The organism is Curtobacterium sp. MCBD17_030 (assembly GCF_003224255.1).
GTDB lineage: Bacteria > Actinomycetota > Actinomycetes > Actinomycetales > Microbacteriaceae > Curtobacterium.
This window is the reverse complement of the sequence record NZ_QKLI01000002.1, coordinates 167,502-282,844: the sequence shown is the minus strand read 5'-3', so window position 1 is coordinate 282,844 and position 115,343 is coordinate 167,502. Positions and strand designations below refer to the sequence as shown.

Genomic DNA, 115,343 nt, shown 5'->3' with positions numbered 1-115,343 from the left:
GGAGGAGGACGCGAACCCCGGCAAGGTCGAGCACGTCGAGCTCGAGATCCCCGGCCGTGCCCCCGGCGCCGAGCACCACCACGGCGACGACCTCGTCATCCGCGCGACGTTCTCGCACGCCGACGTCCTGCCGGAGTGGCGCGCCGGCATCAAGATCGAGAACCACCTCGGTCACCCCGCCTTCGGTGTCGACAGCCGACAGCTCCAGACGCGGCACGACCCGCTCCGGGGTTCGGCCACCGTCGAGTGGCACCTCAACGACCTGCGCCTCGGCGGCGGGCAGTACTTCGTGCACGTGTTCCTCGCCAAGCCGAACGGCGAGCACATCGTCATCGAGCGCGAGGCCGCCCGCTTCGTCGTCGTCGACGAGGACACCCAGTCGGGGATCGCCTGGACGAAGACCACCGAGCGCCAGGTCAAGGGCTGACGTTGGGCGTACTCCCGGTGCTGGTCGACGCCACGTCGGTCCCGCCGAACCGAGGCGGCGTGGCACGGTACATCTCCGGGCTCCTCGCCGGGCTCGACGAACTCGACGAGCACGTCGACGTCGTGGCGAAGCCGGACGACGTCGCGTGGCTCCGTGGGCTCGCTCCAGGTCACCGGTACCACGCGGCTCCGGGCTGGACTTCCTCGCGTCCGCTGCGCCTCGTGTGGGAGCAGACCGGCCTGGTCGCCCTGGCCCGACGGGTGGGGTCCGCCGTCCTGCACAGCCCGCACTACACGTTCCCGGTGATCCGGGCCTCCCGGACCGTCGTCACCCTGCACGACGCGACTTTCTTCAGCGACCCGGCGGCGCACTCGACGCTCAAGGTGCGGTTCTTCCGTGCGTGGACGCGACTGGCACGGCGCTTCGCCCGCGCCACAGTCGCGCCGAGCGCCGCGACCGTCAGCGAACTCGACCGGTTCGCCGGCCGACCGCGTCGCGCGACCGTCGTGGCGCACCTCGGCGTCGACCGTGCGCTGTTCCACCCGCCGACGGACGCCGACCTCGCCGCGTTCCGGGCGGCGCACGAGCTCGCGGCGGACGCCGAGTGGATCGCCTTCCTCGGCACCGTCGAACCGCGCAAGCGCCTCCCGGAACTCATCGCGGCGCACCGGGCGCTCGGCGCCGAGCGGCCGGACGTCCCCGCGTTGCTCGTCGCCGGTGGGCTCGGCTGGGACGAGGCCGCCGAACGCGAGCTGACGGCGGCGGGTGACCGTCCGGGAGCCCCGCTGCGCTACCTCGGGTACCTGCCCGTCGACGAGTTGCGGGCACTGCTCGGCGGGTCGCGCATCGTGGCCTACCCGAGCATCGCCGAGGGCTTCGGCCTGCCGGTGCTCGAGGCCATGGCCTCCGGCGCCGACGTCCTGACCACCGACCGCCTGGCGATCCCGGAGGTCGGCGGCGACACCGTCACGTACACCGAGCCCGACGCCGAGCCCATCCGCGCTGCGCTGGCCGCTCTGCTCGACGGTGACCAGGCCGACCGCGCCGACCGGGTCGCCCGCGCACGTCAGCGTGCCGACGGCTTCTCGTGGGCTGCCTGCGCGCGGGCACACCTCGGGGTGTACCGGTGACCGCCGCCGCTGACGGCACCGTCGGCGACGCCACACCCGACGCCACTCCCGCTGGGTCCGGTCCGCGTGCCGCCATCGTCACCGTCTCGTACAACTCCGGCGACGTCCTTCCGGCGTTCCTCGCCTCCGTGCCGGCAGCGAGCGCCGGAGCCGTCCCGGTGGTCGTGGCCGACAACGACTCGACCGACGCGGACGCGCTCCGCGCCGTGACCGAGGCCGCGGGTGCCCGGTTCCTGGCACTCGGTGAGAACCGTGGGTACGGCGGTGCGGTGAACCGCGCGGTCGCCACGCTCGGGCCGGAGGTCCGCTGGGTCCTCGTGTCCAACCCGGACGTCGTCCTCGAGCCGGGGGCACTCGACCGGCTCCTCGCGACCGCGGAGGCCGACCCGGGCATCGGCGCGGCCGGTCCGCGGCTGCTCGAACCCACCGGCGAGGTGTACCCGTCCGCCCGGCTCGTCCCGTCCCTCCGGACCGGCCTCGGGCACGCGGTCTTCGCGAACGTCTGGCCCGGCAACCCCTGGACCCGGCGGTACCGCCAGGACGGTGAACACGACGGTCGTCGTGACGCCGGCTGGCTGTCCGGGGCGTGTGTCCTGGTGCGGCGCGACGTCCTCGACCGACTCGGCGGCTTCGACGAGGGGTACTTCATGTACTTCGAGGACGTCGACCTCGGCTGGCGCATCGGACGTCTGGGCCTCCGCAACGTCTACGAACCCGCAGCGACCGCCACCCACATCGGCGGGACCGCGACGCAGGGGTCCTCGGAGCGGATGCGCCGTGCCCACCACGAGAGCGCGTACCGGTTCCTGGCACGGAAGTACCCCGCGTGGTGGCTGTGGCCGCTCCGAGTCGTGCTCCGCGCTGCCCTGGCCGTGCGGGCCCACGCCACGAACACCCGCTGACACGGTATCGTCGGCCGATCCGACCGTCTCCCCCGGTGCCCTGAACCCGAACTCGAACCCGAACCCGGAAAGCCTGCCCATGACCCTCGCCGTCACCCTGATGGTCCGCGACGAAGCGGACGTCATCCCCGCCTGGCTCGACCACCACGTGGCCCAGGGGTTCGACGTCTTCGTCATCACCGACAACGGGTCGGTCGACGGGACCACCGACCTCCTCACCGCCTTCGCCGCGCGGACGGACGTCACGGTCGACCTGCGCCACGACCCGGTGCACCGGAAGCAGCAGGGCACCGTCGTCACCGGGATGGCCCGCGACGCCGCGCGCAGCCACCACGCCGACTGGGTCGTCAACGCCGACGCCGACGAGTTCATCCTGCCGGTCGACCGCTCCCTGACGGTGGGTGAGGTGTTCGAGCGCCTGGACCCGGTGGTCGGCGCGTTCACCGTCCCGGTCGTCAACATGACCGGGATGCTCGCCGAGTCCGGTGGTGGCATCGAGCGCCTGCACTGGCGTGACGACCGATCGGTCACGGAACTCCAGGCGATCGGTCTGATCGGCCCGCCGAGCACCAACGCCGTGCACGTCGGTGACCCCGACGTGACGGTCGTGCAGGGCAACCACCAGGTCAGCGTCGCGAACGGCGCCCCGGTGCCCGCCGGACTCGAGCTCGAGGTCCTGCACCTGCCCTGGCGGTCCTGGACCCAGTACGAGCACCGCGTCGACGTCAGCGGGCGCGCCTACGAGGCGAACCCCGACCTCACCCCGAGCCCGCGTCACCACGGCATGCGGGACCTCCGCCGTCTGCGGGAGGGTGTGCTCGAGTCGACGTTCGCGCTCCGCTTCGTCACCGACGACGAGGCGGCCGCGGGTCCTTTCACGCGGGACGACGGCATCGCGGAGGTGCTCCGTCGCGCCGGATCGACCAGCCTGGACGGGACCCCCGACCCGGTCGTCCCCGAGGACCGACTCCGTCGGCTGCAGCAGGTCGGTCACGCGATCGTCACCCGTGACCGGAGGATCGAGTCCCTCGAGGACAGCGTCCGGGCCGGCGAGGCGACCGCGGACACGCTCCGTGCCACCGTGCAGTTCGAGCGCGACCGTGCGCAGGCGGCGCTCCGCGAGGTCAGGGCACGAGATGCGGAACTCGCGGCGATGCGCGCACGCCGTGTCGTGCGGATCGCGGACCGCGCGGGTGACGTGGCCCGACGGCTCCGCCGGGGCTAGCCAGCAGGCCGGCAGGCGCCGGGGCGCTCGGCATCGGAGCTAGCCGCCCGCCCGCTGCCGTCGCACCGCGTCGAGCAGCACCTCGGCCCGCCGGACGAAGGAGTGCTCGGCACCGACGCGGGTGCCCCGCTCGGCACGTTCCGCAGCCGACGAGGTCTCCCCTTGGTGGACCAACTCGCGGAGCTCGTCTGCGTCACGGTACGTCCGCACGGCACCGTGGAACAGCTCGTCCACGCCCGGCACCGGATCGGTGAGGACGAGGGCCCCCGTGGCCGCTGCGTCGAACAGCCGGTTGGACACGAACCCGTCGCGGGCCATGTCGTCCCAGTGGTCGTTGAGCACCACGCGAGCGCTGCGGTAGAGCGACGGCAGTGCCTCGTTCGCGACGAACACCCCGCGGTGCACGCCGTCCGGCAGCAGGCCCTCCCACCCCTCGCCCCAGACGGCGAGGTCGAGGCCGGCGGCGACGGCGTCCCGCACGACCGGCCGGAAGACCTGCCGGGTCTTGCCGACGAACGCGGTGTCGAGCCCGGCGTACTCGGGCGCCCCTGGCCCCGGGTGGAAGCGGGCGGGGTCCGTGGCCTGCAGGAGCGGGGCGACGTCGAGACCCGTGTCCGCCGCCACGCGGGCCGCCCACACCGGCCCGGCGGCGAACCGCAGGTCGTAGCGGGCCAGTTCGTCCGCCGTGACGAGGTCGGGGTGCGAGATGACCCAGAGCACGTTCGTCGCCGACGGGTGTACGGGGGTGTCGTCGAGTCCGCGGAGCGTCAGGGCGACGTCGTCCAGGTGCTCGGACAGCGGGCGGACGTGCGACTCGCGGTGGTCGACGACGACCTCCTGCCCGAGCGACCGGAGCGCCGTCGCCAGGTCACGGGCGAAGAACGTGTCGCCCCAGTCATCCCCGCCGGGGCCGGGGTGGGCGGCGATCCGGATCGACCAGCGCAACCGTTCTCCTCGGTCCCGCAGCGTGACCCGCTCCGCACCCCGCTCGGCACGGACGACCGGTTCGCGGAGGGCGACCGGGGCTCCCGCGGGGTCGGCGGCCGGGAGGCCCGGGACGAGTCCGGCGCGTTCCAGCGCGGTGATCGCGGTGCCGTCCACCCGCGCCCGCCAGTGGGCGAGGGCCGTGGCGGCGTCGGTGTCGTACCGACGCTCGCGGAGGACGTGTGTGCGGTACACACGGCCGAGTGCGACGACCACGCACGGGCCGCCGCCGGCGTCCGCGCTGTCGCGGGTGAGTCGTGCGACGGCGGTCCGGGTGTCGACCGTGCGGACCGGCAGCGCCAGGTCCGCGGTACGCACCGCGAAGCACGGTTCGTCGGCCGCGAAGACCTCGGCGCCGTCGAGCAGGTCGGCGTCCTCGGCCGGGTGCCCGCGCAGCAGTGCCGCCACCGGTGCCGTGCCCCGGACCAGGACCGCTCCGGCGCTGGCGACGACGTCGTCACCGGTCCGGACCACACCCACGGCCACCGGTGCACGATCGAGTGCTGCCGTCAGTGTCGCGTAGGCCTCGAGGGGCATCGTGACCGACGCGTCCTGCACGACCACCCGGGCGCTCGTGAGGAGTGGCCGAGCCGCGGCCACGGCGCCGCCCCAGGTGGCGGCGACGGTCGCACGGGCGACGACGTGGTCAGCTCCGGCGACGACGGCTGGGTACACGCTCGTCGGGCCCGCGTGGACGTCGTACACGCTGACGACGACGGTCGCGGCACCGGCGTCCCGCGCGGCCCGGACGACCGCCCGGTGTGCACCGTCGCGGAACGTCGTCTCTGCGACGGTGACGACGACGTCGACCCCGTGGTCACCGGGCCGTGACGGCTCGGTGACCAGCGAGGTGTCGACCGGGAGGCGCGGCTCGGCCGGACGGTCCGCCGCCGGTGCCGACGGGGTCGGTGTATCGGCGGGCAGCGGCGCGTCGACTCCGACCGGACGGCCGAGGAGCCGACGCAACCCGGACCGGGCCACCGTCAGCCGCGCAGCAGGTTCTGCAGGTAGACGCCGTAGCCGCCCTTGACGAGCGGCGCGGCGAGGTCGGCGAGCTGGGCGTCGTCGATCCAGCCGTTCCGCCAGGCGATCTCCTCGATGCAGCCGATCTTGAAGCCCTGACGGTCCTCGATGACCTTGACGTACTCGGACGCCTGCATCATCGACTCGAACGTGCCGGTGTCGAGCCACGCGGTGCCGCGGTCCAGGACCTGCACGCCGAGTTCCCCGGCCTCCAGGTAGCGCTCGTTGACGGTCGAGATCTCGAGCTCACCACGGGCACTCGGCTCGATCGTCTTCGCGATCTCGATGACCTTGTTGTCGTAGAAGTACAGACCGGGGACGGCGTAGTTCGACTTCGGCTCGGCGGGCTTCTCCTCGATGGAGACCGCGGTGAAGTCGTCGTCGAACTCCACGACGCCGTACGCCTTCGGGTCCGCCACGTGGTACGCGAAGATCGTCGCGCCCTGCACCTCGGTGTTCTTGCGGAGGTTCGTGCCGAGCCCGGTGCCGTGGAAGATGTTGTCGCCGAGCACCAGGGCGACGCTGTCGTCGCCGATGAAGTCCTCACCGATGACGAACGCCTGGGCGAGCCCGTCCGGGGACGGCTGCACCGCGTACTGGATGTCCATGCCGAGCGTGGAGCCGTCGCCGAGCAGGGCCTTGAACTGGTCGTTGTACTCGGGCGTCGTGATGATCAGCACCTCGCGGATGCCGGACATCATCAGCGTCGACAGGGGGTAGTACACCATCGGCTTGTCGTAGATCGGCATGAGCTGCTTGCTGATGCCCTTGGTGATCGGCCAGAGGCGCGTGCCGGAACCGCCGGCCAGGATGATGCCCTTCATGGGGATGCGTCCTTACTTCTTCGTGGTGCGGAGGGACTCGGTGTAGGCGAGGCACTCCTCGTACGTCGGCAGCAGACCCTGCTCGGCGGCCTGCTCGAGGGTCGGCGCGCTGGTGTCCTTCTCGGACAGGACCGGCTGGCCGATGCCGTCGGGGAGCTCGAGCGCGACGGTCGGGTCGAGGATGCTGATCCCCTTCTCGCGCTCGGGGTCGTAGTGCGCGCTGACCAGGTAGTTGACCGTCGAGGCGTCCTCGAGCGCGACGATGGCGTGCCCGAGGCCCTCGGACAGGTACACGGCGCGGCGGTCGACGTCGTCGATGCGGACGGAGTCCCACTGGCCGAACGTCGGCGACCCGACGCGGATGTCGATGATGTAGTCGATGAAGGCGCCGCGGACGGCCGTGACGTACTTCGCCTGGCTCGGTGCGACGAGGGCGTAGTGGATCCCCCGCGCGACGCCGCGCGACGAGATCGACATGTTCACCTGACGGAGGTCGAGCGGGTGGCCGACGGTCTCCTCGAGCACGTCCGCACGGTAGGCCTCGAGGAACGCGCCCCGGGCGTCACCGTGCTGGACGGGGGTGAACTCCCACGCGCCTTGGATCTTCAGTTCTCGGATCTGCACCGGGGCAGCCTAGCAAGAGGCCCGCACTCAGAGGCCGAGGGCTGCTCGCCAGTCGCCGTCGCCGGTCACCAGTCGCTCTGCGCGCACGTACGCCTGAGCACGCTGCACCCGCTCGTCGGCCTCCCGGAACGCGGTGCGCAGCGCGTGCTGCCACGCGGCCGGGTCGTTCTCGGCGAGCAGTCCGCCGTGCTCGTCGATGTCGGCGTACGACGGTCGGTCCGAGGCGACGAACGGCAGGCCGAGCATGCTGACCTCGAGGAACTTGAGGTCGCTCTTGGCGTCGTTGAACGGGTCGTCGGTGAGGGGCGCGACACCGGCGGACCAGCGGTGCGCGTTCGCCCGCAGGAACGCCACGAACTCCGGGTAGTGCGTCGCACCGTCGGGCAGGTCCAGCCGGTCGAACCAGTCCGCGTCGGTGTCGGTCACGCCGACGACCTCGAGTCGGACCGCGCGACCGTCGTCGTCGACCAGCCCGTCGAACACAGGCCGCAGCAGCGCGAGGTCGTCGCCGTGCGTGGCGGACCCCATGTACAGGACCCGGCGCGGGCCGACGGGGTCGGGACGCGACGGCCCGGTGCCCCACAGCCCGGGCTGGACGGCGTTCGGCACCACGACCGCCGTGGTGCCCGCTGCGGCGAGCACGGCGCGCAACGGCTCGGTCGACGTGACCACCGCGTCGGCGGCCGCGACCACGCGCTCGACGGACGCGAGCCGCTCGGGGTCGTACTCGGCGCGGACGAGCCGGGCACGGGCCTCCCGGCTGAAGAAGTCGTCGTCCACCTCGGCGACGATCCGGGTGCCCTCGCGTCGAGCGCGCTCGATCGCGGCGTCGAGCGAGGCGAGCGGGAAGGCGTCGCGCTGGACGAGCAGCACGTCGAGGTGCGCGGTGTCCGTGCCGTCCGCCCAGCGGACCGGTTCGACCTGCGCGACGCGCGCTGCGCCGGAGGCGGCGAGTGCCGACATGCGGCCGGTCACGCGGATGTGCGCGGACGCGGGGTGGACACCACCGGCTCCGTGCACGACGAAGCCGACGAGTGGCGGTTCCGGCGTCGGGCCGGAGGCCGGTGCGACGTCCTGGTCGGGGCGTCGGGTGAGGAACCGGGCGACCCGGGAGCGCAAGGACGTCACGCCGTCATCCTGTCACGCGGTGACGGCCGCGACGTCGGCCGTGGGCGGCTCCGGGGCGACCACCGAGCGCCGGAGCGACGCGGTCCAGACCAGCGTGAGCACCGCGGCGAGCGCCACGACCGCGAGCACGACGGCGACCCGGCTGACCGTCAGCGTCACCGGCTCGTGGAACGCCGGGCCCGTGAGGTCGACGATGGTGAACCAGTCGTACCCGGCGGCGGCGACCCACACCGTGACGAGCAACGGCGAGAGCACCCGGCCGAACCCGGAGAGACCGATCGCCATGACGACGGCGAGGACCGGGACGACCGGCAGGCCGTACCGCGCCTGGGCTGCGCCGCCCTGCATGGTGAAGCGGATCTGGAGGAAGACGATGAGCACGACGACCGCGACGAGCATGAGGGCGACGAGCACGTCGGCGACCCGGTCGGTGGCGTCCTGGCGCCGGCGGCGTCCAGTGGCGGTCGTCGGGTCGGTGGTCGTCCGGTCGGTGGTCGTCCGGCGGGGCGCCACCGGTCGGACGTGGCCGTTCCGGCGGAGCGCCGGGACCACCGCGACGACGACCGCGAGCAGGAGCGGTCCGACCAGGAGCACCCACGGCCATGTCACGTCCAGCGTGAAGTGCCCGCGGAAGACCGAGAAGACGCCGGTCCAGAAGCCCGGGTCCGCCACCGTCTCGACGAAGCCGTGCTGTCGGCGGTGGAGGTGTGCCGCAGCCCACTCCGGCTGGCTGCCCGCGATGTTCCCGGTCAGACGCTCGTTCCGGAGGAAGAACCACCCGGCGGCGAGGGCCGGAGCGGCGGTGACGACGACGACCGCGACGAGCTTGCCGACCAGGCCGTTCCACCAGCCGCGACCCCGGGCGCAGACGACGGCCACGAGGACGGCGACGACGAACACCGCGAAGGTGAGTCGGCTGAGCATGCCGGCGGCGGTCACCACGGCCGCGAGGACGACCAGGCGGGTCGAGAGGCCGCGACGGAGGGCCGTGGCCGCGACTCCGATGGCGAGCGCGCCGAAGGCGATGTTCGGCAGGTCGTTGTAGACAGCGCCACCGACCAGCAGGAACATGGACGTCAGGGAGACGACGACGGCGGCGACGCTCGCGGCACCGGGCCGGGTCGGCAGCACCCGGCGTGCGGCCCACCCGGCGGCGAGCACGGTCAGCCCGGCGAGCACGGCGTTCGCGACACGCCCTGCGAGCACAGCGTGGTACTGCTGGCCGCTGTCCCAGAGCGGCCCGACGACCGGGGCGAGGATCGCGTAGAAGAGCGGCGGGTGCTGGGAGACCCACTGCACCGGCGGGATGATCCCGAACGGCGCGTCGATGGTGAGACCGTCCTGGAACACGGGCAGGTGGCCGTGCCACACGGAGACCGCGTAGTCGAAGTGCGCTGCCTCGTCCCCCGAGTTGAACGGCGGGGCACTGAACCCGATCGCGATCGCGGCGAAGACGGCGAAGAGGGCCGCCGCGAGGACGATGCCGGAGTGGAGGGTCATGGTCGGGCGGCGCACGATGAGCGATCCTCCCACAAGGCGCCTCGAACGGACTCGCGAGCGCGGGCACACCGGTGCCCTCCTCCGGTGGGTGGACGACATCACGTATGGTGAACGCGGCCTGAACCGCTCCCGCGCGCCATCACCTCGAGCATGCGCGCCCAACGACCAGATCGAGACGCCCGAACGCAGTGAAGCTCTTCATCCAGATCCCGTGCCTCAACGAGGAGCAGACGCTCCCCGCAGTCCTCGAGACGATCCCCCGGTCGATCCCCGGCATCGACGAGATCGAGATCCTCGTGATCGACGACGGTTCGACCGACCGCACCGTCGAGGTCGCGAAGGCCCACGGCGTGACCCACTTCGTCCGTCACGCCCAGAACATGGGCCTGGCGCGCTCGTTCCGCGACGGCGTCGACTACGCGCTGCTGCACGGTGCGGACATCGTCGTGAACACCGACGGCGACAACCAGTACCCGCAGGCGCAGATCGCGGACCTGGTCCTGCCGATCCTCGAGAAGCGTGCCGAGATCGTCATCGGCGACCGGCAGACGCGAACCATCGAGCACTTCTCCGGCTTCAAGAAGCTCATGCAGCGCTTCGGCTCCTGGGTCGCCAGCCGCGCAGCCGGCCTCGACCTGCCCGATGCCGCGAGCGGGTTCCGCGCCTACTCGAAGTACTCGCTCATCCGGCTCAACATCGTCACGCGGTTCAGCTACTGCATGGAGACGATCGTGCAGGCCGGCTACAAGCGCATCGCGATCGCCAGCGTGCCGATCACGACGAACGCCAAGACACGTGAGTCGCGGCTGTTCAGCAACATCTGGCAGCACATGTTCGAGTCCGGGTCCGCGATCGCCCGCGTCTACCTGATGTACCGACCGATGGCCCTGTTCGCCTCGGTCAGCGCCGTGCTCGCCGTCTGCGGGCTCATCCCGTTCATCCGGTACCTGGTGCTGCTCTACACGGACTCGGGAGGCGACCACCTGCAGTCGCTCCTGCTCGGGCTGGTCCTCGTCATCACGGCGGTGCTCGCGATGACGATCGGCGTCGTCGCGGACCTGACGCGGCTGAACCGGACCCTCGCCGAGGAACAGCTCGACCTGCAGAAGCTCGCCCGGTACGGTGACTGACCCCGCCCCTCCGGTGCGACGTCGCGAGTGGGTCGTCGTCGCCGCGGTGACGGCGACGTTCGGCTTGCTGCTCGTGCTCTGGGCGGCTCTCGTCCCGACCTTCCAGGCGCCCGACGAGCGTGCGCACTTCGACGCGGCCGTGCACGTCGCGATCGGCGACGGCTGGCCCGACCCGGGCGACCTCCGCGTGCTCGACGCGGTCCAACAGGCGAGCGGCCCCCGACCCGACAGCGCCCCGACCATGGGTGAGCTCCTGCGCTCGACCGGGGCTTCGTCGTCGGACACCGTCGACCAGATGACCCAGCACCCGCCGACCTACTACCTCGTCGCAGCGGGTGTGCTCCACCTGGTCGACTTCGAGTCGCTCCGGCCGCACGTCGCGCTGCTCGCGGTCCGGCTCCTCGGTGCCCTGTTCGTCCTGCCGCTGCCGGCACTCGCCTGGGCCACCGTCCGGCGGGTGACCCGGTCGCCCCGTGCCGCGCTGGTCGGGGCGTTCGCCGTCCTCGCCGTCCCCGAACTCGCCTCGATCGGTGCCTCGGCGTCGAACGACGCGCCCGTCGTGCTCTTCGCGGCGACCACCGTGTGGCTGGCCGTCCGGGTGATGACCGGCGACGACCGGGTCCGCACCGCGCTCGCCCTCGCCCTGTCCCTCGGCGTCGCGATCGTCTGGAAGGGCACCGCGCTCCCGCTGATCCCGTTCGTGGCGGTCGCCGTGCTCGTCGCGCCGATGCGTCGAGCCGGGGTCCTGCCGCGCGCCGTCCGGGCGCTCTGGGTCCTCGCCCTCGCCGCCGCCGTCGGCGCGTGGTGGTGGGTGCGCAACCTCCTCGTCTTCCACACGCTGCAGCCCAGCGGCTTCTCGGCCATCCGCCCGCCGAAGCCCTTCCCGACCGGGACCGGCCCCGACCCGGCCGCCTTCGCCGACGTGTCGTGGTCGACGATCGCCCGGACGTTCTGGGGCAGCTTCGGCGGACGGGCGCAGTGGATCCTCTCCCCCGTGGTCTTCGAGACCGCGACGGTCCTGGGTCTCGGTGCCCTGCTCGTCTGGGGCTTCCGACGCGCGCCGGGGCTCCGCGTCGCGATCACGCTCGCCGTGCTGCCGGCGACGATCTTCGTGCTGCAGACCGCGAACGCCTGGGGAAGCTACCGCGCCACCACGTTCATCGGCGCGACCCAGGGCCGGTACTACTTCCCCGCCCTGCTCGCGTTCATCGCCCTCAGCGCGATCGCCTGGCGCCGTGCCGTCCAGACCGACCGCGGCCGTCGCCGGTTCGCTGTCGTCGTCGCGGCCCTGTCCGCCGCGATGGCGGTCTACGGCCTGCTGTTCACCTACGGGAGCATCGCCGAGCACTCCCGGATCCGGGTGACGCCACTCGGACTCGACGTGCTCGCCACGTCGTCCCCGGTGCCGGTCCCCGTGATGGTGGTCGGGTGGCTCGTCGCGGCCGTGGTGCTCGCCGCCGCGGTGGTGGTCGCCGCCACGCTGCGGCCGTCCGTCGACGACCCGCTCGGTACCGCAGGCGCCGGGACCGAGACCGGAACCGAGACCGAGACCGAGACCGAGACCGTCCACCGTGGAGGGGCGACCGCATGAGCACCACGCGAACGCGGACCCGCGCGGTGGCCGCCCGCCCCGCCGTCGATCGTCGACACGACCGACCGCCCGTGGGCCGTCGCGAGGCCACCACGGTCATCGGCCTGACCGTCGTCTTCGGGCTCGTCCTCGCCCTCTGGGCGTACGTCAACCCGTCGCTCCACGGCCCGGACGAGCTCGCGAACGTCGACGCGGTGATCCACCTCGCGATGGGGCAGGGCTGGCCGCCGGCCGGTGACCTGCACTACCTGCAGGGCCTGCTCGCCCAGAACGTCCCGGTGCACCTGCCCGCCGCCACGGACCGTCCGGACTTCGCGACGATCGTCGGTGACGGCTCGGAGAACCCGCTCGTCAACCCGATGTCGCAGCATCCGCCGACCTGGTTCCTGGTGCAGGCGGTGGTCGCCCACCTGCTCGACTTCGCCGGCCGCCGCTGGGACATCGTCGTGCTCGGCATGCGCCTGGTCGACGTCGCGGTCATGCTCCCCGTCCCGGCGCTCGTCTGGGCGAGCGTCCGTCGGGCGACCGGTTCGCCCCGGACCGCCGTGGCCGCGGCCGCGACCCTCCTGGCCGTCCCACAGGTCGCGCAGCTCGGCTCGTCGGTGTCGGTGTGGGTGCCCGTGATCACCGCCGGCGTGCTCGCCACGTGGCTCGCGGTGCGTGTGCTCACCGGGGACCGCTCCTGGTGGACGGTCCTCGCCCTCGGCGGCGCACTGGCCGTGGGGACCGCGGTGATGGCCGGCGGCGCGATCGCCGTCCCGTTCGCGCTCCTGGCCGTGGTCGTGGCGCGGAACGGGTCCGGGCCACTCGGCCGCCTGCTGCGTGCGCTCGTCGTGCTCGCGGTCCCTGCCGTCACCACCGCGTGGTGGTACGTCGCGCTGGCCGTGCAGACCGGCACGCCGCAGCCCGATCCGTTCCCCGCCGTGTCGAGGTCGTGGCCCGCGCACGAGTCGCCCGCCCCGACGCAGTTCGCGGGCGCGTTCTGGAACGGCATGTCCAACTCGTTCTGGGGCCTCCTCGGCCGGTACGAGTGGCCGCTGTCGGCCGTGCTCGTCGACTCCTTCACCGTGATCGCCCTGGCGGCGCTGGTCTGGGGGCTCAGCCGCCGCACCGTGGACCGCCGCACCGTGCTGGTCGCCGCGGCCTTCCCCGTGACGGCCCTCGTCGTCGTGCTCGCCCGCGACTGGGCCACGTACGCCAGCCACCTCGGCGTCACCGTCAACCAGGGCCGGTTCCTCTTCCCGGCGCTGGCCGCGTTGCTCGTTGCCCAGGCCTGCGCGTGGCGTGCCCTCGTCGAGCGCGACGTGGTCCGGGTCCGCCTGGCACGCGCCGCGATCGTCGTGGCGCCGCTGGTCGCGGTCGCCGCGCTGGGGCTGCTCTACTCGGGGTCCTACGAGGAGCTCGTCTTCCGCATCTCGGTCGCGGGACGTCAGACGCTCTTCGGCTCGCTGCCGTACGGCGTCCGTCCGCTCGCGGCCCTCGTCGTCGCCACCGCGCTGGTCGGCCTCGTGACGCTCGTGCTGGCCTGGGGTGCCGTCGGGCGACGGGGACCGCAGCGCGCGTCGACCGCCTCCGCGGTCGGAGCGGACGACGCCGATGCTGCCCGCCCCGTCGGCACCGGCCCGCAGGACGTGCCCGGCGCCGACCAACCCGACCACGACCCCGACCACGACAACGGCGCCCGGTAGACTCACCGCCGACCGACCGCTCACCGATCACTGAAGGAACAACGCGTGAAGATCCTCGTCACCGGAGGGGCCGGCTTCATCGGCTCGAACTTCGTCCGCCGTACGCTGCAGGACGCCTACCCCGGCCTCGAAGGTGCCGATGTCGTCGTGTACGACGCGCTCACCTACTCGGGCAACCTCGAGAACCTCGCGTCGGTGGCGGACTCGCCGCGGTACACCTTCGTGCAGGGCGACATCACCGACGCCGCCAAGCTCGACGAGGTCGTCCCGGGCATCGACGCCATCGTGCACTTCGCCGCCGAGTCCCACGTCGACCGTTCGGTCCGCGACTCCGGCATCTTCGTCGAGACGAACGTCGTCGGCACCCAGCGTCTGCTCGACGCCGCACTCCGCCACGGCACCGAGCGTTTCGTGCACGTCTCGACCGACGAGGTCTACGGGTCGATCAGCGAGGGCTCGTGGGACGAAGGGCGCCCGCTCGAGCCGAACTCGCCGTACTCGGCGTCGAAGGCCGGCAGCGACCTGCTCGCGCGCAGCTACCACCGCACGCACGGGCTGAACCTCTCGATCACGCGCTGCTCCAACAACTACGGGCCGTACCACTTCCCCGAGAAGGTCATCCCGCTCTTCGTCACGAACCTCATCGACGACCGGCACGTGCCGCTCTACGGCGAGGGCGACAACATCCGCGACTGGCTGCACGTCGACGACCACACCCGCGGCATCGCGATGGTCCTGACGAAGGGCCGCGCGGGCGAGATCTACAACATCGGTGGCGGCACCGAGCTCACGAACAAGGAGCTCACCCAGCTGCTCCTCGACGCGACCGGCAAGGACTGGTCGTACGTCGACCGCGTCCAGGACCGTCTCGGCCACGACCTGCGCTACTCGGTCGACATCTCGAAGATCCGGGCCGAGCTCGGCTACGAGCCGCAGGTGCCGTTCGAGCAGGGTCTGGCCGACGTCGTGCAGTGGTACCGCGACAACCGCGCCTGGTGGGAGCCCCTCAAGGAGCGCGCGGCGCTCAGCTGAGCCCGGCGACGACGATGACGCGCACCCTCATCACCGGCGCCGCCGGCATGCTCGGCCGCGACCTCCAGCTCGCGCTGCAGGGTCGTGACGTGACCGCGCTCGGCCGCGCCGACCTGGACATCACCGACCCGGACGCGGTGGACGCGGCCGTCGCCGGCCACGACGTCGTGATCAACTCGGCGGCGTACACGAAGGTGGACGACGCCGAATCGCACGAGGACGAGGCCGCCGCGGTGAACGCCACCGGCCCGCGGCTCCTCGCCGAGGCAGCGGTACGCCACGGCGCGAAGCTCGTGACGATCTCGACGGACTACGTGTTCGACGGCAACGGCACCGCGCCCTACGCCGAGGACGCACCCACTGATCCGCTGAACGCGTACGGGCGGACCAAGGCGGTGGGCGAGGCGGCCGTCCGACAGGTCGCGCCGGATTCGTCGTACATCGTGCGGACCGCGTGGATCTACGGCGAGCACGGCCCGAACTTCGCCGCGACCATGCTCCGGCTCGCGGCCTCGCACGACACGGTCTCGGTGGTCACCGACCAGGTCGGGCAGCCGACCTGGACCGGCGACCTGGCCGCCCGCATCGTCGAGCTCGTCGACAGGGACGCTCCGGCCGGCATCTACCACGGCACGAATTCGGGCCAGGGCTCCTGGTACGACTTCACCCGCGCGATCTTCGCCGAGAACGGACTGGACCCCGAGCGCGTGCTCCCCACCGACAGCGCGTCCTTCGTCCGTCCGGCACCGCGCCCGGCGTACAGCGTGCTCGGGCACGACGCGTGGTCCCGAGCCGGACTCGCCCCGATGCGTGACTGGCGCGAAGCGCTCCACGCGGCGGTCGAGGCGGGGGCCCTGCGCCACTGACTCGTCCTGACGGGGCGACCGACGGACGGGAGGCGCGGTGCCAGCTGGCACCGCGCCTCCCGTCCGTCGTCGGTCCGGCGCGCTCCGTCAGCCGACGATCGCACCCAGCCGCTCGTCGAGCGGTCCGACGGCTGCCTCCGGCCGGAACCGCTCGGCAGCCGCAGCAGCTGCGGACCGGCGTTCGGCGAGGAGCGCCCGGTCCTCCGCCAGGGCACGGAGCGTGGCGGTCAGGGCGGCGGCGTCGCCCGGCGGAACGCCGATCACCGCGTCCCCGAATGCCCGTCGCTGCGGCGCGGTGTCGCTCGTCACGACCGCGAGGCCGGCGGCCGCGCACTGGTAGACCTTGTTCGGCACGACCTTGCGTGCCTTCGGCGTCGTGCCGAGGATGCCGATGCCGACGTCGTGCCCGGCGACGAGGGCCGGCAGCTCCTCGGACCCGACCCACGGGATCCACTCGGTGGGGGCGCCCCCCGCAGCAGCGGCCTGCGCCGCCTCGAGGTCCTGGCCGGAGCCGATCATCGTGACGCGGACGGGGTCCTCCGGCCGGAGTCCACCGATCGCGGCGCCGATCGTCGCCGCACCCTGGAGCGGGGTGAAGAGCCCGAAGAACACCACACGCAACGGCCCGTCGGTGGCGGCCGAGGGCGACGACTCCTGCGCGGCGTCGTACCACTGCGCCGTGGCCCCGACGGGGACGACGACCGCCTTCGTCCGCAACCGCTCGGGCACCAGGTCGCGGTGCTCGTCGGTGTCGAGGACCACCACGTCGGCGATCCGCAGCGCCGCGCCGTCGATCGCGCGGAGCAGCCGCTGCTTGAGGCCGGTGCCACCGACCCCACGGTCCTGCGCGGTCGTCGCGGCGAACACCAGGTGGTCGAGCACGATCGGCGTGCGCGGGAAGAGCAGGCGTGCGAGCCAGACGTCGAAGTGCCCCATGTAGCCGACGAGCACGGCGTCCGGCCGTCCGGCGGCCCGCGCGCGCACCGCCTTCCCGATGAGCCGTGACCAGCTCCGGACGAGTCGCCCGGCCATCTGCGCGGCTCCCGACCGGGCGCCGAGCATGGCGACGCGCTCGCGCGTGGAGAGGCCGAGCGGGACGTTCGCCTCGGCGACCACGTGTCCGCGCGCGCGCAAGCCGTCGGCGAGCACACGCACTCGAGGGTGGTCCGCCGCCTGGTATGTTCCGAAGGCCAAGATCCGCACGTGGGGCCGTCCTCTCCGATGCTCGCGCGCGCCGGATCCGAGCCGGCGCCCGATCAACCCTAGGTGAGAATGACCGAACCCCAGCAGCCCGCCGGACGCTCCCGGACGAAGACGATCGTCCGCGTCGTCGGCCTGGTCGTCGCCCTCGTGCTGTGCGTCGCCTTCCTCGTCCCGCGCGCCGGGGACATCGTCGACGCCTTCGGCCGACAGGACCCCCTGACCCTGGTCGCCGCGTTCGTCACGGGCGGGGCGGCCACCTACGTCACGTTCCTGTCCTGGCGGTCGCTGATGTCCGGGGCCGGACACCGGATCCCCCTGGGTGCTGCGCAGCGGGTGTTCTTCCTGTCGCAGATCGGCAAGTACATCCCCGGCTCGGTGTGGCCGATCGTGGCGCAAGCCGACCTGGGCCGCGAGCACCGGGTCCCCGCGGCGCGCAGTGTCGCGGTGGGCATGCTCACCCTCCTCATCAGCTGCGGCGCGGGCGTCTCGGTCGCGGCGGTGACCATCCCCTTCGTGCAGCCCGACGCGTTCTCGCGGTACTGGTTCGTCGTGCTCCTCGTGCCGGTGGTCCTCGCGGCCCTGCACCCGGCCGTGCTCCGTTTCGGGCTGCGTCTGGCCTCGAAGGTCACCCGCCGGGACCTCGGCACGCTCGAGATCAGCACCGGCGCCGTCGTCCGCGCGTTCGGGTGGGCGCTGCTGGCGTGGGTGGTGTTCGGCCTGCACATCGTCCTGGTGCTGGTGCCGCTCGGACAGGTCTCCCTCCGCGTGACGACGCTCACCGTCGGCGCCTACGCCCTCGCCTGGCTCGTCGGCTTCCTGGTCTTCTTCCTGCCGGCCGGGCTCGGCGGACGCGAGGCCGTCCTCACCGCGCTGCTCACCGCCGGGGTGCCGCTCGGCGCGTCAGCGGCGGTCAGCGTCGCCGTGACCTCCCGTGTTCTCCTGACGGTCGTCGACCTGGTGTTCGCCGGGGCTGCCGTGCTCGGGGAACGCCGACGTCGGCGCGCGCCTGCTGTGGACGACACCAGCGACCTCCCCGGTTCTCCCGAACGCCACTGGTAGCCTCGTCAGTCGACCCCGGGACGACCCGGGACGCACCACCGAGGAGCCCTGCCAGATGACCACACTCCGCGTGATCGTGGACCAGGTGCTCGCACCGGTACCCGGCGGCATCGGCCGTTACGCGGAGGAACTGACCCGGCAGCTCATCGCGACCGCCCCGGACGGTTGCGACGTCGAAGCGGTCGTCTCCGCGTCCTCGGCCGCCGAACTGCAGCGTCTCCGGACACTCCTGCCCGGGCTCGCCGACCTCGACCGGCTCGCGCTCCCCCGTCGTGAACTGGCCCTCGCGTGGCAGGGCGGTCTCGCCCACGGCGCCTCGCACGGCATGGTGCACGCACCGAGTGTGCTCGCACCGCTGGTCAAGCACGACCGTGTGCAGGAACCGGGTCGGCAGACGGTCGTCACGGTGCACGACACGGTCCCGTGGACGAATCCCGAGACCCTGACGCCGCGCGGCGTGCACTTCCACAAGGCGATGGTGAAGCGCGCCTACAAGTACGCCGACGCCGTCGTGGTCCCGACCCACGCGGTCGCCGGACAGCTCAACGAGATCCACCGGTTCGACGACCGACTGCGGGTCATCGGCGGCGCACCGAGCGGGCGCCTGCGCGTGCCGGTCGACGCCGACCTCCGCGCCGAGCGCCTGGGCCTGCCCGACCGCTACGTGCTGGCCGTCGGCACGCTGGAGCCCCGGAAGGGCCTCACCGCGCTCATCGACGCGATGGCCCACCCCGACGCGCCAGCGGACGTCCCCCTGGTCATCTCCGGGCCGGACGGGTGGGGCGACGTGGACGTGCACGGCACCGCCGAACGCGCCGGGCTCGACCCGTCACGGGTGAAGGTGCTCGGACGGGTCGACGACGCCGACCTCGCCGTGGCGTACGACCGTGCCACCGTCTTCGTGTTCCCGAGCCTGGCCGAGGGCTTCGGGCTCCCCGTGATCGAGGCGATGAGCTTCGGCGTCCCGGTGATCCACTCCGACGACGAAGCCGTCAGCGAGGTCGCGTCCGACGCCGGTGTGTGCGTCGCACGGAACCCCCGGGACACCTACCCCGAGCGTCTCGCGCAGGCGATGTACCAGGTCGTCAACGACCCGCACCTCGCGGGCCAACTCGCCATCGCCGGTCCGGACCGCGCCCGGATGTTCGACTGGCGGGACTCCGCCCTCGAGACCTGGCAGCTGCACGCCGACCTCTGACTCGGGGCGTCGGTACTGGTCGGCGTCGGTACTGGTCGGCGTCGGTACTGGTCGGCGTCGGTACTGGTCGGCATCGGTACTGGTCGGCATCCGTACTGGTCGGCATCGGTACTGGTCGGTCCGGCAGCGTCACGGCTCGGCATCGATCGCCCGCTCCGCCGTGTCCCTGGCCGGGAGGCCCGTCCTCGGCTGCCAGGATCGGCTCATGACCCGTCGTCACCCGTCCACGGCCCTCGCCGCCGCCATCACCGTCGGCGTCGGGGCGGCCCTGTTCCTGACCGCGTGCTCCGGCGGCGACACCCCGGCACCGACCCGGAGTGCGACCGCGACGACGACCTCGAAGCCGACCCGGACACCCTCGCCCACCCCGCCGGCGACGGCGACGACCCCGCCCGACCCGTCTTCGCCCGCGACGTCGGCACCGGCACCGGGGAACGACGACGGCGCCGACGGCTCCGGACAGGGCAACGGCAACGGCGGTGGCGTCACCGACCCGGTCAGCGTCGACTTCGGCACCGTGAGCCAGCAGGGCATCGCGGCGGCCGGTGGTGGGAAGGTCGTCTCCCTCGCCGGGTCGGGCGACCTCTGGACCGTCGTCGTCGCCGGGCCCGACGGCTCACTGACGCAGTCCGTGGTGTCCGCCACGCTCGGCCGGGTCACCTCCGGACCGTTCCCGAAGGACTCCGACGCCGCGACGAAGACCGTGAACGCAGCACGTGCCGCCGGACTGCGGGTGGATGCCGACGCCGCCGCCGCGAAGGCCACCGCAGCGGTCCCGGGCAGCACCCTCGCCAGCCTGCAGCTCGGCGGGAGCGGTTCCGCGCCGACCTGGACCGCGACGGTGTCCGCGGGTGGGGCCAGCCGCACGGTGACCGTGGACGGCGTGACGGGCGCGGCCCGAGCCTCCTGACCGTCGACCGGTGCCACTGACCTCGCGCGGGCGCGGGCGTCGGGCAGGTCAGCGGGCGTCGCGGAGCGCCTGCGCCTTCCGCTCGACGGCCTGCTCGAGCTCGGTGGCGTACTCGGCGAGCCGGGCCGCGACCGTGGGCTCGGACGACCCGATGATGCGCGCTGCGAGGAGCCCGGCGTTCGCCGCACCGTTGATGGCCATCGTCGCGACCGGGATGCCCGCGGGCATCTGGACGATCGACAGCAGTGAGTCGAGGCCGTCGAGGCGGGCGAGCTGCACCGGGACACCGATGACGGGCAGGGTCGTCACCGAGGCGACCATGCCGGGCAGGTGGGCGGCCCCGCCGGCGCCGGCGATGACGACGCGGATGCCGCGACCGGCGGCCTCACGACCGAAGCGCATCATCTTGTCCGGGGTGCGGTGCGCCGACACGACGTCCGCCTCGTAGGGGATCCCGAGCTCGTCGAGCACGTCGGCTGCGGCGCGCATGGTCGGCCAGTCCGAGTCGGAACCCATGATGACGGAGACGAGGGGGTCGGGAGCGGCGCTGTCGGTCACCCTGCCGAGCCTAGCGGCGGGTGGCGGGCGTCTCCCGCCGGGCCCGCCGGGCCAACCGGGCCAGCCAGGCCAGCCGGGCGACGGGACGGCTCCGTCAGCGGACCGTCACGGTGCGGCAACCGAGCGAGGCGTCCCCGCCGCGGCCGAGCCCGGTCGCCGTGACGCACACGGTGTGCCGGCCTGACGCGACGGCCAGCGTCCGCGAGTAACCGTGCGACGATCCGGCGCTGTACACGCGGTCGACGTCGGGACGGGAGCCCGAGGCGGCGACGCCCGTCGGGTGTCGCCCGTCGATCCGCACGGTGACGGTGACCGGGGTGCTGACCGCGTCCCGGTCGAAGGCCCAACCCGACACGGCCACGCGACGTGTCGCAGGGGACGTCGCGGCGTCGAGCCGGCCGACGGGAGCGCTCGCGGCCACCGTCACGGTCCGGCACACCGAGGTCGGGCCGGTGCGGGCCGTGGTGCTCGTGCCACCGGGACCGACGTCGGACACGACCGCGCACACCCGGTGGGTGCCCGCGGGACCCGGCACGACGGTCTGGAACCCGTGTGCTGCTCCGGCACCGGTGGCCCGTGCGACGTCGGGGCGGTCGAGGCCCGCAGTGGTCGTCGCGACGGTCCGACCGTCGACGGTGATTCCCACGGGGAGCGACGCACCGGGCGCGTCGGCGTCGACCGTCCAGCCCCGGACCGCGATGCCCGCCGGGGCCGTGGTCGCCGAGTCGAGTGCGACCCGCGGTGCCACGGGCTGCCGCGTCGCGGGGGTCGGCGTCAGGACCGGGGTACCGAGCGCGGCGTTCGCGACGAGTGCCTGCGCGTACGCCGAGTACCACGACCCGGCCCGAGGTCCGCCGTTGCAGGTGCCGTCACTCGCGCCGGGCGTCTTCACCCAGAGCAGTGCGTCGAGCGCGGTGCCGTCGGTGGCCACCCGGGGCGTCGTACCGAGGCCGGCGCCCGGCGCGTTGCACCAGGTCCCCCGCCACCCGGTGCCGTTCCGCGAGGTGTCGATCACGTAGTGCGACCCTCCCGTCAGGGCGGAGACGCGCTGTGCGTACGCCTGCTCCTGCGCGACGGGGTAGTAGTTCGCGACGTTGGTGGAGAACCCGCGGGCGGTCTGGACCCCGGCCTGGACGAGCCGGTCCGCCATCGTCGCCGCCGGGACCCAGTTCGAGTTCCCCGCGTCCAGGTACGCGGGGACGCCGGCAGCGGTGAAGGCCGCGACCTCGCGCGAGAGGATCCGGTAGCGCTGCTGGTCCAACGACCCGGTGCAGGCACTGTTGCTGAGCATCGCGAGCGAGTCCGGTTCGACGACGACCACCGCACGCTTCCCGGCGACGAGTGACACGACCTGGTCGACCCAGCGGTCGTAGGAGGTCTCGTCGAAACCACCCGCCGAGTAGCCGCCGCAGTCACGCTGCGGGATCGCGTAGGTGACGAAGACCGCGGTCGTGCCGGTGGCGGCGGCACCGTCGGTGGCGGCGGTCACGGTCTCGGTCAGGGTGGTGCCCTGCGTCCACTCGCCGAGCCAGGTCGCCACCGGGTAGCGGGCGATCGTCGAGGCGGCGGCGGCTCCGGCCGGGTCGGTCGTGCGGAGCGCCGCGGCGGCCTTCGCGGCCTCACCGGTCGGCGGGTTGTACTGTCCCCCGCGGTAGACCTGTGCCGCGGTGCGTGCGCGGAGCTCGGTCGGGGTGGCAGCGGCTGCGGGGCTCGAGTCGGACTCGGACAGGACGAGCCCGGAGGCGACGAGTCCGACCGTCACGACGGCGACGGCGAGCGCGACGGCGGACGCCCTGGTCGAGCGCGACGCTCTGGTGGAGCGCGACGCTCTGGTCGTTCGCGGTGCCCTGGTCGAGCGCATGTGGGTCCCCCGGGAGTCAGCGTGGTCAGCCTCCCCATGGCACCACGGCTCGCCCACGACGACCACCCGCCAGTCCGGGTGCCACCCGACGTGGTGGCACCCGGGCGCAAAGGTCTGACAGGGGCACGGAGCAGGAAACCCTCCCCACCCGAGCGGCGTCGGTCCATCAGCCCGCAGCGCGCCAGCCGTCAGTCATCCGGGGTCAGCCGTCAGCCGTCGGTCATCCGGGGTCAGCCGTCAGCCGTCGGTCATCCGGGGTCAGTCGTCGAAGTGCGCTGCCGCGGCCCGGGCGCGGTACACGACGTCGTCCACGTCGTCTCCGGTCACCGTGACGTGGCCGATCTTCCGACCGGGGCGCGGGGCCTTGCCGTAGAAGTGGTACTTCGCCTCCGGGAACGCGGCGAGCGCCGCCGGGTACCGACCGGCCAGGTCACCGTCGCCGGGCCCGCCGAGCACGTTGACCATGACCGCGACGGGAGCGTTCGTCCCCGTCGCGCCGAGCGGCAGGTCGAGCACGGCCCGCAGGTGCTGCTCGAACTGGCTCGTGGTCGCCCCGTCGATCGACCAGTGGCCGGTGTTGTGCGGACGCATCGCGAGTTCGTTGACGAGGATCCGGTCATCGTCGGTCTGGAAGAGCTCCACCGCCAGGACCCCGGTGACGTCGAGCTCCTCGGCGACGCGGACGGCGATCGACTCGGCCAGGTCGGCGATCCGACCGGCACTCGAGGGCGCGGGCGCGATCACCTCGGCGCAGACCCCGTCACGCTGCGTCGTCTCGACGAGCGGCCAGGCGACGATCTGTCCGGACGGTCGTCGGGCGACGGACTGCGCGAGCTCGCGGGTGAAAACGACGAGTTCCTCGACGAGGAGCGCCTGGTCCCCGCCGGACTCGGCCACCGCGATGAACCAGTCCTCGACGTCGGCGGGGTCCGTGACGACACGGACGCCCTTGCCGTCGTACCCGCCCCGCGGGGTCTTCACGACGGCGCGTCCGCCGTGCTCGGCGAGGAACGCGCGGAGCTCGTCGGCGTCGTGCACGGCGGCCCAGTCCGGCACCGGGAGCCCGAGCGCGGTGAGCCGACGACGCATCGTGATCTTGTCCTGCGCGACCGCGAGCGGCGCGGGGCCCGGCCGGACCGCCACACCGGCGTCGACCAGCGCGGCGAGGACGTCCTGGGGCACGTGCTCGTGGTCGAAGGTGACGACGTCGACGTCCTGCGCGAACGCCAGGACGGTCTCGGCGTCGTGGTAGTCACCCTCGGCGGTCGCGGCGATGGCCGCGGACATGCCCGGTCCCTCGGCGAGGACACGGATGTCGAGCCCGAGCTCCACCGCTGCGGGCACCATCATCCGCGCCAGCTGACCACCGCCGATGACCCCGACTCGCAGCGCCATCGATCAGCGTCCCATGCCGTGGTAGGCGAAGCCCGCGGCGCGCCAGGCGTCCCGGTCCAGGCAGTTGCGGCCGTCGATGACGACCGGGGTGGCGACGGCCGCGGCGACAGCGGCGGCGTCGAGTTCACGGAACTCGTTCCACTCGGTGAGCACGAGCACGATGTCGGCGCCGGTGACGGCCTCGGTGACGGTCTCGACGTAGTCCAGCTCGGGGTGCAGACGGCGCGCGGTGACGATGGCCTCCGGGTCGTACGCGGCGACGTCGGCACCGAGTTCACGCAGACGGGCGGCGATGTCGAGCGACGGCGAGTCCCGGACGTCGTCGGAGTTCGGCTTGAACGCGAGTCCGAGGACCGCGACGCGCTTGCCGGTGACGTCGCCGCCGAGGGCCTGCGTGGCGAGTTCGACGACGTGCGCCCGGCGGCGGAGGTTGATCGCGTCGATGTCGGCCAGGAACGCGAGCGACTCGCCCACGCCGAGCTCGTCGGCGCGGGCCTGGAACGCACGGATGTCCTTCGGCAGGCAGCCGCCGCCGAAGCCGAGGCCGGCGTTCAGGAACTTCCGGCCGATGCGGGCGTCGTGTCCGATGGCGTCGGCGAGGGCGGTGACGTCGGCACCGACGACCTCGGCGATCTCGGCCATCGCGTTGATGAACGAGATCTTGGTCGCGAGGAACGCGTTCGCGCTGACCTTGACGAGTTCCGCCGTGGCCAGGTCGACGACGAGACGAGGGGTGTCCTCGGCGAGCGCGACGGCGTACACCTCGTCGAGCGCCGCGACGGCGGCTTCACCCTCGGGACCGGCGGGCACGCCGTAGACCAGGCGGTCCGGCGCGATGGTGTCCTGCACGGCGAAGCCCTCGCGGAGGAACTCCGGGTTCCAGACCAGCGTGGCGCCGGGGACGGCCGCGCTGACGTCCGCGGCCAGGCGGGCCGCGGTGCCGACGGGGACGGTCGACTTGCCGACGACGAAGTCCCCCGCGGACAGGTGCTCGGTGAGCGAGGCGACGGCGGCGTCGACGTACTTGAGGTCGGCGGCGCCGGTCGGTCCCTGCGGGGTGCCGACGGCGACGAAGTGGACCCGCGCGCCGGCGACCTCGGCCATGTCGGTCGTGAACCGGATCCGACCGGAGGCGAGGGCCTCGGTCAGGATCTCGGGCAGACCGGGCTCGAAGAACGGTGCTTCGCCCGCCGCGAGTCGTTCGATCTTCCCCGGGTCGACGTCCACCGCGACGACGTCGTGTCCGAGCTTGGCCATGGAGGCGGCGTGGACGGCACCGAGGTAACCGCAGCCGATGACAGAGATACGCACGGGACGACGGTACCGGGTCGTCGCCCGGTCCACGAGACGGTGAACCGCAAGAGAACGCGCGGTTCCCCGCAGTGTCTCCGCAGATCCGAGTCGGAGCGTGCGACTAGCGGTCGTGTCGGGCGGTCCCGCGGACGATGTCGTCCCAGTCGGGTTCGCGGTGCCGACGTCGTGCCTCGTGCGCCTCGACCAGGTCGTGCAGCACGGCGACGACGAGGTCCGCGTGCGGGACGTCGGCGAGCACGAGCGCCGGGTCGTCTCCCGGGAACACGAGCACGTCGCCCGAACGGAACAGCCCCTGGGCGCCCTGTCGCCGCACGGTGACGTCGTACCCGCGCGAGTGCAGCAGCTCCCGGCGGGTCCGGGTGCCGAGACCGTGCGAGACCACGAGTCGCCGGGTGGTCACGACGTACCGCTGGGACATCCACCGCAGCAGCGGCACGACGCCGCCGAGCAGGACGAGCACGACGACCACGACCGCGACGACGACGTTGAGCCAGGCGAGTTCCGCGCGGAACACCCCGAAGCCGAACCCGCCGGCGGCCGCGACGAGCACGACGAAGACCGCGGGACGGACGAGTCGTCGGGCGTGTGGCCGGAGCCGGGCGACGACGAGCTCGGGGGCAGGCTCGTCCGTCATGGGCTCATGCATAGCGCAGGTGGGTGACGTCCCCCACCGCGACGCCCCTGGAGGCGCCGGTCCGGTCCCGGATCGTGATGCGGCCGTCGTCGTCGACGCCGGTCGCGTCGGCCTCGACCGTCGATCCGTCCGGCAGCTCGAGGCGCACCCGCTGGCCGACCGTCCCGCACACGGCCCGGACGTGCGAACGGACCGCGTCGGCGGCGGCACCTCCCGCGACGAGCCCGGCCACGGCCTCCTGGAGGCCCGTCCAGAGGTCCGTCAGGACCGCGTCGGCGAGTGCCGTGGCCGGTCCGGTCGCACCGGCCACGAGCAGGGAGGTGGCGGTCGGGGTGGGCAGCGCGCCGGCCGGGATCGTGAGGTTCACGCCGACGCCGACGACGACGGACCCGTCGGCGGCGACCTGGCAGAGCACACCGCTGACCTTGCGGCCGTCGACGAGGACGTCGTTCGGCCACTTCACGAGCACGCGGTCATCCGTGTCCGTCTGCGCGTCCGTGTCCGTCTGCGCGTCCGCGTCCGTCTGTCCGTCGGCGTCGGCGTCGGCGAGCACGCCGGCGACGGCGTCGCGCACGGCGGCGCCCGCGACGAGCGGCAGCCAGCCCCGGTCGCGGGGGTCGAGGTCCGCCCGCACCAGCACGCTCGCGGCCAGGGTCTGGCCCGCGGGGGCCACCCACGACCGGTCCAGCCGTCCGCGTCCGGCTGTCTGGTCGAGGGTCACCACGACGCTGCCGGAGGCCAGGTCCGGTGCGTCGCGGAGCAGGTCGGCGTTGGTGGACCCCGTCGTCGGCAGCACCGTCATCGTCGCGCCGGCGCCCTGGACGGCGGCGCTGGTGGAGACGAAGTCGGGTGCGACCGGTGTGGACATGCACGCAAACCTACGGCCCGGAACCGTGGGGGTCCTCCAACGGGGGTGTCCCGCACCGCCGGTAGGGTGAGCGGGTGACCACAGGAGACACCCCCGATCTCTCGACGACCGCAGGCCGTCTGGCTGACCTCCGCGACCGGTACCACGAAGCCGTGACCGCCGCAGGCGAGTCCGCGATCGCGAAGCAGCACGCCAAGGGCAAGATGACGGCCCGCGAGCGGATCGAGCAGCTGCTCGACGAGAACTCCTTCGTGGAGCTCGACGAGTTCGTCCGCCACCGCACCCACGCTTTCGGGATGGAGTCGAAGCGTCCCTACGGTGACGCGGTCGTCACCGGCCACGGCACCATCCACGGCCGACAGGTCGCGGTCTACGCGCAGGACTTCACGGTCTTCGGCGGTTCCCTCGGTGAGGTCGCCGGCGAGAAGATCGTCAAGGTGATGCAGCACGCGCTGAAGACCGGTGTGCCGATCATCGGCATCCTCGACTCCGGTGGCGCCCGCATCCAGGAGGGAGTGGTCGCGCTCGGCAAGTACGGCGAGATCTTCCGCCTCAACACCGCGGCCTCCGGCGTCATCCCGCAGATCTCGATCGTGATGGGCCCGGCCGCCGGTGGCGCCGTGTACTCCCCCGCCCTCACCGACTTCGTGATCATGGTCGACAAGACCAGCCACATGTTCGTCACCGGCCCGGACGTCATCAAGACGGTCACCGGCGAGGACGTCGGCTTCGAGGAGCTCGGCGGCGCGCAGACCCACAACGCGGTCTCCGGGGTCGCGCATTACCTGGCCGAGGACGAGACCGACGCGCTCGACTACGCGCGCTCGCTGATCGGGTTCCTGCCGGACAACAACCTGTCCGATCCGCCGACGTACGACGTCGCGCCGGAGCTCGAGACGACCGACGCCGACCGCGAGCTCGACGTCGTCATCCCGGACTCCACCAACCAGCCGTACGACGTCACCCAGGTCATCGAACACGTCGTCGACGACGGCGAGTTCCTCGAGGTGCAGCCACTCTTCGCGCCGAACATCATGATCGGCTTCGGTCGTGTCGAGGGCCGCACGGTCGGCATCATCGCGAACCAGCCGCAGGCGATGGCCGGGACGCTGAACATCGACGCCGGCGAGAAGGCCGCGCGCTTCGTCCGGTTCTGCGACGCGTTCGGGATCCCGATCCTGACCCTGGTCGACGTCCCGGGGTACTTGCCCGGCACCGATCAGGAGTGGACGGGTGTGATCCGCCGCGGTGCGAAGCTCCTGTACGCCTACGCCGAGGCCACCGTGCCGCTCGTCACCGTGATCACCCGCAAGGCGTACGGCGGCGCGTACATCGTGATGGGTTCGAAGCAGCTCGGGGCGGACATCAACCTCGCCTGGCCGACCGCGGAGATCGCGGTCATGGGCGGTCAAGGCGCGGTGAACATCCTCTACCGCAGCGAAATCAAGCGTGCCGAGGAAGCCGGCGAGGACGTCGCTGCCGTCCGCACGAAGCTCGCGAACGAGTACACCTACAACGTGGCCTCGCCGTACCTGGCGGCCGAGCGCGGCGAACTCGACGGGATCATCCAGCCGCACGCCACGCGCGTGTCGGTCATCAAGGCGCTCCGGGCGCTGCGCGGCAAGCGGGCGAGCCTGCCGCCGAAGAAGCACGGGAACATCCCCCTGTGAGCCCACGCCATGCTGCCGATGCCCCGGCCGACGCCACCGCGTCGGTCGCGGACGTGCGTGTCGTCGGCGGGGACCCGACACCCGAGGAGCTCGCGGCCGTGATCGCGGTGCTGCAGCGTCAGGCAGACGACGCTGCCGCTGCCGGGCGAGCCCAGACGGAGTCGTCACCGCGTGACGGCTGGACCCGCTCTGCTCGAGGGATGCGCGGACCGCTCCAGCAGGGCTCCTGGAGCCGGTCCCTCCGCTGAACCCGTTCGCGTCCGGTACCGGTCCGGTGACGGTTCGGCACCACCGGCTGTCTGTACCCCGTTCGGTACCGACCGGTGTCGACCTCGGCACAGCGGCGGACGCACCGTTCGGTCTCCCCTCACTCGGGGGTCGTCCACGCCAGGAACCGTCGCAGATCGCCCGAATTGTCCCCCGAAATGACGACTGACACCCCCTGGTGCTGTTGGCATCATTGTCTGTGTTGGGTGTTCTTCGTTGAAGTGCATCGCCGGTCGGTGGCCGACTAGGGTACGAAGCCACCGCCGAGACGAGTCAGGGCGATATTCGGGTTGTCGCTCTGCCTCGGGTCGTGAACGGGCCGGTCGGTAGCTCCGACCGGCCCGTTCCCCGTTTTCGGGGTCGTTCCCCGTTTTCCGGGTCGTTCCCCGCCTCCGAGGCATTCCCTGTCTCCGGGGCGTTCGCCGCTCCCCTCGTGTGCGCTGCCGGCTCGGCGTCAGCCCTGGGTCGCGTACCGGTCGATCTCGAGCCACAGCGCGACGGAGTCGTCCCCGTCGTCGTCCTCGTCGTCGTCCGCCGCCCCGAGGGCTGCGGACTCGCTCTCGGCCGCGTCGAGCCGCAGTCCGACCACGGTCACCGCGGCGTCGGCGTTGTCCGGCACGGTCCGGACGATCACGTTGTCGGCGTCGGCCTCGTACGCGCGTCGCAGTGCGTCGGCGAGCTCGGCGTGCACACGCTCCTGTTCGACCGTGTCGAGGTCGTCCAGGCCGCCGTCGTCGTGCAGCTGCACGACGGCGCCGCGACGGCGCAGGCGCATGACCTCCGCCCGGACGTCGTCGGACAGCAGCGAGCGGCCGCGGATCTCGTCGCGGATCGCCTGCTCGAGGTGCAGGCTCTCGGCACGCTCGTCCTCGTCCAGGCCCCCGCACGTGTCGATGATGCGCTGGAGCATCGGCAGCGCCATCCGCGTCGTCTGGCCGAGCCGGACCTGTCGTTCGGACACGTGCGCGTCCTGCGCCGCCTGCCAGTCGACGGTCTCCTGCTCCGCGCGGACGAAGTCCCGGGTGATCCGGGTGGCGTGGCTCATCGCGATCGCGAACCCGGTGGCGACGGACAACCAGATCACGTTGCCGAGCGCACCCAGCTCGCCCAGTGCCTCCAGGCCGGCCCAGCCGACCGAGTGCACCGTGCAGAAGGCGACGCCGACCCAGGCGAAGCGACCGCGCTGCCGGACGGCCAGCACGACCATGAGCGTGCCGACGGCGGCGATCCACCACGTGGCGTACGTCGGGGCCACCGCCAGGTCGACGACGGTCGAGCAGACGAGGGGCATCACGACGGCGGTGGCGAGTGCGAACCACGCCACCCACACCGGCAGGACCGGGCCGCGCACCAGCAGCGCGAGAGCGGTCGCCGCCGCGTAGAGGACCATGCAGGCGACGATCGGTGCGGCCTTCGCCGGCGTCCCGGGCAGCGTGGTGACGGCGAGGACCAGGTGCAGCAGCGAGAAGAGCGCCGCGAGTCCGATGGCGACACCCGCCGGGATGGAGGCCCTCATGCGTCCGCTCCCGCCTGGCGGACCGAGCCGGTCCGGTGAGCGGAACGGTCGTCGGCGCGGAGCGCCGGCCAACGGAGCACGATGCGGGTGCCGGAGCCGGGGGCGGTGCGGAGATCAGCCTCGCCGTCGGCGGCGGCCATCCGCTCGATGATCGAGCGCCGGACACCGAGGCGTTCGGCCGGGACCGCGTGCGCGTCGAACCCGGTGCCGTCGTCGGCGACCTCGACCTGCACGGACGAGCCGTCCGCGGCGATCGTCACCCAGCGCGAGACGTCGTCGCCGGCGTGCTGCACGCTGTTCACCGCCGCCTGGAGCGCGGCCGAGGCGATCGCGTCCGCCGCCGAGAACGGCAGCGCCGGACCCGCCATCGGGAGGCTTCGCACCTCGACCGGGGCGCCGAGGGACGTGACGGACGTGGCGATCCGGTTCCGCAGGACGTCGAACGGCACGACCTGGTCATCCCCCGGGCCGTCGGCGGCGGCCGCGGCGAGGTGGTCGATCGCGTTCCGTGCCATGCGTGCGGCGAGGGTCTTCGCGTCCGGGGTGTCCGCACGCGCTGCGGACAGCAGCGTCGTGAGCACGCTGTCGTGCACGATGGCGTCGACCTGGACACGTTCGACCTCGGTGGCGTGCTCCCGGATCGCCCGTGAGTACCGACGGACCGCGGTGGCCTGGGCGACGTCGACCGCCGCCGCCGCACGACGCAGCACCACGATGAGGATCAGCGCCGCGATGCCGAGGACCGCGGTGTAGGCGCCGTCGAGGAACGCCCGCTGCGGGCCGACCGCACCGCCGGCCGGCGAGAGCCGCAGCACGACGTAGATGATCGGCACGAGGGCGTTGTAGACCGCGGCACGCCACGTGGCGAAGCTCAGCGAGGCGGCGATCGTGCCGACGTTGCAGAGCCACCACGGCCACGGGGACTGGTCGACCGGCAGCGATCGGTCGACCGTCAGCGGAAAGGTCAGCAGCGCGACGAGGAACAGCAGCGCGCAGACGGTCTGCGCCGCCTGGGACCAGCGCTGCACGATCGCCGAGACGCCGACCGCGACGAGCGACAGCGCCATCACGATCGCCGTCGTGGGTGCCCAGACCGGGTCGAGGTACGGCAGTTGCTTGAGGAGGCCGGGGACGTTCACCGCCCCGAACCCGATCGCGGCGATGGCCATCAGGATCGTGAACGCCCGGTCGAGCGACGCCTGGGTGATCGTGGCGCGGACCGACCGCGACGGATCGGCCCAGCCGGCGCCGCGGACGTGACCCGGACCGTTCCCGTCAGGTCCGGCGGGCCCGGCATCGATCGGACCGGCCGCGGCGGGTCCGGTGGCTGCGGGGGACGACGGACGCCGGGCCGCTGCCGGCCCGGCGTCCGCCGATGCGTCGGTGGTCACGAGGACCGACCGGCGCGGGTGTCGTCAGCGACCATCGCCGTCGGGGTCGATGCCGGAGTCGAGCCCCGGCAGGATCCCGTCCTCGACGGCACGGCGGAGCAGGTCGACCTTGGTCGGGGCGGGGCGACCCACCTCGACGTACTTCACGCGGATGCGGTCCAGGTACTCCCGGGCCGTGGAGTACCCGATGCCGAGCTGCTGCGCCGCCAGCTTGAGCGGCAGGCCCGAGGCGTACAGGTGCAGGATCTCACGTTCGCGACGCCCGAGCTGGGCCTTCGCGAAGTCCCGGTCCGCATCGATGGCGCTCGCCCACTCGAGGTTGTTGAGCACGTCACCCCGGGCCACGGTCGCGACGGCGGCCATCACGGTCTTCGTCGCGGACGACTTCGGGATGACACCGGCAGCCCCTGCGGCCAGAGCCTCCCGCACGTTCGCGACGCGGTCGGCGATGCTGTGCACGAGCACGGCCGAACCGGTGCCCTGCACGCCCTTGACGTTCTCGGTCACCGTCGAGCCGTCACCCAGCGACAGGTCGAGGACGACGACGTCGACCTCGCGCCCGCCGAGTTGGGCGATGTACTCCGGGACGCTCGCGGCGGTGAGGACCACCTCGAACCCCTCGTTCTGACAGGCCGCCTGGATCCCCAGTCGGACGGACTCGTGGTCGTCGACGATGGCGACCCGGACCGGCCGGGTCTCGGGACCGGCAGTCCCTGTCGTGCCGGTCGATGTGCTGGTGGTCGTGTCTCCCACGGTTGCCTCTCGTTCCGACAGCGCGCCGGGCCCTGATCCCGGTTGCCGTCGTCACCAAGGATACCCAGGTCAACCTCAGCTTCGTACCCCGCAACGGGACCCGGCGGAGCCGATCACCCGCCGGGGCTCAGGCGACCGGCACCAGCCGCGCCACGGCCTCCAGGTGGTGGGTGTGCGGGAACAGGTCGAAGGCGCGGAGTGCCTCCAGGCGGTACCCGAGATCAGCGAACGTCGCGACGTCGCGCGCCAGGGCGACGGGGTCGCAGGCGACGTAGACGACCTGGGCCGGCTGCAGCGCGGCGATCGACACGACGACCTCGCGACCGGCACCGGACCGGGGCGGGTCCAACACGATCGTCCCGGCGCGGAAGCGCTCGCGCTCCGGACGGGAGGCCGACTCGACGGTCCGGGACAGCCACCGGTCGACACGGCCGGTCTCGGCACGGGCGCCGATCCACTCGGACAGGTTCTCGAGCGCGTGCTCGGTCGCGCGGGTCGCACTCTCGGCACTCGTCACACGCGCGCGCGGCCCGACGACGTCGGCGAGGGCCGCGGCGAGCAGCCCGACGCCGCCGTAGAGGTCGAGGTGCTGACCATCCGGGTCGAGGCGGTCACGATCGACCAGGTCCTGCACCGCGGCGGTGAGGACGGCGGGGGCCTGCCGGTGCACCTGCCAGAAGCCGTCGTCGTCCACGTCGAAGGTCCGTTCGCCGACGACCTCCTGCACGACCGTGGGGCGCTGGGCGTCGATGACCAGGCGTGCGCCGCCGGAGCCGCTCGGGCTGAGGACGTCGACGACCTCGGCGCCGGGCATCGAGCCGCGGCCGAGCGGCGCTGAGCCCTGCACGGTGGCGGTGGCCAGCGGGAGCGAGGTGACCGGGACGACGGTGTGCGACCGGGCGGCGAAGGGTCCGGGCGTGCCGTCGGCGTCGACGTGCAGGCGGACCCGGGTGCGCCAGCCGAGGCCGTTCGCCTCGTCGTCGCCGGGTGCGGCCTCGACGACGACCGGCGCGCCGAGCACGGCGTCGAGGTCGATGCGGCCGAACCGGGAGAACGAGTCGACGAGCACGTCGCGCTTGAGGGTCCGCTGGTGGGCGAGGGCGATGTGCCCGAACTCCGCACCACCGGGACGCACGGCGGGGTCGCGGTCCAGGCCGGCCTCGGGCCAGACGTGGTCCACCCGGTGCTCGCTCGGTTCGAGGACGCTCACGGTGTCGGCGCGCCAGAACGACTTCTTCCGGTCCTCCGTCACCCGGGCCACGACCCGCTCCCCGGGGATCGCGTCCGTGACGAACACCACGCGCCCCTCGTGCCGTGCCACCGAGATGCCGCCGTGAGCGATCCCGGTGACGTCGAGTTCGAGCAGTGTGCCGACGGATTCACCCATGGTTCGATGTTCCCATGCGTCTGTACCTCGCGAGCACCTCCCCCGCCCGTCGCGCGCTCCTGGCGCAGTCCGGGATCGAACCGGTGCTCGTCTCGCCGGGGGTCGACGAGGACGCAGTGGCGGCCACCGAGCGGGACCGACTCGGTCGCGGACTCACCGGACCGGAACTCGTGTCGCTGCTCGCGGTCGCGAAGGCGACGGCGGTCGCGGACGGGCGCGTCGAGCTGGCGGACGGCACCGACACCGGCCTCGACGGCATCGTCTTCGGCGGCGACTCCGCCTTCGAGGTCGACGGGGTGCTGTACGGCAAGCCGCACGACCCGGAGGTGGCCCGCGAGCGGTGGCGGCAGATGCTCGCCGCGGGCGGCGGCACGCTGTGGAGCGGGCACTGCGTCGTGGACCGGCGCGCCGGGGTCGGGGTGGCCACTGCCGGGACGGGAGGCGCGGGACGGGCTGGTGACGCGCCTCCCGTCCGCCCCGTGGGCGACCTGGGGCCGGTCACACCGGGCGGTTCCGCGCTCGTCGTGGACGGTGACCGGGTCGTCGCGGTGGACAGCGCCGTGCTGACGTTCGCCGACGACATGACGCCCGCGGAGATCGACGCGTACGTCGCGACCGGCGAGCCGCTCGAAGTCGCCGGCGCGTTCACGATCGACGGGCGCGCCGCCGCCTTCATCACGCGGATCGACGGAGCACCCTCGGCCGTCGTCGGTCTGTCGCTGCCGATGCTGCGGTCGATGCTCCTGCGGGGGTTCGGGATCGCCTGGCACGACCTCTGGACACGGTAGGAGCCCGCCGGCGCGCTCGCCACCTCCCCGCCTGTAGAGATCCACCTGCTGCGCGCGGTGTTTCTTGTGGATGGCGGTCAAAACACGACCCTGGTGCACGAATACGCTGATGTCCCATGACCCGCATCAGCAAGGTCCTCATCGCGAACCGCGGCGAGATCGCCGTCCGCATCGTCCGAGCGGCCCGCGATGCGGGCAAGGCCTCGGTGGCGGTCTACGCCGACCAGGACCGCGACGCCCTGCACGCCCGCCTCGCCGACGAGGCCTACGCGCTGAACGGCACCACGAGCGCCGACACCTACCTGGTGATCGAGAAGATCATCTCGGTCGCCCGACGATCCGGCGCCGACGCCGTGCACCCCGGGTACGGCTTCCTCGCCGAGAACGCCGACTTCGCGCGCGCCGTCATCGACGCCGGGCTCACCTGGATCGGGCCGTCGCCCGACTCGATCGAGCGTCTCGGCGACAAGGTCTCCGCACGGCACGTGGCCGAGAAGGTCGGCGCCCCCCTCGCCCCCGGCACGATCGAGCCGGTGCAGGACGTGTCCGAGGTCGTCGCCTTCGCCGACGAGGTCGGGCTGCCCGTCGCGATCAAGGCCGCCTTCGGTGGCGGTGGCCGTGGCCTGAAGGTGGCGCGGGACCGGGCCTCCATCCCCGAGTTGTTCGAGTCCGCCACGCGCGAGGCCATCGCCGCCTTCGGCCGAGGCGAGTGCTTCGTCGAGAAGTACCTCGACAAGCCGCGGCACGTCGAGACCCAGTGCCTCGCGGACGAGCACGGCAACGTCGTCGTCGTGTCCACACGCGACTGCTCCCTGCAGCGACGCCACCAGAAGCTCGTCGAGGAAGCACCGGCGCCGTACCTCACCGAGGCGCAGCAGACCCTGTTGTACGAGTCGTCGAAGGCGATCCTCCGCGAGGTCGGCTACGTCGGTGCCGGTACCTGCGAGTTCCTCATCGGCGCCGACGGCACGGTCTCGTTCCTCGAGGTCAACACGCGCCTGCAGGTCGAGCACTGCGTCTCCGAAGAGGTCACCGGCATCGACCTCGTCCGCGAGCAGTTCCGCATCGCCGAGGGCGGCACGCTCGACTACGCCGACCCGACCCCGCGCGGCCACTCGTTCGAGTTCCGCATCAACGGCGAGGACCCGGGCCGCAACTTCTTCCCCGCGCCGGGCCCCGTCCACGTGTTCAACGCACCGTCCGGCCCCGGCGTCCGCGTCGACTCCGGCGTGGTGTCCGGCGACGTCGTCTCGGGCTCGTTCGACTCGATGCTCGCGAAGCTCATCGTCACCGGTTCCACGCGTGCAGAGGCGCTCGAGCGGTCCCGTCGTGCCCTGGCCGAGTTCGAGGTCGCCGGCCTGCCGACGGTCATCCCGTTCCACCGTGCCGTCGTCGCGGACCCCGCGTTCGCCACCGACGACGCGACGCCGTTCTCGGTCTACACGCAGTGGATCGAGACGGACTTCGTGAACGACATCCCGGCCTGGAGCGGTTCCCCCGAGGAGCTGCCCGCGCCGGGCGAGCGCGAGAGCGTCGTCGTCGAGGTGCAGGGCAAGCGCATCGAGGTGACCATGCCCTCGATCGTCGGTGGTGGTGCCGGCGGCGCGCGTCGTCCGTCCGGCCCGTCCGCTCCCCCGAAGCGTCGGTCCTCCGGCGTCAAGGGTGGCCGTGCGGCGTCGGGTTCGTCGGTCGCGTCGCCCATGCAGGCCACCGTGGTGAAGCTCGCGGTCGCCGAGGGTGACACCGTGGTGAAGGGCGACCTGCTCGTCGTCCTCGAGGCCATGAAGATGGAGCAGCCTGTCCAGGCACACAAGGACGGCATCGTCACCGGCCTGAACGCCCCCGTCGGCCGGACGGTCTCCTCGGGTCACGTCCTGCTCGAGCTCACGTAGGTCCCCCCGCGGCGCCCGGCGCCCGGTGCCGATCGGCTGCGCACAACAGGAACCGCCCCGAACCACGGCTTCCCGCGGTTTGGGGCGGTTCCTGTTGTGCGGCGCAAGCTGGAACCAGCGGACGCAGCGTCAGCGGATCCGGCGGAAACGTCGGGTCTCGAGCGGGAGGCCCAGCCCCAGCAGCAGCGCTCGGAGCCGCTCCGTGTCCTGCGTCTCCGGCCACCCGAACCGACCGATTCGACGGACGTCGGACACACGGCGGAGCCGGTCCTCGCGGCGCTTCTCCTGGAGGAGGACGTCCTCCGCGGTGAGGCCCGCGGCGCGCATGGCCGGGTGCCGGTACTTCGCGGCACCGTCGAACTCGAGGACGACGCCGTGGTCGGGGAACCAGAAGTCGACCCGCGCCACGAAGCCCGCCGCGTCGTGGAACTCGGTCTGGAGTTCGGCCCGCGGCGCTCCGAGCTCGTCCAACGCCACACGGGCGATCGACTCCCCCACCGAGCCACTGCCTGGGTCGGCGAACTCGATCGCGAACCGTGCACGATCCCGGCCGTGCACGGCCCTCTTGACGTTCAGCTCAGCTCGGAGCGTCGACCGGTCGACACCGCGCTGGAGCGCGACGTCGAGGACGGGCACGGAACGTCGGAGGTCCTGCGTGAGCGCGATGTCGACGACGGTGCTCCGGAGGTCCGTGACCGGCCGGCCCGAGGATGCCCGGGCGAGACCCATCGACCGGCCCTTCCCGGGGTGCTTCCGCAGCAGCCGGAGGGACTGGGACGTCTCCCGCTCGGGATCGATGACATCGACGACCTCGGGGAACTCACCGCTCCAGGGCAGCCCGTGCAGGGCGAGGGCTGACACATGGGACAGCACGAGGCGCGGAGCGGTCAACTCGTCGACCACGTCGAGGCGAGCAAGATGGCGGACGCGGGCGTCCGCCGCCCGCCAGCGCTCTGCGTCGACGAACCTGCCGGGTGCGGGCCGGACGAGTGCGCCCCGGTCGGCCGCTGCGACGAGGTCCCGACCGCGACGGCCGGTGGGGTCGACGCTCCCACCCCTGATGATCTCGAGTCGTTGCATCTCCTCAGCCTCACGGACGCCCACCGCCACCGCAGGACGTTCGCCGACCCTGTGGACGACCGCGCTGGCTCCCGCTGTCGTGCAGGAGCCCGGTTTCGACTGACGCCGCACAACAGGAACCCGCTCGAACCGCGGGATGCAGCGGCGCGAGCGAGTTCCTGTTGTGCGCAGGCGCAGGCGCAGGCGCGACGCGGCGGCGCGGCGGCGCCGCCCTACGAGACCAGCGGGCGGACGGCCGCGGCCAGGCGGTCGGCCAGCGCGGTGGCTTCGGCGGAGGTCCCAGCGACCGTGTCGATGTAGACCTTCACCTTCGGCTCGGTACCACTCGGGCGGACGATGACCCGCGCGCCACCGTCCAGGTCGAAGCGCAGGATGTCCGACGGCGGGAAGCCCTCGACCCCGTCGAGGAAGTCCGTCACCGACGTGATCTCGACACCGCCGAGGTCCGTCGGGGTGGACGTCCGGAGCGACGCCATGATCTCCCCGATGCGTGACAGGTCGTCCACGCGTGTGGCCACCTGCCCGGAGGCGAAGGCACCGAACCGCTCAGCGAACGCCTCGAGCTGGTCCGCGATGGTCTTGCCCTCGGCAGCGAGTTCGGTCGCCAGCGACAGCAGCTCCAGTGCAGCGGAGATGCCGTCCTTGTCGCGGATGACCTGCGGGTCGACCAGGTACCCGAGCGCCTCTTCGTACCCGAAGAGCAGGTCGGGCACGCGGGACACCCACTTGAAGCCCGTCAGCGTGTCCCGGTGCCCGAGTCCGTACTGCTCGGCGACGCGTGCGAGGGCGGGCGAGCTCACGATCGACGCGGCGAGCACCCCGGTCACGCCGGCGTCGGCGGCCCGTGCGGCGGCGCGCCAGCCGAGGAGCCATCCGACCTCGTTGCCAGCGAGACGCCGGTACGAGCCGGAGCCGTCCGGGATCGCGAGCGCCAGTCGGTCGGCGTCCGGGTCGTTCGCGATCACCAGGTCGGCACCCACCGCGACACCCCGGGCGATCGCCAGGTCCATGGCGCCCGGCTCCTCGGGGTTCGGGAACGAGACGGTCGGGAAGGCGCCGTCCGGTTCGATCTGCTCCGGCACGACCGCCGGCTCGCGGAAGCCCGCCTGCGCGAACACCGCGCGAGCGGTCTCCCACCCGACCCCGTGCATGGCCGTGTAGACGACGGACGGCTGCGCATCGGCCGGGAGGCCCGGGGCCGGTACGGTCGCAGCCGTCGCGTCCACGTAGGCCTGGACGAGCGACGCATCGGCGACGGTGTAGTCCGTCGCCCGGGTGAGCGAGCGGATGTCCCCGGATGCGACGACGTCGATGGCGGCGGCGATCTCACCGTCGACCGGCGGCACGATCTGCGAGCCCTCGTCGTCCCCGCCGAGGTACACCTTGTAGCCGTTGTCCCGCGGCGGGTTGTGGCTCGCCGTCACCATGACGCCCGCGCCGACGCCCAGGTGCCGGACGGCGAACGCGACGAGCGGTGTCGGCAGCGCCGAGGGCAGCAGCGTCACGTCGAGACCCAGGCCGCGCATGACCTCGGCCGAGTCCCGCGCGAAGACGTCCGAGTTGACCCGGCCGTCGTAGCCGATGACGACGCTGCGATCGCGGCCGGAGTCGATGAGGAAGCGGGCGAGCCCCGCGGCGGCCTGCGTCACGACGACGCGGTTCATGCGGAGCGGACCCGCTCCGAGCTCGGCCCGGAGGCCCGCGGTGCCGAACTCCAGCCGTCCGGCGAAGCGGGCTGCGAGCTCCTCCGTGTCCTCGGCGTCGACGAGCTGCTGGAGCTCGGCCCGGGTTTCGTCGTCGGGGTCCTGCTCGATCCAGGCCCTGGCGGTGTCGACGACGCTCACAGTGCCGCCACCACGCGGGCGAGCAGGTCGGCGATGACCGGCTCGGCCTGCTTGCCGGCCTCGAGCACCTCGGTGTGGGACAGCGGCGTCTTCTGGATGCCGGCTGCCAGGTTCGTGATGAGCGAGAAGCCGAGGATCTCCATGCCGGCCTGACGAGCGGCGATGGCCTCGAGCGCCGTCGACATGCCGACGATGTGCCCGCCGATCGCTTTCGCCATCTGGACCTCGGCCGGGGTCTCGTAGTGCGGGCCGCGGAACTGCGTGTAGACGCCTTCGTCGAGGGACGGGTCGACGGACTTCGCGACCGCACGGAGGCGTGCCGAGTACAGGTCGGTCAGGTCGACGAACGTCGCACCCTCGAGCGGGCTGTCGGCGGTCAGGTTGATGTGGTCGCTGATGAGGACCGGGGTGCCGGGCGTCCAGGTCTCCTTGATGCCCCCGGCACCGTTGGTGAGGACCATGACCGAGGCACCCGTGGCAGCGGCGGTCCGCACGCTGTGCACGACGCGACGCACGCCGTGGTTCTCGTAGTAGTGGGTCCGGGCACCGATGACGAGCGCGTGCCGTCCGTCGGCGAGACGGATCGACCGGACGGTGCCGGAGTGCCCGGGGACGGCCGAGGCACTGAACCCGGGGACGTCCGCCGCGGGGATCTCGGAGACGGTCTCCCCGAGCAGGTCGGCGGCCTTGCCCCAGCCGGAGCCGAGCGTCAGGGCGACGTCGTGGCGTTCGATACCGGACCGCTCAGCGATCACTGCGGCGGCGTCGCGGGCCACGTCGAAGGGGTCGACGGCGGGGTCGTTCAGGGGGTTCTCGGTGCTGACCATGCGCCGATCGTACCGGGCGGCCGGTCAGCCCAGCGCCTTCTCCACAGCCGCCGTGATCTCGCTCTGGTCGAAGTGGTTCCGGATCACGATGACCTCGGCGTACGTCGTCCCGACGGCCTCGACGAACTCCTGGCTCGTGAGGATCACGTTGGCGTCGTCGGACACGTCCCGCACCGAGGCGACGTCGGCCGCGACGACCTCTGCGGTCAGTCCGAGCGTCGCCAGCGCCTTCTCCGCGTTCACCTTGAGGATCGCGCTGGCACCGATGCCCGCGCCGCAGATGGTCACGATCTTCATGCCGTCGTCACTCCCATGATGGCCCGGACCTCGTCGGCCGTGACGGCGGCAGCGAGCCGCCCGGTGACCGAGGCGTCGTTGAACAGGTTCGCGATCGCGCCGATCGACTCGAGGTGCGTCCCGACCTCGGCCACGGCCAGGCCGAGGACGACCGAGACCGGGTCGTTGTGCGGGTGCCCGAACACGACCGGTGCGGCGAGGGTCACGACCGCCAGACCGTCACGCAGCACGCTGGACCCCGGCCGGGCGTGCGCGAACGCCAGCCCCGGCGAGATGACGATGTACGCCCCGTGTTCCTCCACCATGCCGATCATGGCGTCGGTGTACGCATCGGTGGTCGCTCCGGAGGCCACGAGGGCGCCGCCGGCCGTCCGCAGCGCGTCACGCCACGACGACGCGGACGCCCCGAGGACGACGGCCGGGTCCGGCAGCGGTGGCAGGCCCATCGACTCAGGCCTCCGCGTACCCGGCGGTGATCGCGGCGATGATCTCCTCACGGTCCTCCAGCGGCAGGAAGGTCCCGAGCGCGGCGTTGATCTGGAACGCGGCCAGGTCGTCGAGGTCGTAGCCGAACGTGCCGGCCAGCAGCGCGAGCTCCTTCGACAGCGAGGTGTTGCTCATCAGGCGGTTGTCGGTGTTCACCGTGACGCGGAACCCGAGCTGGTACAGGACGTCGATGGGGTGGTCGGCCAGGTCGTCACCCCACGCGGCGATGGCGCCGGTCTGCAGGTTCGAGGACGGCGAGACCTCGAGCGGGATCTCACGGTCGCGGACCCAGGACGCGACCTCGCCGAGGGTGGCGAGCATAGAGCCGTCGCCGCCGTCCGCCAGCGAGACGTCCTCGAACACGCGGACACCGTGGCCGAGTCGCAGTGCGCGACCGTCGACGAGCGCCGAGCGGATCGACGCGAGACCGTCGGCTTCACCGGCGTGCACCGTGACCGGGAACAGCTCGGAGGCCAGGTAGTCGAACGCCGCACGGTGGTCCGACGCCGGGAACCCGGCTTCGGCGCCGGCGATGTCGAAGCCGACGACGCCGTGGTCGCGGTGGCGGACGGCGAGCTCGGCGATCTCCATCGACCGGTCGGCGTGCCGCATGGCGGTGACGAGCTGGCCGATCCGGATGGACCCGCCGGCGGCGTCGACCGCTTCCTCGATCCCGGCCTGCACGGCTTCCACCGTCTGGTCGAGGGTCAGGCCACGCTGCAGGTGCTGCTCCGGCGCCCAGCGGATCTCACCGTAGACGACGCCGTCCGCGACGAGGTCCTCGACGAACTCCTTCGCGACGCGGGTCAGACCGGCTGCGGTCTGCATGACCGCGGTGGTCACGTCGAAGGTCTTGAGGTACTCGACCAGGGAGCCGGAGTTCGACTGGTCGGCGAACCACGTGGCGAGCTCGGTCGGGTCGGTGGTCGGCAGCTCGACGCCGTCGGTCGCGGCGAGCTCGATGATCGTCGCGGGGCGGAGGCCGCCGTCCAGGTGGTCGTGCAGCGAGACCTTGGGGAGGTCGTTGATGACCGCTCCGGCGTCGGGCAGGCGGTAGATGGGGGCGGCGTCGCTCATGCGCACAAGGCTACCGGTGGTCACCGGCCGCCGCAGGGCGCCGTCGACAAGGGTGTGGACCACGGACTGGAGGCTCCCCACACGTCGTGCGGGGAGCCTCCGGTCCGGATGGTGCGATGCGGGCAGCGGGCCGCTACTGGATCCGTTCGCGCACGATCGGTCCGCGCTCGGGCGCGGACTCCCCGATCGACCACGCCCCCTCGAGCGACTCGAGGGCCCGCTCGAAGCGGGCCGGCTCGTCGGTGTGCAGCGTCCACAGCGGCTGGCCGGCGGTGACGGCGTCACCCGGTTTGACGTGCAGCTCGATGCCGGCGCCGGCCTGCACCGGGTCCTGCGCCCGGGCCCGTCCGGCACCCAGGCGCCACGCCGCGATGCCGAAGGGGAGCGCCTGCTGGGTGGTGAGCACACCGGACTCGGTGGCGGTGACGACGTGCGTCTCCGCTGCGACCGGCAGTGCGGCCGAGGCGGCGCCGCCCTGCGCCTCGATCATCCGGCGCCAGGTGTCCATCGCGCGGCCGTCGGCGAGCGCGGCGGCCGGGTCCGCGTCGGTGACCCCGGCCAGGCGCAGCATCTCCTCCGCGAGCGAGAGGGTCAGCGACACCACGTCGGCGGGACCGCCGCCGGCGAGGACCTCGACGGACTCACGGACCTCGAGGGCGTTGCCGATCGTCAGGCCGAGCGGGACCTCCATGTCGGTGAGGAGCGCCGACGTCGCGACCCCGGCGTCCTTGCCGAGGTCGACCATCGTCTGCGCCAGCAGCTTCGACTGCTCGAAGTCCGCCACGAACGCGCCGGAGCCGAACTTCACGTCGAGGACGAGCGCTGCGGTGCCCTCGGCGATCTTCTTCGACATGATGCTCGACGCGATGAGCGGGATGCACTCGACCGTGCCGGTGATGTCACGGAGGGCGTAGAGCTTCTTGTCGGCGGGTGCCAGGCCGGAGCCCGCGGCACAGATGACGGCACCGACGTCCTGCAGCACCGCCGTCATGCGCTCGTTCGAGAGTGCCGCCTGCCATCCCGGGATCGACTCGAGCTTGTCGAGCGTGCCACCGGTGTGCCCGAGTCCGCGGCCGGAGAGCTGCGGCACCGCGACGCCGAACGTGGCGACGAGCGGTGCGAGCGGCAGGGTGATCTTGTCGCCGACGCCTCCGGTGGAGTGCTTGTCGACCGTGGTCTTGCCGAGCGAGCCGAACGACATCCGCTCCCCCGACGCGATCATCGCGAGCGTGAGGTCCCGGATCTCCCGACGCTCCATGCCGTTGAGGAAGATCGCCATCGCGAGCGCGGCCATCTGCTCGTCGCCGACGTAGCCGCGCGTGTACGCGTCGACGAGCCAGTCGATCTCGGCGGTGGACAGGGTCCCGCTGGAGCGCTTCGTGCGGATGAGGTCGACGGTGTCGAACGGCTCGACGGCCATGTCAGTGCTCCTGCCGGTAGGTGGCGAGGGTCCGCGGGCCGAAGGCGTCCGGCAGGACCTCGTCGATGGTGCGGATGCCCGAGACCGTCTCGAGGAGCATGCCCTCGGTGGAGTGCTCGAACAGCAGCTGGCGGCAGCGGCCGCACGGCATCAGGGTCGCCCCGTCGCCGTCGACGCAGGTGAACGCGACGAGCTTGCCGCCGCCTGTCATGAACAGTTGCGACACGAGCGAGCACTCGGCACACAGGGTCACACCGTACGAGGCGTTCTCGACGTTGCAGCCGGACACGATCCGGCCGTCGTCGGTGAGCGCCGCGGCCCCCACCGGGAAGGACGAGTACGGCACGTAGGCGCGGCCCATCGCGGTCGTGGCCGCCTCGCGGAGAGCGTCCCAGTCCACGTCGACGTCGACGTGGGCGCTCCCGTCGATCGGTGCCTCGGCGTCGGCCGGGAGGCTCGTGGCCGGGTCCGTCCAGACCGGCTCGCCGGTCTCGGGGTCGGTGCCGACCCCGTGGTCTCCCGCAGCGTTCGTGTCGGTCATGTGGCGTGCCTCCCGTGCGTGGTGCGGTGTCGCGCGCTCTCGCGCGCCGTCGTGCGGTGTCGTACAGCGGGACACCGGTGTCGGTCCATCGAACCGCGTGTCGACGCGGTTCGCACCGACGGACACCGGTGTCCCGCCGATCGCTCAGTTCTTGATGTAGGGCTTGCCGGACGCCGCCGGACCCCGCGACTGCCCGACCAGACCGGCGACCGCGAAGATCGTCACGACGTAGGGCAGCATCAGCAGGAACTCGCTGGGCACCGGCGAGTTGATCGCTCCGAGCGTGTTCTGCAGGTTCGACGCGAAGCCGAACAGCAGGGCTGCCAGCGTCGCCTTGATCGGGTCCCACCGGCCGAAGATGACCGCGGCCAGGGCGATGTAGCCCGCGCCTGCCGTCATGTCCTTCGTGAACGGACCGACCGCGTCGAGCGTGAAGTAGGCGCCGCCCAGACCCGCGATCGCACCGGCGAGCGAGACGTTCCAGAAGCGCGTGCCGGTGACGTTGATGCCGACGGTGTCCGCCGCCTCCGGGTGCTCGCCGACCGCGCGGAGGCGGAGGCCCCAGCGGGTCTTGAACAGGGCGAAGGTCACCACGGCCACCGCGATGTACGCCAGGTAGACGATGACGGTCTGCTCGAAGAACACCGGGCCGATCACCGGGATCTGGTGCAGGACCGGGATCTCGGTCTTCGGGAAGCGGATGCCGACGTTCAGGGTCGTCTCGGACGGCGAGAGCACCTGCGAGTACAGGAACCCGGTGAGCCCGGAGATGAACGCGTTGATGACCACACCGACGATGACCTGGTCGACGAGGTACTTGATGCTGAACGCCGCGAGGACGAACGACACGAGCACACCTGCGACGAGCGCACCGATCAACCCGACCCAGGCGGACCCGGTCAGCGAGGCGATGAGCGCCGAGGTGAACGCACCGGCGAGGAACTGTCCCTCGATGGCGATGTTCACGACGCCGACGCGCTCGGAGATGACCCCGCCGAGGGCGCCGAACACCAGCGGGACGCTGAGGCCGATCGCGCCGACCAACAGGCCGGGCAGCGGGATCGTCTTGCCGGCGGCTGCCCAGGTGAGGAACCCGACGACGAAGACGACCGCGAAGACGCTCGTCAGCCACAGCGGCACCGGACGGTACCGCCCGACCAGGAAGAAGGCGACGGCGGTGCCCAACGACAGCAGGACGACGACCACCACGCCGGTCGCCAGCGACGGCAGACCGACGTTCGGCAGCTGCACGAAGTCACCGGCGTTGGCGAGTCGGAACGTGGTCGTGCCGCCACGGCGGACGCCGAGGAACAGCACGGCGGCGAGCACCGAGAACACGGCGAACGCGATCGGTGCCTTCCAGCTGCGGGTGGTCTCGACCGCACGGTCGGCGACGGGGGTCGCCGGGACCGCGGTGGGACTGAGGGTGCTCACGCGGCGACCGCCTTCCGCTCGGAGTTCTTACGGGTGCGACGACGTGCGCCCGGCTGCGGGATCCGGAAGACCGCGCGGACGAGCGGCGGGGCCGCGATGAACAGGACGATGAGTGCCTGGATGACGCCGACGATGTCGATCGGGATGCCGTTGGCGGCCTGCATCGCGTAGCCACCGTTCTTGAGCACCCCGAACAGGATCGCGGCCCAGAAGGTGCCCCACGGCTTCGAGCGGCCGAGCAGCGCGACGGTGATCGCGTCGAACCCGATGCCGGCGTCGATGCCCGAGGTGAAGCCGGTCGTGACGGCACCCTCGACCTGGTAGGCGCCGGCGATGCCGATGAGGGCACCCGAGATGACCATCACCCAGATGGTGAGCATCGGTACGCTCATGCCGGCGACGCGAGCGGCACGGGGGTTCTCGCCCACCGTGCGGAAGCGGAAGCCGAGGGACGACTTGTTCATCAGCCACCACACGACGACGACCGCGACGAGGGCGACGATGAAGCCGACGTCGATGCCGAACCGGGAGCCGAACAGCGACGGCAGGACCGCCGAGTCGCGGGTCGCCGGCGAGATCGGGTTCGGGCTGCCGCCGGCCTGCAGGAGGCCGGGGGTGCGGAGCATGAAGCTCACCAGGTACAGCGCGACGTAGTTGAGCATGATCGTCAGGACGACCTCGTTGGCACCGGTCCGGGCCTTGAGGAGCCCGACGATGCCTGCCCACACCGCACCGCCGACGATGCCGGCGAGGATCGTGAGCGGGATGTGCACGACGGCGGGCAGGTCGAACGAGAACCCGACCCAGCCGGCGGCCGCGGCGGCCATCAGGACCTGTCCCTGACCGCCGATGTTGAACAGGCCGGTGCGGAACGCGACCGCGACGCCGAGACCGGCGGCGACGAGCGGCACCGCGTAGTCGACGGAGCGCGTGATCGGGGCGATCGCGGTCGCGAACGACGGGGCACCGAAGTTGATGACCGAGCCCTGGAACAGCGACGAGTACGAACCGCCGACGGCCGTCCCGACCGCCCGGAGCGTGTCGAGCGGACGGGCGAAGAAGTACCCGGCTGCGGCCTGGACGTCCTTGTCGGTGAGGGCGATGAGGACACCGCTGGCGACGAGGGCCAGGACCACTGCGAGGACGGTGGTCAGGACCGAGCCGTTCACGATGCTCCGGAGTGCGTCGCTCCAGCGTCCTTCGCGGCGCTCGCTGTCGGTCGCCGAGTCGGTCATCAGGTGCGGTGCGCCGGTGACCTCCTGCAGGCGGTCGTCGACGGCGGGGGTCGCGTCGGCACGCGTCGCGTCGGCACGCGTCGTGTCGGCGTCGGCCGGGAGGCCCGTTGTCGCGTGGGTGGGTGTGGTGCGGTCCGACGGCGTGGGGCCGTCGTGCTGCGGCGTGGGGTCGCTCACGCGGCGAGCTCCGTTCCTGCGGGCAGTTCGCCCGCCATCATGAGTCCGAGGACGTCCCGGGGTGTGGACGCGGGGACGACGCCGACGATCGCGCCGCGGTACATCACGGCGATCCGGTCGGCGAGCGCGACGACTTCGTCGAGCTCGGTGGAGACGACGATCACCGGGACGCCGCTGTCGCGGGTCTCGACGATGCGCTTGTGCACGAACTCGATCGAGCCGACGTCGATGCCGCGGGTGGGCTGCGCGGCGACGAAGAGCCGCAGGGGGCGGCTGAGTTCGCGGGCCAGGACGATCTTCTGCTGGTTGCCGCCGGAGAGCCGGCCGGCCGCGGTGGTCCGGCCGGGCGTGCGGATGTCGAACTCCGCGATCTTCTCGTCGGCGAAGGCGTCCCGCTCGGCGGCGCGGATGGTGCCGGCACGGACGAAGTCGGCGGCGTCGGCGCGGTCGAGCATGAGGTTCTCGGCGATGGTGAACTCGCCGACCAGGCCGTCTTCCTTGCGGTCCTCGGGGACGAACCCGACTCCGGCGTCCAGGATCTGCTTGACGCTGCGGCCGGTGACCTCGCGCCCGTCCAGGGTGATCCGGCCGGAGCGCACCGGCTCGAGGCCCATGATCGCCTCGGTCAGCTCGGTCTGGCCGTTGCCCTGCACGCCCGCGATCGCGAGCACCTCGCCACGGCGGACCGTGAACGAGACGTCGTCGACCAGCACGAGGCCGGCGGGGTCGGTGACGGTGAGACCCTCGACGACCAGGGCTGCCTCGCCCGGGGTGGCCGGGGCCTTCTCGACGACGAGTTCGACGCTGCGGCCGACCATCAGCGCCGCGAGTTCGCTGTTCGACGCGGTCGGGGACGCTTCCCCCACGACCTTGCCGAGGCGGATCACGGTGATGCGGTCGGCGACCTCACGGACCTCGCGGAGCTTGTGCGTGATGAAGACGATGGCGGTGCCGGCCTCGCGGAGCTGGCCCATGATGCCCATCAGCTCGTCGGTCTCCTGCGGGGTGAGGACGGCCGTCGGCTCGTCGAACACCAGCACGGAGGCGTCACGGGAGAGCGCCTTGATGATCTCCACGCGCTGCTGGACACCGACAGGCAGGTCCTCGACCCGGGCGTCGGGGTCGACGTCGAACCCGAACCGCTCGGAGATCTCACGGACACGCCTGCGGGCACCGGCGAGGTCGAGACGGCCACCGAACGCCGTCTCCTCCTGCCCGAGCATGACGTTCTCGGCCACGGTGAAGACGGGGACGAGCATGAAGTGCTGGTGCACCATGCCGATGCCGGAGCGCATGGCGTCGCCCGGTCCGTCGAAGTGCTGGACGACGTCGTCGAGCAGGATCTCGCCCTCCTCGGCCTGGTACATGCCGTAGAGGACGTTCATCAGGGTCGACTTGCCCGCACCGTTCTCGCCGAGGAGACAGTGCACCTCGCCCGGTTCGACGGTGATCGAGATGTGGTCGTTGGCGACCAGGGTGCCGAACCGCTTCGTGATGCCGCGGAGTTCGAGCTTCATGTCGGTGAGTCTATTTCTGTCTCGGGCGCGCACGGGTCCCCGTGCGCGCGAGAACGCGGGCGGAGGAGTGATCCCCCGCCCGCGTTCGTCGGACTACTTGACGGATGCCTCGGTGTCGACCTTGACCGAGCCGTCGATGATGCCGGCCTTGATCTCGTCGAGCTCACCCTGCAGACCCGAGTCGACCTTGGACTCGTAGTCGTGGAACGGCGCGATGCCGACGCCGTCGTTCTTCAGCGTGCCGACGTACGGGGTCTTCGAGTAGTTGCCCTTGGCGGCCTGCTCGACGACGTCCTTGACCGCGGGCTTCATGCCCTTCTCGATCGAGGTGAAGGCGATGTCCTTGTAGCGGGGGTCGGCCTCGTAGAGGTCGCTGTCCGCGCCGATGAGGACGGAGCCGTTGTCGGCGTCCTTGATCGCCTCTGCGGCGGACTGGTAGATCGGGCCACCGACGGGCAGGATAACGTCGGCGTCCTGGTCGAGCAGCGACTGCGCGACCGACTTCGCCTGGGTGCCGGCCTCGAAGCCACCGGTGAAGGAGCCCTTCTGGCTCTCGACGTCCCAGCCGACGACCTTGACGTCCTTCTTCTTCTGCTCGTTGTAGTACGCGACGCCGTCCGCGAAGCCGTCCATGAAGATGGTGACGGTCGGGATCTGCATGCCGCCGAAGGTACCGACGGTGCCGGACTTCGAGTACGACGCGGCCGCGTAGCCGGCGAGGAACGCCGCCTGCGAGGTGTCGAACGTGATCGGCTTGACGTTCTTCGCGTTGATCGAGTTGTCGTCGATGATCGCGAAGTCGGTGTCGGGGTTCGCCGCGGCCTGCTTCTTCGTCGAGGCGGCGAGGTTGAAGCCGACCGTGACGATGAGGTTGCAGTTCTGGTTGACGAGCTGCTGGATGTTCGAGTCGTAGACGGTGGCGTCCTTGGACTCGGCGTCCTTGTACTGGGCACCGAGCTCGGACGCGGCGTCCTTCATGCCCTCGAAGCCGAGCTGGTTGAACGACTTGTCGTCGAAGCCGCCCGCGTCGGACACCATGCAGGGCAGGAAGTCGGACTTCTTGGACGAGGTCGAGTCGGACGGTGCGGATGCGCAGCCGGCGAGCACGGCGACGGTGCCGACGAGCGCGAGGCCGCTCATGGCGACGCGGCGGGTACGAGATGACACGGGGGTTCCTCCGGGGAGATCGGGAGTCGGCCCGGAGTCACTGCGCACCGGGCGATCGTGAGGACAGTACACGACCGGCCGGGCGGTACAGGACCGGTCTGCAGGCCCTCCGACATCGGTTACGCGATCGCGACCGCGTCGTAACGCGCCGGAAACGCGATGGCTCGTCCGTGACCCCAGTTCGCGGGGTTTCGTGATGGAGCGCTACAGTCGGGCGTCGGCCTGGAGGATCGTGCAGGCATCCCCCACATCCGCCGGTCCGCAGGGTGATTCAGAAGTCCTCGTCCGCGTCGCCGGGGAAGCACAGCGAGAGAGCCTGGACCGCGTACTGCCCCTCCGACACCGTCAGCCGGATCGAGTCGGTCCGCCCGCCACCACGACCCACGATGGTCGGGCGGTCCGCCGTCCCCCAGTGGTCGATCGTCATGCCCTGCTCCGTCCACCGGTCCTCGGTGGCGGTGACGTCCTGGGTCACGTCGCCGCTGGACGCGCGGGTGACGAGGTACCGCCACTTCGCACCCTGGTCGCCGTCGGGGAGCCGGCAGTCCTCCAGGTAGTCGGGGCCGGTCCGCGGCTGCCACGTCCCACCGAGTCGACCGGTGACCGCCTCGACGGCGTCGACCATCTGCTGCTGCGCGACGTCCCGGTCGACGGCCGGGGTAGCGTGCTCGGACGTCGGTGCCGGTGCGGGGGCCGGACCTGCCGCGGAGCAGCCGGCGAGCGTGCCGACGACGAGCACACCGGTGCCGAGGACCCCGGCGTCGTCGGAGCCTGTGCTCAGAGCGCATCAGCGTCTCCGGGGAAGCACAGCGAGACGGCCTCGACGCCGTACAGGTCCGGGGCGACCGAGAGACTGATCGACCTCGTCGTCCCACCGCCACGGCCCGTGATCGTGGGCTCGTCCTGCGTGCCCCACCGGTCCAGCGACATACACTGTCCCTTCCACCGCGCCGTCACCGCGGCGACGTCCGCGGGTACGTCCCCGATCGAGCCGCGTGTGACGAGGAAGCGCCACTGCGCACCCGGCTCGCCGTTCGACAACCGGCAGTCCTCCGCGTAGTCGGGACCGGTCTCGTGCTGCCATGTGCCGCCCAACGCGGTGGTCACCCGGTCGACGACCCCGACCATCTGCCGCTGCGCCGTGTCCGCGTCGAGCACCGGTGTCGGTGTGGATGTCGGAGCGGGCGTTGCACAGCCGACGAGCGTGCCGACGACGAGCACACCGCACGGGGCCGGGGCCCATCGGCGTGCGGCGATCATGTCAGAGCTCATCGGCGTCCCCGGGGAAGCACAGCGACACCGCCTGGACTCCGTACTGGTCGTCAGCGACCGAGAGGCTGATCGAGTCGGTCGCCGCGCCGCCGCGGCCGACGAGGGTCGGATGAGCGGTGGAACCCCACCGGTCGATGGTCATGCCCTGACGCTTCCAGTGGGCCTCGACCACGGGGAGGTCCTCGGTGACGTTCCCGACCGACGGACGCGTGCGGACGTCCACCCACTGCGCACCCGGCTGTCCGTCCGGCAGGGCGCACGCATCGGCGTAGTCCGGACCCGTGCCCTGGTCCCAGTCCCCGCCGAGCCGTCCGGTGAGGTCATCCACCGCATCGACCATCTGCTGCTTCGCGGCCGCAGGCGTCGCAGCCGCCGTCGCGAGCGGGGTGGTCGTGACCGAAGGGTGCTGCCCACAAGCGGTAACGAGCAGTCCGACCGCGACCAGCACAGGTCCGCACACCACGCTCCGACTCCGGCTTGATCTGCCAGTCATCCTTCGGCCGGCGGTGTGTTCGTTCAGAGTTGGTCCGCATCACCCGGGAAGCAGAGCGAAACGCTCTGGATGACGTAGAGCCCGGGTGCAACGGAGAAGCTGATGGAATCGGTGTGATCGCCACCCCGGCCGATGACCGTCGGCTCCGCCTTCGTGCCCAGGTGGTCGATGGACATCCCCCTGTCCTTCCAACGCGCTTCGACCTTGGCCGCGTCGGCAGAGACGTCGCCGGTCTGCGCGCGGGTGAGGAAGTACGTCCACTTTGCTCCGGTGTCCCCGTCGGGTAATCGGCAGGCTTCTGCGTAGTCCGGTCCAGACCGGACTTTCCAGTCACCACCGAGGCTCTCCGTCGCGTCCTTCACGACGTCGACCATTCGTTGCTGCGCGCTCTCGGAATCCACCGCGGGTGTCCTCTCTGCTTGCGGTTCAGGGGCCGGACTCTGTGCACAGCCGACAGCCGATCCGCCGAACAGCGCGAGGAGGAGAAGCATCCCGGCCAACCGAACACCACGTGTACGCATCGACATCACTCTCCGCCGTCGGGATCTCTGACGCCCAACAGCCACTGGTCTCGCACGGTCGGAGGAGTCGGATCGAATTCCGTCAATTTGTCTTTCCGTCCGGTCGTCGCCGCGCCCACGTTGTAGAGCGTTTCGGTGTTCTGGTCGAGGTATCCGCCACCATCCGCGTTCAACGGATCGTGGTGCAAGACCGGGTTCGTCGTGGTGCCGTCAGCCGCAGTACCGCCGTTCGCCCCGAACGTCGTCGCACCGAAGCCCGGCTTCGACGGGTCGACGTGATGGCCATGGCTGAAGCTCCGGCCTACCGTCGCCCACTCGTCCCCCTTTCCGCCTTCGTCGAAGAGCACGTTCCGTGCCTGTCCGGCGTAAACCTCGCCGGCGTGGAGGTCGTCCGCCGAATCGACCGCATCCGGCAGACCAGCGGAGGCCAGGGCAACAAATCTGTCGACGTGGATGTCCGACCGGGAGAGCGCGACCCCCGCTGTCGTCGTGCCGTACGAGTGCGCGACGATGTTCGTGGTGGGCATGCCATCAGCCCGGACAGCGTCTAGTCCGTGTACGGACGCCGCCAGCTTCTCGGCACCGGCTTCCGCTTTGTCCATGCCGAGGACAGTCGTCTCTTCGGGGGTCTCGTACCCGATCCAGGAGATGACTGCACGCTCGCCTTCGCCAGCGGCCACGATCTGCTGGTTGTAGATGTTCTGTGCGGCGTTTGTCCACGACGACATGTCCGCCGTCGTGGTGTTCATCCCCGGCACCGCCCAGGTCACGTTGTCCGCCGTGTCAAGGTCACCGATCGAGACGGCTGCAAGCGGCGGGACGTCGTCGGTCAGGGACACCAGGGACCGGGCGCCTTCGCCCTTCTTCCCCAGGGTTGCCTCGATGTTGAGCAAGGCCTTCAACTCCTTCTCGAGCGAGGCGATCTGCTGCTGGAACGGCGTGCCGTACTGACCCGACCAGGCGGACCCGGTCTGCGCGGTCGCCAGCTGGCTCTGGAGCTGGTCGATGCGGAGACCGAGCACCGATCGGTTGGCCGTGTCTCGTGCCCAGTAGGCAACGCCCTCGAGGTTGCCCAGCTTCTCGAGCACCGACTGCGGTAGAGCGCGGAGTGCCGGCGCATCGGCCTTCGACAGCCCCAGCGCTGCCCACCGCTTCGCGACCTCGGCCGGGGTCAGGCCCTCCGCGAACAACGCATCGAGCACCGGTGGCGTCCGCCCGTTCGTGGCGACGGCGAGCACCATGTCGGGGAGCGCTCCGGCTCCCCCTGCCTTCTCGAAGGCGCTGGCGACGTGCTCGCTCCACGTGCAGTCCGACTCGTTGTGCTGCAGGTACTGGCGGAACCCGGAGAGCGCGCTCTGCCCGTCCACGACCGCCCAGCTGCACGATGCCTTGAAGCTCGACCATGCGGTCTGCAGCCGCTGCAGCTCGGTGTCGGCGTCACTGTCGGCCGAGCGGGTGGTGGACACGAAGGTGCGCAGGTGGGTCGGGTCTGCCGAGCTCTTCCCGCTGCCATCGCCGCCGGCCGAGTGCGGACGCTGCCGTGCGTGGAAGGCCGCCGTCAGCGGCTTCGGAGTGATCGGCGTGGTCGAGGGTTCGTGGTCCGTGACGAACTCCCACAGGGGCATTGCCACCCCCGCGACACCGCCACCGGAAGCCTGGACGAAAGCGTTGCGTTGTGCTTCTCGCTGCTTCCACGCATCATGGTCGCTGATCCGCTGACGTTCCTCCACGGCCTGGCGACTCACTGCATCGATGTCATCAGCGAAGTCGGCGAGGACCCCGGCGAGCTTGCCCCGGTCCTCGGCCTCGATCACGGCGGCATCCTGGAACCGCTTCGCGTAGGCCCCGGAGAAGTCCTGCAGACCTGTCGACACCGCCCCGGAACGTTTGCCCGCTTGCCCGCGCAGCACGCCATCCGCGGTACGCAGCGCACGGGTCAGCGCTGACGCGTCCCCCGCGTCGTACTTGATGTCGACCATCTGCTCTCCCCAGGCTCCCCCGCAGCCCCCGCTGCGACCACCCACGATAACGCAGCTTGCCGCTCCTGGTCTCCGGATGGGTGCTCCTCAGAACACGCCACCCCTCAGAGCACGTCGTCCCGCCCACTGATCTTCAGCGCGTCCACCACGCCCTTGACCCGCTGTGCGTTCGCGCTCGTGGTGACGAGCAGCGCGTCCGGGGTGTCGACGACGACGATGTCCTCGACACCGATCAGCGAGATCAGCCGGTTGCTCTGCGACACGACGATGCCGCTCGCCGAGTCGGCCAGGATGCGAGCGTTGTCGCCCAGCACGGCCAGGTTGTTCTTGCGCCCACCGGACTGCAGCTTCGCGAGCGAGGCGAAGTCGCCGACGTCGTCCCAGTCGAAGTCGCCGGGCACGACCGCCATGCGTCCGGCGGCGGCTGCGGGCTCGGCGACGGTGTAGTCGATCGCGATCTTCTTCAGGGTCGGCCAGATGCGGTCGACCACGATCCCGCGCGCGGAGGTGTCCCACGCGGCGGCGAGCTCCTCGATGCCGGCGAGCAGCTCGGGCTCGTTGCGCCCGATCTCGGCGAGGAGCACATCGGCGCGGCTGATGAACATGCCCGCGTTCCAGAGGTACGACCCGTCGGCGACGTACTTCTTCGCGGTCTTCAGGTCGGGCTTCTCGACGAAGGACCGGACGGCGTGTGCGGTGGTCGCGCCCGCGACGTCGAGCGACTCGTCGGCGGCGTGGATGTAGCCGAAGCCGATGGCGGGCTCGGAGGGCGTGATGCCGATCGTCGTGATGAACCCGGCGCGGGCGGCGGCGACGGCCTCGCGGACGGACCGGCGGAACCCGCGGGCGTCGCCGATCACGTGGTCGGCGGCGAAGGAGCCGATCACGACGTCGGGCTCGCGGCGGTGCAGGATCGCGGCGGCGAGACCGATCGCGGCGGTGGAGTCCTTCGGCTCGCTCTCGAGCACGACGTTGTGGTCCTCGACCCCGGGGAGCTGCGACTCGACGGCGACGCGGTGGGCGCGGCCGGTGACGACCATGATGCGGTCGGGTCCGGCGAGCGGCTCGAGCCGGTCCCATGTCTGCCGCAGCAGGGACGACCCGGAGCCGGTCAGGTCGTGCAGGAACTTCGGGGCGTCGGCGCGCGAGAGCGGCCACAGGCGCGATCCGATGCCGCCGGCCGGGATGATCGCGTAGAAGTCGTCGAGTGCGTCCGTCACGCGCCCACCGTACCGGCGCGCCCATGCGGCAGCTGCGCGTCGTCTGGACGTGTCGTGGACGACCCCGGTGTCGGCGCACGGTCTGTTCACCCCTCGCGCGCACCGCGTTCACGTCGCACCCCCCGGTCGTCCACGCGTCGGCGTGAGCATGGGCCGTGCCATGAACGCACGCAGCGTGGAGCGAGGCGACGAGTCCCCCAGGACCGTCGCCGTCGTGACCGAGAGCTTCCTGCCCACCCTCAACGGCGTCACCACGAGCGTCCTCGCGGTGCTCGAACACCTGCGACGTCGCGGCCACCGGGCCGTCGTCATCGCCCCGGACACCCCCGGCCTGGCGGCCTGGCGGTCGCGCTCCGAGCAGGAGCGGCACCTGGGCTTCGACGTGCACCGGATCCCCGCGGTCGCGTACCGGCAGTTCCCGGTCGCGCTCCCGCACCCGGTCCTCGACACGATCCTCGCCGCGTCTGGCGCCGACGTGCTGCACGCCGCCAGCCCCTTCCTGTTGGGTGGGCGCGCGATCACGGCGGCCGGGAGGCTCGGCATCCCCTCCGTCGCCGTCTTCCAGACCGACGTGGCCGGGTTCGCACAACGGAACGGCCTGTCCGCAGCGGCCCCGCTGGTCCGCCGGGTCCTCGGGCGCATCCACGCGGGAGCGTCGCTGACGCTGGCGCCGTCCTCGGCGACGGCCGCGATGCTCGCGGAAGCGGGCGTCCCACGGGTGGCCCGCTGGGGTCGTGGTGTGGACACGGCCCTCTTCCACCCGGACCGTCGCTCCTCCGCCCACGTCCGGGCCCTGCGCCGGCGGATCGCCCCGAACGGGGAGACCGTCGTCGGCTACGTGGGTCGGCTGGCACCGGAGAAGGAGGTCGAACGGCTCGCGGAGCTCGGCGGCATGCCGGGCATCCGGGTCGTGGTCGCAGGAGGGGGTCCCTCCCGGGCGCTGCTCGAGCGGCGCCTGCGCCACCTGGACGTGACCTTCACCGGTCCGCTGCGCGGCGATGCGCTGGCGGACGCGTACGCGATGCTCGACGTGTTCGTGCACACCGGGGCCGCCGAGACGTTCGGGCAGACCCTGCAGGAGGCCCACGCGGCCGGCCTGCCGGTGGTGGCCCCGGCCGCCGGCGGACCGCTCGACCTGGTGTCGCCGGGTCTGGACGGCGAGCTGTACGACCCGGCAGCGGCGCTGTCTCTCCGCGCGGCCGTGGCGCGGTTGCACGCCGACCGGGCACTCGCCGAGCGGATGGGCTCCGCGGGTCGACTGCGGGTCGAGGGCACGACGTGGGAGTCGGTCGGTGACGAGTTGCTCGCCCACCACGAGACGGCGCGGACGATCGGCGCTCCGCCGGCCGTGCCCCGCACCGCCCGCACCGGGTGGCACGAGAACGTCGGTGCCCGGACGTAGGATGGTGTCGTTCCACACGAACACGACGGCAACGGCGCGCCGATCGGTGCGCCGGCCCTACGGGAAGGCGAGCTCATGGCCGAGCAGACCGCAGGCGGGACGGCGACAGCCACCCCGCAGGTGACCATCGACGGTACGTCGATCGACGCACCTCGGACGCGCGCGCCGCAGGGCACGCTCTACCGCGGCTCGATCGGGATGTGGTCGTGGGTGCTGCACCGGATCACCGGCGTCGCCATCTACTTCTTCCTGCTCGTGCACATCCTCGACACGGCACTGGTCCGGCTCTCGCCCGAGGCCTACAACGCCGTCATCGGCACGTACAAGACGCCGCTGATGAACCTCGGCGAGATCGCCCTCGTCGCCGCCATCGTGTTCCACGCGTTCAACGGGCTGCGGATCATCCTCATCGACTTCTGGTCGAAGGGGCCGAAGTACCAGCGCGCCATGTTCTGGGTCGTCCTCGTGCTCTGGGCAGTGGCGATCGCGGGCTTCCTGCCGCGCCAGCTCATGAACCTCGTCGCCGACTTCAACTGAACCGAGGGCTGTCATGACCACCGAGACCGTCGCACGGCCCCGCAGCGCCGACGCCGCCCGCCGCACCACCAACTGGGAGAAGTGGGGCTGGATCTACATGCGGGCCTCGGGCGTGCTGCTCGTCGTCCTCATCTTCGGCCACCTCTTCGTGAACATGGTCGCCGGCGAAGGCGTCAAGCAGATCGACTTCGCCTTCGTCGCCGGCAAGTGGGCGAGCCCGTTCTGGCGGATCTGGGACACGCTGATGCTCTGGCTCGCGCTGATCCACGGCTCGAACGGCATGCGCACGATCATCAACGACTACGTCGGCAAGGCCGGGGTCCGCAAGACCCTGCTCGGCGCCGTGCTCGTCGCGTGTGTCCTCCTCATCGTCCTCGGCACGCTCGTGTGCTGGACGTTCGACCCGTGCCCCGCCGGCGCTGCCGCTGCGGACCTGCCGTCCTTCTGCCCCGCGCAGTAGACGTCGTACCGCACCCGCCGACGCCCCGCACGCTCCACCTCCTGATCGAAAGACCCCTGTGACCGACATCACCGTGCACCACCACCAGTTCGACATCGTCATCATCGGCGCAGGAGGCGCCGGCATGCGGGCCGCCATCGAAGCCGGTCCGAAGGCGAACACCGCCGTCATCTCGAAGCTGTACCCGACGCGCTCCCACACCGGAGCGGCGCAGGGCGGCATGGCGGCCGCCCTCGCGAACGTCGAAGAGGACTCGTGGGAGTGGCACACCTTCGACACCATCAAGGGCGGCGACTACCTGGTCGACCAGGACGCCGCCGAGATCCTGGCGAAGGAGGCCATCGACGCGGTCATCGACCTCGAGAACATGGGCCTGCCGTTCAACCGGACGCCCGAGGGCAAGATCGACCAGCGACGGTTCGGTGGCCACACCCGAGACCACGGCAAGGCCCCGGTCCGCCGTGCCTGCTACGCGGCCGACCGCACCGGCCACATGATCCTGCAGACGCTGTTCCAGAACTGCGTGAAGCTCGGCGTCAACTTCTTCAACGAGTTCTACGCGCTCGACCTCATCATGGTCGACGTGGTGGGCGACGACGGCGTCACCCGCAAGCAGCCGGCCGGCGTCGTCGCGTTCGAGCTCTCGACCGGCGAGCTGCACGTGTTCCACGCCAAGGCGATGGTCTTCGCGACCGGTGGCTTCGGCAAGATGTTCAAGACCACCTCGAACGCGCACACCCTGACCGGCGACGGCGTGGGCATCGTCTGGCGCACCGGGCTGCCGCTCGAGGACATGGAGTTCTTCCAGTTCCACCCGACCGGGCTCGCGGGCCTCGGCATCCTGCTGACCGAGGGTGCCCGTGGTGAGGGCGCGATCCTCCGCAACGCCTCGGGTGAACGGTTCATGGAGCGCTACGCCCCGACCATCAAGGACCTCGCGCCGCGTGACATCGTCGCCCGCTGCATGGTGCAGGAGGTCGCCGAGGGGCGTGGAGCCGGGCCGAACAAGGACTACGTGCTGCTCGACTGCACCCACCTGGGCGCCGAGGTCCTCGAGACGAAGCTGCCCGACATCACCGAGTTCGCCCGCACCTACCTGGGCGTCGACCCGGTCGTCGAGCCGGTGCCGGTGATGCCGACCGCGCACTACGCGATGGGCGGCATCCCGACCAACGTCAAGGCCGAGGTCCTCTCGGACAACGACACCGTCGTCCCGGGTCTCTACGCCGCCGGCGAGTGCGCCTGCGTCTCGGTGCACGGCTCGAACCGTCTCGGTACGAACTCACTGCTCGACATCAACGTGTTCGGCAAGCGCTCGGGCAACAACGCCGCCGAGTACGTGCAGACGGCCGAGTTCCTGCCGTTGCCCGAGGACCCCGCGGCGAACGTGCGCGGCATGCTCGAGCAGCTCCGGGCCTCCACCGGGACCGAACGGGTCTCCGTGCTCCGCAAGGAGCTGCAGGAGGAGATGGACAAGAACGCGCAGGTCTTCCGCACTGACGAGTCCCTCGCCCGCGTGACGGAGACGATCCACACGCTCCGGAACCGCTTCATGCAGGTCTCGGTGCAGGACAAGGGCAAGCGGTTCAACACCGACCTACTCGAAGCGGTCGAGCTCGGGTTCCTGCTCGACCTGGCCGAGGTCGTCGTGTACTCGGCACGGAACCGCAAGGAGTCCCGCGGCGGCCACATGCGCGACGACTACCCGAAGCGCGACGACGAGAACTACATGCAGCACACCATGGCGTACCTGACGGGCGACCCGCACTCGTCCCTCGCCGACGACCACATCACGCTCGACTGGAAGCCGGTCGTGATCACCCGGTACCAGCCGATGGAGAGGAAGTACTGAGATGACCGACACCCTGGTCTCCGACGCGCCCCGCACCGACACCGTGCAGGACGCCCCTCCCGGATCGTTCTCCGTCACGGTGATCGTCCGCCGGTTCGACCCGGACGTGGACGACGAGCCGCGCTGGCAGGACTTCGACGTCATGATGCTGCCGACCGACCGCATCCTGGACGCGCTGCACAAGATCAAGTGGGAGCAGGACGGGTCCCTGACCTTCCGACGTTCCTGCGCCCACGGCGTGTGCGGCTCCGACGCGATGCGCATCAACGGCCGCAACCGCCTGGCGTGCAAGACGCTGATCAAGGACCTCGACATCTCGAAGCCGATCTACGTCGAGGCGATCAAGGGCCTGCCGCTCGAGAAGGACCTCATCGTCGACATGGAGCCCTTCTTCAAGTCGTTCCGGGAGGTGCAGCCGTTCCTGCAGCCGAAGTCGGCGCCGGAGAAGGGCAAGGAGCGCATCCAGTCGGTGGCCGACCGTGCCCGCTTCGACGACACCACCAAGTGCATCCTCTGCGCCGCGTGCACGTCCTCGTGCCCGGTGTTCTGGACCGACGGCCAGTACTTCGGCCCCGCGGCGATCGTCAACGCGCACCGCTTCATCTTCGACTCCCGCGACGACGCGGCCGACGTGCGCCTGGACATCCTCAACGACAAGGAAGGCGTCTGGCGCTGCCGCACGACCTTCAACTGCACCGACGCCTGCCCCCGCGGTATCCAGGTGACGAAGGCGATCTCCGAGGTCAAGCAGGCCGTCATGCGCGGCCGGGCGTAGCACTCCGATGCCGACAGGAACGTCATGGGCGGGCGCGCTAGGCTCCCGCTCATGACGTTCGCGGACACCCGCCCCATCCTGGATCAGCTCGGCTACACGGTCCGGTACGTGCAGCTCCCCGGCGAGACGCTCCACGAGCCGCCGGTGGAGGGCGCACTGCGCATCGTCCCGGTCGACGCCGGCTCCTTCGCGCTCGAGGTCGTCGACTACGGCACCGCCCGTCGCCTGGCCACGGCCGGCAACGAGGCCGACGCGGTCGAGATGCTCCGTCGCTTCCTGAACCGGCCGTTCCCGGACGCGCGCGACATCCGTCGCAGCGACCTCGACCAGATGCGGGACCGGTCGGCGTCGACCTACCCGCAGCTGGCGCAGCAGGTCGCCGCGACCGGTGACGCCGGACTGACGATCCAGATCCCGGCCGGTGTGCCCGTGGACCGCATCGGCGGACCGGACGGCTACCTCCTGCACCCGCTCGAGACGCCGCTGCCGGCACGATCGCTGCCGCCGCACACGGCCGCCTCCCCCGAGGTGCACCGGTACGTCGTCGAGCGACCGTTCCTCGTCACCGTCCGGTTCGTGCGGCCGTGGTTCGACCAGCCGGGCGGTGCGCTCCGGTTCGAGATCGCGAGCCCGACCTCGACCGTCCGCGACCTGGTCGTCGACGGATCGCTGGCCCGCGTCCGCGTGGTCTGAGTCGTCAGTCCGTTCCGGCCCACGACGAAGCCCTCCTCCCCGACCGGGGCAGGAGGGCTTCGTCGTGGTGTGGTGCGTCAGCCGCGCTCGGGGCGGTCGAACCGCTGGCCCTCGCGCTTCGAGGGCAGGACCGTCAGCACGAGCACGATGATGCCGCCGACGATCGGGATGAACCCGAGGAAGTAGAACGGACCGGCCAGGTTCGCGTCGTGCAGACGCCGCCAGGTGATGGCGAGGTTCGGGATGACCACCGCGAGGCCGAAGACGACCAGGAGCACGGTAGCGATCCAGTACAGCGCGCTGAACGATCCGGTGGTCGTTCCCGTGGTCGGGTCAGTCCGCAAGTCCGACATGGCGCCACCGATGCCGAGCAGCGCGTACAGCACGGCCACCACGATGAAGCTGGCGAGGGACCACCACCAGAACTCGCTCCGACTGGCGCGGCCGTCGAACCGGACGTACTTCTTGAAGAACCGCTTGACCGCGTTCGGGAACGAGATGCCGTACCACGGCGCCCACAGCGGCGGCTCACCGTTCGGCCCGGTCTGGACGGCCTGACCGTAGCCCTGCGGCTGCTGGCCGTACTGCTGTCCCTGCTGGCCGTACTGCTGCTGCCCGTACTGCTGCTGGCCCTGCTGGCCGTACTGCTGTCCCTGCTGCTGCTGTCCGTAGGGGTCCTGCTGCCCGTACGGCTGCTGGTCGTCCGGCTTGCCGTACGGCTGCTGCGGGTTGTCGCTCACGGTGTCTCCCCTGGTGTCGAGTGGTGCTCGGCTCTGAGTCAACCAGGAACGGTCCACACCGGGGGGAACGTGACGACCCCCGACCGAGGGGCAGCCCCACGGGTCACGACGGCGGCCCGACCACGTGGCAGGGCCGCCGTGAGACGTCGATCAGCCGCGGTTCGGCTGGTCGAAGCGGGCACCCTCACGGACGGACGGGATGCAGCCGATCACGATGGCGAAGAGCACACCGATCGGCGGGATGATGAACAGCAGCGCCAGCAGGCCCGAGAAGTTCACGTCGTGCAGGCGGCGCACGGTGAGCGCGATGAACCCGACGAGGGTCGCGAGCGCCCAGAGTCCGCCGACCACGTTCGAGTCGCTGCCGCCGATGACGGTGTCGATCAGGTTTGTGACGATGTTGCCGATTGCCCACCAGAGCGCCCAGAACCAGAACTCGCTGCGGCTGGCACGACCGTCGAAGCGCACGTACTTCTTCCAGAAGCGCGTGAACGCCTTCGGGAACGGGATGCCGTACCAGGGCGCCCAGAGCGGAGGTTCGCCCTGCGCCACCGGCTGCTGCCCGTACGACTGCGGCTGGGCGAACTGCCCCGGCTGCTGACCGTACTGGCCAGACTGACCCGGCTGCCCGGGCTGCCCGTACGGCGACTGCTGCCCGTACTGCCCGGGCTGCGCGTACGGGGCCTGCTGGCCGTACGGCGGCTGCTGCGTCGGCTGCCCGGAGGGCTGCTGGCCGTACGGCGGCTGGTGCGTCGGCTGCTGCCCGTAGGGAGACCCGGAGGGCTGCTGCCCGTACGGCGACTGCGCAGGCGGCTGCTGCCCGTACGGCGACCCCTGCGACGGGTCGGGCTCGTCACCCGGACGCTTGACGTACGGGTCCTGAGGGTACTGGTCGCTCACGGCGGTTCCTTCCGGGGTGCGGGGTCGGTGTACCCGCGGCGATCCGGACGGTGGTGCCGACCGCCGGGACCCGTGTCCCGCCGTCCTGCTCCCCCGCACACTGACCCCGCGCGCTGGACCCAGTGTGCCAGCCCCGGCTCCGTCAGGACAGCAGCGCCGCGACGGCACACGTCCACGACACCCGCACAGCACCTGCCCGCGTCGACACCGCTCAGGGCCAGGGGTCAGGGCAGCAGCGCCAGCTTCCCGCCCGGGTGCCCCGACTCGAGCAGCTCGAGGGCTGCCCGTGCCTCGGTGAGTGGGTAGGTCCGGGCGACCGGCACGACGAGCTCGCCGCGCCCGGCCAGGTCGATGAGGCGCGCCCGCACCGAGTCCCGGAACGCGGCGCTGTCGGGCTGCGCTCCGCCGATCGCGGTGATGCCGGCCGCCTCCGCGCGCCCGAAGGCGGCGATGGTCGCGATGCGACTCCGGTCCGCCACCAGGGACAACGAGACGTCGACGGCTTCGTCCGACCCGACGCAGTCCAGGGCCACGTCGACACCGGAGGCGGCGAGTTCGCGGACGCGGGCCTCCAGTCCGTCCCCGTACGCGACCCACGTACCGCCGTGTCCGCGGACGGTGTCGGCGTTCGCCTCGGAGGCGGTGCCGATCGCACGCGCGCCGACCGCACGGAGCTGCTGGAGCAGGCTGACCCCGACCGCCCCGGAGGCGCCGTGCACGAGCACCGTGTCGCCCGGCCGCACGCCCGTGACGCGGATGAGGTCCGCCGCCGTCGTGCCCGCGAGCAGCAGGTTCGCGGCCTCCGGGAACCCGAGCGACGGCGGCTTGGCGAACACGTCCGCTGCGGGCAGCGTGAGCTCCTCGGTCCAGCCACCGCGGACCCGAAATGCCAGGACCTCGTCCCCGACGGTGACCGGGCCGGACGCGATCGTCGTGTCGGGTCCGACGGCGCTGACGACGCCTGCGACCTCGTAACCGATCGGCACGGGGAAGTCGGACGGGTCGCCCCGCTGCGTGTGCTTCGCGTCGGCGGGGTTCATCCCGGCGGCCCGGACGCGGACGGTCACCTCGCCGGGGCCCGGGGCCGGCACCTCGACGTCGACCAGTTCGAACACGTCACTGCCGCCCGGACGCGGTGCCACCCACTGCTTCGTCATGTCCGCGACGGTACTCGCGGACGTGACGGCGTCGTCGAGCGTGCGGTGGACCCGCACCGAGACGCGACGGGAGGCCCGGTACCAGCTGGTACCGGGCCTCCCGTCGGGTCAGATGACGCCCGTCAGGCGCGGGCGGCGCCGACCCGGCCCGTGAACGAGGCGTGCAGCGGGTGCTCGCCACCGAGGCCGGTGATCTCGGAGGCGATGTCGGCGTCCGATCGGTCCGAGTGCAGCAGCGCCTGCAACTCGACGCTCTGCTCGTCGTCCGCGACGTCGAACCGGAGTGCGGCACCCATCGCGTCGAGGAGCGCGGTCGGCTCGGTGCCGTTCTCGGCGAGGGCGGCGGCCGGCGACACGAACCGCTCGTCGCGGGAGAGCTTCCGCAGCGGCTGGCGACCGACGCGGGTGACCGTGTCCGGCAGGTGCGGGTTCTCGAAGCGGCCGATGATGGCCTCCACGTAGGCCCGGTGCACCTCGGGGTCGAGCTCGTGTCGACGGACGAGCAGGTCGCTCGTCTCGGCGAGCACGGCCTCGAGCGCCGAACGGACCGCGGGCATCGCGACGGCGTCGGAGATCCGGTCCGCACCGGCGAGGAACCCGTGGTAGGCGACGGTGGCGTGCCCGGTGTTCACCGTGAAGAGCTTGCGCTCGATCGACGCGGCGAGGCCGTCGACGTAGTGCGCGCCCGGCAGCTCCGGCTCGGCACCGTGGAAGGGCGTGCGGTCGATGGCCCATTCGAAGTAGGTCTCGACGGTGACGTCGAGCCCGCCGCCCGGAGCCTGTGCCGGGACGATGCGGTCCACGGCGGTGTTCGCGAAGACGGCCTTCGCCAGGGCCTCCGCCCGCTCGTCCTCCGGCAGCGCGTCGACGATGAACTCGCGGAGACGGTCGGTGGCGTTGATCGCGTTCTCGCATGCCATCACGGCGAGCGGCGCGGCGTCGACGGAGCGCTGCTGCAGCCCCCTCGCGATGACGGGGGCGATGAACTTCAGGACCGTCGGGCCGACGGCGCAGGTGACGATGTCGGCGGTCGCGATCTCGGCGACGACACCGGCCTCGTCCTGTGCGCTGTTCACGGCGCGGAACCCGGTGACGACGTGGTCCTGGGCGCCCGCGCCGACCTCGTGCACGGTGTACGAGTCGGCAGCGGCCAGGGCGTCGATCAGCGGAGCGGCGACGTCGGCGAAGACGACTTCGTACCCGGCCTGGTGGAGCAGCAGACCGACGAAACCGCGGCCGATGTTGCCCGCACCGAAGTGGACGGCGGTGCTCACTCGTTGACCTCACCGAGGATCGCGAGGACGGCGGCCGCGTCGGGGGCCTCGGTCAGTGCCTGCACCTGGTCCTCGTCCGAGAACACGATCGCGATCTTGCTGAGGATGTCGAGGTGCTCGTTGTTCACGCCCGCGATGCCGACGACGAAGCGGACGTCGTTGCCGTCCCAGTCGATCGGGGTGGCGTAGCGGACGAACGACAGCGCAGAGGCCTTGATGGCGTCCTTCGCGTCGTTCGTGCCGTGCGGGATCGCCAGGTAGTTGCCCATGTACGTCGAGACGCTCTTCTCGCGCTCGAGCATGGCGGGGTAGTAGTCCGCGGTGACCGCGCCGACCTCCTGGAGGATCGCAGCCGCCTCCTTCATCGCCTCCGACTTGGTCGGCGCAGCGTCCTCGGTGTGGATGCGGATCTGGCTCTCCTGCAGGACGGGCATACGGTTCTCCTTGTTCGTGGTGGACGGCGGAAGAGGGGACGGTCGCCCGTCCCCTCCCCCATCGTGCTCTTGTCTTACTGGTTCTTGAGCTGGTCGACGACCTGGTCGTACTGCGGCGCGTTCATGAAGTTGCCGACCGACACGTGCTGTGCGTTCGGGTTCTTCTGCTTCGCGCGGTCCGTGAGCTCCTCCTGGGTGATGATGAGGTCCTCGTCACCCGAGAGGTTCGCGATCGCCTTGTTGACGACCGTGACACCCTCGATACCAGCCTTCTTGATCTTGTTCCGCAGGACACTCGCACCCATGGCGCTCGAGCCCATGCCGGCGTCGCAGGCGAAGACGACGTTCTCGACGCGCGTCGCCGTGGCGGTGCTGGCGGAACCGACGCCCCCGAGGGAGGCCTCGGCCTCTTCCTCGTTGGCCGGGGAGTTGGTGCCGAGCAGGCCCGAGGTCGCGGCGTTGACGTCGCGGCCCTTGTTCTGCTGGAGCTTCGCCATCGCGGCGCTCATGTCACCGCCGTTGCCGGAGGCCAGGTCACGCTTGCGGCTGGCGATCAGGAAGAACGACGCGACCGCGAAGGACACGGCAGCCGACAGGACGACGGACAGGATGACACCGACGTAGCTGTCCTTCGCCGTCGCGGTCAGGACCGCGATGATCGAACCGGGCGACGCCGGGGCGACGAGGCCGGACTGGAAGGCGACGTTCGTGGCGACACCGGTCGCACCGCCGAGGATGACGGCGACGAAGAGGATCGGCTTCTGCAGCACGTACGGGAAGTAGATCTCGTGGATGCCACCGAAGAACTGGATGAGGATCGCGCCGGGAGCGGTCGAGCGAGCGATGCCGACACCGAAGAAGGTGAAGGCGAGCAGGATGCCGAGACCGGGGCCGGGGTTCGCCTCGAGGAGGAACAGGATGGACTTGCCGGACTCCTGCACCTGCTGCGCACCGAGCTGGTCGAGCACGCCGTGGTTGATCGCGTTGTTGAGGAAGAAGACCTTCGCCGGCTCGATGATGACGCTGGCGAGCGGCAGCAGCGAGCTGTCGACGAGGAACTTCACCGCGGCGCCGAGGCCCTCGGCGATGAGCTTGAACAGCGGGGCCAGCCAGAAGAAGCCGATCAGCGCGAGCACGAAGCCGAGGATGCCGGCCGCGTAGTTGTTGACGAGCATCTCGAAGCCGGGCTTGATCTTGCCGTCCCAGATCTTGTCGATCTGCTTGATGAGGTACGCACCGAGCGGACCGCAGATCATCGCGCCGAGGATCATGATCGTGCCGTTGGCGCCGATGATGACCCCCATGGCCATCACGGAACCGACGACCGCGCCGCGGGTCTCGTAGACCATCCGGCCACCCTGGAAGGCGATCGCGAGCGGGATGAGGTAGGTCAGGATCGGGCCGACGAGGCCGATGTTGGCCACGCCGTTCGTCTCACCGAAACCGCCGAGGACGCCCACGGGCGTCCAGCCGGTCTCGATGAAGAAGGCGGTGATGAGGCCCCACGCGATGAAGATCGCGATGTTGGGCATCACCATGCCGGACAGGAACGTGCCGAACTTCTGGACGGCGACGCGAGCGCCACCCCGCGACTTGTCGCGGGTGTCTGGCGCTGCAACGGACGACGTTGTCATGTGCGTTGACTCTCTGTGTGTGGTGCTGCTGCAGGGATCGGGTGTGGTGCTGTGGGATGGGGCGGGGTGCGGGCTCAGACGGCGTGCGCTGCGGAGGCAGCGGACTTGGCGGCCGCTGCCGTGCTCGCGGCGAGTGCTGCCTGGGCCATCCCGCGGGCTTCGTCGAGGGTGTGCTTGCCGAGTTCGGCGCGCACGTCGGCGAGGGCCGCGGGGGTCATGGAGAGCGTGGTGGCGCCGAGGCCGACGAGGACGACGGCGAGCAGCGGGTCGGCCGCGGCCTCGCCGCAGATGCCGACCGCCTTGCCCGCGTCCGCTCCGGCCGTGCCGAGTTGGGCGACGAGGCGCAGGACGGCGGGGTGCCACGGGTCCTGGTAGTGCGCGACGGTGCCGAGCATCCGGTCGGCCGCCATCGTGTACTGGGTCAGGTCGTTCGTGCCGATCGAGACGAAGTCGGCGGACTGGAACACCTGCTCGGCCATCAGCGCCAGGGAGGGCACCTCGGCCATCACGCCGGCGGTGCGGATGCCGAGCTCGCGGGCGAGGTCGACGAAGTACTCGGTCTCCTCGGCGTCGGCGACCATCGGGGCCATCACCCAGAGGTCGGCCTCGGTCGCGGCGTCGGCCTGCGCGAGGGCGGTCAGCTGGTCGCGGAGCACCTGCGGGTGGTTCCGGAGCGCCCGGAGCCCACGGCGGCCGAGCGCCGGGTTCTCCTCGTCCTTGTCGGTGAGGAAGGGCAGCGGCTTGTCGGCGCCGGCGTCGAGCGCCCGGACGACGACCTTCTTGCCGGGGAACGCTGCGAGCAGCTGCTCGTACGACGCCTGTTGCGAGGCGACGGTCGGGGCGGTGGGCGAGTCGAGGAACAGGAACTCGGTGCGGAACAGGCCGACACCCTCGGCGCCGAGGTCGACGGCGGCCTGCGCGTCGGCCGGGCTGCCGAGGTTCGCCAGCAGCGGGACGACGTGACCGTCGGCGAGGGCGCCGGCGGTCAGGGGTGCGGCAGCGGCGGCGCGGCGCTCGGCGATGCGTTGCTCGACGTCGGCGACGAGCTCGTCGGACGGCTCGGTCACCACGGTGCCGGCGCCGGCGTCGACGACCACGTGCTGGCCCTCGACCAGGTCGTCGGCACCGGTGACGCCGACGATCGCGGTGATGCCCTTGGCCCGGGCGAGGATCGCGGTGTGCGAGGTCGGGCCGCCGTCACGGGTGACGAGGGCCAGGACCTTGTCGAGGTCGAGCAGGGCGGTGTCCGCCGGGGCGAGGTCGCGGGCGACGAGCACGAAGGGGGTCTCCGACTCGGGCACGCCCGGCGCGGGGACACCGCGGAGCTTCGCGACGATGCGCTGGGCGACGTCGTCGAGGTCAGCCGCGCGCTCCCCCATGTAGCCCCCCATGCCGACGAGCAGGTCACGGAACTGCGCGAACGCCTCGTGCACTGCGCGCTCGGCGTTGGTGCCGCCGTCGATCCGGATGTGCACGTCGTCGAGGAGGGTCGGGTCCTGGGCCATCAGCGCCTGGGCCTCGAGCACGGCCTGGGCGTCGCCGCCGGCGAGCTGTCCACGCTTGTTGAGGTCCTCCGCCACCGCGGCGAGCGCCGTGTGCACGGCCTGCTTGGCGTCGTCGGCCGAACCCTCGAGGGGGGCGGTCGAAGGGGTTCCCAGAGGATCCGCCATCCGGAGCACCGGGCCGTGGGCAACGCCGCGGCCGACGCCGGTTCCGAGCAGATCGGACATGGGGAGACTCCTTCATCTCACGCGCAGCTGCGGTGGGTGGTTCGGGGGCGGTGCTGCGTCCGGTGCGTGGCGCGACCGGACGGCTCTGCAGCACCATACATCGCGTCGCGTTGACAAACAAACACATCCGGGGATAAAAATGCAGAAACAGATGCCCGTTTGCGTTTGCCGTCCAGGAGCGCCCCGGGCCTCCCGGTCGGATCGTGCCCGAGCATGTCCGTTCCGCTCCACATGACCGTCCCCGACCGGACACGCTGACCGACCCGAGCGACCCGCTCGACCAGATGAGGCCCGATGTACGCACCAGAACGCCACCAGCGCATCGTCGAACAGGCGCGCGCCCACGGCCGGGTCGACGTCAAGGACCTCGCCGAACTGCTCGCCGTCACACCGGAGACCATCCGCCGCGACCTGACGAGCCTCGAGCGCCGCGGGCTCGTCCGTCGCGCCCACGGCGGTGCGATCCCCGTCGAGCGGATCACCCTGCACCCGGGCGTCGGCGACCGCGGTGGCATCAACCAGACCGAGAAGATGGTGATCGCCGAGGCGGCACTCGCCGAGCTGCCGGAGAACGGCTCCGTGATGATCGACGCCGGCACGTCCACGATCTGCCTGGCCGAGATGCTGCCCACCGACCGCGGTCTCACCGTCGTCACGCACTCGCTGCCGGTGGCGATGGCCGTCGCCAACCGACCGGGCATCGACCTGCACCTGCTCGGCGGCAACATCCGGAGCGATTCGCTCGCCGGCGTCGGCACGTGGACGCACCAGCTCATCGGCATGGTCAGCGTCGACGTCGCCTTCGTCAGCATCAACGGGATCACCCCGGAGCGCGGGCTGACGACGCACAACATGGCCGAGGCCGCCGTGAAGTCCGCCATGATCAAGTCGGCCCGCCGGAGCATCCTGCTCGCCGACCACACCAAGTTCGGTCGCGAGGAGTTCGGCCGCGTGGCCCCTCTCGCCGCGATCGACACGATCATCACCGACCCCGGCGTCAACCTGGACCTGGTTCGCGAGGTCGAGGCCGCCGGCACCGAGGTCTTCTGGCCCGGGCGCGACTGACCACGGGACGTCGACCACGCCGGCCCGTCCGCGCCCCACCAACCCCGGGAACCACCCGCCAGGCGCTCGCTACCATGAGCGCACCACCCATCGACAGGAGCCCATCGATGTCCGAAGCCACCCGCACCGTCACCGTCGCCAGCGCGTCCGGCCTGCACGCACGACCCGCGTCGCTGTTCGTCCAGACCGTCACCGCGTCCGGCCACCAGGTCACCATCACCAAGGGTGAGAAGTCGGCGAACGCCGGCAGCATCCTCGGCCTCCTCGGCCTCGGGGTCGAGAACGGCGACGAGGTCGCGCTGACCGTGTCCGGCGACGACGCCGAGACCACCGCGGACAGCCTGGTCGACTTCCTGCAGACGGACCACGACGCGGCCTGACGCGCGTCCTGAGTCCGCGCGACCACTCGGTCGCCGTCCCGACGGGAGGCCCGTCACCAGCCGGTGACGGGCCTCCCGTCCGTCGTCCGGTCGCCCCCCTCGTGGGCACGTCCGGGGCGTCGGGCGCGCCGGTAGGGTTGGTGCATGACACGCCTGCGCCTCGCGACCGTCAACGTCAACGGCATCCGTGCCGCGTTCCGGAAGGGGATGGGCGACTGGCTCGCCGAGCGCGACGTCGACGTGCTCGCCCTGCAGGAGGTCCGCGCCTCGACCGAGGACCTGACCGGCCTCCTCGGCGACGAGTGGGACGTCGTGCACGACCCCGCGTCGGCGAAGGGCCGCGCCGGTGTCGCCATCGCCTCGCGGCACCGGGCGCATCTGCACCGGGTCGAGCTCGGGGCCGAGGACTTCGACTCCGCCGGCCGCTGGCTCGAGGCCGACTACGAGATCGGCGGACGGACGGTCACGGTCGTCTCCACCTACGTGCACTCGGGCGAGGTCGACACCCCGAAGCAGGACGAGAAGTGGAAGTTCCTCGACGCCATGACCGCGCGGCTGCCCGCGCTCCGCGAGCACAACCCGCTCGCCGTCGTCGTCGGTGACCTCAACGTCGGCCACGACCAGCGGGACATCAAGAACTGGAAGGGCAACGTCAAGCGCGCCGGCTTCCTGCCGCGCGAGCGCGCCTACTTCAGCCGGTTCTTCGGCGCCGACGGCGAACCGGTCGAGGGTGCCGACGGCAGCACCGCACCCGGCCTCGGTTGGGTCGACGTCGGCCGTGCCCAGGCCGGTGACGTCGACGGGCCGTACACGTGGTGGTCCTGGCGCGGGCAGGCCTTCGACAACGACTCCGGCTGGCGCATCGACTACCAGGTCGCGACGCCCGAACTCGCCGCGACGGTGACCTCGTACACCGTCGACCGGGCCGCTGCGTACGACCAGCGATGGTCCGACCACGCCCCCGTGGTCGTCGACTACGAACTCTGATCCCCCACTCGCTCCCGAGCACCAGGACTCCCGCATGACCAGCACCCGCATCTTCTCCGGCATCCAGCCCTCGGCCGGGTCCCTCCACCTCGGCAACTACATCGGCGCCCTCATGCAGTGGCGCGACCTGCAGGACGACCACGACGCCGTGTACTGCGTGGTCGACATGCACGCCATCACGTCCCCGCAGGACCCGGCGGCGCTCCGCGAGAACACCCGACGGACCGCGGCGCAGTACATCGCCGCGGGCATCGACCCGACGAAGTCGACGCTCTTCATCCAGTCGCACGTGCCCGCACACGCCCAGCTCGCCTGGGTGCTCAACACCATCACGGGCTTCGGCGAGGCGAGCCGGATGACCCAGTTCAAGGACAAGTCGGCGCGACAGGGTGCCGAGGCCGCCTCGGTCGGGCTGTTCACCTACCCGATGTTGATGGCCGCCGACATCCTGCTCTACGACGCCCAGGTGGTGCCGGTCGGCGACGACCAGCGCCAGCACGTCGAGCTGACCCGGGACCTCGCCGGCCGCTTCAACTCCCGCTTCGGTGACACGTTCGTCGTGCCGGAAGCGCGGATCCTCGGCGACACCGCCCGGATCTACGACCTGCAGGAGCCCACGAGCAAGATGAGCAAGTCGGCGGCGTCGGACAGCGGCCTGGTGCTGCTGCTCGACGAGCCGAAGCGCACCGCGAAGAAGATCCGGTCGGCGGTCACCGACACCGAGCGGGAGATCCGCGCCGACCGGGCCGGGAAGCCCGGTGTCACGAACCTGCTGGCGATCCTCTCCGCGTTCACCCACACCCCGGTCGCCGAGCTCGAGGTCTCGTTCGTCGGCAAGGGCTACGGCGACCTGAAGGGCGAGGTGGCCGACGCGGTCGTCGCCGAGCTCGAGCCGGTCCGCACCCGGACGCTCGAACTCCTCGACGACCCCGCCGAGCTGGACCGCCTGCTCGAGGTCGGCGCCGAGCGGGCCGAGTCGATCGCCGAGGCCACGCTCGCCCGCGTGTACGACGCGATCGGCTTCGTGCCCCGCGCCCGCTGACCGGCCGTGCTCCCCGTCACCCTCGAGTCGGCACGGGTCCGGCTCGACATGCCGACCCGTGCCGACACGGCCGCCATCACCGAGGCCTGTCAGGACCCGGAGATCGTCCGCTGGACGACGATCCCGCAGCCGTACCGGGCGCAGGACGCGCAGTCCTTCGTCGACGCGCTCGTCGGACCCGGATGGGCGTCGGACCGCGAGTACACCTGGGCGATCCGACGGCAGGGGTCGACCTGGCTCGACGGTGTCATCAGCTACCGGACGGCCCGCCGGGACCTCGGGTTCTGGCTGGCGCCCGCGGCCCGCGGTACCGGACTCGTGCACGACGCCGTCGAACTCGTCGTGGCGTGGGCGTTCGCGCAGGGCGCCCCGGACGTGTACTGGGAGTGCTACGTCGGCAACACCGCGTCGGCCGCGGTCGCCCGTCGTGCCGGCTTCGCGTACACCGGAAGCGGTGACGCCCTCGTGCCGAACCGTGACGGCTCGCCGGCCCCGGCGTGGAAGGGCCTGCGCCGCGCGGACGGGACGCCCGCGTCCGACCTGCCCTGGCCTCCCGGATCGACGTCGCAGACCGCCGGTAGTCTCGCTCCGTGAGCCACACCGCACCCGACACGGCCCCGGAGCCGCACGGCCTGCCCGCCAGCGACGCCGAGGTCCGCGCGATGCGCCGCGCACTCGAGCTCGCGGCCCGGGGCCCGGCCGTCGGCGACCACGCCCGGGTCGGCGCCGTCGTGCTCTCCCCCGACGGCGACGTCCTCGGCGAGGGTTGGCACCGCGGTGCGGGCACCCCGCACGCCGAGGTCGACGCGATGCGGAAGGTCGACCCGGCGCGGCTCCGTGGCGCGACCGCGGTGGTGACCCTCGAACCGTGCGACCACGTCGGCCGGACCGGGCCGTGCTCCGTCGCCCTCATCGAGGCCGGCGTCGCGCGGGTCGTGTACGCCGTCGACGACCCCGGTCCCGCCGCCCACGGTGGCGCGGACCGACTGCGAGCCGCCGGCGTCGACGTGGTGCCGGACGTCCTCGCCGACCAGGCCGAGGCGTTCCTCGAGCGCTGGCTGCTCTCCGTCCGTCTCGGGCGACCCTGGGTGACCGTGAAGTGGGCCGCCAGCCTGGACGGTCGTGCCGCCGCGGCCGACGGGTCGAGTCAGTGGATCACCGGCGCCGCCGCCCGCCAGCACGTGCACGAACAACGAGCCGCGCACGACGCCGTCCTGGTCGGTACCGGTACCGCCCTGGCCGACGACCCCAGCCTGACCGCACGCGGCGACGCCGGGGAGTTCCTCGCCGACCAGCCGTTGCCCGTCGTCCTCGGCGACCGAGCCCTGCCGGCGGACGCCGCCCTGCACCGGCATCCCCGCGGGGTCGTCACGATCTCCGGACACGACCTCGACGCCGCGCTCCGCTCGCTCCGAGCACGCGGGGTGCACAGCGTCCTCGTCGAGGGCGGCCCGACCGTCGCCTCGGCGTTCATCGCCGCCGGACTGGCCGACGAACTGCTCGTCTACCTGGCCCCGGTACTGCTCGGCGGACCCCGCGTCGCACTCGGCGACATCGGGGTGGGAAGTATCCAAGAGGCGCGGACGTTGCGTGTACTGTCGACGTCCAGCCTCGGCCCCGATCTGCTGGTCCGCGCCCGCACGGTCCCGCAGCGGCCTGACGGCGCGGTCGACGGGGCCCCCACCGACCGGAGCACCACATGACCGACGCACTGACCTCCGCCACCCCCGGGAGCCCGGTGTCGTTCGAGGTGTCCACGAACGTCCCCACCACCCACGGCCTCTTCGAGATGCGCGCCTACCGCGACCTCGTGACGAGCGCGGAACACGTCGCCGTGATCGCGAAGACCCCCGACGGCCAGGCACCCTCGGACGGCGCACTCGTGCGGGTGCACTCCGAGTGCCTGACCGGTGAGGCCTTCGGGTCGCTGAAGTGCGAGTGCGGCCCGCAGCTCGACGCCGCCCTCGACACCATCGCCGCCGAGGGCGGGGTCGTCGTCTACCTGCGGGGCCACGAGGGTCGCGGCATCGGCCTCATCAACAAGCTCAAGGCCTACCGCCTGCAGGAGGACGGGCTCGACACGCTCGACGCGAACCTCGCGCTCGGCCTCCCGGCCGACTCCCGCGAGTACGGCGGCGCCGCCGGGATCCTCGCCGACCTCGGCATCACCCGTGTGCGGCTGCTCTCGAACAACCCCGAGAAGCGCCGACAGTTGGTGGAGCACGGCATCACGGTGGACTCCCTCGTGCCGCTGGTCGTCGGGATCTCCGCGCAGAACGCCGGGTACCTGGACACCAAGCGCGACCGCATGGGCCACACGCTGCCGTCGCACCTCGGCACCGGCGCGAGCAACTGACGGACCGGCAACCGTCCGACCGGGCGAACTGACGGCCAGCTCAGGGTCGATTCGCAGCTGCCCGACATCCGTCGTACACTGAGGACCCCGTCACGAGCGGGACCACCACCTCCGAACGCACCCGACCCGGTGTCCGCGCCACCCCGCGCGAACCGTGTCGCCAGTCCGCCGTCCGGTCACCGCAGCGCTCCTCGAACGCGCGCACCTCGAAGGTCCTCACACGCATGTCCGCCGCCCCGGCCACCCCGACGTCCGCCACGAAGACGAACCCGCGCTCGCGCGTCGTCATCGCGAGCCTCGTCGGCACCTCCATCGAGTTCTACGACTTCTACGTCTACGCGACCGCCGCCGTCCTCGTCTTCCCCACCCTGTTCTTCCCGAACGAGGACCCGACGGCGTCGCAGCTGTCCTCGTTCGTGACGTTCGCGCTGGCGTTCTTCGCCCGTCCGGTCGGATCGATCCTGTTCGGTCACTTCGGTGACCGCGTCGGACGGAAGACCACCCTCGTCGCCTCCCTGCTCGTGATGGGCACCGCGACGTTCCTCATCGGCTGCCTGCCGACCTTCGACTCGGTCGGGGTCCTGGCGCCCGTGCTCCTCGCCGTCCTCCGCTTCGCCCAGGGCGTCGGACTCGGCGGCGAGTGGTCCGGCGCGGCACTGCTCGCGACCGAGAACGCCCCCGAGGGCAAGCGCGGCGTGTTCGGTTCGATGCCGCAGCTCGGCGCCCCGATCGGCTTCCTGCTCGCCAACGGCCTGTTCATCATCATCAACGCGGCGCTGCCCGCCGGCGCCGACGGCACCCCGAACGCCGACTTCCAGGCCTGGGGATGGCGCATCCCGTTCCTGGTGTCCTCCGTGCTCGTCCTCATCGGGCTCTACGTGCGCTTCCGTCTGGTCGAGTCCACCGTGTTCCGTGGCGTCCAGGAGTCCGGCTCGGTCGCGAAGGTCCCGCTCGGCCGGGTGTTCCGCACCTCCTGGCGCGCGGTCGTCGTCGGCACCTTCGGCATGGTCGCGACCTACGTGCTCTTCTACTTCATGACGACCTTCACGCTGAACTACGGCACCGCGGGCGACACCGCGTCGAAGCTCGTCCCGAAGATCGGGCTCGGGTACTCGCGCGGCGAGTTCCTGTCACTGCTCATGATCGGTGTCGTCTTCTTCGGCATCTGCACGCCGATCGCCGGCCTGCTCGCCGACCGGTTCGGACGCCGCCGCACGCTCATCCCGACCACCATCGGCATCGCGCTCTTCGGCCTGACGTTCCAGTTCTGGTTCGCGGCGGCTCACGGACCGATCACCGTGGTCACGTTCCTGATCGTCGGACTGTCACTGATGGGGCTCACATTCGGTCCGATGGGCGCGCTGCTGCCGGAGCTGTTCCCGACCAACGTCCGGTACACCGGCTCCGCACTGGCGTACAACGTCGCGTCGATCCTCGGTGCCTCGCTCGCGCCGACCATCGCCCTCAAGCTGTGGCAGCCGGACGGGAACATCTTCCTCGTCGGCCTCTACCTGACCATCGCGGCGGTCGTGACGCTGGTCGCGCTGTTCCTCGTCCGCGAGACCCGCGGGAGCGACCTCGCGGACACGGTCGACGACCAGCCGGCCGTGGAGCGCGTCGCCCCGTAGCGCGAGCGCTCCTCCGCGAGCACCTGACGGACGGGAGGCTCCCCACCACACCGGTGGGGAGCCTCCCGTCCGTCTGTCGGTCCCGCGGTGAGAGAATCGACCCACGATGAGCAACCCGTTCGCACGCCCGAAGAAGACCGACGGGCCCCGCGCCACCTTCGGCCGCCTGCTGTCCTACCTGTTCGAGAACAAGCCGGCGATGGTCGTCATCATCGTGCTGAGCATCCTCGGGGCAGGAGCGTCCCTGGCGCAGCCGCTGCTCGTGAACCAGGTCGTGACCGCCGTCCAACAGGGCACCGGCATGTCGGCGCTGGTGTGGGCGCTCGTCGTCCTGGTGCTCGTCGCCGGCGTCCTGAACGGTGTCCAGCACTTCCTGCTGCAGCGTGCCGGCGAAGGCGTCGTGCTCTCCACCCGGCGCAAGCTCATCGCACGGATCCTCAACCTGCCGATCTCGGAGTTCGACGTCCGACGCACCGGTGACCTGGTGTCCCGCGTCGGCAGCGACACCACGCTCCTCCGGGCCGTCCTGACGCAGGGGCTGATCGAGTCCATCGGCGGCGCGCTCACCTTCGCCGGCGCGGTCATCGCGATGGCGATCATCGACCCGCTGCTCCTCGTCGTGGTGATCGTCATCGTCATCGTCGCGGTGGTCGTCGTCGGCGGCCTCAGCCGGCGCATCCGGGTCGCCTCGAGGGCCGCGCAGGAGAAGGTCGGCGACCTCACCGCCGCGGTCGAGCGCGGCATCGGCGCCGTCCGCACCATCCGTGCCGCGGGTGCCACGGCGCGCGAGGTCAGTGAGGTCGACCAGCACGCGACGGAGGCCTACCAGCGCGGGCTCGTCATCGCCCGGATGTCAGCGTTCGTGGTGCCGGTCGCGAGCATCGTCATGCAGGTCGCGTTCATCGCCGTGCTCGGCATCGGCGGCGCGCAGGTCGCGGCGGGGACGATCACGATCGCGACCCTCATCACGTTCATCCTGCTGCTCTTCATGATGATCATGCCGCTCGGTCAGGCCCTCGGCGCGGTCGTCGCCGTGGCGCAGGCCCTCGGTGCCCTCGGCCGCATCGAGGAGGTCCTGCACCTGCCGACCGAGGACCAGGACGACGCCGCGGTCCGGCCGGCCGCCGCGATCGCCACGGACGACGCGATCACGTTCGAACACGTCACCTTCCGGTACGCGGTGTCCCCGGACGCGGTCGGCACGGACGGGGCCGAAGGGGCGGGCGACGTCAGTGCGGTGGCACCGAGCGCCGAGGACGACCAGGTCGTGCTGCGCGACGTGTCGTTCAGCGTCCCGCGCGGCTCCCGTGTCGCGCTGGTCGGTCCGTCCGGTGCGGGCAAGTCGACGACGCTCGCGCTCATCGAGCGCTTCTACGACCCGACCGACGGCGTCATCCGACTCGGTGGTCTGGACGTCCGCGGCCTCGACCGCGCCGAACTCCGAGCGCAGATCGGGTACGTCGAACAGGATGCCCCCGTGCTGGCCGGCACGATCCGAGCGAACCTGCTGCTCGGGTCGCCGGACGCGTCCGAGTCCGAGTGCGTCCGGGTGCTCGAGGCCGTGAACCTCGGCGACGTGCTGCACCGCGACCCCCGCGGCCTCGACGCGCAGGTCGGTGAGGACGGCGTGATGCTCTCCGGCGGGGAACGGCAGCGCCTCGCCATCGCGCGGGCCCTGCTCGCCGCTCCCCCGATCCTCCTGCTCGACGAGTCGACGTCCTCGCTCGACGGTGTGAACGAGCAGAAGATGCGCCTGGCGATCGACGCCGTCGCCGAGGACCGCACCCTGCTCGTCATCGCCCACCGACTGTCCACCGTGGTGGACTCCGACGTCATCGTCGTGCTCGAGCACGGCCGCGTCGTCGGTGTCGGCACCCACTCCGAACTCGTGCAGAGCACCCCGCTCTACCGCGACCTGGCGAAGCACCAGCTCCTCGTCTGAGGCCACCTCTGCGAGGGGCTCAGGCGGCGAAGGGGTCCGGCGTCAGGACGTAGACCGTCTCCAGGTACTCCTCGAGGCCCTCGTGCGAGCCCTCGCGGCCGAGACCGGAGGCCTTCACGCCGCCGAACGGGAACGCCGCGTTGGACACGACCCCCGTGTTCCATCCGAGCATCCCCGTCTCGAGCCGTTCGGCCAGCCGCTGCCCACGGCGCATGTCCTCAGTGAACGCGTATGCGACGAGGCCGTACTCCGTGTCGTTGGCGAGGCGGATGCCCTCCTCCTCCGTCGCGAAGCGCGTGATCGACACGACCGGTCCGAAGATCTCGGTGGTCAGGATGTCCGAGCCGGGCTGGACGTCGTCCAGGAGCGTCGGTGCGTAGAAGGTGCCCTCGCGCTCGAGCCTCGCCCCACCGGTGACGAGTCGTGCTCCGCGCTCGACGGCGTCGTCCACGAGCCCCGCGGCCTTGTCGACCGCGCGAGAATCGATGAGCGGGCCGATGTCCGTACCGTCCTCGGTGCCCCGACCGATGCGCAGCGCGTCGATCCGCTCGGTGAGTGCCGCGGTGAACGCGTCGGCGATGCCCTCCTGCACGAAGAAGCGGTTCGCCGCGGTGCAGGCCTCGCCGACGTTGCGGAACTTCGCCTGCATCGCCGCGTCCACCGCGCGGTCGAGGTCGGCGTCGTCGAACACCAGGAGCGGGGCGTTGCCCCCGAGCTCCATGCTCGTCTTCAGGACGTTGTCGGCCGCCTGCTTGAGCAGCGCCGAACCGACCGGGGTCGAGCCGGTGAAGGTGAGCTTCCGCAGCCGGCGGTCGGCGATGACCGGCGCGGACAGGGCCTTCGCGTCCGAGGCCGGCACCACGTTGAGGACACCGTCCGGCAGCCCGGCGCGACGGAACAGCTCGACCAGGTACAGCGTGGTCAGCGGGGTGAGGTCGGCGGGCTTCAGCACGACCGTGCACCCGGCGGCCAGCGCCGGCGCGATCTTCCGGGTGGCCATCGCCAGTGGGAAGTTCCACGGCGTGATCGCGTACACGGGGCCGACCGGACGCTTGAGGACGATGCCGCGACCGGTGCCCTCCGGGTTCGTGCGGTAGTCGCCGCCGATGCGCACGGCTTCCTCCGAGAACCAGCGGAGGAACTCGGCACCGTAGACGACCTCGCCGCGGGACTCTGCGAGCGGCTTGCCCATCTCGAGCGTCATGACCGCGGCGAGGTCGTCGGCGTGCTCGTGCACGAGGTCGAACGCGCGCCGGAGCAGGTCGGAGCGGCGCCGGGGTGCGGTCGCCGCCCACTCGGCCTGTGCGGCGACGGCGGAATCGAGTGCCGCGATGCCGTCCTCCGCAGTGGCGTCCGCGACGCTCGCGAGGACCGCGCCGGTGGAGGGGTCGCGGACGTCGAAGGTCGCGCCGCCGCTCGCGGGACGCCAGGAGCCGCCGATGAAGAGACCGGTGGGCACGTCGGCGACGCTGACGTGCTCGTCACCGACCGTGGTGCTGGTGGCGGCCGTGGTACTGGTCGGCTGCTCGTCGGTCACAGGACCGCTCCTCCCGGACGCTGACGCCCCTCGTCCATGTCGCTGCGCCCGGTGTGCCCGCCCTCGTCTCGGACCTCTTCGAGCGCGGCGTCGCTGCTGGCCGGGACGATGCCCACGACGAGGTCCTCGTAGACGAAGACGTCGAGGCCCGCGTGCACCCCGTCGAGCGCGGACGCCCGGACGCAGTGGTCGGTCGCGATGCCGACGATGTCGACGGCGTGGACCTCGCGGTCGAAGAAGACGTCGACGAGGTCGGCCCCGGCTTCGGTCGTGCCCTCGAACGCCGAGTACGCCGGCTCACCCTGCCCCTTGCGGACGTGGACGTCGACGAAGGACAGGTCGAGCGCCGGGTGGTACTCGGCGCCCGGCGTGCCGGCGACGCAGTGCGGCGGCCAGGTCGTCCGGAAGTCCGGACCCTCCGGACCCGCGAAGTGTCCGCCGTTGTCCCCGGTGGCGTCGTGCCAGTCCCGGGAGGCCACGACGAGGTCGTACTCGTCCGCATGCCGACGGAGGAACGCGGTGATCCGCTCGGCGAGTGCCGCTCCCCCGTCGACCGCGAGCGCACCGCCTTCGGTGAAGTCGTTCTGGACGTCGGTGATGAGCAGTGCCCTTGCCATGCCCCCATCCAACACCCGTCGGGTCAGGACCCGGTGAGCGAACCTCCGCACCGGTAGACCGCGGCCGTGACCGCGTCGAGTGCCGGGAGCGCGGCGGCCCGAGGCGACCCGATGGCGTAGAACGCGAACGTCAGCTTCGTGCCGTCGGCAGCGTCGATGTACCCGCCGAGGGTGTTGGCGCTGTCGATCCACCCGGTCTTCGCGTGCACCTTGCCGCGCGCCACGGCGTTCGCGCCGGTGAACCGACTCGAGAGCGTGCCGGACACGCCGGCCACCGGCAGGACCTGCGCGAGTGTCCCGAGCCCCTTGTCACCCCGGGTCACCGGGACCATGAGGTGTGCGACGAACGAGGGCGAGACGGCGTTCGACGCGCTCTCGCCGGAGCCGTCGACGATGCGGATGCCGGACGGGTCCACGCCGTACCCGCGGAGGGCACTGCTGTAGACACCGGTCAGTGACGCTGCGGTGCCACCGGCGCCGGCCTGCTTCGACGACACGCGCGCGAGCATCTCGGCGAGGGTGTTGTCCGAGTTCGGGATCATCTGCCCGATCAGCGTCGACACCGGCTGGGACTGCACCTGCGCGATCGTGTTCTGTGAGGTCGTCGCCCGCTGCGTCACCTGCGCGGTCGACGCTCCGACGACTCCGGCGTTCGCGAGGGCCGTCCGGAAGGCCACACCGGCCCGGCCGATCGGGTCCTCGGAGCGCGGCGAGGTCGCGGCCGCCGGGTTCGCGCGGTCGCCGTCGACCATCAGCGCGGTGACGTTCGGCTGGTACCCGATGGTCCGCTCGCTGACGGGCCAGGTCGGGTCCCAGGCGTCGGATGCACTCCACCAGGTGCCGTCGGCGACGATCTTCGTCACCGGCGTGCCGCCGAGCCGCCCCTTCACCTGCTGGGCGAGTTGCGCGAGGCTCGGCGCCCCCGGGTAGACCGTGCCGTTGCCGGCCGTCAGGGTCGCGTCACCGTGTCCGACGAGGGCGATCGTCCCACCACCCTCGTCGGTGACGGTCGTCGGGATGGTGTGCCCGGCACCGAGGACCGCCAGCGCGGTCGCGCTCGTCAGGGTCTTCATCACGCTGCCGGTCTGCGCCGGCGTCCCACCGTCGCGCGAGAACAGCTCTTCCCCGGTGGCCGCGTTCATGACGTAGCCCTCGAAGCGGCCGAGCCCACTCGCGGAGGCTGCGCCAGCGACCGAGCAGGTGCGGGCGGCAGCCTTCGCCGACGGGGTCGGTGTCGGGGTCGCAGTCGGTCTCGCGGTCGGCGTGGCCGTCCGGGCTGCCGACGGGGTCGGGGACGACGCCGGTGTCCGGGTGCCGAGCGGCGTCCGGGAGGCGCTGGCCGACCCGATCGCGCTGGGCTGGTCCGCGGTCGCCGCGTTCACCGCGACCACACCGCCGGAGGCGACCGCGAGGACGACGACGAGCCCACCGACTCCCCACGGCACCGGCTTCCGGCGGACGGAGGCGCGCAGGGCTGCGACGGAACGGTGGACGGGGCCGCCGGTGGGCGGCTGGGGTGACTGCTCGGACATCCAGGCGATCCTACGAGACGCGGGTCCGTGCCTCCAGGCCCACCGTCGTCAGCCGTCGGGCTGCGAGGTGTTCAGTGCCCGGGATCGGCCAGGTACCGGACGCCGACCTGCCGGCGGGCCTCGTCCATCACGGCCATGATCGCGACCGTGTGGTCGATGTGCGTGGTGCTGTCGGCCGGCACCCCGGCCGTGATCGCGGCCTCGAAGCCACGGGCCTCGTGGTTGTAGCCGGCGAGCTCCTCGCGCCCGTCGAACTCCTCCACGACCGCACCGTCGGCGTCCCGGATGCGCCAGGTGGTCGGCGTGCACCACGTCGGGTCGAGGTCGATACGCCCCTCGGTGCCGATGATCGACGCACTGTTCGGGCTGCGCAGGTCCAAGGCGAAGTGCACCGTCGACTGCGCCCCACCCGGATGGGTCATCACGATGCCCATCTGCGTGTCGACGCCCTGGTCGCTGAGGGTGCCGGACGCTGTGACCGCGGTCGGGACGCCGAGCACGTCGACCGCGAACGACACGGGGTAGACGCCGAGGTCGAGCAGCGCGCCACCGCCGAGAGCGGGGTCGTTGAGCCGGTGGCGCGGATCGGTCGGCAGCGCCTGGTGGTGCGTCGCCTGCACCAGTCGGGGGGTGCCGATGCGGCCCTCGGCGAGGACCCGCCGCATCATCGCGGTCTGCGGCAGGAAGCGGGTCCACATCGCCTCCATCACGAGCACACCGCGGTCGTGCGCCGCGTCGCGGACCCGTCGGGCCTCCTCCGCGGTGATCGTGAAGGCCTTCTCGACCAGGACGTGCTTCCCTGCGGCGATCGCGAGCAGGGCGTCCTCGGCGTGGCGGGAGTGCGGCGTCGCCACGTAGACCGCGTCGACCTGGTCGTCCGCCACCAGTGCGGCGTAGTCACCGTGCGCGTGCGGGATGTCGTGTTCGTCCGCGAAGGCCCGCGCGGACTCGTCGGTCCGTGAGCCGACCGCGGTGAACACCACCCCCGCGGCACTGCAGTCGCGGACGAAGGACCGGGCGATGCCGCCGGTCCCGAGTACTCCCCATCGGATGGCCATGGGTCGTGTCTACCAGCCGCTCCCGCGCAGGTCGTCGCGCGATCGCCCCGCTGCGGACAGGCCAGCTGTCCACAGGGGCTCGTGCAGCGGTGTCAGGACCGCCGGAGTACCGTGCGGGTGACCAGCCGATCGACTGGAGGCCCGACACCGGAACGCAGGACGGGCCTCCGGTCCGACGCACTGGTGGGCATGCGCGTAGGGGCGCGCACCGACGCGAGGAGGCGCCGTGACCGGACCGGAACCATGGTGGACGGGAGCCGTCGTCTACCAGGTGTACCCGCGGAGCTTCGCGGACGGCAACGGCGACGGCGTCGGCGACCTCGCCGGGCTGCGGCAGCACCTGGACCACATCGCCGACCTCGGCGTGGACGTCGTCTGGCTGTCGCCGGTCTACCGATCGCCCCAGGCCGACAACGGGTACGACATCGCCGACTACGAGGACATCGACCCGCTGTTCGGCACCATCGACGAGTTCGACGCGTTGCTGGTCGAGGTGCACCGGCGCGGCATGAAGCTCGTCATGGACCTCGTCGTCAACCACTCCAGCGACCAACACCCCTGGTTCCGCGCCGCCCTGCAGTCCCGCACCTGCCCGAAGCACGACTGGTACATCTGGCGCGACCCCGTCGACGGCCACGAGCCGAACGGGTGGCGTGCCGCCTTCGGCGGACCAGCCTGGTCGTGGGACCCCGGTACCGGTCAGTACTACCTGCACATGTTCACGCCGCAGCAGCCGGACCTGAACTGGGAGAACCCCGACCTCCGCGCCGCGGTCTACGACATGATGAACCGCTGGCTGGACCGCGGGGTCGACGGCTTCCGGATGGACGTCATCAACCACATCGCCAAGGACGACGACGCCCTCTCCGGTGACAGCGACGCGTACGTCATGCAGCCGCGCATCCACGAGCACCTGCAGGAGATGCACGAGCGCGTCTTCGCCGGTCGGGAGGCCCTGCTCACCGTCGGCGAGATGCCCGGTGTCACCGTGGAGGACGCGGCGCTCTTCACCGACCCGGAACGCCACGAGCTCGACATGGTGTTCCAGTTCGAACACGTCGGCCTCGACCACGCCCCGTCGTCGAAGTTCACCCGGAACGAGACCGACCTGCCGGAGTTGAAGCGCTCACTGGCCCGGTGGCAGACCGGGCTCGAGGACCGCGGGTGGAACTCGCTGTACCTGTCGAACCACGACCAGCCGCGGCCGGTGTCGCGGTTCGGCGCGGCGGCCTCCGGCGGCGACCCCTTCGCGTTCCGGTACGAGTCGGCCACGCTGCTCGCCACCGTGCTGCACCTGCACCGCGGCACCCCGTACGTGTACCAGGGCGACGAGATCGGCATGGTGAACGCCGCCTTCACCACCATCGACCAGTACCGGGACATCGAGTCACACAACTGGTTCCGCGGCGCCGTCGGCCGCGGCATGCCGGAGTCCGAGGCGCTCGAGGCCCTCGCCTTCCGCAGCCGCGACAACGCGCGCACGCCGATCCCGTGGGACGACAGCGCACCCGCCGGCGGGTTCTCCACCACCGAACCGTGGATCGGTATGGGGCAGGGATGGCCGCGCGTCACCGTCGCGGGCGACCGGGCAGCCGGGCAGCGCTCGGTGTACGAGCACCACCGTCGACTCATCGATCTCCGACACCGCTCCCGCACCGTGCGGCTGGGGGCGTTCACACTGCTCGAGGCGGAACACCCGACACTGTGGGCGTTCACGCGGGCCTCGGCGGACACGGACGAGCCGCCGCTCGTCGTCGTCGCGAACCTGTCCGAGGTGGACCTGGAGCTACCGGAGTCGGTCGGGAGGCTCGTGGGGGCGTTCGTCCTGGGGAACCTCGGGGAGCCGCCGATCGCCGGGACGCTGCGTCCGTGGGAGGCGCGCGTGCACGGGTGCCGGTGACGGGCCTCCCGGACGGGGCTGGTGGGTTGCCTGGCCTCGTTCGATTGCCTGCGCGCCCATGCACCTGCCCGGCCGCTCGCCTGCCTGGCCGCTCGGGCAACGCAGAACCCCCTCGCTCCGGGAGGAACGAGGGGGTTTCGGAGCCGCCTGTCGGAATCGAACCGACGACCTATTCATTACGAGTGAATCGCTCTACCGACTGAGCTAAGGCGGCGGACGCCCCGGGAATCCGGAGCGGCACGAGAAATCACTGTACAGGATCAGACGAGCGAGCGCGAAACGAGCGCGCCGAGGTCGGCGAAGGACCGCTCGAGTTCGTCGACGAGGTGTGCGTCCGCGTCCGACTCGGACCACTCCCACCAGGCGTGACGGAGCGCTGCCATGCCGACGAGCGACGCCAGGCGGGCGCGGCGGCGCACCGCGTCGTCCTCGTCCGACCGAGGCGGACTGCCGTCCCCCGTCGGGTCACGGGTCTCGGGCAGACCGTCCTCGAGCCGCAACCGCTGCTCGACGACCGTCTGGATGCCCGCCTGGAACTCCTTCATCGACGCCATCCGTTGGCTGAAGAGCTCGGGGTTCGCGCGGAGGACCTGCTGTCGCTCCCCGATCAACCCGCGTTCGTCGACGAGTTCGTGCGCCGAGTGCACCAGCAGCGTGCCGAGGTCCGCGAGCAGTTCACCCGTCGGGCCGCCGGCGACGAAGGTCTCGACGTCCTCGCCCTGCGGCAGGGTCGGGTCGTCGCCGAGGATCGCCTGCTCCTTGCTCGGGAAGTAGTTGAAGAACGTCCGCGGCGAGACGTCCGCCCGGCGGGAGACCTCGTCGACGGTGACCGCGGACAGACCGTGCTCGATCGCGATGCGCAGCGCGGCCTGCTGGATCGCCAGGCGGGTGGCGCGCCGCTTCCGTTCGCGGAGGCCCGGTGCAGCGTCGGTCATGCGCCGATCCTCCCACGCCGAGCATCGCGGACGGCCTGAGAACCCTGTCGGGATCGCCAGGCCGTGCCGCCGGCGCCAGCCGGTCAGCGGACGGCGCGGGCGACCGTGACGAGCAGCGCTTCGAGCGCCAGGAGCGCGGCGACGTTCGCACCGATGCGCTGCCGCGCGGTCGCGATCGCGTCGAGGACCTCGAGTGCGGCCGCGGGCGGGACGGACGGCAACGCCCGCTCGAGCTCGTGACGGATCGCCAGGTTCACCGGCTCGGTGGGAGCGCCGAGTCCGAGCAGCAGCAGGTCGCGGTACAGCGAGGAGACGTCGACGAGGATGCGCTCCAGGCCGTCGCGGAGGCTCCGGGTCGCCCGACGCTTCTGGTCCTCTTCGAGCACCCGGAGCTGGGACCGGAGCGCAGGCGGGACGGTACCGCCCGGTTGGACACCCAGGGACCGGAGTGCTGCATCGCGTTCCTCGGCGTCACGCTCGAGCGTGATCGCCTTGGCGTCCTCGTCCGCCACGGCCAGGAGCGCGGCCGCGGCGTTCACGGCGTCGCCGACGCTGCGGATCGCGAGGACCGTGGTCAGGGTCCGACGACGACGGTCACGGGCGTCCTCGCTCGTCGCGAGGCGTTGCGCCATGCCGATGTGGCTCTGCGCCTGACGCGCCGCATCGGTGGCGAGGACACGGTCCACGCCGGTCCGGGCCACGATGAGGTCGGCGACCGACTCGATGCCCGGGACACGCAGGCGGACCGAGCGCACCCGCGAGCGGATCGTCGGCAGCAGGTCGGCCTCGCTCGGAGCGCAGAGGATCCACACCGTGCGCTCCGGCGGTTCCTCGAGTGCCTTCAGCAGCAGGTTCGAGGTCCGCTCCGTCATCCGGTCGGCGTCCTCGACGATCATCACGCGGTACCGGCCGACCGAGGGCGAGAAGTGTGACGAGGTCACCAGCTGCCGGATCTCGTCGATCGTGATGATGACGCGCTGAGTGGTGAGCCGGGCGACGTCGGGGTGGGTGCCGGCGGTGATCAGACGCAGCGTGTGGTCGTCGTCGGGGCCGTTGCCGACCAGGGCGGCGGCGAAGGCCGCGGCGACGTTCGAGCGTCCGGACCCGGGAGGCCCGGTGATCAGCCACGAATGCGTCATGCCACCCGTGCCGTCGGTCGACTCGGCTGCACTCCGCAGCGCAGCCACGGACTCTTCCTGTCCGGTCAGGCCCTCCCACACGCTCACGGGAGGATCCTGCCAGGAGCCACCGACGGGACCGGCCGGTGGTCGGCGCTCGCGCACGTCGTCGCGATCCGCAGCATCAACCGACCCCGACCAGGCGTGCCACGGCCGAACGGATCCGCTCCTGCACGACGTCGGCCGACTCGGAGGCGTCGACGACGAGGAACCGCTCCGGTTCGGCGCGGGCCATGTCGAGGAAGGCCTGCCGGACGGACTCGTGGAACGTCGCCGCTTCGGACTCGAGGCGGTCGAACACGTCACCGCGGGCGGCCGCGACACGCGCCCGCCCGAGGCTCACGTCGAGGTCGAGCAGCACCGTGAGGTCCGGCGTCATGCCGTCCGCTGCCCAGTTCGACACCGACCGGATCTGCTCGGCGCCGAGGCCGCGGGCCACGCCCTGGTACGCGACCGAGGAGTCGATGTACCGGTCCTGCAGCACGACGTCACCGCGGGCGACGGCAGGCCGGACGACCGTCTCGACGTGGTGTGCACGGTCGGCGGCGTAGAGCAGCGCCTCGGCCCGGGGCGTCACGTGGCCGCGGTCGTGCAGGACGATCTCACGGATGCGCTGGCCGAGGTCCGTACCACCGGGCTCCCGGGTCCGGACGATCCGCCGGCCGTGCGCCCCGAGCCACTGCTCGAGGCGCTCGGCCTGCGTGGTCTTGCCCGCGCCGTCACCGCCCTCGAGGGTGATGAACCAGCCGCGGGAGTCGTCCGTGCGCACTGCTCCGTCCGTGCTCACTTCTTCTTCGCGGGGGCGCGTCGGGCCGGTGCCTTCTTCTTGACCGGGCCCTTGGCACGCTTGTCCGCGAGGAGCTGGACCGCACGCTCGAAGTCCACCGTCTCGACCTCTTCGCCGCGCGGGATCGTGGCGTTCGTCTCGCCGTCGGTGACGTACGGGCCGAAGCGGCCGTCCTTCACCTTGATCGGCTTGCCGGACACCGGGTCCGCGTCGAACTCCTTGAGCGCCGCGCTCGCGGCACGCTTGGCGCCGTACTTCGGCTGCGCGAAGAGCTCGAGGGCACCGGGCAGGTCGACGTCGAAGATCGCGTCCTCGCTCGGCAGGGTCCGGGTGTCCGTGCCCTTCTTGAGGTAGGGCCCGTAGCGACCGTTCTGCGCGGTGATCTCGTCGCCGGACTCCGGGTCCGTCCCGACCGTGCGCGGGAGGTCGAGGAGCTTCAGCGCGGTCTCGAGGTCGACCGACCCCGGGTCCATCGACTTGAAGAGGGAGGCCGTACGCTCCTTCGGGGCCGCTGCCTTCTTGGCCGTGGCCTTCTTCGCGGGCGCCTTCTTCGCGGCGGCGGTCTTCGTGCCGGTCTTCGTCGCGGTCTTCGCGCCCGTCGCCGTGCTCGCTGCCGCCTCTGCAGCCGGTTCTGGTTCAGCCGCCAGGACCTCGCCCGTCGCCGGGTCGACCGACGGCTCGGGCTCCGGCGTGCGCTCGGTCACGTACGGACCGAAGCGGCCGTCCTTCGCCAGGACCTCCTTGCCCGTCTGCGGGTTGATGCCCACCACGCGGTCGCTGACGACCGGCGCCTCGACGAGTTCGCGGGCCTTGTCGAGGGTGAGCTCGTCCGGCGCGATGTCCTCCGGCACGTTGACGCGGCGCGGTTTCTCCGGGTCGTCGCTCGGGGTCTCGATGTAGGGGCCGTACCGACCGATGCGCAGGGTCAGGCCCGGCGCGAGCTCGACCGAGTTGATCTCGCGGGCGTCGATCTCGCCGAGGTTGTCGATGACCGTGCGGAGTCCGCGCTGGTCACCGCCACCGAAGTAGAACTCCTTGAGCCAGTCGACACGGTCTTCCTCGCCGCTGGCGATGCGGTCGAGGTCGTTCTCCATCTCGGCCGTGAAGTCGTACTGCACGAGGTCCCCGAAGTAGTCCTCGAGCAGACGCACGACGCTGAACGCGATCCAGTTCGGCACGAGGGCGGTCCCGCGCTGCGTCACGTACCCGCGGTCCATGATCGTGGAGAGGATCGCGGCGTAGGTCGACGGGCGCCCGATCCCGAGCTCTTCGAGCGTCTTGACCAGGCTGGCCTCGGTGTAGCGCGGAGGTGCGGAGGTGTCGTGCCCCTTGGCCGCCACGTCGGAGACGCCGAGGTGGTCGCCTTCGGCCATCTGCGGCAGCTTCGCGTCGTCCGCGGAGTCGCCCGAGGAGCGCTCTTCGTCGCGGCCTTCTTCGTAGGCGTTGAGGAACCCACGGAAGGTGATGACCGTGCCGGACGCCGTGAACTCGACGTCGGTGCCGCTCGCCGTGGACGCCAGGCCCTCGATCGACTCGGTCGACGCGATCCCGAGCACCACGGACGCGGTGGAGCCCTTGGCGTCGGCCATCTGCGACGCGACCGTGCGCTTCCAGATGAGGTCGTAGAGACGGAGGTCGTTGCCGCGGAGGACACCCTCCATCTGCGACGGCGTCTTGAACGTGTCGCCGGCGGGGCGGATCGCCTCGTGGGCCTCCTGTGCGTTCTTGCTCTTGCCTGCGTAGGAACGGGGCTTCGCGGGGATCGAGTCCGCGCCGTAGAGCGCGGTCGCCTGCTTGCGTGCCGCGGTGATCGCCTGCTGCGACAGCGACGCGGAGTCGGTACGCATGTAGGTGATGTGGCCGTTCTCGTACAGCGACTGCGCGACGCTCATCGTCTGACGGGCCGAGAAGCGGAGCTTGCGCGCGGCTTCCTGCTGCAGCGTCGACGTGGTGAACGGAGCTGCCGGTCGGCGTGTGTACGGCTTCGACTCGACGCTGCGGACGACGGCGTCGCCGGCGCGGTCGAGGACCGCGGAGAGCGAGCTCGCCGACCCCTCGTCGAGACGGACGACGTCCGCCGTGGTCTGACCACGGTCGTCGAAGTCACGACCGGAGGCCACGCGCTTGCCCTGGATCCGGGCGAGGCGAGCCGTGAAGGCCCCCTCGTCGGACTTCTCGAAGCGCGCCGTCAGGTCCCAGTAGTTCGCCGAGACGAAGGCGAGACGCTCGCGCTCACGGTCGACGACGAGGCGGGTCGCCGCGGACTGGACACGACCGGCGGAGAGGCCCGGCCCGACCTTGCGCCAGAGCACCGGCGAGACCTCGTACCCGTAGAGCCGGTCGAGGATGCGACGGGTCTCCTGGGCGTCGACCAACGCGGTGTCGAGTTCCCGCGTGGCTTCCTGGGCGCGCTGGATGGCTTCCTTGGTGATCTCGTGGAACACCATGCGCTTGACGGGCACCTTGGGCTTCAGCACCTGGAGCAGGTGCCACGCGATGGCCTCGCCCTCGCGGTCCTCATCTGTTGCGAGGTAGAGCTCGTCGGCGTCCTTCAGCGCACGCTTGAGGTCCGCGACGGTCTTCTTCTTCGCATCGGAGACGACGTAGTACGGCTCGAACCCGTTGTCGACGTCCACCGAGAACTTGCCGAGGGAGCCCTTCTTGAGCTCGGCCGGCAGGTTCTTGGGCTCGACGAGGTCACGGATGTGTCCGACAGACGCCTGGACGTCGTATCCGTCACCGAGGTATTGCGCGATCGTCTTCGCCTTCGCGGGGCTCTCGACGATCACGAGCTTCTTCGTGCCTGGCACGTGACTCCTTGATCGATGGTGCTGATCGGCCGACGGACGTCGTGGAAGCGTCCGGGTCGACCGGGAATTCGGTGACCGGCGGGCCGACAGGCACACCATACACACTCCGGTGGGGATGGCCGGTGGAGCCGGAGCGAGTCCGCTGCACGTGGCTGGACCGCGCGGGCGGCCCACGGCGCGTCGGCCGGCCGTCGCCGCAGCAGGCCGTGGGCCGGCCACGGCGACGGCGTGGGCGGACAGCAGGCCACCGCCGGCAGCCACGTCGACCCGGGCGACCACCCCGTCCACACCGCAGGCGACGAGGACGGCTCCGTTGGCCCGAGCGAGGCGTCCAGCAGCACGGCAGGGCGGGTCCGACACCAGCCCGATGGCCGATGCCGCCGTGGCGAGCGCCGCCGCGTCCGCCGCTCCCCGGGCACGAGCGGCCCCGACCCGGTGACCAGCCGCGCCGAGGACCGAGCCCGTCACGAGGACGACCACCGCGAGGACGGCCGCGAGCGCCACCGTGGCGGATCCCTGCTCACCAGCCCGCAGGGTGCTGGCCCGCAGCGTGCTGGACCGCGCGTTCCTGGACCGCAGGCCGCCGCGGTGGCCCTCCGTCGCGGTCCGGATCGGTCCGGTCGCGTCAGGACCGGTCACCGGTGTCGGCCTCGTCCACGGCGCAGCCGCTCCCCTGCAGCACGACGTCCGAGAACGGCCCCGCGCCGGCCGGTCGTCCGGCACGGACGCAGACCAGGCCCCCCGCTCGTTCGACACGGACCGTGCCGGCGTCGGCGCGCTCGAGGGCCCGCCGTGCAGCCGGGTCGTCACCGCGCGCGAATGCCCGGGCAGCGACGGCGGCGGCGGTCTGCAGCCGCCCCTGCCCGTCGACGGCCATCACCCCGGCGATCGCCGCGGCCAAGACCACGGCGAAGACCGGCAGGGCGAGGGCGAACTCGACCGTCACCGATCCGCGGTCACGGCCGTCGTCCTGGTGCTGGTTCCGGCGGTGATCCTGGTGCTCGTCCCGGTCGTGGCTGACGCGTCGTTCCCCTTTCATGGTGTGAGCGCCGTCCGGACGAGGTCCGTGAGGATCGCCTGCACCTCGCCGGACCGCATGACCGCGACGAGGACGCCGGCGAAGGCCACCGCCGCCAGGATGACGACGGCGTACTCGGCGGTGGCGGATCCCTGGTCATCGGACAACCGGCTCGGCGACGCTGGGCTCGGCGATGGATGCCGTCCGAGCCGCTGTGCTCGTTCGGCCGACGGTGTGTCCGGGGCAGCGTCGGAGTGTCCTTCCTGCATGGCGTCGTTCCTCTCTCTCGCGGCACCGGTCGGTCCGGTGCTCGTGACCGGCCCCGCGCGAGGTGCTTGCGGCGCGGGGACCTGCCTCCACCTTCGGCGGACGCGCCCTTCGGCAGGGGCCAACCGACGGGTCCGTGCAGAGTTCAACGGAGGCCTGTGGATGTGGAGGAGAGGATGCCGAGCACGACGGGCACCACTCCGACCGACACGAACGCCGGCAGCACGCAGACGCCGAGCGGCAGCACCAGTCGCACCCCGAGTCGTTCAGCACGCACCAGGCCCTCGGCGGCTGCATCAGCACGACGGTCGACGGCGCCGGCGCGGAGGAGACCGGCCGCCGGGACCCCCGCGTGGTCGGCCAGGGCGAGGGTCTCGACGAGGCACTCCCGGTCAGCGTCGGGCCAGGCCCGGTCGCCGTAGACCGCTTCGACGGTGTGCGCCGCGTCGATCCACGCGCCGCCTCCGGACAGCGCGACGGCCCACACCTCGAGCAGGAGGCCGGGTGTCGGTCCGCTGTCGGAGGCCTCGGCGAGCAGGTGGCGGCTCCACCGTGCGGCCGCGACCACGAGGGACACAGCGACGAGGATGCAGCACCACCCGACCGACGTCCCGGTGAGCACCCCGACGGTGTCGACGCCCCATGCCGAACCGAGCAGCACACCGAACGCCGGGAGCGCCAGGACCACCCTGGCGCTGGCCCGTGGCCCGGCCGTCGCCGTACGGATCGCTCGTTCCGCCGCAGCCCGGTCCCGCAGCGACCCTGCGAGCGCCCGGAGTGCGGGCACGACGGGCGCTCCTGTCCGTGCCGCCACGGCGAGCACTCCGTCGATCTCCGGACGGCCTCCGGCCGACACCGTGCGTGCTCCCTGCCCGGGTCCGGACACGAGTGCCACGGCCCGGGGCGGCGGGACGCCGGCGGACACGAGCACGGCGACCCGGTCCAACGCCCGCGCCGCGGCGAGCGCGTCATCCGTCCGCGTCACGCTCCGCGGGTCCGTCGATGTGCTCCACCAGCGGCGCGCGGACCGCCGATCGCCGAGCCGACCGGACCGGGGCCACCCGCGATCACGCCGTCTCCCCGCTCGCCGTCGCCGTCACCACCCGGACCAGCTGTCCCCAGGGAACCCGCCGGCACCGCGCGAGCCCGTCGCGCCCGTTCCCGCCCGGGCATCCCCAGTCCCCCGGACGCACCGATCGAGACCGGCATGACCTCGAGCCGCCCCTGCCGGTCCACCCCGAAGCGCCCCACCTCGGCGAGCCGTCGCACCCCGTTCCGACGCTCCACGTGCAGGACGAGGTCGAACGCACTCGCCGCCTGCCGCGCGAGCGACCCCGGGGTGAGACCGGCGAGCGCCCCGAGCGCCTCGAGCCGCGCCGCGACGTCGTCGACCCCGTTCGCGTGGACCGTCCCCGCTCCCCCGTCGTGCCCGGTGTTGAGCGCTGACGTGAGTTCCCGGACCTCGGCGCCCCGACACTCCCCCACGACGATCCGGTCGGGCCGCATCCGCAGCGCTTCCCGGAGGAGTCGTTCGGTGCCGAGCGCTCCGGCACCCTCCGCGTTGGCCTGTCGTGCTTCGAGTGCGACGACGTGGGGGTGGTCGATCCGGAGTTCGGCGACGTCCTCCACCGTGACGATCCGCTCGTCGGTCGGGACCAGGCCGAGCATCGCCGCGAGCAGGGTCGTCTTGCCACTGCCGGTCGCTCCGGTGACCAGGACGTTCCGTCGTTCCTGCACGGCGCGGTCGACCACGGTCCGCGGGATCCGCTCGAAGAACCCGCCGCCGACGAGCCGGGCGATGCTCGGCAGCGGGTTCTGTGGCAGCCGGATCGAGATCGCCGTGCCGAGGACACTCACCGGAGCGAGGACCGCGTGGACGCGGATGCCGTCGCCGTGTCGGACGTCCGCACACGGCGTGGTCTCGTCGATGTGCCGCCCGCCGCGGGCCACGAGGGAACGGGCGAGGTCGCGGGCGCGGGTCTCGGACAGGACGAGTCCACCGACCGCGGTGAGGCCCGTCCCGCGGTCGGTCCACACCCCGCGCCCCCCGAGCACCAGGACGTCGGTGACACGGTCGTCGGCGACGAGGGGCGCGAGCTCCTCGAAGTCGACGAGCGACGCAGCCTGCCGCTGGTGGTCCGGTCGTGGTGTGCCGGGCAGGAACGGTGCGCGATGCCGGTGCATGTCGAGGACGGTACGGGCGTGGTCGACGGCGGGCGGGCCTCCTGACCGGATCGGTGGAGAACGCATCCGGCGGGCGCGATCGTGCCGGACTTGTACCCCGATCTCGTCGGCCGTACCCCGTCGCCTGCAGCGCGCTGCGGAGTCGCCGCCGGTCGGCCAAGAGGGGGACACGACAGGCACGGACCGCGCTGTCCTCAGGTCGACCAGGACGCAGCGAGCAACTCTGCTGGTGGACCGTTCTGTTCACCGTTCCGCGTCCCTCCGCGGATCGAGCCGGGTCGGACCCGCCGCGTGGGCGCCGTCACACATGAGGGAACCACGGGAAAAAGAAGAGGCGGCACCTGTTGGGGGGAACGGGTGCCGCCAGGACACCGGCGGATTGGGGGGAATCTTGACCGGCGCCACCGGGAACGAGCCCGGCACGGACAACTGTACCCCAGGAACGGGATGCGACGACACCGCTGACCGGAGAACGCGATCCTGCGCGCGGATCGGCCTCCCGGCTGCGCGAGGCTGCACCCGAGCATCGCCGGTGACCGAGTCGTCCACCGGCGCCTCGGCTGCGGTGTCGCCCGGAGTAGTCTGCGAAGGCGCCCGGTCGTCGACTGCCTCGGTGGGTCCGACCACGCCCCGGGCGGACGAGACGAGAGGACATCGATGACGATGCCGCAGCAGGACCAGATCCACGACGACCAGACGACCTTCCCGCCGTCCCCGGAGTTCGTGGCCGACGCGGTCGCCGACAGCGGCCTGCACGACGCGGCCAGCGCCGACCGTGTGGCCTTCTGGGCCGAACAGTCCCGAGCACTGCTGGACTGGCGGACGCCGTTCACGAGCGCGCTCGACTGGTCGGCGGCACCGTTCGCCCGCTGGTTCGCCGACGGCGAGTTGAACGTCGCCGAGAACTGCCTCGACCGTCACGTCCGCGCCGGCAACGGTGACCGCGTCGCCATCAACTTCGAGGGGGCGAACGGCGACACCCGCACCATCACGTACGCGCACCTGACCGCGGACGTCCAGCGGGCCGCGAACATGCTCGAAGGGCTCGGCGTGGGTCAGGGCGACCGCGTCGTCGTCTACCTGCCGCTCATCCCGGAGGCCGTGGTCACCATGCTGGCCATCGCACGCCTCGGCGCGATCCACTCCGTCGTCTTCGGTGGGTTCAGCGCCGAGAGCCTGCGCGCCCGTATCGAGGACGCGGGCGCCAAGGTCGTCGTGACGGCGGACGGCGGCTGGCGACGTGGCGCGGTCTCACCGCTCAAGCCCGCGGTCGACGAGGCCCTGCGGGGCGAGGGCACCGCCAGCGTGGAGCACGTTCTGGTGGTGCAGCGCGGCGGCAACGACGTCGACTGGACCGACCGGGACCGCTGGTGGCACGACGATTTCGCCGCCGCCGCTCCGGAGCACGAGGCGCAGGCCTTCCCCGCCGAGAACCCCCTCTTCATCCTGTACACCTCGGGCACGACCGGGAAGCCCAAGGGCATCGTGCACACCTCGGGCGGCTACCTGACGCAGGCGGCGTACACGCACAAGAACGTGTTCGACATGCACCCGGAGAAGGACGTGTACTGGTGCACGGCCGACATCGGCTGGATCACCGGGCACACCTACGTCGTCTACGGACCGCTGGCGAACGGCGTGACGCAGGTCCTCTACGAAGGCACGCCGGACGAGCCGAAGCCCGGCCGCTGGTGGGACCTGGTCGACGCGTACGGCGTCACCGTCCTCTACACGGCTCCGACGGCCGTGCGGGCGGCGATGAAGGCCGGCCGTCAGATCCCGGAGGCACGCAGCCTCGAGACCCTGCGCCTGCTCGGCAGCGTCGGCGAACCGATCAACCCCGAGGCGTGGCAGTGGTACCGGCAGGTCATCGGCCACGACCGGACGCCGATCGTGGACACGTGGTGGCAGACCGAGACCGGCGGGATCATGATCTCCGCCCTGCCCGGCGTCACGAAGCTCAAGCCCGGCGCGGCCCAGACGCCGCTGCCGGGCATCGTCGCCGAGATCGTCGACGACGACGGACACCGCGTCGACCCCGGCGGCAGCGGCTACCTCACCATCACCGAACCGTGGCCGTCGATGGCACGCGGTATCTGGGGCGACCCGGACCGGTTCGTCGAGACCTACTGGTCCCGGTTCCCCGGCAAGTACTTCGCCGGCGACGGGGCGAGACTCGACGGACAGGGCGACATCTGGGTGCAGGGGCGCGTCGACGACGTCATGAACGTCTCCGGGCACCGCCTGTCCACCGCCGAGATCGAGTCGGCGCTGGTCGGACACGAGGGCGTCGCCGAGGCGGCCGTCGTCGGTGCCGCCGACGAGACGACCGGGCAGGCCGTGGTCGCGTTCGTGATCCTCACCGCCGAAGCAGCCGCCGACGTCGACCGCGACTCCGCAGCGACGGAACTCCGCAACTGGGTCGGCAAGCGGATCGGCCCGATCGCGAAGCCACGCCAGGTCGTCATCGTCCCCGAGCTGCCGAAGACGCGCTCCGGCAAGATCATGCGGCGCCTCCTCCGCGACGCGGCCGAGGGCCGCCGAATCGGTGACACGACGACGCTGGCCGACCCGACGATCATGGCGACGATCGCGGAACTGATGTAGCTCGCGGGACGCAGGATGAGCCTCCAGGCCGGTCTGTCTGGAGGCTCTCCTGCTGTCCGCGGACGGCTTCCGTCCGCCGGTGGTTCAGTCCGTCAGCTCGACGATCAGTTCCACCTCGACGGGGGCGTCGAGCGGCAGCACCGCGACGCCGACGGCACTGCGGGCGTGGACGCCCGCTTCACCGAAGACGTCGCCGACGAGCTGCGAGGCACCGTTCGCGACCCCGGGCTGACCGGTGAACGACGGGTCCGAGGCGACGAAGACCGTCACCTTGACGACCTTCGCCACCCGGTCGAGCGACCCGGCGACGCTCTGCACGGCGGCGAGGCCGTTCAGCGCGGCCTGACGTGCCTGCGCGGTCGCGGTCGCGGCGTCGACCCCCGAGCCGACCTTGCCGGTGACCGGGAGGGCGCCGTCGACGAAGGGCAGCTGCCCCGCTGTGAAGACGTGACGGCCAGAGACGACAGCCGGGACGTAGGCGGCGACCGGGGCCGCGACGGCCGGGATCGTGAGGCCGAGCTCGCGCAGGCGGTCCTCGATGCTCACGCGTCGGCCTTCGGACGCTTCAGGTAGGCGACCAGGCCGCCCTCGGGGCCGGTGACGACCTGGACCAACTCCCAGCCCTCGTCACCGAAGTTGTTGAGGATGGCAGTGGTGTTGTGGATGATCAACGGAGTCGTGAGGTATTCCCAGCGGCGCATGCGGTTCCTTGCCAGCCTTTCAGTCCGAGGTGTCGTTTAGGCTGCATCCTATGTCTGCCCAGAAGACGTCTGCCCGTCGGACCAAGCCCGTCTCCGCAGTCGGCGCCTTCATCGGTTTCGTCGGCTTCAGCGCGCTCGCCGGTCTGCTCGTCACCATCGGTGTCACGCCGGCCATCGCCGTCGCCGGTGTCACGACGACCTCGACGATCGGTGTGTTCGAGTCCCTGCCCGAGTACATCGAGCTCGGTGACCTGCCCCAGCGCAACGAAGTCCTGGCCTACCAGGGCGGCAAGCCCGTGCACCTGGCGACGGTCTACGACCAGAACCGCCAGGAGCTCAAGTACGACCAGATCAGCGACAACCTGAAGAACGCGGCCATCGACGGCGAGGACAAGCGCTTCTGGGACCACGGCGGTGTCGACATGACCTCGCTGGTCCGCGCGGGTGTGGGCACGGTCGCCGGGGGTGGCCTCGGCGACTCGGGCGGTGGCTCGACGCTGACGATGCAGCTGGTCCGCAACATCAAGATGCAGCAGGCCCTCGAGCTCCCGACTCCGGAGGAGCGTCTCAAGGCCTACAACGAGGCGACGAAGGTCTCGGTCTCCCGCAAGCTCGAGGAGATGAAGCTCGCGATCGGGCTCGCGAAGAAGTACTCGAAGAAGGACATCCTCACCGGGTACCTCAACATCGCCTTCTTCGGTGACCAGACGTACGGCGTCCAGGCGGCAGCCCAGCACTACTTCGGCAAGAACGCCACCGACCTCACGCCGGCCGAGGGCGCGTCGATCCTGGCGATCGTGCAGTCCCCGAACACCCGCAACCTGTCCGACCCCAAGTTCTACGACGCCAACGTCGCCCGACGTGACGTCATCCTCAAGTCGATGTACGCGCAGAAGCACATCGACAAGAAGCAGTTCGACGAGGCCATCGCGTCCAAGCCTGCTGACTACGTGCACCTGACCGACCCGACGCAGGGCTGCAAGGCCGCCGCGGGCAACGGCGCGCAGTTCTTCTGCGACTACGCGGTACAGGTCGTCAAGGAGATGTCGCAGCTCGGCGCGACGCAGAAGCAGCGCGACGCCGCTTGGCGCAACGGTGGCTACACGATCCAGACCACGCTGAACCTTGACATCAACAACGCGCAGAAGGACCTGATCAACGCGTACGCCCCGAACACCGAGTCCCGGTTCAAACTCGGCGGCGTCATCAACTCGGTCGAGGCCGACACCGGTCGGGTGCTCACGATGGTGCAGAACAAGAACTACAACCAGCTCTCCGCCTGTGGCTCGGAAGGTGCGGACCCCAACGCCTGCGCTCCGGCCACGGACACCGGTCTGAACTTCAGCGTCGACCAGCAGTACGGCGGCGGTGAGGGCTTCCAGACCGGTTCGACGTTCAAGCCGTTCACGCTGTTGAACTGGCTGCAGAACGGCCATGGACTGCAGGAGATCGTGAACGGTACACCGCGCACCTTCTCGAGCTTCACCCAGTGCAAGACGCCGATCTACACCCCCTACACGGTGAAGAATGATGCGCCCGGTGAAGGCGGCAACATGACCGTCGAGAACGCCACCTACCGCTCGATCAACAACTCCTACGTCCAGATGGCCCAGAAGCTCGATTTCTGCGACATCCGCGACACGGCCGAGAGCCTCGGTGTCCACGTCGCGAAGCCCCGCGCGACCTCGACCGAGTACGCGGACGACATGTCGAAGAAGACGACCAGTGACGTCCGGACCAACCCGTCGTTCGTCCTCGGAACGAACTACATCGCTCCGCTGACGATGGCCGCGGCCTACGCCGGCATCGCGAACAAGGGCACGTTCTGCCGGCCGATCGCGATCGACAACGTCACGAACGCCGACGGCAAGTCGCTCGGCGGCCAGCCGAAGGAGTGCAAGCAGGCGATCGACCCGCAGGTCGCGGCGACTGCGATCTTCGCGCTGAAGAAGGTCCTGACGGTCGGAACCGCCGTCGGGGGTCGGACTGCCGACGGCTTCGACGAGTTCGCCAAGACCGGCACGACCGACGAGGCAGACCAGATCTGGCTGGTCGGTGCCACCACCAAGACCGCGACCGCCGCGTGGCTCGGGAACATCGAGGGCAAGCAGAGCCTTCGCTTCGTCTACGGCCCGAACGGCCAGTACGCCGGCTCCCGCACTGCACTCTGGCGACAGGCCCAGACCGCGGTGAACACCCAGTACCCGGGCGGCCAGTTCGAGACCCCGACCACAGCGGCGATCCGCGGCAACAGCATCACCGTCCCGAACGTCGCCGGTCAGACCCCCGACGCAGCACGAGCGGCGCTGGCCAACGCGGGACTGACCTACGTCGACGGTGGCGTCCAGGCTGGCGGCGGGACCGCGGGGACGGTCTCCACCACGAGCCCCGCGGCCGGTCTGCAGCTCTCCAGGGGCTCGAGCGTGACCGTCTACACGACTGACGGCTCGCAGGCCTCGGTTCCCGACGTCGGGGGCGAGAAGGTCGACGACGCTCGTTCCGAACTGTCGGGGGCCGGCTTCACGAACGTGGCGATAGCCGGCGAGTACGAGCGTGGCGACGGCAAGAACGAGTGCACCGTGGCGGCGATCGCCCCGGGCGCCGGGACCGCTGTCGCCAAGGGCAGCGGCGTGACCCTGAAGCTGTTCGGCAACAAGGACGGCAAGGCTCCGAAGGCCTGCCGATGACGCGCGGCCGCGGCGCCCTCGGCGTCCTGGCCGCGGGTGCCGCGGTCGGCGTCGCCTCGGCTGCGTGGGGGTCACTGGTCGAGCGTCGACGGTTCGGCATCCGGTGGGAGACCGTCCCCGTCCTGCCCGCGGGTTCTCGGGACGTGACGGTGCTGCACCTCTCCGACATCCACATGGCTCCGTGGCAGGCCGACAAGCAGCAGTGGATCCGCGATCTCAGCCTGGTCGAGCCGGACTTCATCGTGAACACCGGCGACAACCTCGGGCACGAGACCGCCAACACTGCCGTCGAGTACGCCCTCGAGCCGTTCCGCGGTGTCCCCGGTGCCTTCGTGTACGGCTCGAACGACTTCTTCGCGCCGTCGCCGCGCAACCCCGTGAAGTACCTCTCCGGCCCGAGTTCGATGCGGCCGGAGACCCAGCCGGTCAGGCTCGACGTCGACCGGCAGACGGCGTTCTTCGAGTCGCTCGGGTGGCTCGACCTCAACGACCACGCCCGCGCGATCGAGGTCCGCGGTTCGCGCTTCGAGCTCTTCGGGACCTCCGATGCACACCGGGACTGGGACCGCCTGGACCTGCTGCCGGCGAACGTCGACGAGATGCGCTCCGAGGTCCCCTGGTCGGAGGACGAATCCGGCCCCTCCCCCGTCTCCATCGGGGTCACCCACGCGCCGTACCGCCGTGTGCTGGACGCCTTCGTCACACAGGGTGCGGACGTCGTTTTCGCCGGACACACCCACGGCGGGCAGGTCGCGGTCCCCGGGGTCGGGGCACTGGTGACGAACTCGGACCTCCCCCGTCGGTACGCCAGCGGTCTGCACCAGTGGCAGAACCGCACGCACTGGTCATGGCTCAACGTCTCGGCCGGTCTCGGGACCTCGATCTACGCCCCGGTCCGGTTCGCGGTGCGGCCCGAGGCCGTCGTCGTCACCCTCACCGCCCGAGGCTGAGGTCGCGCCGACACATCGCGCTGTCCCTCGGCGTCCCCGCACGCCGGTTCCGGCACCCGCTGGCGCCGCCGCGGGATGGTTGGTGCGACAGTCCCCGAGTCGAAAGCGACAGATGTGTACGGTCCAGCGGCGCGGTTCTGTCGCTTTCGCGTCCGGATCCCGCGCACCGGTCCGCAGGGATCGCGACGGGCTGCGAGGCAAGCACTGGAGGCGCGGCTCAGCCCGCCCCGCCGCCGCCGGACCGCGACGCGCCCGGCTGACATCGTGTGGTCGTGTGCACCCCCGAACGTCGGGTAGACTTCTGGGGTTGCTCCGGGAACGGAGTGATCACACCGCGGGGTGTGGCGCAGCTTGGTAGCGCGCGTCGTTCGGGACGACGAGGTCGCAGGTTCAAATCCTGTCACCCCGACAGCCACGGCCCTGGTTCCACTCGGAACCAGGGCCGTTCTGCATCCCAGGGGTCGGTCCGGACCTCCCGCCGGAGGCATCGCCCGCAACCGCCTCCGCCGCCGCACAACGAGAACCGATCCGCACCAAGGTCTCCCGCGGCGCGAACCGGTTGCAACCCGACGGATCCGCGCGGATGCTGCCCGCACTCGGCGAGCCCGCTCCCTAGCCGGCCGCGACGCCCGCTCGGACCAGCCGCCCTTCGGCGTGCAGTCCGGCGACGACCTCGAGCGCCTGGTGCCGGTAGCGCGACTGCGCCGCTCCCGGAGCGACGATCACGCCGTCTGCACCGGTGGACTGAACCAGGTCGTTGATCTTCGCCGCGACCTCGTCCCGGGTGCCGTACGCCTGACGCTCGGTGCGCGCGGCGACGAACCGACGCTCGAGGTCCGAGAACTGGTAGGCGCGGGCCTCGTCCATCGACACCGGCTCGGGCTTCGTGCCCTGACGCATGCGGATGAACGAGATCATGCCCGGGGCACTCTGCTCCTCGACCACGGCCGGGTCCTCGTCGGTGACGACCTGCACGCCGATCAGGGCGAGCGGCTGGGACCGGAAGCGGGAGGGTCGGAACGACTGGTGGTAGAGCGCGAGCGCTGCTTCGGTGTTGTCCGAGGCGAAGTGGTGCGCGAACGCGAAGGCGATCCCGAGCGCACCGGCGACCTGTGCACTGTAGCCGGAGGAACCGAGCAGCCAGAACTCGGGAACGTCGCCGTAGCCGGGGACGGCGCGGATCCGGGAGAGCGGGTTCGACTCCTCCATACCGGTGAAGAACCCGACCAGGTCGGCGAGCTGCTGCGGGAAGTCGTCGACGTCCAGTCGGTCCGTGCGACGCAGGGCCATCGCCGTCGCACCGTCCGTCCCGGGTGCCCGGCCGATGCCGAGGTCGACGCGGTCGCCGTACAGCGCGCGGAGGGTGCCGAACTGCTCGGCGATGACCAGGGGTGCGTGGTTCGGCAGCATCACGCCACCGGAGCCGATGCGGATGGTGGAGGTCGCAGCTCCCACGGCACTGAGCAGGACGGCGGGCGCCGACGAGGTGATCCCGGGCATGCCGTGGTGTTCGGCGACCCAGAAGCGTTCGTAGCCGAGCTGCTCGGCCCGGACGGCCATGTCGATCGAGCCCTGCAGGGCCTCGGTGTTCGACTGGCCGTACTCGCGCGTGGCGAGGTCGAGGACGGAAAGGTGCAGGGGTGCGTCGCTCATGACGAAGCCAACGTGGGCCGACCCGCGGCCATTCCGCGCCTCCCGTCCTGCCGCGCTGTCAGCGCCCGGTCTCGCCGTCCAGCCGCCCGCCGGACTCGGTGAGGTAACAGTTGGCGCAGAGGGACTCGTACTCGACGTCGGCGCCGTCGATGGCGACCTGCGACCCGTCGAACACGAACTGTCCGTCGATCTTCCGCGCGTTGAAGACGGCCTTCCGTCCGCAGCGGCAGATCGTCTTCAGCTCCTCGAGGGAGTGCGCGACCTCGAGCAGACGTCGGCTGCCCGGGAACGCCTCGGTGCGGAAGTCGGTGCGGATGCCGTACGCCAGGACCGGGATCTGATCGAGGACGGCGATGCGCAGCAGGTCGTCGACCTGACGAGGGGTGAGGAACTGCGCCTCGTCGACGAGCACGCAGCTGACCGGTCGGACCATGCCGTCCAGGCGCGCCGACTCCGGGTCGGTCGCGCCGGCATCGGCGACGGCAGCCCGGACATCGGCGTCGGCTGGCAGGACGACGTCGACGGTCCGCGTCACGCCGAGCCGAGAGACGATCTCGCGGTCGCCCTTCGTGTCGACCGCGGGCTTCGCGAGCAGGACGCGCTGGCCGCGCTCCTCGTAGTTGTAGGCGGCCTGCAGGAGTCCGGTGCTCTTGCCGCTGTTCATCGCGCCGAAGCGGAAGTAGAGCTTCGCCACTACGCGAGGAAGCCGTCCTCCGCCGCACGACGGATCAGGTCGGACTTCTTCGACGCCGGACGACCGACCTTCGCGTACTTCTCTCGGACGCGGCGCAGGTAGGTCTTCGCGGTCTCGTACTGCACGTTCATCTGCGCGGCGACCTCGTTCGTGGAGTACCCGGAGACGTAGAGGCGGAGTGCTTCCTCTTCGCCGTGGCTGAGCTTCGGCCGCTGGTGTGCGCTCGCCCCCGTCGGCAGTGGCCGCCATTCGCGCTGTGCGGGCGTCTCACGGGCGACGCCCATGACCTCGCGGGCGATGTCCATGACCTCGCGCATCGGCAGCGACTTCGACAGGAAGGCAGCGGCACCGGCGGCCAGCGACCGGTCGCGGGACTCGCGGGCGTCGACGCTCGAGAGCACGATGACCTTCGCGCCGGCGGCACGGCAGGTGCGGACCCGGGCCTCGATCGAGACGGGCTCCTTCAGCTGGAAGTCGAGGAACACCAGGTCCGTCGGGAAGCTGTCGCTGTGCACCATCTCGAGCCAGGTGTGCGCGGTGAGGGCCAGGTCGAAGTCGAAGGCGTTCACCGCGATCCAGCTGGACAGGCTGTCGAGCAGGACCTCGTGGTCGTCGAGGATGGCCAAACGCACCCGGCGCGCGCCCGGGGTCGGCATCGACGGACCGCCCTCCACGAGCCGGTTCGGGTCAGTGCTGGTCATACGAGAACCTTAATGTCAGTGACGACGGCCGGACAGCGACGTCGGTGTCGGGGAACGTCACGCGGAGGACGGCGAAGTAGGGGTCGAAGGTCCGGTGGATGCCGACGTCCGAGTCGGCGACCGCGACGTCGAAGGTCATCCCCACCCGCGGTCTCGTCGTCCCCCTGACCGCGGGGCCGTCCGCGCCCCGACCGGGAGCGAGACCGCCGACGGGGGCGACGGTGACGCGAACGCCGGCCGGGTCCACCGTGGCGGCATGGAGCAGGGCCCGCACGAACGTGCGGACGACGGTCCGCTGGTCAGCGTCCATCGCGGCAGCCAGCCCGTCGGAGTCGTGAACGGTCGCCGCAGCGTCCCCGGACACCCGTACCGCGTACTCGAGCCAGGTACGGTCCGCTTCCGCGACCATCACCTGACGGATGCCGTCGGCGATCGCACGGGCCCGTTCCCGGTCGGCGTCGGAGATCGATGCACGCGCCCGGAGTTCGGCGAAGAACGGCGCGACGTCGCGCGCCAGGATCGTGGACCGGTCCTGCTGCACGCTCGCGGTGATGCCGTCACGTTCGGCCCGCTCGACGGAGTAGGAACCGGCGCGGATCTGCACGCGTTCGGCCAGTCCGGCGAAGGTCCGCGCGAACACGGCCGACGCGGCGGTCAGGACGAGGGTCGGCGCTGCGGCGAGGAACGCACCCACGCTGACCGGCACGCCCGCCGGGTACACGGCCGCGACGGTGCCGGCGGTCGCCGCGTTGACCGCCGCCAGCACGACCCCGCCGACCACCAGATCGGTCCACGGTCGGTACGGCGCGACGGCGACGATGCCGATCGCGGAGAGCAGCACCATGAAGTCGTTGACCAGCGAGCGGTCCGGCCCCCACTGCGCCGCCGCGCTGGTCACGGTCGCGGCGGAGAGCAAGGCGACGTGTGCGACGAACGCCCAGCGGGTGAACGGCGCACGGAACGGGCTGGAGGCACTGATCACCACGACCGCGGAGGCGGCCAGCAGCAGGACCGTCAGGGCGCTGACGGTCGGGGCGCCGACGACGTCACGGTCGAACAGCGAGACCAGCGTCGCCCAGAGCACCCCGCCAGCGCCGATCACGACCGCGAGGGGTCGCGACCCCATCGAACCGAGCGGGTCGTACTGCTGCGCGGTCCGGCTCCCGCCGGTGCGACCGTCGACCTTCCGACCGCCACTCACGAGGCACGCTCCACGTCGTCGTCCCCGGCGAGGTGCAGGACCGACGCCGAACCGACCGACGCAGCGAACGGCACGCTCATCATGACGCTCGTGCCGGACCCGGGCGACGACCACACCTGGACGTCACCGCCAACGCGCCCGATGCGTTCACGGACGGAGTTGCGCAGCCCCATCCGGTCCGCCCCGGTCGCCTGCTCGTCGAACCCGCGGCCGTCGTCGACGACCATCACCGTGCAGGCGACACCATCGTCGAAGACGCTGACCTCGGCGGCGTCGGTGCCAGCGTGCTTCAGGACGTTCGCCAGACACTGTCCGACGGCACGGACGACCGCGGTCATCGCGTGCGGGTCCAACCGTCCGACCGACGTGGGATCGCCCGTCACGGTGATCTGGAGGCCCGAGGCCCGCTGCTCGTCGAGCATGCGCTCGAACGCCGCCACCCCGTCCGACGTCGCGTCGGCCGGACCGGTACCGTCCGCCACGGTGTCGCCCGCCAGCCAGGCCCGCCCGGTGAGCATCGCGACGTCGGACTCCATCGTGCGGGCGAGGTGCTCGTCCATCGGACCGGCGGGAGCGAGTGCGATGGCGTTGAGGTGGTTGAGGACGGTGTCGTGCAGGATCGCGGCGGCTTCGGCTTCGATGCCGGCTCGGTACGCGGTGACGTGCTCTTCACGGGCCGATCGCAGCAGCTCGGGTTGGACGCGCTCCGAGCGCGCGGTCGACCGACTGACCGCGACGACGAGCGCGATCACGAAGCCGAGCGTCACCCAGGCGAGGACGAGGGGGTGATCGGGCCCCCCGGACTGCACGGCGGCGATCGCGGTGACGATCCGCCCGACGACGAACCCGGAGACCGACCAGAGGACGACCCGGACGGTTCCGCTGCCGGAGCCGCCGATGAGGACGAGCGGCACCACGACCAACGACAGCACGTACGAGCTCACCCAGGGGACGTCGGTGAGTTCGCGTTGCACGACGGTTGCGAACCACCACGCACAGATCCCACCGACGACGAGGAACGCGGCACCGGAGCGCCAGGTGCCGACGTGGGTGTGCACGCCGATCATCACGAGCATCGGCACGACGGCCAGGACCGCGCCGAGGACGTGGTCGTCCGGGGCGTCGAGTCGGTAGAGCAGCAGCAGGAGCGCCGCGGCCGCGAGGGACCCGATGGCTGCCGCGTGGAAGGCGCGCACGGTCGACCACGCGTTCACCCGAGGGGCGAGATGCGTGGGGATGCCGAGCACCGGGGCTGTCCTTCCGTGTGGTCGATGGTTCACGGAGCACCCGGCCAGCGAGTGCTCTCCGCGTCCGACGACCGTTGGGGAGGCCGTTCAGCTGCGGGGGCGCCGCTTCCGATCCAACCACGATGCACGGGGTGGTGTACCCCGATCAGATCCTCAGGCGGCAGACCGGACCATGGTAGCGGCGACCACCGACCCTCCGCTGTCCCCCGGACACGGGATCCTGGACCGACAGCGACTCAGAACAACCGTGTCCCGCCCGGAACGGAGGGCTCCGGCCGGAGTGTGTTCGACGGCGGTGTCGACACCACGGCCGGACGTTGCCCGTTCGTCGGCCGGTACTCGGCCGGGTGGGCGTACCCGGGGTCGGCGCGCTTCAACGGCGACTGATCGGACGTGCGCGGGACGGCGTCGTCCGAGAAGCCCATCGAGCCCGTGGCGGGGTCGACCTGTCCGAGCGACAGCCCGTGCTCGCGGAGGATCGGCCCGACCCGCTCCGCCAACCAGCGCCGGTAGTCCTTCGGCGCGTAGGTGTTGTCGAGGTACATCGCCCGGTACCGGCCGACCAGGTCCGGGTGGGTGCGGCCGAGCCACTCGTACCACCACGGCTTGATGCCCGGCTTGAGGTGCAGCGCCGAGTACATCAGGCTCGTGGCACCGGATGCCGCTGCGCGCCCGACGGCGTCCTGCAGGTGTGCCCTGGTGTCCGTGATGTAGGGCAGGACCGGCATGAGGAAGACCGAGCAGTCGAGCCCGGCGTCACGGACGGCCCGGACGGTCGCCAGTCGGGCCGAGGTCGTCGGGGTGCCCGGTTCGACGGACTGCTGCAGGTCGTCGTCGTACACCGCGATGGACATGGCGATGTCCACCGGCACCGACTTCGCCGCCTCGACCAGGAGCGGGATGTCCCGGCGGAGCAGACTGCCCTTCGTGAGGATGCTGAACGGCGTCCCCGAATCCGCGAGCGCTCGGATGATGCCGGGCATGAGTCGGTACCGACCCTCCGCGCGCTGGTACGGGTCGGTGTTCGTCCCGAGCGCGACCGGGTGCCGGTCCCAGCTCGGCTTCGCCAGCTCGCGCGTCAGGACGTCCGCCACGTTCGTCTTCACGACGATCTGCTGGTCGAAGTCCGCGCCGCCGTCGAACTCCAGGTAGGTGTGGGTCGGACGGGCGAAGCAGTACACGCACGCGTGACTGCACCCCCGGTAGGGGTTGATGGTCATCCCCCAGGTGCCGCCGTCCGCTCCGCCGACCTTGTTCAACGCCGACTTGGCGAGGACCTCGTGGAAGGTCACACCGGCGAACTCCGGCGTCGTCACACTGCGGACGAATCCGCTGTTCGATTCGAGCCCGGGGAGCATGTCGCTCCGCTCGGCCGTGATCGCCTGTCCGTCCCACCGCATGCCCTCATTCGAACACACGTTCGAACAAGATGCAACACAGCGGAGGTCAGCGGTGCAGTCCGAGGACCGCCGCGGTGCGGTCCAGCGTGGCGTCCGCGAGCGCCGCGTCCTCCCCCAGGTCATGCCCGTAGGTCGGGACCATCTCGTGCACCGCGCCCTGCCAGCCGTCCCATCGGTCCGGGAAGCACTTGCGGAGCAGGCTCAGCATGATCGGCACGGCCGTCGACGCGCCCGGCGAAGCCCCGAGCAACCCGGCGATCGACCCGTCCGCCGACGTGATCACCTCGGTCCCGAACTGCAGGACGCCACCCTTGTCCTCGTCCGGCTTGATGACCTGGACGCGCTGCCCGGCCGTGATCCGGTGCCAGTGCTCCGGCTCGGCGGCGGGCATGAAGTCACGGAGCGCGTCGAACTTCGTCTGCTTCGAGGCGAGCAGTTGCCCGATCAGGTACTTGACCAGGTCGAAGTTCGAGAACGCCACCGCGAGCATCGGCCGCAGGTTGTGCGGGCGGATCGAGGTGAACAGGTCGAGGACCGAGCCCTGCTTGAGGAACTTCGGGCTGAACCCGGCGTACGGGCCGAACATGAGCGAGGCGCTGCCGTCGACGATGCGGGTGTCCAGGTGTGGCACGGACATCGGCGGAGCGCCGACGCTCGCCTTGCCGTACACCTTCGCCGAGTGCTTCTGCACGACTTCCGGGTCGTCGGTGCGCAGGAACTCACCGGACACCGGGAACCCGCCGTATCCGCGGATCTCCGGAATGCCGGACTTCTGCAGGAGTTGCAGGGCGCCGCCGCCGGCCCCGACGAAGACGAAGTCCGCGGCGATGCGCTGCTTCGTGCGACCGACCTCGTTGCGGACGTCGAGCACCCACCCGTCGGACACCTTCGAGCGGACGATCTTCGTGACGCGGTGGGACGGCTCGAACTCGAGCCCCGCGATCTCGAGCTGGTCGAACAGCTGCCGCGTGAGCGAACCGAAGTCGACGTCGGAACCGGCTGCCGAGTACGTCGCCGCGATCGGCTGGTCCTTCTTGCGGCCGGGGATGAGCGCCGGCGCCCACTTGCGGATCTGCTCAGCGTCCTCGCTGTACTCGAGACCGGCGAACAGCGGGTGGTCCTTCATCGCCTCGTAGCGAGCGCGCATGTAGGCGACGTTGTCCGCGCCCCAGACGAACGAGATGTGCGGCGTCGGGTTGATGAAGCTCTTCGGGTCGGGCAGCGTGCCGTCCTCGACCAGGTGCGACCAGAACTGGCGCGACACCTGGAACTGCTCGTTCACCGTCACGGCCTTCGCGATGTCGACCCGACCGTCGGGCAACTCCGGCGTGTAGTTCAGTTCGCAGAGCGCGGAGTGGCCCGTCCCGGCGTTGTTCCACGGGTTCGACGACTCCTGCGCAGGCGAGCCGAGCCGCTCGTAGACCCGGATCTTCCAGTCCGGCTCGAGTCGGTGGATGATCGCGGCGAGCGTGGCGCTCATGATCCCTCCCCCGACGAGGACGACATCGATCGGGTCCACCTGCTTCACTGCCACCCGTCGAGCCTACCTCCGACCGCTGACGGCCGGCCCGTCGCGCCGGAGAACAGACGGGAGGCCCGTCACCAGCTGGTGACGGGCCTCCCGTCCGGCGGACGTGCCGCCGTCGGTGCAGTTCCGGGATGCCTCAGGCGCGGACTGCGCGCCGTGCGACGACGACCTCGGCGATCTGCACGGCGTTCAGGGCCGCACCCTTCCGCAGGTTGTCGTTGCTGACGAAGAGGACGAGGCCGTGCCCGGCCGGAGCGGACTGGTCGGCGCGGATGCGACCGACGAAGGTCGGGTCCTGCCCGGCCGCCTGCAGCGGGGTCGGGACGTCGGACAGCTCGACGCCCGGGGCCGCCGCGAGCACCTCGGTGGCGCGCTCGGGCGAGAGCGGACGGTCGAACTCCGCGTGCACCGAGATCGAGTGACCGGTGAAGACGGGCACACGGACGCAGGTGCCGGCGACGAGCAGGTCCGGCAGGTCGAGGATCTTGCGGCTCTCGTTGCGGAGCTTCTGCTCCTCGTCGGTCTCGCCCGAGCCGTCCTCGACGATGCTGCCCGCGAGCGGGACGACGTCGAAGGCGATCGGACGGACGTACTTGACCGGCTCCGGGAACGTCACGGCCGACCCGTCATGGGTGAGCGCCGCGGTGTCCTGCTCGAGCGCGGCACGGGCCTGACCGAGGAGTTCCTCGACCCCCGCGAGCCCACTGCCGGAGACCGCCTGGTAGGTGGTCGCGACCAGGCGGCGCAGGCCGGACTCGGTGTCGAGCGCCTTGAGGACCGGCATGATCGCCATCGTCGTGCAGTTCGGGTTCGCGATGATGCCGTTCTCGGCGTCGTCGATCGCCTCCGGGTTCACCTCGCTGACCACGAGCGGGACCTGCGGGTCGAGCCGCCAGGCGCTCGAGTTGTCGATGACGAGCGCGCCGGCGGCGGCGAACCGGGGTGCCAGCGAGCGGGAAGCGGTCGCACCGGCAGAGAACAGCGCGATGTCGATGCCGGACGGGTCAGCGGTCTCGGAGTCCTCGACCACGATCTGCTGACCGCGGAACGGCAGGCTCGTCCCGGCGGAACGGGCACTCGCGAAGAAGCGGACCGTGTCCGCCGGGAATTCGCGCTCCTCGAGCAGACGGCGCATCACGGCGCCGACCTGGCCGGTGGCGCCGACGACGGCGACGGTGAACTGGGTGTCGGTCATGGTGCTCCTGCTCGGGTTCAGCGGCCGGTGCCGGCGTAGACGACGGCTTCGTTGTCGGCGTCCAGGCCGAATGCTTCGTGCACGACCCGCATCGCCTCGTTGAGGGTGTCGGCACGGGTGACGACCGAGATCCGGATCTCCGACGTCGAGATCATCTCGATGTTGATCGACGCGTCGTGCAGCGCGCGGAACAGCTGGGCCGAGACACCGGCGTTCGTCCGCATGCCGGCACCGACCAGGGCGAGCTTGCCGATCTGGTCGTCGTACTGGATGCCCTCGTAGCCGATGTCGGACCTCGAGACCTCGAGCGCCGTCAGGACGCTCTGGCCCTGGTCCTTCGGCAGCGTGAACGAGATGTCGGTCCGGCCGGTCGAGGCCGCCGAGACGTTCTGCACGATCATGTCGATGTTCGCGCCGGCGCGCGCCACGATCGTGAAGATCTCAGCCGCCTTCCCGGGCTGGTCGGGCACACCGACGACGGTGATCTTGCCCTCGGAGAGGTCGCCGGCGATGCCGGTGATGATCGGTTCTTCCACGGTTTCCCCCTCGGCAGGGTTGTAGACGATGGTGCCCTCGGCGTTGCTGAACGAGGAACGGACGTGCAGGGTGACACCGTGCCGACGGGCGTACTCGACGGCGCGGATGTAGAGGACCTTCGCACCGGACGCTGCGAGCTCGAGCATCTCCTCGGTGGTGACCCGGTCGATCTTGCGGGCCTTCGGCACGATGCGGGGGTCGGCGGTGAAGATGCCGTCGACGTCGGTGTAGATCTCGCAGACGTCGGCGTCGAGCGCTGCCGCGAGGGCGACGGCGGTGGTGTCGGAGCCGCCGCGGCCGAGGGTGGTGATCTCCCCCGTGGTGCGGTTGAAGCCCTGGAAGCCGGCGACGATCGCGACGTGGCCGGCGTCGAGCGCCTCACGGACACGCTTCGGGGTGACGTCGACGATCCGGGCCTTGCCATGCTGAGCGTCGGTCAGCATGCCCGCCTGGCTGCCCGTGTACGACGAGGCTTCGACGCCGAGGCTCTTGATCGCCATCGCCAGGAGCGCCATCGAGATCCGCTCGCCCGCGGTGAGGAGCATGTCGAGTTCGCGACCCGCCGGGATCGGCGTGACCTCGTGCGCGAGGTCGACGAGTTCGTCGGTCGTGTCGCCCATCGCGGACACCGCCACGACGACGTCGTTGCCGGCCTTCTTCGTCTCGACGATGCGCTTCGCGACGCGCTTGATGCTCTCGGCATCCGCGACGGACGAACCACCGAACTTCTGCACGATCAAGGCCACGGGCACGCACTCCTGGGGACGGTTCACCGCGACGTCACGCGGCTCGACAATCGTAGACGGTGTTCCACGGATGTTGCGTCCGAGCGGGTCGCGACGCAAGGATCCCGCGCGGACGACCGCGTCGCCCCGTCCCCGGACGGTCCGGATGCGGTCCGCTCAGCCGCCGACGACCCGGCGGCCTTCGAACGCCCGGCCGAGCGTGACCTCGTCGGCGTACTCCAGGTCGCCGCCGACCGGCAGCCCCGACGCCAGACGGGTCGTGCGGATGCCCATCGGCACGAGCAACCGGCTGAGGTAGGTCGCGGTCGCTTCGCCCTCCAGGTTCGGGTCCGTGGCGATGATGACCTCGTCCACCGTGCCGTCGGCGAGCCGCACCATGAGTTGCTGGATCCGGAGGTCGTCCGGTCCGATGCCGTCGATCGGGCTGATCGCACCGCCGAGCACGTGGTACAGCCCGCGGAACTCGCGGGTGCGCTCGATGGCGGCGACGTCCTTCGCCTCCTCGACGACGCAGATCGTCGCCGGGGAGCGACGGGGGTCACGGCAGATGCTGCACTGCACGTTCTCGGTGACGTTGCCGCAGATCTCGCAGAAGCGGACGCGCTCCTTGACGTCCGCCAGGAGCTCGGACAGCCGGCTCGGGTCGAACGACTCCGTCTGGAGGATGTGGAACGCGATCCGCTGCGCCGACTTCGGACCGATGCCGGGCAGGCGTCCGAACTCGTCGATGAGGTCCTGCACGATGCCGTCGTACATCAGATCGTCCCCTCGGTCAGTGACGTCTCCTCGATGAACTGGGCGCCGAGGATCTCACGCACCACCGCCTCGCCGTAGCGCCCGGGGACGGGAGCACGGCGCGCGCCGGACTGCCCAGGTGCCTGCTGCGTCTGCTCCTGCTGCGCCTGGCGAGGCTGCTGCCCCGTCGCCTGCTGCGTCGGGGCGCTCCGCTGCGGAGTCGTCGCCCGCGACGGCGCGCGGGTCGCCCGTGCGGACCGGCCGTGGTCTGGGTCCGGGAACGGAGCGCCGTCGTCGAACGGCTCGTCGTCCAGCGGGTAGTCGTCCACCGGGATGCCGTCGGCCGGACCGGAAGGCGCGGCGGACACAGCCGTCGTCGCTGCAGCCCGATCGCGGCCACCGGATGTCGCCCCGGTCGTCGACTGGGACGGCTCGGGCGGCGAGGTGGTCCCGGCAGGCGAGGTGGGCGCGGCCGGCTCGACCGGTTCGGCCGGTCCGGCCGGCGCGACCGTGGCGTCCGACGGCACGACGCCGAAGGGGGCACCCCAGGCGGGGACGACGTCCTCGGGCACCGCACCGGTGGTCGGGTCCGAGGCCGGGATCGTCGCAACGGCCCACTCGGTCACGGGGCCGGAGTCCTGGGTCGCAGGCTGCTCGGCTGCCGGTCGCTCGAGAGCGGGTCGCTCCGGGGCCCGTCGCTCGGACGCAGATCGCTCGGCCGCGGCCTGCGACGGAGCAGCCGTGGGCGGCCCGGTCCGCTCCGACGACGGACCGTCCGATGCGGACGGCTGCGACGACTGCGCGCGGTCAGACCGTGGCCGCGCCGTTGCGTCGGACACCGTGCTCGTCTGCGCCACCGCCTCCTGCGGCGTCGGACCCTGCGGCCGGTCCTGCTTCGGCTGCTCAACCTGCTGCTGGGTCGAGGCGCTCCCCGTCGACGGCGCCGGTGGAGCTGCCTGCTGAACGGGTGCCTGCTGCGTCAGGCTTTGCTGCGTCGGGGTTTGCTGCGTCGGGGTTTGCTGCGTCGGGGTTTGCTGCGCCGGGCGGGCACCGGCAGCGCCCGGCCCACGCGCCACGAACTTCACCCGGAAGCCGAGCAGGTCCGTGATCGCGCTCCGGAGGTGTTCGCTGACGCTGGTGTCCGGCCCGCTCATCTCCTTGAAGGAGGCGACGTCCTGTTGGCTCGGGAACGTCAGGGTCAGGACGTCGTCCTTGAGCGCGGTGACCTGCGCCGTCGCGACGACCGCCCACGCCGACCGCTTGGCGCGCTGGACGTGCTCGACGATCTGCGGCCAGGTGTCCCGCATCTGCTGCAGGCCGACCGGGGTGACGGAGCGGACCGCGGGCTCGGCGCCGATGACGGTGCCGACGCCGGTGGAGGACGGCGAGGCCTGCCCCTCCGGCTCGGCGCCGGCAGCCGGCTCGGCGCCCGCAGCGGGTTCAGCCGGTGCTGCGGGCTCGGCCCGGGCTGCGGAGGCGTTCGACGGGACGGCTGCTGCCCAGGAAGCTGCGGCGTCCCGCGCGGCTTCGCCGGGACCTTCGGTGTGTGCGGCCGGGGTCTCGGGAGCAGCAGACGCCGTGGAGGCAGCGGGCGCGGCAGTCGGCGCGGTGCCGACCGGGGCGGCACTCGACGGAGCCGTCCGGACAGGCGGCGCTGCGGACGGCACCGGGGTCGATGCACCGGACGGCACCGGGGTCGATGCACCGGACGGCACCGGGGTCGATGCAGCGGCCGGCACCGCCGTCGGCAGCGTCTCCGGCGGCGCCTGGTGTCCCCCGGCATCGCCGACACCGACGCGCCGCTCGAGTCGCTCGACGCGAGCGAGGGCACCGCGCTGGGTGTCGTCCGCCTCGGGCACGAGCATGCGGGCGACCATGAGTTCGAGGTGCAGACGTGGCGAGGTCGCGCCGGTCATCTCGGTGAGGGCACGGTTCGCGATGTCCGCACCACGGGACAGCGCGGTGGCGCCGAACACCCCGGCCTGCCGTGACATCGTGTCGAGCTCTTCCGGCGAGATGCCGCGCAGCACCGCTCCGGCGCTCTCGTTCGTCGCCGCGACGACGATCAGGTCGCGCAGTCGTTCGAGCAGGTCCTCGACGAAGCGCCGCGGGTCCTGCCCGGTCTGCACCACGCGGTCGATCGCCGAGAACGCCGACGCCGGGTCGGCCACGGCGAGCGCGTCGACCACGTCGTCCAGCAGGGCGGCGTCGGTGTACCCGAGCAGGGCGACGGCTCGCTCGTACGCGATCGCGCCGTCCTCGCTGCCGGCCATCAGCTGGTCGAGCAGCGAGAGGGTGTCACGCACGGAGCCGCCACCGGCCCGGACCACGAGCGGCAACACGCCAGGTGCGACCGAGACGGACTCCTGCGCGCAGAGCTGCTCGATGTACTCGAGCATCGTGGCGGGCGGGACCAGGCGGAACGGGTAGTGGTGGGTCCGCGACCGGATGGTGCCGATGACCTTCTCGGGCTCGGTGGTCGCGAAGATGAACTTGACGTGCTCCGGCGGCTCTTCGACGAGCTTGAGCAGGGCGTTGAAGCCCTGCGGCGTGACCATGTGGGCCTCGTCGAGGATGAAGATCTTGTAGCGGTCGCGCGCGGGGGCGAAGACGGCGCGGTCCCGG

The 115,343-nt window shown here is 71.4% G+C and carries 100 protein-coding genes, 2 tRNA genes and 1 pseudogene (2 of these 103 cut by a window edge); 36 read left to right on the top strand and 67 right to left on the bottom strand.

All coding sequences use genetic code 11. The features are described 5' to 3' along the window. The 4 genes from DEI89_RS04085 to DEI89_RS04070 all read left to right on the top strand — a co-directional run. A protein-coding gene (locus tag DEI89_RS04085) for an ABC transporter ATP-binding protein (protein ID WP_110902745.1) crosses the window boundary here: on the top strand, positions 1-427 show its 3' portion. Its footprint begins 812 nt before the window's first position; 427 of the gene's 1,239 nt are visible here — the last part of the coding sequence; the start codon falls outside the window, past its left edge; the stop codon is at positions 425-427. A 59-nt stretch (positions 428-486) separates the two neighbouring features. Continuing rightward, a complete protein-coding gene (locus tag DEI89_RS04080) occupies positions 487-1,557 on the top strand; it encodes a glycosyltransferase family 1 protein (protein WP_220033188.1) in 1,071 nt (356 codons plus the stop codon). After that, positions 1,554-2,459, top strand: coding sequence for a glycosyltransferase family 2 protein (locus DEI89_RS04075; protein WP_181421481.1), 906 nt, complete (start codon positions 1,554-1,556; stop codon positions 2,457-2,459). Before DEI89_RS04080 ends, DEI89_RS04075 begins: the two co-directional genes overlap by 4 nt. A 79-nt stretch (positions 2,460-2,538) precedes the next feature. After that, entirely contained in the window at positions 2,539-3,684 is a 1,146-nt protein-coding gene (locus DEI89_RS04070) for a glycosyltransferase family 2 protein (protein ID WP_110902744.1), read from the top strand. Between the two features lie 39 nt (positions 3,685-3,723). Here the strand turns inward: DEI89_RS04070 and DEI89_RS04065 are convergent, their stop codons facing one another. Genes DEI89_RS04065 through DEI89_RS04045 form a run of 5 tightly spaced genes read right to left on the bottom strand, consistent with a single transcriptional unit; the run spans position 3,724 to position 9,782 of the window. Further along, positions 3,724-5,634, bottom strand: coding sequence for a glycosyltransferase (locus DEI89_RS04065; RefSeq protein ID WP_146236670.1), 1,911 nt, complete (start codon positions 5,632-5,634; stop codon positions 3,724-3,726). A gap of 17 nt (positions 5,635-5,651) precedes the next feature. Continuing rightward, complete coding sequence (gene rfbA / locus DEI89_RS04060; protein WP_110902742.1) at positions 5,652-6,515, bottom strand: glucose-1-phosphate thymidylyltransferase RfbA; 864 nt, start codon at positions 6,513-6,515, stop codon at positions 5,652-5,654. 12 nt (positions 6,516-6,527) lie between these two features. Continuing rightward, positions 6,528-7,139 carry a dTDP-4-dehydrorhamnose 3,5-epimerase family protein gene (locus DEI89_RS04055; RefSeq protein ID WP_110902741.1) on the bottom strand — a complete coding sequence of 204 codons (612 nt, stop codon included), beginning with the start codon at positions 7,137-7,139 and terminating at the stop codon, positions 6,528-6,530. A gap of 27 nt (positions 7,140-7,166) precedes the next feature. After that, positions 7,167-8,267, bottom strand: a complete 1,101-nt coding sequence (locus tag DEI89_RS04050; protein WP_110902740.1) for a glycosyltransferase — start codon at positions 8,265-8,267, stop codon at positions 7,167-7,169. A gap of 12 nt (positions 8,268-8,279) precedes the next feature. Beyond that, positions 8,280-9,782 carry a DUF2142 domain-containing protein gene (locus DEI89_RS04045; protein ID WP_181421480.1) on the bottom strand — a complete coding sequence of 501 codons (1,503 nt, stop codon included), beginning with the start codon at positions 9,780-9,782 and terminating at the stop codon, positions 8,280-8,282. A 173-nt stretch (positions 9,783-9,955) separates the two neighbouring features. On the opposite strand from DEI89_RS04045, the gene DEI89_RS04040 reads away from it, so the two are divergent. The 5 genes from DEI89_RS04040 to rfbD are packed head-to-tail and all read left to right on the top strand — an operon-like array spanning position 9,956 to position 16,074. Continuing rightward, positions 9,956-10,897: a glycosyltransferase family 2 protein gene (locus DEI89_RS04040; protein ID WP_110902738.1), complete on the top strand. Its 942-nt coding sequence runs from the start codon at positions 9,956-9,958 to the stop codon at positions 10,895-10,897. After that, a complete protein-coding gene (locus DEI89_RS04035) occupies positions 10,890-12,488 on the top strand; it encodes a glycosyltransferase family 39 protein (RefSeq protein WP_110902737.1) in 1,599 nt (532 codons plus the stop codon). The genes DEI89_RS04040 and DEI89_RS04035 overlap by 8 nt, the downstream gene beginning before the upstream one ends. Then, positions 12,485-14,176, top strand: coding sequence for a glycosyltransferase family 39 protein (locus tag DEI89_RS04030; RefSeq protein ID WP_110902736.1), 1,692 nt, complete (start codon positions 12,485-12,487; stop codon positions 14,174-14,176). The genes DEI89_RS04035 and DEI89_RS04030 overlap by 4 nt, the downstream gene beginning before the upstream one ends. A 45-nt stretch (positions 14,177-14,221) precedes the next feature. Further along, positions 14,222-15,208 carry a dTDP-glucose 4,6-dehydratase gene (gene rfbB, locus DEI89_RS04025; protein WP_110902735.1) on the top strand — a complete coding sequence of 329 codons (987 nt, stop codon included), beginning with the start codon at positions 14,222-14,224 and terminating at the stop codon, positions 15,206-15,208. A 14-nt stretch (positions 15,209-15,222) separates the two neighbouring features. Beyond that, entirely contained in the window at positions 15,223-16,074 is an 852-nt protein-coding gene (rfbD, locus tag DEI89_RS04020; protein ID WP_110902734.1) for a dTDP-4-dehydrorhamnose reductase, read from the top strand. An 87-nt stretch (positions 16,075-16,161) separates the two neighbouring features. On the opposite strand, the gene DEI89_RS04015 is transcribed toward rfbD, so the two are convergent. Continuing rightward, positions 16,162-17,277, bottom strand: coding sequence for a glycosyltransferase (locus DEI89_RS04015; RefSeq protein WP_258366445.1), 1,116 nt, complete (start codon positions 17,275-17,277; stop codon positions 16,162-16,164). 69 nt (positions 17,278-17,346) lie between these two features. On the opposite strand from DEI89_RS04015, the gene DEI89_RS04010 reads away from it, so the two are divergent. The 3 genes from DEI89_RS04010 to DEI89_RS17570 all read left to right on the top strand — a co-directional run bounded on the left by DEI89_RS04010 (position 17,347) and on the right by DEI89_RS17570 (position 20,444). Further along, the gene (locus tag DEI89_RS04010; RefSeq protein WP_110902733.1) at positions 17,347-18,336 is read left to right on the top strand and encodes a YbhN family protein; all 990 of its coding nucleotides are present in this window, start codon (positions 17,347-17,349) and stop codon (positions 18,334-18,336) included. A 55-nt stretch (positions 18,337-18,391) separates the two neighbouring features. After that, positions 18,392-19,534 carry a glycosyltransferase family 1 protein gene (locus DEI89_RS04005; protein WP_110902732.1) on the top strand — a complete coding sequence of 381 codons (1,143 nt, stop codon included), beginning with the start codon at positions 18,392-18,394 and terminating at the stop codon, positions 19,532-19,534. 205 nt (positions 19,535-19,739) lie between these two features. Beyond that, entirely contained in the window at positions 19,740-20,444 is a 705-nt protein-coding gene (locus tag DEI89_RS17570) for a hypothetical protein (RefSeq protein ID WP_110902731.1), read from the top strand. 48 nt (positions 20,445-20,492) lie between these two features. Here the strand turns inward: DEI89_RS17570 and purE are convergent, their stop codons facing one another. The 6 genes from purE to DEI89_RS03970 form a co-directional block, all read right to left on the bottom strand. Further along, positions 20,493-21,002 carry a 5-(carboxyamino)imidazole ribonucleotide mutase gene (gene purE, locus DEI89_RS03995; RefSeq protein ID WP_258366264.1) on the bottom strand — a complete coding sequence of 170 codons (510 nt, stop codon included), beginning with the start codon at positions 21,000-21,002 and terminating at the stop codon, positions 20,493-20,495. A gap of 94 nt (positions 21,003-21,096) precedes the next feature. Next, a complete protein-coding gene (locus tag DEI89_RS03990; RefSeq protein ID WP_181421479.1) occupies positions 21,097-22,764 on the bottom strand; it encodes a glycoside hydrolase family 6 protein in 1,668 nt (555 codons plus the stop codon). Positions 22,765-23,121: 357 nt separating this feature from the next. Continuing rightward, a complete protein-coding gene (locus DEI89_RS03985; protein ID WP_110902729.1) occupies positions 23,122-24,258 on the bottom strand; it encodes a 5-(carboxyamino)imidazole ribonucleotide synthase in 1,137 nt (378 codons plus the stop codon). Between the two features lie 3 nt (positions 24,259-24,261). Then, positions 24,262-25,569, bottom strand: a complete 1,308-nt coding sequence (locus DEI89_RS03980; RefSeq protein WP_110902776.1) for a UDP-glucose/GDP-mannose dehydrogenase family protein — start codon at positions 25,567-25,569, stop codon at positions 24,262-24,264. A gap of 103 nt (positions 25,570-25,672) precedes the next feature. Next, a complete protein-coding gene (locus DEI89_RS03975) occupies positions 25,673-26,206 on the bottom strand; it encodes a PH domain-containing protein (protein WP_110902728.1) in 534 nt (177 codons plus the stop codon). Between the two features lie 4 nt (positions 26,207-26,210). Continuing rightward, complete coding sequence (locus tag DEI89_RS03970; RefSeq protein WP_258368715.1) at positions 26,211-27,074, bottom strand: biotin--[acetyl-CoA-carboxylase] ligase; 864 nt, start codon at positions 27,072-27,074, stop codon at positions 26,211-26,213. A gap of 74 nt (positions 27,075-27,148) precedes the next feature. Here DEI89_RS03970 and DEI89_RS03965 point away from each other — a divergent pair, with 74 nt between their 5' ends. Then, positions 27,149-28,744: an acyl-CoA carboxylase subunit beta gene (locus DEI89_RS03965; RefSeq protein WP_110902727.1), complete on the top strand. Its 1,596-nt coding sequence runs from the start codon at positions 27,149-27,151 to the stop codon at positions 28,742-28,744. After that, positions 28,741-28,992 carry an acyl-CoA carboxylase subunit epsilon gene (locus DEI89_RS03960; protein ID WP_110902726.1) on the top strand — a complete coding sequence of 84 codons (252 nt, stop codon included), beginning with the start codon at positions 28,741-28,743 and terminating at the stop codon, positions 28,990-28,992. The genes DEI89_RS03965 and DEI89_RS03960 overlap by 4 nt, the downstream gene beginning before the upstream one ends. A gap of 473 nt (positions 28,993-29,465) precedes the next feature. On the opposite strand, the gene DEI89_RS03955 is transcribed toward DEI89_RS03960, so the two are convergent. The 4 genes from DEI89_RS03955 to DEI89_RS03940 all read right to left on the bottom strand — a co-directional run bounded on the left by DEI89_RS03955 (position 29,466) and on the right by DEI89_RS03940 (position 34,058). Continuing rightward, entirely contained in the window at positions 29,466-30,527 is a 1,062-nt protein-coding gene (locus tag DEI89_RS03955) for a hypothetical protein (protein WP_181421478.1), read from the bottom strand. After that, on the bottom strand, positions 30,524-31,918 hold the full coding sequence (locus DEI89_RS03950; RefSeq protein WP_110902725.1) for a sensor histidine kinase: 1,395 nt from the start codon (positions 31,916-31,918) through the stop codon (positions 30,524-30,526). The genes DEI89_RS03955 and DEI89_RS03950 overlap by 4 nt, the downstream gene beginning before the upstream one ends. Before the next feature lie 24 nt (positions 31,919-31,942). After that, a complete protein-coding gene (locus tag DEI89_RS03945) occupies positions 31,943-32,671 on the bottom strand; it encodes a response regulator (RefSeq protein WP_375334549.1) in 729 nt (242 codons plus the stop codon). A gap of 127 nt (positions 32,672-32,798) precedes the next feature. Continuing rightward, entirely contained in the window at positions 32,799-34,058 is a 1,260-nt protein-coding gene (locus DEI89_RS03940) for a class I SAM-dependent RNA methyltransferase (RefSeq protein WP_110902724.1), read from the bottom strand. 14 nt (positions 34,059-34,072) lie between these two features. On the opposite strand from DEI89_RS03940, the gene DEI89_RS03935 reads away from it, so the two are divergent. Continuing rightward, a complete protein-coding gene (locus DEI89_RS03935; RefSeq protein WP_110902723.1) occupies positions 34,073-34,846 on the top strand; it encodes a nucleoside triphosphate pyrophosphatase in 774 nt (257 codons plus the stop codon). 116 nt (positions 34,847-34,962) lie between these two features. Next, complete coding sequence (locus DEI89_RS03930; RefSeq protein ID WP_110902722.1) at positions 34,963-36,738, top strand: biotin carboxylase N-terminal domain-containing protein; 1,776 nt, start codon at positions 34,963-34,965, stop codon at positions 36,736-36,738. A 129-nt stretch (positions 36,739-36,867) separates the two neighbouring features. Here the strand turns inward: DEI89_RS03930 and DEI89_RS03925 are convergent, their stop codons facing one another. The 18 genes from DEI89_RS03925 to DEI89_RS03840 all read right to left on the bottom strand — a co-directional run bounded on the left by DEI89_RS03925 (position 36,868) and on the right by DEI89_RS03840 (position 55,325). Then, a complete protein-coding gene (locus DEI89_RS03925; protein ID WP_146236667.1) occupies positions 36,868-37,818 on the bottom strand; it encodes a hypothetical protein in 951 nt (316 codons plus the stop codon). 212 nt (positions 37,819-38,030) lie between these two features. Continuing rightward, positions 38,031-39,662: a phospho-sugar mutase gene (locus DEI89_RS03920; RefSeq protein ID WP_110902720.1), complete on the bottom strand. Its 1,632-nt coding sequence runs from the start codon at positions 39,660-39,662 to the stop codon at positions 38,031-38,033. Next, positions 39,659-40,489 carry a purine-nucleoside phosphorylase gene (locus DEI89_RS03915; protein WP_110902719.1) on the bottom strand — a complete coding sequence of 277 codons (831 nt, stop codon included), beginning with the start codon at positions 40,487-40,489 and terminating at the stop codon, positions 39,659-39,661. Before DEI89_RS03915 ends, DEI89_RS03920 begins: the two co-directional genes overlap by 4 nt. Positions 40,490-40,513: 24 nt before the next feature. Next, positions 40,514-40,786, bottom strand: coding sequence for a PTS sugar transporter subunit IIB (locus tag DEI89_RS03910; protein ID WP_110902718.1), 273 nt, complete (start codon positions 40,784-40,786; stop codon positions 40,514-40,516). Further along, positions 40,783-41,232 (bottom strand): PTS sugar transporter subunit IIA, encoded by a 450-nt coding sequence (locus DEI89_RS03905; protein ID WP_110902717.1) that lies wholly within the window; start codon positions 41,230-41,232, stop codon positions 40,783-40,785. The genes DEI89_RS03910 and DEI89_RS03905 overlap by 4 nt, the downstream gene beginning before the upstream one ends. A 4-nt stretch (positions 41,233-41,236) precedes the next feature. Next, positions 41,237-42,349: an adenosine deaminase gene (locus DEI89_RS03900; RefSeq protein ID WP_110902716.1), complete on the bottom strand. Its 1,113-nt coding sequence runs from the start codon at positions 42,347-42,349 to the stop codon at positions 41,237-41,239. Positions 42,350-42,482: 133 nt separating this feature from the next. Then, the gene (locus tag DEI89_RS03895) at positions 42,483-43,769 is read right to left on the bottom strand and encodes a thymidine phosphorylase (protein ID WP_110902715.1); all 1,287 of its coding nucleotides are present in this window, start codon (positions 43,767-43,769) and stop codon (positions 42,483-42,485) included. Position 43,770: 1 nt separating this feature from the next. After that, a complete protein-coding gene (locus DEI89_RS03890) occupies positions 43,771-44,310 on the bottom strand; it encodes a cytidine deaminase (protein ID WP_375537621.1) in 540 nt (179 codons plus the stop codon). Between the two features lie 144 nt (positions 44,311-44,454). Then, positions 44,455-45,744, bottom strand: coding sequence for an ABC transporter permease (locus DEI89_RS03885; protein WP_110902714.1), 1,290 nt, complete (start codon positions 45,742-45,744; stop codon positions 44,455-44,457). Further along, the gene (locus DEI89_RS03880) at positions 45,741-47,156 is read right to left on the bottom strand and encodes an ABC transporter permease (RefSeq protein WP_375537764.1); all 1,416 of its coding nucleotides are present in this window, start codon (positions 47,154-47,156) and stop codon (positions 45,741-45,743) included. Before DEI89_RS03880 ends, DEI89_RS03885 begins: the two co-directional genes overlap by 4 nt. Beyond that, a complete protein-coding gene (locus DEI89_RS03875; RefSeq protein WP_110902713.1) occupies positions 47,153-48,673 on the bottom strand; it encodes an ABC transporter ATP-binding protein in 1,521 nt (506 codons plus the stop codon). The genes DEI89_RS03880 and DEI89_RS03875 overlap by 4 nt, the downstream gene beginning before the upstream one ends. A 93-nt stretch (positions 48,674-48,766) precedes the next feature. Then, positions 48,767-49,840, bottom strand: coding sequence for a BMP family protein (locus DEI89_RS03870; RefSeq protein WP_110902712.1), 1,074 nt, complete (start codon positions 49,838-49,840; stop codon positions 48,767-48,769). 271 nt (positions 49,841-50,111) lie between these two features. Beyond that, the gene (locus DEI89_RS03865) at positions 50,112-50,579 is read right to left on the bottom strand and encodes a hypothetical protein (protein WP_110902711.1); all 468 of its coding nucleotides are present in this window, start codon (positions 50,577-50,579) and stop codon (positions 50,112-50,114) included. A 38-nt stretch (positions 50,580-50,617) separates the two neighbouring features. Further along, on the bottom strand, positions 50,618-51,100 hold the full coding sequence (locus DEI89_RS03860; RefSeq protein ID WP_110902710.1) for a hypothetical protein: 483 nt from the start codon (positions 51,098-51,100) through the stop codon (positions 50,618-50,620). Between the two features lies 1 nt (position 51,101). Then, complete coding sequence (locus DEI89_RS03855) at positions 51,102-51,575, bottom strand: hypothetical protein (protein WP_181421477.1); 474 nt, start codon at positions 51,573-51,575, stop codon at positions 51,102-51,104. Positions 51,576-51,628: 53 nt separating this feature from the next. Further along, on the bottom strand, positions 51,629-52,006 hold the full coding sequence (locus DEI89_RS03850) for a hypothetical protein (RefSeq protein WP_110902708.1): 378 nt from the start codon (positions 52,004-52,006) through the stop codon (positions 51,629-51,631). Positions 52,007-52,131: 125 nt separating this feature from the next. Beyond that, positions 52,132-54,105, bottom strand: a complete 1,974-nt coding sequence (locus tag DEI89_RS03845; RefSeq protein ID WP_110902707.1) for an alpha/beta hydrolase — start codon at positions 54,103-54,105, stop codon at positions 52,132-52,134. 104 nt (positions 54,106-54,209) lie between these two features. Next, positions 54,210-55,325, bottom strand: a complete 1,116-nt coding sequence (locus DEI89_RS03840; RefSeq protein ID WP_110902706.1) for a mannose-1-phosphate guanylyltransferase — start codon at positions 55,323-55,325, stop codon at positions 54,210-54,212. 160 nt (positions 55,326-55,485) lie between these two features. Here DEI89_RS03840 and DEI89_RS03835 point away from each other — a divergent pair, with 160 nt between their 5' ends. From DEI89_RS03835 to DEI89_RS03810, 6 genes are all read left to right on the top strand, one after another. Beyond that, a complete protein-coding gene (locus DEI89_RS03835; protein WP_258366262.1) occupies positions 55,486-56,727 on the top strand; it encodes a glycosyltransferase family 1 protein in 1,242 nt (413 codons plus the stop codon). A gap of 75 nt (positions 56,728-56,802) precedes the next feature. After that, positions 56,803-57,264: a succinate dehydrogenase, cytochrome b556 subunit gene (sdhC, locus tag DEI89_RS03830; RefSeq protein ID WP_110902704.1), complete on the top strand. Its 462-nt coding sequence runs from the start codon at positions 56,803-56,805 to the stop codon at positions 57,262-57,264. A 13-nt stretch (positions 57,265-57,277) separates the two neighbouring features. Next, the gene (gene sdhD / locus DEI89_RS03825) at positions 57,278-57,724 is read left to right on the top strand and encodes a succinate dehydrogenase, hydrophobic membrane anchor protein (RefSeq protein WP_110902703.1); all 447 of its coding nucleotides are present in this window, start codon (positions 57,278-57,280) and stop codon (positions 57,722-57,724) included. Between the two features lie 58 nt (positions 57,725-57,782). Continuing rightward, a complete protein-coding gene (gene sdhA, locus DEI89_RS03820) occupies positions 57,783-59,576 on the top strand; it encodes a succinate dehydrogenase flavoprotein subunit (protein WP_110902702.1) in 1,794 nt (597 codons plus the stop codon). 1 nt (position 59,577) lies between these two features. Beyond that, a complete protein-coding gene (locus tag DEI89_RS03815; protein ID WP_110902701.1) occupies positions 59,578-60,351 on the top strand; it encodes a succinate dehydrogenase iron-sulfur subunit in 774 nt (257 codons plus the stop codon). A 51-nt stretch (positions 60,352-60,402) separates the two neighbouring features. Continuing rightward, the gene (locus tag DEI89_RS03810) at positions 60,403-61,044 is read left to right on the top strand and encodes a TNT domain-containing protein (RefSeq protein ID WP_110902700.1); all 642 of its coding nucleotides are present in this window, start codon (positions 60,403-60,405) and stop codon (positions 61,042-61,044) included. Positions 61,045-61,121: 77 nt separating this feature from the next. Here the strand turns inward: DEI89_RS03810 and DEI89_RS03805 are convergent, their stop codons facing one another. From DEI89_RS03805 to ptsP, 7 genes are all read right to left on the bottom strand, one after another. Continuing rightward, positions 61,122-61,784: a DUF805 domain-containing protein gene (locus tag DEI89_RS03805; RefSeq protein WP_258368709.1), complete on the bottom strand. Its 663-nt coding sequence runs from the start codon at positions 61,782-61,784 to the stop codon at positions 61,122-61,124. A 150-nt stretch (positions 61,785-61,934) separates the two neighbouring features. Further along, positions 61,935-62,684, bottom strand: a complete 750-nt coding sequence (locus tag DEI89_RS18020; RefSeq protein ID WP_258368708.1) for a DUF805 domain-containing protein — start codon at positions 62,682-62,684, stop codon at positions 61,935-61,937. Positions 62,685-62,908: 224 nt separating this feature from the next. Then, positions 62,909-63,841, bottom strand: a complete 933-nt coding sequence (locus tag DEI89_RS03795; protein WP_110902769.1) for an NADP-dependent oxidoreductase — start codon at positions 63,839-63,841, stop codon at positions 62,909-62,911. A gap of 122 nt (positions 63,842-63,963) precedes the next feature. After that, complete coding sequence (locus DEI89_RS03790) at positions 63,964-65,115, bottom strand: mannitol-1-phosphate 5-dehydrogenase (protein WP_110902699.1); 1,152 nt, start codon at positions 65,113-65,115, stop codon at positions 63,964-63,966. Beyond that, complete coding sequence (locus tag DEI89_RS03785; RefSeq protein WP_110902698.1) at positions 65,112-65,549, bottom strand: PTS sugar transporter subunit IIA; 438 nt, start codon at positions 65,547-65,549, stop codon at positions 65,112-65,114. The genes DEI89_RS03790 and DEI89_RS03785 overlap by 4 nt, the downstream gene beginning before the upstream one ends. A gap of 74 nt (positions 65,550-65,623) precedes the next feature. After that, entirely contained in the window at positions 65,624-67,183 is a 1,560-nt protein-coding gene (locus DEI89_RS03780) for a PTS mannitol transporter subunit IICB (protein WP_181421476.1), read from the bottom strand. Positions 67,184-67,257: 74 nt separating this feature from the next. Next, positions 67,258-68,913, bottom strand: a complete 1,656-nt coding sequence (gene ptsP / locus DEI89_RS03775; RefSeq protein WP_110902696.1) for a phosphoenolpyruvate--protein phosphotransferase — start codon at positions 68,911-68,913, stop codon at positions 67,258-67,260. Between the two features lie 294 nt (positions 68,914-69,207). Here ptsP and DEI89_RS03770 point away from each other — a divergent pair, with 294 nt between their 5' ends. The 9 genes and pseudogenes from DEI89_RS03770 (at position 69,208) to DEI89_RS03730 (ending at position 78,313) form a co-directional block, all read left to right on the top strand. Further along, positions 69,208-69,978 (top strand): DeoR/GlpR family DNA-binding transcription regulator, encoded by a 771-nt coding sequence (locus DEI89_RS03770; RefSeq protein ID WP_110902695.1) that lies wholly within the window; start codon positions 69,208-69,210, stop codon positions 69,976-69,978. A gap of 107 nt (positions 69,979-70,085) precedes the next feature. Then, positions 70,086-70,358, top strand: a complete 273-nt coding sequence (locus DEI89_RS03765) for an HPr family phosphocarrier protein (protein WP_110902694.1) — start codon at positions 70,086-70,088, stop codon at positions 70,356-70,358. Between the two features lie 144 nt (positions 70,359-70,502). Next, positions 70,503-71,345, top strand: a complete 843-nt coding sequence (locus DEI89_RS03760; RefSeq protein WP_110902693.1) for an exodeoxyribonuclease III — start codon at positions 70,503-70,505, stop codon at positions 71,343-71,345. Positions 71,346-71,379: 34 nt separating this feature from the next. Then, complete coding sequence (gene trpS, locus DEI89_RS03755; RefSeq protein WP_110902692.1) at positions 71,380-72,387, top strand: tryptophan--tRNA ligase; 1,008 nt, start codon at positions 71,380-71,382, stop codon at positions 72,385-72,387. Positions 72,388-72,393: 6 nt separating this feature from the next. Next, positions 72,394-72,981, top strand: a complete 588-nt coding sequence (locus DEI89_RS03750) for a GNAT family N-acetyltransferase (protein ID WP_110902691.1) — start codon at positions 72,394-72,396, stop codon at positions 72,979-72,981. A 68-nt stretch (positions 72,982-73,049) separates the two neighbouring features. Further along, complete coding sequence (gene ribD, locus DEI89_RS03745; RefSeq protein WP_110902768.1) at positions 73,050-74,090, top strand: bifunctional diaminohydroxyphosphoribosylaminopyrimidine deaminase/5-amino-6-(5-phosphoribosylamino)uracil reductase RibD; 1,041 nt, start codon at positions 73,050-73,052, stop codon at positions 74,088-74,090. Next, a pseudogene (gene ribA, locus DEI89_RS03740) lies at positions 74,078-74,743 on the top strand (GTP cyclohydrolase II); the annotation flags it as partial. The gene ribD and the pseudogene ribA, both read left to right, overlap by 13 nt. Positions 74,744-74,967: 224 nt before the next feature. After that, positions 74,968-76,371 carry an MFS transporter gene (locus DEI89_RS03735; protein WP_110902689.1) on the top strand — a complete coding sequence of 468 codons (1,404 nt, stop codon included), beginning with the start codon at positions 74,968-74,970 and terminating at the stop codon, positions 76,369-76,371. 106 nt (positions 76,372-76,477) lie between these two features. Then, on the top strand, positions 76,478-78,313 hold the full coding sequence (locus DEI89_RS03730; RefSeq protein ID WP_110902688.1) for an ABC transporter ATP-binding protein: 1,836 nt from the start codon (positions 76,478-76,480) through the stop codon (positions 78,311-78,313). A gap of 19 nt (positions 78,314-78,332) precedes the next feature. On the opposite strand, the gene DEI89_RS03725 is transcribed toward DEI89_RS03730, so the two are convergent. The 4 genes from DEI89_RS03725 to DEI89_RS03710 all read right to left on the bottom strand — a co-directional run bounded on the left by DEI89_RS03725 (position 78,333) and on the right by DEI89_RS03710 (position 83,057). After that, positions 78,333-79,772 (bottom strand): NAD-dependent succinate-semialdehyde dehydrogenase, encoded by a 1,440-nt coding sequence (locus tag DEI89_RS03725; protein ID WP_110902767.1) that lies wholly within the window; start codon positions 79,770-79,772, stop codon positions 78,333-78,335. Positions 79,773-79,846: 74 nt separating this feature from the next. Continuing rightward, positions 79,847-80,467: an isochorismatase family protein gene (locus tag DEI89_RS03720; protein WP_110902687.1), complete on the bottom strand. Its 621-nt coding sequence runs from the start codon at positions 80,465-80,467 to the stop codon at positions 79,847-79,849. Between the two features lie 23 nt (positions 80,468-80,490). Beyond that, a complete protein-coding gene (gene dacB / locus DEI89_RS03715; RefSeq protein ID WP_110902686.1) occupies positions 80,491-81,999 on the bottom strand; it encodes a D-alanyl-D-alanine carboxypeptidase/D-alanyl-D-alanine-endopeptidase in 1,509 nt (502 codons plus the stop codon). A 71-nt stretch (positions 82,000-82,070) separates the two neighbouring features. After that, positions 82,071-83,057: a Gfo/Idh/MocA family protein gene (locus tag DEI89_RS03710; RefSeq protein WP_110902685.1), complete on the bottom strand. Its 987-nt coding sequence runs from the start codon at positions 83,055-83,057 to the stop codon at positions 82,071-82,073. A gap of 226 nt (positions 83,058-83,283) precedes the next feature. On the opposite strand from DEI89_RS03710, the gene DEI89_RS03705 reads away from it, so the two are divergent. After that, the gene (locus DEI89_RS03705; protein WP_110902684.1) at positions 83,284-84,957 is read left to right on the top strand and encodes an alpha-glucosidase; all 1,674 of its coding nucleotides are present in this window, start codon (positions 83,284-83,286) and stop codon (positions 84,955-84,957) included. A gap of 141 nt (positions 84,958-85,098) precedes the next feature. On the opposite strand, the gene DEI89_RS03700 is transcribed toward DEI89_RS03705, so the two are convergent. The 9 genes from DEI89_RS03700 to DEI89_RS03660 all read right to left on the bottom strand — a co-directional run bounded on the left by DEI89_RS03700 (position 85,099) and on the right by DEI89_RS03660 (position 94,136). Next, positions 85,099-85,171 (bottom strand) — tRNA-Thr (locus tag DEI89_RS03700). A 46-nt stretch (positions 85,172-85,217) separates the two neighbouring features. After that, complete coding sequence (locus tag DEI89_RS03695; protein ID WP_110902683.1) at positions 85,218-85,892, bottom strand: TetR/AcrR family transcriptional regulator; 675 nt, start codon at positions 85,890-85,892, stop codon at positions 85,218-85,220. 83 nt (positions 85,893-85,975) lie between these two features. After that, a complete protein-coding gene (locus DEI89_RS03690) occupies positions 85,976-87,118 on the bottom strand; it encodes a DNA polymerase III subunit delta' (RefSeq protein WP_110902682.1) in 1,143 nt (380 codons plus the stop codon). A gap of 76 nt (positions 87,119-87,194) precedes the next feature. Next, positions 87,195-87,839, bottom strand: coding sequence for a dTMP kinase (gene tmk / locus DEI89_RS03685; protein WP_110902681.1), 645 nt, complete (start codon positions 87,837-87,839; stop codon positions 87,195-87,197). A gap of 14 nt (positions 87,840-87,853) precedes the next feature. After that, positions 87,854-90,667 carry a type I DNA topoisomerase gene (topA, locus tag DEI89_RS03680; RefSeq protein WP_110902680.1) on the bottom strand — a complete coding sequence of 938 codons (2,814 nt, stop codon included), beginning with the start codon at positions 90,665-90,667 and terminating at the stop codon, positions 87,854-87,856. 625 nt (positions 90,668-91,292) lie between these two features. Then, the gene (locus tag DEI89_RS03675; RefSeq protein ID WP_110902679.1) at positions 91,293-91,706 is read right to left on the bottom strand and encodes a TadE family protein; all 414 of its coding nucleotides are present in this window, start codon (positions 91,704-91,706) and stop codon (positions 91,293-91,295) included. Further along, complete coding sequence (locus DEI89_RS18295; protein WP_110902678.1) at positions 91,703-91,954, bottom strand: DUF4244 domain-containing protein; 252 nt, start codon at positions 91,952-91,954, stop codon at positions 91,703-91,705. Before DEI89_RS18295 ends, DEI89_RS03675 begins: the two co-directional genes overlap by 4 nt. Before the next feature lie 143 nt (positions 91,955-92,097). Then, on the bottom strand, positions 92,098-92,937 hold the full coding sequence (locus tag DEI89_RS03665) for a type II secretion system F family protein (protein WP_110902677.1): 840 nt from the start codon (positions 92,935-92,937) through the stop codon (positions 92,098-92,100). Then, positions 92,934-94,136: a CpaF family protein gene (locus tag DEI89_RS03660; RefSeq protein WP_110902766.1), complete on the bottom strand. Its 1,203-nt coding sequence runs from the start codon at positions 94,134-94,136 to the stop codon at positions 92,934-92,936. The genes DEI89_RS03665 and DEI89_RS03660 overlap by 4 nt, the downstream gene beginning before the upstream one ends. A 657-nt stretch (positions 94,137-94,793) precedes the next feature. On the opposite strand from DEI89_RS03660, the gene acs reads away from it, so the two are divergent. Continuing rightward, a complete protein-coding gene (acs, locus tag DEI89_RS03655; protein ID WP_181421474.1) occupies positions 94,794-96,743 on the top strand; it encodes an acetate--CoA ligase in 1,950 nt (649 codons plus the stop codon). A gap of 84 nt (positions 96,744-96,827) precedes the next feature. Here the strand turns inward: acs and DEI89_RS03650 are convergent, their stop codons facing one another. Both DEI89_RS03650 and DEI89_RS17565 read right to left on the bottom strand, forming a co-directional pair. Next, on the bottom strand, positions 96,828-97,289 hold the full coding sequence (locus tag DEI89_RS03650; RefSeq protein ID WP_110902676.1) for a RidA family protein: 462 nt from the start codon (positions 97,287-97,289) through the stop codon (positions 96,828-96,830). Further along, positions 97,286-97,444: a hypothetical protein gene (locus DEI89_RS17565; protein ID WP_166781082.1), complete on the bottom strand. Its 159-nt coding sequence runs from the start codon at positions 97,442-97,444 to the stop codon at positions 97,286-97,288. The genes DEI89_RS03650 and DEI89_RS17565 overlap by 4 nt, the downstream gene beginning before the upstream one ends. Positions 97,445-97,494: 50 nt before the next feature. On the opposite strand from DEI89_RS17565, the gene DEI89_RS03645 reads away from it, so the two are divergent. From DEI89_RS03645 to DEI89_RS03635, 3 genes are all read left to right on the top strand, one after another. Continuing rightward, complete coding sequence (locus tag DEI89_RS03645) at positions 97,495-100,131, top strand: transglycosylase domain-containing protein (RefSeq protein WP_110902675.1); 2,637 nt, start codon at positions 97,495-97,497, stop codon at positions 100,129-100,131. Then, positions 100,128-101,081, top strand: a complete 954-nt coding sequence (locus DEI89_RS03640) for a metallophosphoesterase (RefSeq protein WP_110902674.1) — start codon at positions 100,128-100,130, stop codon at positions 101,079-101,081. Before DEI89_RS03645 ends, DEI89_RS03640 begins: the two co-directional genes overlap by 4 nt. A gap of 335 nt (positions 101,082-101,416) precedes the next feature. Continuing rightward, a tRNA-Pro gene (locus DEI89_RS03635) sits at positions 101,417-101,490 on the top strand. A 203-nt stretch (positions 101,491-101,693) separates the two neighbouring features. Here the strand turns inward: DEI89_RS03635 and DEI89_RS03630 are convergent. The 11 genes from DEI89_RS03630 to DEI89_RS03580 form a co-directional block, all read right to left on the bottom strand. Next, positions 101,694-102,734: an LLM class flavin-dependent oxidoreductase gene (locus DEI89_RS03630; protein ID WP_110902673.1), complete on the bottom strand. Its 1,041-nt coding sequence runs from the start codon at positions 102,732-102,734 to the stop codon at positions 101,694-101,696. Between the two features lie 58 nt (positions 102,735-102,792). Then, complete coding sequence (locus DEI89_RS03625) at positions 102,793-103,428, bottom strand: thymidine kinase (RefSeq protein ID WP_110902672.1); 636 nt, start codon at positions 103,426-103,428, stop codon at positions 102,793-102,795. Beyond that, a complete protein-coding gene (locus tag DEI89_RS03620) occupies positions 103,428-104,129 on the bottom strand; it encodes a response regulator (protein WP_258366259.1) in 702 nt (233 codons plus the stop codon). The genes DEI89_RS03625 and DEI89_RS03620 overlap by 1 nt, the downstream gene beginning before the upstream one ends. Next, positions 104,116-105,330 carry a hypothetical protein gene (locus DEI89_RS03615; protein WP_110902671.1) on the bottom strand — a complete coding sequence of 405 codons (1,215 nt, stop codon included), beginning with the start codon at positions 105,328-105,330 and terminating at the stop codon, positions 104,116-104,118. Before DEI89_RS03615 ends, DEI89_RS03620 begins: the two co-directional genes overlap by 14 nt. Next, a complete protein-coding gene (locus DEI89_RS03610; RefSeq protein ID WP_110902670.1) occupies positions 105,327-106,577 on the bottom strand; it encodes a sensor histidine kinase in 1,251 nt (416 codons plus the stop codon). Before DEI89_RS03610 ends, DEI89_RS03615 begins: the two co-directional genes overlap by 4 nt. 236 nt (positions 106,578-106,813) lie before the next feature. After that, positions 106,814-107,977, bottom strand: a complete 1,164-nt coding sequence (locus DEI89_RS03605) for an Rv2578c family radical SAM protein (protein ID WP_110902669.1) — start codon at positions 107,975-107,977, stop codon at positions 106,814-106,816. A 46-nt stretch (positions 107,978-108,023) separates the two neighbouring features. Next, complete coding sequence (locus DEI89_RS03600; RefSeq protein WP_110902668.1) at positions 108,024-109,511, bottom strand: malate:quinone oxidoreductase; 1,488 nt, start codon at positions 109,509-109,511, stop codon at positions 108,024-108,026. A gap of 130 nt (positions 109,512-109,641) precedes the next feature. Beyond that, entirely contained in the window at positions 109,642-110,700 is a 1,059-nt protein-coding gene (locus tag DEI89_RS03595; RefSeq protein ID WP_110902667.1) for an aspartate-semialdehyde dehydrogenase, read from the bottom strand. Positions 110,701-110,717: 17 nt separating this feature from the next. Beyond that, positions 110,718-111,983, bottom strand: a complete 1,266-nt coding sequence (locus DEI89_RS03590) for an aspartate kinase (RefSeq protein WP_110902666.1) — start codon at positions 111,981-111,983, stop codon at positions 110,718-110,720. A 156-nt stretch (positions 111,984-112,139) separates the two neighbouring features. Further along, positions 112,140-112,739, bottom strand: coding sequence for a recombination mediator RecR (gene recR, locus DEI89_RS03585; protein WP_110902665.1), 600 nt, complete (start codon positions 112,737-112,739; stop codon positions 112,140-112,142). Continuing rightward, positions 112,739-115,343 carry the 3' portion of a DNA polymerase III subunit gamma and tau gene (locus DEI89_RS03580; protein WP_375537763.1) on the bottom strand. Its footprint extends 323 nt past the window's final position, so 2,605 of the gene's 2,928 nt are visible here — the last part of the coding sequence; its start codon lies off the right edge, out of view; its stop codon occupies positions 112,739-112,741. The genes recR and DEI89_RS03580 overlap by 1 nt, the downstream gene beginning before the upstream one ends.

Bases quoted from the DNA above. Each gene is read 5' to 3' on its own strand.
- DEI89_RS04070 (WP_110902744.1), top strand. From the start codon at position 2,539: ATGACCCTCGCCGTCACCCTGATGGTCCGCGACGAAGCGGACGTCATC.
- rfbA (WP_110902742.1), bottom strand. From the start codon at position 6,515: ATGAAGGGCATCATCCTGGCCGGCGGTTCCGGCACGCGCCTCTGGCCG.
- DEI89_RS04030 (WP_110902736.1), top strand. From the start codon at position 12,485: ATGAGCACCACGCGAACGCGGACCCGCGCGGTGGCCGCCCGCCCCGCC.
- rfbD (WP_110902734.1), top strand. From the start codon at position 15,223: ATGACGCGCACCCTCATCACCGGCGCCGCCGGCATGCTCGGCCGCGAC.
- DEI89_RS04010 (WP_110902733.1), top strand. From the start codon at position 17,347: ATGACCGAACCCCAGCAGCCCGCCGGACGCTCCCGGACGAAGACGATC.
- DEI89_RS04005 (WP_110902732.1), top strand. From the start codon at position 18,392: ATGACCACACTCCGCGTGATCGTGGACCAGGTGCTCGCACCGGTACCC.
- DEI89_RS17570 (WP_110902731.1), top strand. From the start codon at position 19,740: ATGACCCGTCGTCACCCGTCCACGGCCCTCGCCGCCGCCATCACCGTC.
- DEI89_RS03985 (WP_110902729.1), bottom strand. From the start codon at position 24,258: ATGGCGCTGCGAGTCGGGGTCATCGGCGGTGGTCAGCTGGCGCGGATG.
- DEI89_RS03975 (WP_110902728.1), bottom strand. From the start codon at position 26,206: ATGACGGACGAGCCTGCCCCCGAGCTCGTCGTCGCCCGGCTCCGGCCA.
- DEI89_RS03970 (WP_258368715.1), bottom strand. From the start codon at position 27,074: ATGTCCACACCGGTCGCACCCGACTTCGTCTCCACCAGCGCCGCCGTC.
- DEI89_RS03955 (WP_181421478.1), bottom strand. From the start codon at position 30,527: ATGAGGGCCTCCATCCCGGCGGGTGTCGCCATCGGACTCGCGGCGCTC.
- DEI89_RS03940 (WP_110902724.1), bottom strand. From the start codon at position 34,058: ATGGGTGAATCCGTCGGCACACTGCTCGAACTCGACGTCACCGGGATC.
- DEI89_RS03935 (WP_110902723.1), top strand. From the start codon at position 34,073: ATGCGTCTGTACCTCGCGAGCACCTCCCCCGCCCGTCGCGCGCTCCTG.
- DEI89_RS03930 (WP_110902722.1), top strand. From the start codon at position 34,963: ATGACCCGCATCAGCAAGGTCCTCATCGCGAACCGCGGCGAGATCGCC.
- DEI89_RS03925 (WP_146236667.1), bottom strand. From the start codon at position 37,818: ATGCAACGACTCGAGATCATCAGGGGTGGGAGCGTCGACCCCACCGGC.
- DEI89_RS03915 (WP_110902719.1), bottom strand. From the start codon at position 40,489: ATGGTCAGCACCGAGAACCCCCTGAACGACCCCGCCGTCGACCCCTTC.
- DEI89_RS03910 (WP_110902718.1), bottom strand. From the start codon at position 40,786: ATGAAGATCGTGACCATCTGCGGCGCGGGCATCGGTGCCAGCGCGATC.
- DEI89_RS03905 (WP_110902717.1), bottom strand. From the start codon at position 41,232: ATGGGCCTGCCACCGCTGCCGGACCCGGCCGTCGTCCTCGGGGCGTCC.
- DEI89_RS03900 (WP_110902716.1), bottom strand. From the start codon at position 42,349: ATGAGCGACGCCGCCCCCATCTACCGCCTGCCCGACGCCGGAGCGGTC.
- DEI89_RS03895 (WP_110902715.1), bottom strand. From the start codon at position 43,769: ATGGCCGTCGAGCCGTTCGACACCGTCGACCTCATCCGCACGAAGCGC.
- DEI89_RS03890 (WP_375537621.1), bottom strand. From the start codon at position 44,310: ATGACCGACACGAACGCTGCGGGAGACCACGGGGTCGGCACCGACCCC.
- DEI89_RS03875 (WP_110902713.1), bottom strand. From the start codon at position 48,673: ATGAAGCTCGAACTCCGCGGCATCACGAAGCGGTTCGGCACCCTGGTC.
- DEI89_RS03860 (WP_110902710.1), bottom strand. From the start codon at position 51,100: ATGATCGCCGCACGCCGATGGGCCCCGGCCCCGTGCGGTGTGCTCGTC.
- DEI89_RS03845 (WP_110902707.1), bottom strand. From the start codon at position 54,105: ATGGTCGACATCAAGTACGACGCGGGGGACGCGTCAGCGCTGACCCGT.
- DEI89_RS03835 (WP_258366262.1), top strand. From the start codon at position 55,486: ATGAACGCACGCAGCGTGGAGCGAGGCGACGAGTCCCCCAGGACCGTC.
- sdhC (WP_110902704.1), top strand. From the start codon at position 56,803: ATGGCCGAGCAGACCGCAGGCGGGACGGCGACAGCCACCCCGCAGGTG.
- sdhD (WP_110902703.1), top strand. From the start codon at position 57,278: ATGACCACCGAGACCGTCGCACGGCCCCGCAGCGCCGACGCCGCCCGC.
- DEI89_RS03815 (WP_110902701.1), top strand. From the start codon at position 59,578: ATGACCGACACCCTGGTCTCCGACGCGCCCCGCACCGACACCGTGCAG.
- DEI89_RS03810 (WP_110902700.1), top strand. From the start codon at position 60,403: ATGACGTTCGCGGACACCCGCCCCATCCTGGATCAGCTCGGCTACACG.
- DEI89_RS03795 (WP_110902769.1), bottom strand. From the start codon at position 63,841: ATGACGAAGCAGTGGGTGGCACCGCGTCCGGGCGGCAGTGACGTGTTC.
- DEI89_RS03785 (WP_110902698.1), bottom strand. From the start codon at position 65,549: ATGCCCGTCCTGCAGGAGAGCCAGATCCGCATCCACACCGAGGACGCT.
- DEI89_RS03780 (WP_181421476.1), bottom strand. From the start codon at position 67,183: ATGACAACGTCGTCCGTTGCAGCGCCAGACACCCGCGACAAGTCGCGG.
- ptsP (WP_110902696.1), bottom strand. From the start codon at position 68,913: ATGTCCGATCTGCTCGGAACCGGCGTCGGCCGCGGCGTTGCCCACGGC.
- DEI89_RS03770 (WP_110902695.1), top strand. From the start codon at position 69,208: ATGTACGCACCAGAACGCCACCAGCGCATCGTCGAACAGGCGCGCGCC.
- DEI89_RS03765 (WP_110902694.1), top strand. From the start codon at position 70,086: ATGTCCGAAGCCACCCGCACCGTCACCGTCGCCAGCGCGTCCGGCCTG.
- DEI89_RS03760 (WP_110902693.1), top strand. From the start codon at position 70,503: ATGACACGCCTGCGCCTCGCGACCGTCAACGTCAACGGCATCCGTGCC.
- trpS (WP_110902692.1), top strand. From the start codon at position 71,380: ATGACCAGCACCCGCATCTTCTCCGGCATCCAGCCCTCGGCCGGGTCC.
- ribD (WP_110902768.1), top strand. From the start codon at position 73,050: ATGCGCCGCGCACTCGAGCTCGCGGCCCGGGGCCCGGCCGTCGGCGAC.
- DEI89_RS03735 (WP_110902689.1), top strand. From the start codon at position 74,968: ATGTCCGCCGCCCCGGCCACCCCGACGTCCGCCACGAAGACGAACCCG.
- DEI89_RS03730 (WP_110902688.1), top strand. From the start codon at position 76,478: ATGAGCAACCCGTTCGCACGCCCGAAGAAGACCGACGGGCCCCGCGCC.
- DEI89_RS03720 (WP_110902687.1), bottom strand. From the start codon at position 80,467: ATGGCAAGGGCACTGCTCATCACCGACGTCCAGAACGACTTCACCGAA.
- dacB (WP_110902686.1), bottom strand. From the start codon at position 81,999: ATGTCCGAGCAGTCACCCCAGCCGCCCACCGGCGGCCCCGTCCACCGT.
- DEI89_RS03710 (WP_110902685.1), bottom strand. From the start codon at position 83,057: ATGGCCATCCGATGGGGAGTACTCGGGACCGGCGGCATCGCCCGGTCC.
- DEI89_RS03695 (WP_110902683.1), bottom strand. From the start codon at position 85,892: ATGACCGACGCTGCACCGGGCCTCCGCGAACGGAAGCGGCGCGCCACC.
- DEI89_RS03675 (WP_110902679.1), bottom strand. From the start codon at position 91,706: ATGAAAGGGGAACGACGCGTCAGCCACGACCGGGACGAGCACCAGGAT.
- DEI89_RS18295 (WP_110902678.1), bottom strand. From the start codon at position 91,954: ATGCAGGAAGGACACTCCGACGCTGCCCCGGACACACCGTCGGCCGAA.
- DEI89_RS03660 (WP_110902766.1), bottom strand. From the start codon at position 94,136: ATGCACCGGCATCGCGCACCGTTCCTGCCCGGCACACCACGACCGGAC.
- acs (WP_181421474.1), top strand. From the start codon at position 94,794: ATGACGATGCCGCAGCAGGACCAGATCCACGACGACCAGACGACCTTC.
- DEI89_RS17565 (WP_166781082.1), bottom strand. From the start codon at position 97,444: ATGCGCCGCTGGGAATACCTCACGACTCCGTTGATCATCCACAACACC.
- DEI89_RS03645 (WP_110902675.1), top strand. From the start codon at position 97,495: ATGTCTGCCCAGAAGACGTCTGCCCGTCGGACCAAGCCCGTCTCCGCA.
- DEI89_RS03640 (WP_110902674.1), top strand. From the start codon at position 100,128: ATGACGCGCGGCCGCGGCGCCCTCGGCGTCCTGGCCGCGGGTGCCGCG.
- DEI89_RS03630 (WP_110902673.1), bottom strand. From the start codon at position 102,734: ATGAGCGACGCACCCCTGCACCTTTCCGTCCTCGACCTCGCCACGCGC.
- DEI89_RS03620 (WP_258366259.1), bottom strand. From the start codon at position 104,129: ATGACCAGCACTGACCCGAACCGGCTCGTGGAGGGCGGTCCGTCGATG.
- DEI89_RS03605 (WP_110902669.1), bottom strand. From the start codon at position 107,977: ATGCGGTGGGACGGACAGGCGATCACGGCCGAGCGGAGCGACATGCTC.
- DEI89_RS03595 (WP_110902667.1), bottom strand. From the start codon at position 110,700: ATGACCGACACCCAGTTCACCGTCGCCGTCGTCGGCGCCACCGGCCAG.
- recR (WP_110902665.1), bottom strand. From the start codon at position 112,739: ATGTACGACGGCATCGTGCAGGACCTCATCGACGAGTTCGGACGCCTG.